Here is a 112,025-nt window from a genome sequence, read left to right on the forward strand (position 1 = left end):
TTCGGCGTTTTCGGATCCGGTGCCGTTTTTTAGTGTATTGGCGGGGTGGAGTCCCACTTTTCACAAATTGCCGTCACATTGCTGAAAGTCTCCGCCGCGCGTGCTCCCTATACTCAGGGGAGTCCTTAAACAACATAACGTCGATACAATCCAATGGAGCCTGACATGACACATACCCCTGTGCGTAGCGATTTTGATCAGTACATGGTGCCTAACTATTCGCCACAGCAGGTGATTCCTGTGCGGGGTGAAGGAAGCCGCCTGTGGGATCAGCAAGGTAAAGAATACATCGACTTCGCTGGAGGTATTGCCGTTAATGGGCTTGGCCACTGTCATCCGGTATTGGTTAATGCGCTGAAAGAGCAGGCCGACAAGCTGTGGCATCTATCTAACGTTTATACCAATGAGCCAGCGCTGAACTTAGCTCGCACGCTGGTTGAGCACAGCTTCGCCGACAAAGTTTACATGTGCAACTCTGGCGGTGAGGCGAATGAGGCGGCCTTAAAGCTGGCGCGGCGTTGGGCTTATGACCAGCATGGCGAGAATAAAGACCGCATCATCTCTTTCCGTCAGTCCTTTCATGGTCGTACCTTCTTTACCGTCAGTGTGGGCGGGCAGCCTAAATATTCACAGGGTTTTGGCCCAGTGCCGGGTGGCATCGTGCATGCCGAATTCAACAATCTCGACAGTGTCCGCGAGCTGATCGATGCGAACACCTGTGCGGTGATGGTTGAGCCGATGCAGGGCGAAGGCGGATTGATTCCTGCCACGCCTGAGTTTCTTGAAGGCCTGCGCGAGTTGTGTGATGCCAATGATGCATTGCTGATTTTTGATGAAGTACAAACAGGTGTGGGCCGCACAGGCGCTCTTTATGCCTATATGCAGTATGGCGTTACCCCAGACATTCTGACCACCGCCAAAGCGCTGGGGGGAGGCTTCCCAGTAGGTGCCATGTTGACCACCGACCGCATCGCACCAGCGATGGGTATCGGCACACATGGATCGACCTATGGTGGTAATGCGCTGGCTAGTGCTGTTGCGTTGGCAGCGGTTGAGTATATTGACACCCCTGAGGTATTAGAGGGCGTGGCAAGGCGCCATGAATTGTTTCGTGAGCAGCTGGAAATCATTAATCGTAAGCATGGCGTGTTCAAGGAAGTTCGTGGCATGGGCCTGCTGATGGGCGCACAAATGAGCGACGAGTATCAGGGGCGTGCCAAGGATATTCTGCCACTGGCCATTGAGGAAGGTGTTATGGCTCTGGTGGCTGGGCCTGATGTGTTGCGCTTGGCGCCATCGTTGGTCATTCCTGAGGCCGATATCGTAGAAGGTATGGCGCGGCTGGATCGAGCTATTGCTCGCTTAGTTGCGACTCAACAGACGGCCGAGATCGCCACTAAGTGAGCGATACCTTGGCCCCTACGGATACCGGGCCCACCGTTGGAGGGAATGCCATGCTGGTCGTTCGACCGATCCGGCCATCGGATCTGCCGGCGCTGGAGCGCCTGGCAGGTGCGGCGAAACCGCGTCTGACCAACTTGCCGACTCACCGAGATCGTCTCGAGGAACGCATTACCCGCTCCCAGCGCTCTTTTCGGGCAGGGGTCGATTTTCCTGGCGATGAGCACTACACCTTTGTGCTTGAAGACCTGGAGCGTGATCTCGTGGTAGGCACTGCGACAATTCGTGCTCAGGCAGGTGCGCATGAAGCCTATTATACCTATCGTCAGGAAACGTTGATTCATGCATCGCAGCAGCTTGATGTGCGTCGTGAAGTTCAGACACTGGCGCTGTCCTATGAAGTCTCTGACACCAGCTTGCTGTGTGCTTACTCGTTAGACCCGCGATATCGCGGCACCAGCGGCGAAAGCCTACTGCGCCGGGCGCGGTTGATGTTTATCGCGCAGTATCCGGAGCGTTTTGCGGAGATGCTGGCGCTGGCTTTTCCTGGTTATTTAGACGCAGACGGTGAGTCACCGTTCTGGAATAGCGTGGGTCGCCATTTCTTTTTGCGCGACTATCAGGAGATTAACCATATCGCGGGCGTGCGTTCGAAGAGCTTCATTGCTGAAGTGATGCCGCAGTTTCCCTTGTATTTGGCGCTACTTACGCCACAGGCGCGTGCGGCGATTGGTCGGGAGCATCCTGATCATGAAGTTGCGCTGGGTGAAATGCTCGGCGAGGGGTTCTTGCGTTCGCGGCACGTCGATATTTTTGATGCGGGTCCTGTGATTAAAGGTGAGCGCAGCCGCTTGGAAAGCGTTAGGCGTGCGGCCTGGCATCCGGTGCGTATTCGTCCGGCCCAGTCATTGCCCGATGCTGAGCCTGCTATGGTGGCGAGCCAACGGCTTGAAGGGTTCCGTTGCCTGGTGACACGTTATGCTCTGTCGCCGACAGGACAGTTAATGCTGTCGCCTGAGCATGCCGAGTTGCTGGGCGTTGAAGAAGGTCGAGCGGTGTTGGTGGCTCCACTGGCGCTGCCGAATGACGGCCATGACGTCGGCTATGACGAGGGAGAGCTGTAATGCGAATTCGGCCGATTGCCGCATCTGATCTGGATGAACTGCACGCTCTTGCACAGGAAACCGGTGTGGGGTTTACCTCACTGCCTGACAAACGGGAGTTTCTGGCGCGTAAAATTGAGACGGCGGTCAACGCGTTTGATGGCACCACGCCAGTATCTGAGTGCCTGTATTTTTTCGTGCTGGAAGACGAAGAGGCGGGCCGCTTGGCTGGCTGCTGCGCCATCGAAAGTGAGGTAGGGCGTGAGGTGCCGTTTTACCATTATCGAGTGGGAAATTTGGCCCACTCATCAGTGCAGCTTGGCCTGCATCGCACCATTGATACATTGTCGCTGAGTTCTGATCACACCGGTGATGCTGAGGTCGCCTCGCTATTTCTACGCCCGAGCTATCGTGGAAGCGAGCACCGTCATCAACGCAATGGCGCTTTGCTGTCAGCGATGCGTTGGTTGTTCATGGCCGAGTTTCGCCAGCGCTTTCCTGAAAAGGTGCTGGCTGAGATGCGCGGTGTATTCAACAGCGAAGGTAAAAGCCCATTCTGGGAGTGCTTGGGTAGCCACTTCTTTCCGCTGGCTTTTGAAGAAGCGGACCGTCTTACTGGGCTGGGTCAGAAGAGCTTTATTGGCGAGCTGATGCCTAAGTTCCCAATTTATACACCCTTTCTTTCTCAGGAGGCCCGTGACTGTATTGGCCAAGTGCATGAGCATACGCGCCCAGCGTTGGCCATGTTGAAAAAGCAGGGGCTGCGCTGGGAAGGGTATATCGATATTTTCGACGGCGGGCCCACGGTAGAGGCGTATATCGATGATGTGCGTGGTATTCGTCATTCACATCGGTATCAGGTTGATGTCAGCGCCGCGCAGTTGCCCTGCGAAGCAATGCCGCGCTGGTTGGCGGCCACGACCGAGCTGGAAAGCTTCCGTGCTGCTTGGATTGGCCGAGGGCCCAACGAAGATGGCGTCGTGCTGCTGAGTGAAGGTGAGGCCAAACGCCTTGATATCACCTCAGGAGAGACGCTGCGCATACTGGATACTCAGGAGATAGCATGATGAAAGCGACCCAACAGCTGCTAATTGGTGGCAACTGGCAAAATGGAAGCGCCGAGAGCTTCTCCAAGCATGACCCAGTGTCAGGCGCATTGCTATGGCAAGGAAATGCCGCCAGCGATGCTCAAGTAAATGAGGCTGTTCAGGCCGCGCGCTTAGCTTTTGTTAGCTGGGCACGCAGCAGCTTTGCCGAACGTCAGGCGTTGGTTGAGCGCTTTCGGGGCGTGCTTGAAAATTATCGTGAAGCTCTGGCTACGACAGTTGCCGGTGAAACAGGTAAGCCATTGTGGGAAGCCCGTACTGAAGTGGGCGCAATGATCGGCAAGGTGGCGCTGTCGATTCGTGCTTATCAAGAGCGCACTGGCGAGCGAGATCGTGAGCTGGGCGATGCTCGAGCGGTGCTACGGCATCGGCCCCATGGCGTGCTAGCTGTTTTTGGCCCGTATAATTTCCCTGGCCACTTGCCGAATGGACATATTGTTCCAGCGCTGCTGGCCGGTAATACCATTGTGTTTAAGCCCAGCGAGCAGACGCCGCTGACGGCTGATCTAGTGCTGCAGTGCTGGGTAGAAGCAGGGTTACCCGACGGCGTGATTAACCTGGTACAGGGTGCGGCGCCTGTGGGCCAAGCGCTTTCAGCGCACCCCAGTATTGATGGCCTGTTATTTACCGGCAGCGCCAAGGTGGGTGGGCTGCTACACCGTCAGTTTGCTGGCCAATTAGGCAAAGTGTTGGCGCTGGAGCTGGGTGGTAACAACCCGCTAGTCGTGAAGGATGTGCCTGATCAAGATGCCGCCGTGCTGACCATACTGCAGTCAGCCTATTTGTCTGGCGGGCAGCGCTGCACCTGCGCGCGGCGGCTTATTGTTCCCCAGGGGCCGGTAGGCGATCGACTCGTAGCGGCACTGGCTGATGCCATCTCGCGGCTGAAAGTGGCCGGGCAGTTCAGCGAAGAACCCGCCTTCTATGGAGGATTGGTTAGTGTTGCGGCGGCGGAAGGGTTGCTTAAGGCGCAAGACGAGCTTGAATCCATGGGTGGCAGTGTACTGTCGCGGATGCACCAGCTTGAAGACAATACCAGCTTGCTTAGCCCTGCACTGGTCGACGTTACTGGGCTGGATGTTCCCGATGAAGAGCATTTCGGCCCGTTGCTTAAGGTATACCGTTATGCCAGCTGGGATGAGGCCATTGCGTTGGCCAATGACACCCGTTACGGGCTGTCGGCAGGGCTGATCGGCGGTGTGCAGGCCGACTGGGACGATTTTTTGTTGCGTATTCGGGCCGGCATTGTTAACTGGAACCGTCAGACTACTGGCGCGTCGGGCGATGCGCCCTTCGGTGGCGTAGGTGACAGTGGTAACCACCGCCCTAGCGCGTACTATGCCGCCGACTACTGTGCCTACCCCGTCGCTTCGGTAGAAAGTGAGTCACTAAGCCTGCCGGACCAGTTACCGCCAGGGGTGAGCTTATGAGTCAAACGATCGATGAAGGCATGAGGCAATCGCTAAACAGCGTGCGTGAGGTCAACTTTGATGGGTTGGTGGGCCCCACTCACAATTATTCGGGGTTGGCGCATGGCAATGTCGCCTCGATGAGCCATGAAGGGCTGGTAGCCAACCCGCGTGAGGCCGCACTGCAAGGCTTGGCCAAAATGAAGTCACTGATGGAAGCAGGCTATGCCCAAGGGGTGCTACCACCTCAGCAGCGGCCTGATCTCGGCGCGCTGCGTGCGCTGGGGTTTTCTGGCAGTGATGCTGAACTACTCACGCGGGCGGCGAGTGATGCACCGCAGCTGCTGCGTGCGGTGTGCTCGGCCTCCAGCATGTGGACGGCTAATGCCGCGACGGTGACGCCCAGCAGGGATGCGCCGGATGGTCGGGTGCATTTTACGCCCGCTAACTTGCAGTCGAGTTTTCATCGTTACTTGGAGCCAGCAACAACAGGACGGGTGCTGGCTGCCATTTTCTCGGATGCCGCGCATTTTGCCCACCACCCCGCCTTGCCAGCGACCCCAGCTTTCTCTGATGAAGGGGCGGCAAACCACACTCGCTTGGGCGCCGCCTATGGTGATGCAGGGGTTCATCTGTTTGTTTATGGTCGCCGAGCGTTTGGCGGTGACGGAGTGGAGCCTCGGCACTATCCGGCCCGCCAAACATTAGAGGCAAGCCAGGCCATTGCGCGTCAGCATGGCCTTTGTGAGGCGCAAACGGTGTTTGCTCAGCAGCATCCCGAGGCGATTGACGCTGGCGTATTTCACAATGACGTGATTGCCGTGGGTAATGGCCCCGTACTGCTTTATCATGAGCTGGCGTTTCGCGATGAGCAGGCCACGCTTGATGAGTTGCGGCATAAAATGAGTACTTCGCTGATTCCTGTGCGCGTACCGCTGGAGGCGGTGAGCTTAGAGGACGCCGTCGCGTCATATTTGTTCAACTCTCAGCTGCTCAGCAATGCCGATGGCAGCATGACGCTGGTGGTGCCAGGTGAGTGCCAGCAGCGCGAAGCCGTGTGGCGCTGTATTCAGGATCACCTGCTGGCGGGACATAACCCAATCTCAGACGTGGTGGTGAAGGACGTTCAGCAGAGTATGCGTAATGGTGGTGGCCCAGCATGCCTGAGGCTGCGAGTTGCGCTGAGCGGCGCTGAACGTGACGCGGTGTCTGGCAGCGTGCTGCTCAACGATGGCTTGCATGGTGAGCTGGCTGAATGGGTTCGTCGCCACTATCGTGACCGGCTGGCGATGGAGGATTTAGCCGACCCTCAGCTGGCGACGGAGTCTCTGACGGCGCTGGACGAACTAACCCGAATTCTGGCCATCGGCAGTGTTTACCCGTTTCAGTTGAATTGATGTTGAGGATGCGTTGAAAAGACACGGCCAAGCATCCTGTGCCACTATTATCGGCTGAATCCGACAGCTAATCTCAGGAGCGTCCCGTGGCCAGTGCCAGTTTGCTGACTTTAATCGACGATATTGCGACGTTGCTTGACGACGTTTCGCTGATGACCAAAGTGGCTGCCAAGAAAACCGCTGGGGTGCTTGGTGACGACTTGGCGCTGAATGCGCAGCAGGTAACAGGCGTGCGAGCCGAGCGTGAGTTGCCCGTGGTGTGGGCGGTAGCCAAAGGGTCATTGCTTAATAAGTGTGTTCTGATTCCTGCAGCGCTGATTATCAGTGCTTTCTTGCCGTGGCTGGTGACGGTATTGCTGATGATGGGCGGCGCTTATCTCTGCTATGAAGGTGCAGAAAAGGTAATACATAAGCTGTTCCACCGCGGTGAAGATAAAGCGCGTCATGCTGAGCAGCTGAAAGCCTTGAGGGATGAACACACCGATATGCGTGTCTTTGAGAAAGACAAAATCAAAGGCGCGATACGTACAGACTTTATTCTTTCTGCTGAAATTATTGTTATTACCCTGGGCACCGTTGCAGGGGTCTCGTTGGGCATGCAGTTGGCGGTATTGATCGCTATTGGCCTGCTGATTACGGTTGGCGTTTACGGGTTGGTGGCCGGCATTGTAAAGCTCGATGACTTGGGGCTATACCTACTTCAGCGCGGTGGTGTGATGGCCAGTGTTGGCCGAGCATTGGTAATGGGTACGCCCTGGCTGATGAAAACGCTTGGCGTGGTGGGTACCGTGGCGATGTTTCTCGTGGGCGGTGGTATTTTAGTGCATGGCGTGCCCGCGCTGCACCATCTCGTACAGGGTGTTGCTGACGCTGAATTAGCTATGCCTGCTGTTGATGCTATCGTTAACGGCTTGGGACCGGTGTTGATCAATCTGCTGACTGGCTTGGTAGTGGGTGGGTTACTTGTGGCCGCGATGACGCTATTTCAACGTCTGCGAGGTGCTACTGATAACGCAGCAGACAACAGCGGGGCGCCGCGTTAATAGTGACGTCTTTTTCCAAGCTGTCACCCAAGGCCGCCTATGATCAGGCGCGGGCTGCGGGCTTCGTTGAAGACGAGGCCCAGGCGCGTGCTGTCAGTGCCTTGGAATCGTTGTATCAAGCACTTGAGGATGGCCAGGGTGAGGCGCGTGGGTTATACCTGTGGGGGCGTGTTGGGCGCGGTAAAACCTGGTTGATGGACAGCTTCTACCGGAGTCTCTCGGTACCCGCCCGCCGCCAGCACTTTCATCATTTCATGCGTTGGGTACACCGTCGCCAATTTCAATTGACTGGCACACCTGAGCCGCTACGCCAGTTGGCTAAAGAGCTGGCGACTGAGGCGCGGGTGCTGTGTCTGGATGAGCTGTTCGTCAATGACATTGCTGATGCCATGTTACTGGGCGGTGTGCTGATAGCGCTATTTGAGCAGGGCGTGATTTTGGTGGTGACGTCCAATCAGGCGCCGGAGCAGCTGTATGCTGACGGCTTTAACCGTGAACGGTTTTTACCTGCTGTTGGGGCGCTTTCCGAATACCTGCAGGTCATGGCATTAGATGGCCCGCAGGACCACCGTGAACATCCCGGTGAGCCCGAGCCGCGTTACTTCATTCAGAATAACGGTGAAGCTGACATGCTCGCCGGTGTGTTTAAGCGCCTGGCCCGAGGGCGGGTTATTCAGCGTGAGCCGATTCAACTGGGGCATCGTAGTATTGCCGTGCTGGGTGTAAGTGACGGCGTGTTGTGGTGCCGCTATGACGCGCTGTGCGAAGCCCCGCTGGCAGCGACTGACTTTATTGATCTGTGTGATCGTTTCGATCAAGTGCTACTGGAAGGCGTGCCAGCGTTGGACCAAGGCGCTGGCACAGGTGTCATCGCGCGGGGTACCGAAGATGCTGCTCAGCAGGTTAGCGCTGGCGATCGGCAACTGCCGACATTAACCCGTAAGGATGATGGGGTGCGCCGCTTCATCGGGCTAGTCGATGAATGCTACGACCGAGGCGTGCCGTTGACGCTGAGCGCTACGGTGGCCATGGATGAACTGTATCGTCATGGCCACCTGGCGTTTCCTTTCCGTCGAACTCTCAGTCGACTAGGTGAAATGCAGCTGACGCGGTTTGGGCGAGGCTAAGACTCCCTCTTTCAGCTACCTGATGCAGCACCGCCGACGATACCGTTGCGAATACCGTGGCTAGACTGCTCGCGTAAATGACGTGCGACGGTATCTTCCGGCGCACCGGCTAACTCGCGGAACATGCCCATAGAGCCGAGTAGTGCAGAAGACTCGTAGGGGACGAATACCCGCTCTCCGTTTTGTGCCATCTGCGGCAACATCTTGATGTAGCTTTGGCCCAGCAAATAGCCGATAACGGTGTTTTTGTCGGCATCTTGATCACCCAGTGCGCCAAGGACCAGTTTGATGGATTCCTGCTCACCCTGAGCACGCAGGATGGCGGACTCACGATCACCCTGAGCGTTAAGGATGGCCGATTCGCGCTGGCCTTGAGCCATAGCGATGGCGGCAGACTTCTCACCTTCAGCTTCAGTCACGGTTGCGCGACGTTTGCGCTCGGCGGCCATTTGCAGGCGCATGGCTGACTCGACTTCCTCGGGCATCTCGATGTCCTGCACTTCTACTCGAGAAATTTTTACGCCCCATTTGGATGCGGCGTCTTCCATGGCGGACTGAATTTCGTTGTTAACTTCGGCGCGTGACTCGAACAGCTTATCCAGCTCCATTTTGCCAACCACCGAGCGTAGTGTTGTTTTGGCTAGCACCTCAACAGCTTGGCTCATGTTTTCAACTTCATAGACTGCGCGTTTGGGGTCGATTATCTGGTAGTAGAGAGCACCGTTAATGGTCACCGTGACGTTATCTGTCGTGACGACAGGTTGGCCGGGGAAGTCCATTACGGTTTCACGGCGGTCGATGCGCACCTCGGTGCTGGCGATGGGGTGATACTCATCGCCCAGTTTTTGATAGCGAATCATGCTGATGGGGCGCGGTTGATCAATGAAGGGAATGATGATGTTGACGCCGCTTTCCAGCAAACGATTGAATGAACCTAGGCGCTCGATGACCATGACTTCTGATTGGCGCACAACAACGAGCCCTTTGACGACAATCATCACTCCGATGACGACGATGATAAGACCGAAAATCAGGCTTGGGCTAAAATTGCTAAAATTATCCATGGTTAGTGCTCTTTGTTTGATAAAGGGGTGGGCGGGGTGTCAGGTGAGGCATGAGATGTCGCATCGGCAGAAGTACTGAGCGTAAGATGAACAATGGCGGTGGTGCCTTCAAAACGCTCAAATATGACTTCTGTGCCTTCCGGTAGCTCGGTTTGTCGGCTTTGGCTGACGCGCAAGCGATACAGGTCACCGTTGATCAAGAGTACCGACGCGGCGTCAAAATCACGATGTTTGACCACATAACGGCGGCCGCGCTCTACGCCACTGCCGGTGGTGCCATAGTTTACGCCGTGAGGTGAAAAGCGTGGGCGAATGACTCTGATGGCGAGTGGCACCAGCACCCCAGAAAAAACGCCCATGCCCAGCAGTTGCCAGGGCAGCGATACACCGAGCACGGTCAGTATTGCTGTCAGAGCCGCAGAAGCGGCAAGGGCCAGCAGTAATAAACTACCGGATAGCAGCTCGGAAAGCCCTAGAAGAAGAGCGATGACAAGCCAAGTGTAGACGGGGTTCCACTCCATAACGTTTTCCTTGAAAGGGCCAGTGTTCGTAAAGTGTTACCGTTATTTCGCGCCAGTAAGCTGTGGTGATAATGGCAGGCTGCTGCTGACATCAACCGTTATGTACTGCGTGTCATGATGCCGTCTTTACGGGAATAGACAAGCCGGTTCAGAAAACAAATAGGCAACAACAGTTAAGAGAGGCGCAATACGTGAGCGAACTGGTGTACTGGCTGGATATGGTTGGGGTTATTGTTTTTGCGCTGTCGGGTGTATTGCTTGCCTGCCGGTCTCGTATGGACCCGTTCGGTATGTTGGTGTTGGCGGGGGTGACAGCGATTGGCGGCGGCACGTTACGCGACTTGGTACTAGGAATTCGTCCGGTATTCTGGGTCAGCGATCCCGCTTACTTGTGGGTGATTGTTGGCACTGTCGTGCTTTCGATAGTGGGATTTCACTACATTCATCGATTATCGAGAGTGTTTCTGCCGGTGGCGGATGCTTTCGGACTGGCACTGTTTACGGTAATTGGCGTTCATAAGGCGTTAGCCCTGGGCACCTCAGGCGCTGTTGCGGTGTTGATGGGGCTGATGACGGGCGTTGCGGGCGGCATGATGCGAGATGTGCTGGCGCGTCGAGTGCCGATGGTGTTGCGTGAAGAGATCTATGCCACTGCCGCAATTGCGGGTGGAATTTGTATGGTAGCAGGCTATAAGGCTGGAGTGCCGCATATGATCGCCATTGGGTTTGGTCTTGCTATTACGCTGGGGTTGCGTTTGGCGGCCATCTATTGGCATCTGGCATTACCGACGTTTGCCTGGGTGGTTATCAAGCGGGCTGAGCAACCCGCATCCTCAGCGACAGAGAAAGGTAGTGATGCTCAACCTCTTGTGTCGCGGCCCAAGGTGCGGGTTAAGTTGATTCCACCTGAGCGCAGAAAGAAACGGCATTCGTCGTCTCAATGACGCCGCCAAAGTGAACGGTAACTATGCAACAGCGCCCCGGGCGATGAGCCACGGGGCGCTGTTGCTATACTGACCAGTTTGTTTCAGCGTTAACCGTAAATGAGGAAGAGATCAGCATTGATCCACAGGTGCATTAGTACGCTGGCGATATAACCCAGGGCAATGACCGGCGCCCAGCGCAGGTGGCCCATGAAGGTGTAATTGCCGCGTGCCTGCCCCATCACCGCAACGCCAGCGGCAGAGCCAACGGATAGCAGGCTACCGCCGACACCCGCTGTCAGCGTGATCAAAAGCCATTGGCCGTGAGACATGTCAGGCGCCATAGTGAGTACGGCGAACATGACAGGAATATTATCAACCACCGCTGAGATCAGACCTAGCACAACGTTAGCCCACGTCGCATCCCAGTTGGTGTACAGCGCGTCAGACAACAAGCTCAGATAGCCCATGAAGCCCAGGCCGCCGACACACATCACCACGCCGTAGAAAAATAGCAGGGTGTCCCACTCGGCACGTGCGACACGGTTAAAGACATCAAAAGGCACTACGCTACCCAATGACTCCAGCTTGCGCCAGTCGCCGCGCTGGGTATAACGAGAGCGCTTGCGTTCTAGTGAGCGCGGCAGGCTGCGGCGCAAGTAGTAGCCGAAGAACTGCAGGTAGCCAAGCCCTGTCATCATACCCAGCACTGGCGGCAGATGTAGAAACGTGTGACCAACGACGGCTGTTGCCACGGTTAGCAAAAACAGCAAAACGATACGGATGGCACCCCGCTTGAGCCAAACCACATCATCGATACTGTCGGGTTTACGGTTCTTGATAAACAGGCTCATGATGATGGCGGGTATCAAGAAGTTAACCAGTGATGGCGTGAAGAGTACGAAGAACTCTTGGAAGCCAACCATGCCTGCCTGCCACACCATCAGCGTTGTGATATCGCCAAAGGGGCTGAAAGCGCCCCCCGCATTAGCGGCTACCACAATATTGATACAAGCGAGGTTAATGAAGCGCCTGTCACCTTCGGCGACCTTTGATACTACGGCGCACATCAGCAAGGCGGTGGTTAAGTTGTCAGCAATGGGTGAGATGACAAAAGCCAGTACGCCGGTTAACCAGAATAGAGCGCGATAGGTGAAACCTTTACGTACCATCCAAGAGCGTAACGCATCAAATACGCGCCGTTCTTCCATGGCGTTGATATAGGTCATCGCGACTAGCAGGAATAGCATCAGCTCAGTAAATTCGAGCAGTGTGGCGCGAAATGCGTGTTCGGACTCTGCCGACATGCCTGCTTTGACGTAAACCCAGCCAATCAGCCCCCAGATAATACCTGCGGCTATTAGTACCGGTTTGGATTTACGCATTTTGATTGCTTCTTCGGCCATGACCAGCGCATAGGCGAAGACGAATATTGCTACGGCCAGAAAGCCGATAAACGAGGAAGTGAGGTCGATGGCTGGTTCTGCGGAAGCCAGAGCTGGGGTTGACACCCCGATCAGCAGCAACAGACACAGCAGCGCGCCCGAGCTTCGGTTAAGAAGTCCGGGTGCGCACAAGGCGAAAGGAGCAGGTGACATTGGGAGGTCGTCCGACAGGTTAAGTAAGTGGGAGAAAAAGGTTAGAAAACGGTGGAATACTACCATAATGGCCATTTCGCGGCACGTTACAGCGCCCTTCTTTGGTAGGGTGCAGGGTGTGTTTAGCGAAGTATTGATGTGGCGCATGGGGACATGAAACAGTGCGCCATTATTCTTCAATTTGTGGCATTATCGGCAGCTTGAGGCCAGCAAGGCCATTATTCTTCGTCATAACGCCAACAACCCAAAGCAGGCCAGGTACGCATGTTCCTTGATGATTATTTTTCGTGCTCGAAAGCCGGTGAGCAAACCTGCATCAGTGCGGAGCAGGCGAGTCGCTTTGCCAAGCGAGTTGCTGGTGATTACAACCCGATTCACAACCCCGATGCGCGCCGTTTCTGCGTTCCTGGCGATCTGCTGTTCGCTTTGGTACTAGCGCGCTTCGGGCTATTTCAGCACATGACCTTCCGGTTTCTCAGCATGGTGGGTGCCGATGTTCCTTTGCAATTTATCGAGGGTTGCGATGGGCTGATTCGTGTGCAGGATGAGGCGGGTAAGTGTTACCTAGAAGTGGAGCGTAGTGGCGAAAGTACGCACGATGAAGCAGTCGTTGAAGCGTTTACGCGGTGTTATGTGGCATTTTCTGGCAAGAATTTCCCTCATTACCTGAAGCCGTTGATGGAAGACGGTGGCGTCATGTTCAATCCGCGACGCCCCTTGGTGATCTACGACAGCATGGGCTTCTCACTGAATCGGCTGGACGGCTTAGAGCCTGGCTTGGCATTGACTGACTCGACCCTTGAGATTAATGGCAAACGCGGTGATGTCAGGTTGGAGTTCCATATTCTTGCGGGTGGTGAAGAAATCGGTACGGGGTCAAAGAAACTGGTCGTGAGTGGACTTTGCGATTACGACGCCCAGGCCATGGACGCGGTGGTTGACGAATTTTATCGGCTCAAGGCCGCGCATGAAGCGTCGGCGTGAAAGCTCAGTAGCGAACCTTGCCTCGTAGTACTTTGGTTTGCCCTTTTTGTCCTTTTTTATCCAACCGACGGCGTTGAGAACCTTTGGTGGGTTTTGTCGGCTTGCGCACTTTGTGTTACTTGATGGCGCAACGGATCAGCTCGCGCAGCCGTGCCAGCGCATCTTCGCGGTTCAGTTCGAGTGTTCGATGGCTTTGCGCTTTGATAATGATAACGCCGTCTTTACTGATGCGCTGGTCAGATAGTGCCATTAGCCGATGCTGATAAAAATCCGGCAGGCTGGACGCCGAAATATCAAAGCGCAAGTGCACGGCTGACGAGACTTTATTGACGTTTTGGCCGCCAGCCCCTTGGGCGCGAATCTGGTTGATCTCGATTTCGTGGGCAGCCAGCGTTACGTTATTGGATATGTGTAGCATGTGCGGCTCACTCTCGTTGGCGCAAAGGCTTAAGTAGGTTGGTAAGCCCGTTGTGGTCAATTTCGTGCATTAGATTCAGTAGCTGTCCGATTTGGCCATCGGGAAAGCCTTCTCGGGCGAACCAGTTGAGGTATGGGCTAGGCAGGTCAGCAATGAGTGTGCCAGCATGCTTGCCAAATGGCATGCGCAGAGTGACCAACCGCTCAAGGTCTTCGGGGTTCATGGTTCGTATCCTGGTGAGTGTGACGACACAGGGGAGAATAGCAAATGGCACAAGAGCTTGCTGCGCGTGTAAGGCAGGTGCTGGAAAAACAGCCTGTTGCTGAGCTGCCGCTGACCTATCGCCAGTTGGCGGAGCAACTGGCACTTGAGCCGCCGCGTACTATTCAGCGTGTCGCTCAGGCGCTTGAAGTGTTGATGCATGAAGATGCCGCAGCGGGGCGCCCATTTATTGCTGCGCTGGTGGTCAGCCAGCGCGGAGAAGGAGCGCCAGCCCCAGGTTTCTTTGAATTAGCTGTCGCTCTGGGGCGGTTGCCAGCTGAGCGAAACTTGCAGCTTAGTGCCTATCGCGATGAGTATCAGCGCGCGCTGAGCTCACGCAGTTTGTGACGACGCTTTCGTTTACCCCTCAACGCGTGCTTTTAGTGCTTCCAGGTAGGTCTGAATACGTGCTGCATTGGTTCCTAGGTCGCTCTTGCCCAATCGAGAGGCTGAACGAACATCGATGAGCACGCCTTGTGGGGCTTGCGTCAGACGAATGATGACGTCGTCTTTGAAACCGAACCAGCGGGTGCTGGCGGTCGCCTCGATTTGGTTAGCGTTCACACTGGCGATTTCCCATCCTTGTTCACGGGCTGTTATTTCCGCAGCGGATAATGCCTCGGTGACGGGTATATTCAGTATCAGAGAGTCCAGCTGCGGGTAGGCGCGTTTTTGCTGCCGAGCTGTTGCTTCTCCAGGGTAGTCCACCGCATTGGGTGCGGCGCGGCGAGCTGGTGCTAATGTCTCGAAAGCCGGCGGGTTGACAGTATCGGTGCTGATGTCATGGATGGGCGGCACGCTACGCCCTATGTGTTGCATCTGGAGCGGTGTAGAGATTAGTGCCAAGGCGGCGGTAGCCGTCAGCAGGCTGGCGAGCATAATCCTCCAGCGTCGACATAGCAGTGCCACCAGCGAAGAAAGCATGGCAATAGCCGCGCCGCCTAGCGCTAGTTGTGCCCCACGACGCAGCAGAGAAAACGATTCGCCCAGTGAGAGCCAGCCCAGGCGATATGTCGGTCCAGAGCCGATAATCAGCATGGCGGCGAGTAGTAGGATAATCAGCGATAGCCATATCAGCCGGTTGGGCCAACGACCGCCGCGTGGGCGAGGCTTGTTGGAAAACGTCAGCATCTTGGCTCCGGTTGCTTGAAACGTCGATGCTGACAGCCTAACGCGTTATTGATGGCTTATGTAACCGCCCAGCACCGATGTTAGTGACTCGATGGTCTTCGGCTGAAGTGCAGTGGTGGGCGGTATCGGTTGTTGTGAGGGCTGTTATCTGGCGCGCGTTCCGGTGCAGGTCGCACATGCCAGCCACGATGCGTTGCCCAGCTTTTCAGTTTGCGCAGATCAAGCAGCGGAAACTCGGGTGCGTAGGGGTTGGGCGCAGACGAGGGGAAGGCGTTGGCGACATGGGGGTAGTAGGCGAGTGCTGCCTCTCCACCATGAGCGGCCAGCGCCTGGTCCAGGGCTGACTGCCAAGCTAGGGCTTCGCGCTGTCGTGTGCCGTTTTCATGGGTTGCATGCATCGGATTGCCCTCTTTTCAATTCGTATTGATCAATCCCAGCTTAGTGCGCCGCCGACCTGATATTCGGTGACGCGGGTTTCGAAGAAGTTCTTCTCCTTGCGTAGGTCGATAATTTCGCTCATCCACGGGAAGGGGTTCTCGGCGCCGGGGAATTGCTCCTTGAGGCCGATTTGGGCGAGGCGACGATTACAGATGAAGTGCAGGTACTCTTCCATAATGGCGGCGTTCATACCTAGCACGCCGCGAGGCATGGTGTCGCGAGCGTAGGTAATTTCAAGCTCGGTGCCTTCAAGAATCATTTGGGTGCACTCGTCTTGAAACTCGGGCGTCCATAGGTGTGGGTTTTCAATTTTGATCTGGTTGATCATGTCCACGCCAAAGTTTAAGTGCATGGACTCGTCACGCAGGATGTACTGGAACTGCTCAGCTACGCCAGTCATCTTGTTACGCCGACCCATGGATAGAATCTGGCTGAAGCCGCAATAGAAGAAAATGCCTTCGGTGACACAGTAGAAAGCGACGAGGTTACGCAGCAACTCCTGGTCGGTTTCAGGGGTGCCGGTGTTGAAGTCGGCGCGCGCCAGCGACTGAGTATGCTTGAGGCTCCAGGTGGACTTGGCGGCCACGGAGGGGACTTCGCGATACATGTTGAAGACTTCACCTTCGTCCATACCCAGTGATTCAACACAATACTGGTAGGCGTGTGTGTGAATCGCTTCTTCAAAGGCTTGGCGCAGTAAGTACTGGCGGCACTCGGGGTTGGTGATCAAGCGATACACCGCCAGCACCAGGTTGTTGGCTACCAGCGAATCGGCGGTGGAGAAGTACCCCAGGCTGCGCTCGACGATACGGCGTTCGTCGGCGCTGAGGCCATCAGCACTTTTCCACAGGGCGATGTCGGCATTCATGTTAACTTCTTGGGGCATCCAGTGGTTGGCACTGCCATCCAAGTATTTCTGCCAGGCCCACTCGTACTTGAAGGGCACTAGCTGGTTGAGGTCAGCGCGGGCGTTGATCATTTGCTTGTCATCAACCTCGATACGCGCAGCACCCATTTCAAGTTCTTCAAGGCCGGCGGCGACGTCAAGCTCGCTCAGTGCCTGGCGGGCCCGGGCGAGACGGTCCTGGTCAGCAACCTGGTAGCTTGCTGCGCTGTCTTTCACCTGGTCGGGGGCGGGTGAAGGCGTGGCGGCCTTGGCCTCCTGCTGAGCTGCAGGCGTCGATGCTGACGCTTCGGTCGCCGTGGTATCGTCTTCGTGAAACTCGTCCCAGTTCAACATGATGTTCCCCTTGCCTGTTATCTCAAGCGTGTTGCAATAATGTGCTGTTGGTGTTCGCTATCGTTACTGGCAGGCTTCGCAGCCTAGTTCGTCAATTTCGCCAGCCGAAGGCGGGCGTTGGCCGCCTTTGCCGGTTAGGAAATCATCGATACCGCGCGGCGCTTGCTGAGGCTCCGGCGACGCATTACTTACCGCGTTGAGGTTGCCACGTTCGACGGTGGATTTTTCCACCGAGGTGGCGCCCAGAGCGCGCAGGTAGTAAGTGGTTTTGAGGCCGCGATACCACGCCATCCGATAGGTCACGTCGAGCTTTTTGCCTGAAACGCCCTGAATATAGAGGTTCAGCGACTGCGCTTGATCGATCCATTTTTGACGCCGTGACGCCGCTTCGACCAGCCACTTGGGTTCCACTTCAAACGCCGTGGCGTACTTGGCCTTAAGGTCGTCTGGAATACGCTCGATGGGTTGCGCGGAGCCATCATAGTATTTGAGGTCGTTGATCATGACGGAGTCCCACAGATCGCGCGCTTTAAGGTCGTTGACCAAAGCAGCATTGACCACGGTGAACTCGCCAGAGAGGTTCGATTTGACGAACAGGTTCTGGTAGGTCGGCTCAATGGACTGAGAAACGCCGCAAATATTTGAGATGGTCGCCGTCGGAGCGATAGCCATCACGTTAGAGTTGCGCATGCCCTGGGCCACAACTTTGTCGCGTAGTCGCATCCAATCTTGCGTTGATGAGGTGTCGACCTCGATATAATTTTCACCACGTTCTTGAACCAGCTTGTCGATGGAGTCGATAGGCAAAATGCCCTGGCTCCACAGTGAGCCCTCAAAGCTCTCGTAGTGTCCGCGTTCGGCCGCTAAGTCGCTGGATGCTTCGATAGCGTGGTAGCTGACCAGCTCCATGGAGGTATCGGCGAAAGCAACGGCTTCCTCGGACGCGTAGGAGATGTCCTGGGCATAAAGCGCGTCCTGGAAGCCCATGATGCCAAGCCCCACCGGACGGTGTTTGAGGTTGGAGTTCTTGGCTTGAGGTACGGCGTAATAATTAATGTCGATGACGTTATCGAGCATTCGCACGGCCGTTTTAACGGTTTTCTTCAACTTGTCGTTATCGAGTTGTCCATTGACCATGTGGCTCGCTAAGTTGACGGATCCCAAGTTACAAACGGCGATTTCATCGACGCTGGTGTTCAGGGTGATTTCGGTACACAGGTTGGAAGAGTGCACCACGCCAGCGTGCTGCTGCGGGCTACGCAAGTTGCATGGGTCTTTGAAGGTAATCCATGGGTGGCCTGTCTCGAACAGCATCGACAGCATTTTGCGCCACATGTCTTTGGCTTTGAGCCGTTTGAACAGCGTGATCTGCCCGTTTTCGGTCATTGCCTCGTATTCCTGGTAGCGCTTCTCGAAAGCAGCGCCGTACAGGTCGTGCAAATCTGGGCAGGTGGAGGGCGAGAACAGCGTCCAGTCACCATCGTCAAAAACGCGCTTCATGAACAGGTCGGGCACCCAGTTGGCAGTGTTCATGTCGTGAGTCCGTCGGCGATCATCACCGGTGTTCTTGCGCAGCTCCAGGAACTCTTCAATATCCAGGTGCCAGGTTTCTAGGTAAGCACAGACGGCCCCCTTACGCTTGCCGCCTTGGTTAACGGCAACAGCAGTATCGTTGACCACTTTGAGAAAGGGCACAACACCTTGGGACTTGCCGTTGGTGCCTTTGATCCAGGAGCCGAGAGCCCGCACTGGCGTCCAGTCATTACCCAGGCCTCCGGCCCATTTAGACAGCAGAGCGTTATCACGAAGGGCGCTGTAAATACCATCCAGGGCATCGGGTACGGTGGTGAGGTAGCAGCTGGAGAGCTGGCTGCGTACGGTGCCCGCATTGAACAGCGTTGGCGTGGAGGCCATGTAGTCGAAGTTCGAAAGGAGCTCGTAAAACTCAATAGCGCGAGCTTCGCGGTCGTCCTCGTTGAGAGCGAGCCCCATGGCGACGCGCATGAACATGACCTGAGGCAACTCGTAGCGCACGTCGTCACGATGAATGAAGTAGCGGTCGTAGAGGGTCTGCAGGCTCAGGTAAGTAAATTGGCCATCACGGGTATGATCCAGCGCATCGCCTAGGCGCTCAAGGTCAAACTCAGCTAGGCGCGGGTCCAGTTGATCAAACTCGATGCCCTGTGCCACATAGGCGTGGAATGCTGGCTTATAGAGGTCAGCCATTTCATGGTAGGTGGCTTCTTCGGCAATGCCGAGAAACGACAGAGCTTCACGACGCAGGCTGTCCTGCAGTAAGCGTGCGGTGACGTAGGTGTAGTTGGGCTCTTTTTCTACCAACGTGCGGGCGGTCATCATCAGCGCTTGGGAAACGCCATCTACGCTTACGCCGTCGTAAAGGTTTTTCAGCGAATCGTCGACAATCTTGCCAGGCTTGACGGCTTCGAGTCCTTCGCAAGCCTCAATCACTAGTGTTTCAATGCGCCCTAAATCTAACGGACGAGTGCTACCGTCCGGAGCAGAGACGTTGAGTGACGGGTGCGGCTTGGCAATATCGTCTTTGGCGCTGCGGGCATTGGACTGAGCCTCACGATAGAGAACGTAGGCGCGAGCGACCTTTTGCTCTCCTGCGCGCATCAAGGCCAGCTCAACTTGGTCCTGGATGTCCTCGATATGAACGGTTCCTCCGTCCGGCAGGCGACGTTGGAACGCGTTGGCGATACTCTCTGAAGCGCTGGCAACGAAGTCTCGCACACGTGAGGAGCCTGATACATCATCACCCTCTACGGCAATAAACGCCTTGCTCATCGCCACGGCGATTTTGCTGGTATCGAATGGGGCAACGTCGCCAGTACGTTTGATAACCCGTAGCGTTTGAGGGGCAGTGACAGAGACCGAAGCCTGTTCTGAGGGTGTCGTAATACTCATAGCGCCGATGAGGTCCTCTGGATAGTTGGTCTGGCTGTGTGTGGTAGGCAGACAGTGGTTGACAGTTTTCTTTTAGCTTGCTAGACACTATATATGGTGCTAGCTGCTCTATAGGGCACAAGATAGTGTGTTTTTTTGTATGATTCAAGTGTTGCTGGGTTTGATGCTTTGTGTGCGAGGTACAGGCCGTCATCGCTTGGTTTGGGCCCGTATTGCGAGGGTAGGTGTTGGGGTTTACTGCTGCGTTTGGCGTCCCCATGTGACAGAATGAGTCGGCAAAATGACTTTCTCTGCTAACAAAACAGCAGAAAAAGGGACAAAGTACTGAGTCGTGTTGGAGGTCGTTATTTTTGATGGCTAATATGGCTCGACAAACTTCGCAAGACCTCACGTGTTAACAGGGAGATCACATGAAAAAGAATGTATTGCGCAGCCTTGGGCTTGCACTGCTGATCGGGACGACGTCATTCGCCCTTGTTGCTTGTGACAGCAAGGACGCTGACGATTCTGCTAAGTCTGTTGAAAAGAAAGCTGACGACGTTGTGGAAGACACAAAAGCGGTGGCAGACGCGACTGGCGATAAGCTGGAAGATGCGGGGGATAGTGTTAAACAGGACGCTGAAGAGACGGCTGATACGGCAGCACAGAAAACGGAAGAAACTGCTGAGGCAACCGAAGACGCAGCGGCAACGGCGGGTGATAAGCTGAAAGACGCCGGTGACAGTGCTAAGCGCGCCGCTGAAGAGACGGCTGATGCCGCTGGCGAGAAAGCCGAGGAAGCTGCTGAGGCGACCAAAAATGCGGCAGAAGCGGCGGGTGATAAGCTGAAAGACGCTGGTGATAGTGCTAAGCACGCCGCTGAAGATGCGGCTGATGCCGTTGGCGAGAAAGCCGAGGAAGCTGCTGAGGCGACCAAAAATGCGGCAGAAGCGGCTGGCGATAAGATGAAAGATGCTGGCGATAAGATGAAAGCAGACGCTGAAGACCTGTAAGTCTAAGGTCACGCTGCGAGGTGGTTAACTACTAGCTGTGCCAGCGTGTTAGATGCGTAAAGGGCCGAGATGCTGTGTATCTCGGCCCTTTGTTTTGCTGGTATTTTGTGTTTGTGGTCTCGTTGAGCGAGACCTGCATTAATGGCAATGGCAGCGTGTTTAATCAAACGCCTGAGAAGGCAGAATGGACTCGACATACATGACCAGTTCTTCCAACACTTGGCGCTGGGAGTCTGTCAGCTCCTGGTGCCCAAGCTGCTCAATTTCACGACCGAAGTCTGATAACGTAAACCCTGCCACTTGGCTATCGCGTAGGCGCTCCCAGCGCCAGTTTTCCCAGCGTTCTTTTTCGTCGCCTTCTAAGGTTTCCGGGTAGCTTCGAGCGCGGAATCGAAACAGCATCTCCTCAAGACGCGGGTCCTGAAAAGAGAACGTTGCGCCGACGAGATCCCAGGGGGCACTGGCCCGTACGCGCTCCATTTGGGCGCGATCAGATGGCGAGAAGAAATTGCCACTGTACAGCATGAGGTCAGGGTCGCGTGGTGGCTCGGGGTAAGGCTTGGAGAATACGTCTTTAACACGCTCAGTAATTTCGGGGGCTGCTCTGAGCGCTTTCCAGTGCTTGCGTCCTGCTTCAAGGTCGAGTGCCATCTGCTCAACGATACGGCCATAGTCGCCGGCTCTCTCACCGTCGACATCTTTCAGAAAGGCCACTGGCATGACAATTGGGCACTTGTTGATATGAATGACTTTGAGTGGGATGCGCGATTCGCCCTCGGCCAGTTCGTCGTTGCTGATGAAAACACGTTGTTGAATCTGTTCGGCTGACAGCTCAAGCATGGGCTGTGGGTCGACCGATAAGTCATAGACAATCACGCCGTTGCTATTCGTGGGGTGTTTAGCGAGCGGCATGACAAGAGCGGCACAATTACGGCTAGCCGGGTAGCGGCGTGAAACATGCAGTACGGGAACTTGTGCGGTTATGTCCAGCAACTCGGCAATCTGACGCTTACCGCGCTGGTTTAGCAGGTGGCTGAATAATCTGGGATTAGCCGTTTTTAGGCGACGTGCCAGCGCAATGGTGGCGCGTACGTCGGCAACGGCATCATGTGCGCCTTCATGGGCAATACCGTTAGCTTGAGTTAACTCTTCAAGCCGAAAGCTGGGTGAGCCATCTTCACGCCGCGGCCACTCTATCCCCTCGGGGCGTAGCGCATGAAAGGCGCGGACTACGTCTATCAGGTCCCAGCGTGAATTACCGTTTTGCCATTCTCGGGCGTAAGGGTCGATCAAGTTGCGGTAGAACAGGTGGCGGCTGACTTCATCGTCAAACCGCAAGCTGTTATAGCCCACCGAGCAAGTGCCAGGTTGGCTCATTTCTTCGCAAATGCGGTTAGCAAATTCTGCCTCTGGTATCCCACGGTGCAGGGCTCTTTGCGGTGTAATTCCTGTGACTAGGCAAGCCTGTGGGTGTGGCAGAAAGTCATCTGATGGGCGACAGAACAACTCTACCGGCTCGCTGATCTCGTTGAGTTCAGCGTCGGTACGAATGGCAGCAAACTGAACGGGGCGGTCACGCTGCGTATCGATCCCAAAGGTTTCATAGTCATGCCAGAGAAAAGACACTGGCTTGGTTGGCGGTGCCATACGCGAGACCCCTGCTCAGGCGAAAACAAAAGACTTGGCCACGCTGTTGGGCGTGGTGCCTGGCGAGTAGGCTCGCCAGGTTGGTTTCAGGTGCGTGGCAGTGTGACGTTCAGCTCAAGTACGGAGCAGTTGTCTTCGCTGTCCATGCTGATGTTTACCGCATCGTCATCAATCTGAACATAGCGGCGGATAACCTCAAGCAGCTCGCGTTCGAGCATGGGCATGTAGTCAGGCTGGCCACGTTGACTGCGTTGGTGAGCCACAATAATTTGCAAGCGTTCCTTGGCCACCGTGGCAGTGTTTTTGCGTTCACGTTTTAGGAAATCGAGTAGTTTCATCGACGGGTTCCTCCAAACATACGGCTTAACAGGCCCTTTTTCTGGCCGCCATACAGTCGCAGCGGTAAGTCTTCGCCAAGCAGCCGAGAAACCGCATCGGTATAGGCAAGACCCGCGTCGCTGTCGCTGTCATGTGTGACCGGTACGCCTTGGTTAGATGCGCGCAGTACCGCTTCCGACTCAGGGATGACGCCAATCAGGTCAATAGCCAGAATCTCGCGGATGTCGTCGAGGTTCAGCATGTCGCCGCTATCTACCCTGCTGGGGTTGTAGCGCGTTACCATCAAGTGTTCCTTGATCGGCTCTTCGTTCTGCTCGGCACGTCGTGTTTTGGATGCCAGCAGGCCGAGCATGCGGTCAGAGTCGCGTACTGAGGAGACCTCGGGGTTGGTGACTACGATAGCTTCGTCGGCAAAGTACATGGCCAGCTGAGCGCCGCGTTCTATCCCGGCGGGTGAGTCGCAGATAATGAAGTCGAAATCTTCACTTAGCGCTTTGAAAATCTGCTCAACGCCTTCATTGGTCAGAGCGTCTTTATCGCGGGTCTGTGACGCAGGAAGAATATGTAAGTTATCTACGCGTTTGTCACGGATCAGGGCTTGATTTAGACCAGCTTCACCCTGGATGACATTGACGAGGTCGTAGACAACACGACGTTCGCAACCCATGATCAGGTCAAGATTACGCAACCCTACATCGAAGTCGATAACCACAGTTTTTTGACCGCGAAGCGCCAGCCCTGTGGCGATTGCAGCTGCGCTGGTTGTTTTTCCGACGCCTCCTTTGCCGGAGGTCACAACGATGATTTTGGCCAAGTGTCGCATCCTTTTCTTGGTGTCTGGGTGCAGGTTAAAGCGTTATGCCCTAGCTGCATTATTTGGGTGAATCGGTCTGTTTCCTCTAGTCCAGCGGCGTGATGGAGAGCTGATCATCAGTGAGCTGAATCTGGACCGATGTGTTTAGTAGGCGCGGGTCGATGTCGTCGAGACGCTTGTAATTACCCGCTACCGAAAGTAGTTCTGCGCGCAGCTCACGGCAGAAAATGCTGGCCAAGGGGTTGCCATGAATGCCTGCCAGCGCTCGCCCGCGCAATGGGCCGTAAACATGTACGCTGCCGCCCGCCAGTACTTCGGCACCAGCGTTGACTGCACCTACAACAACGAGGTCGCCTTCTGGCGCTGAAATCTGTTGCCCTGAGCGAACGGTGCCGCGATAGATGCGTCCAACACCGCCAGGCAGCATTTCTGTCACCTCTTCTTCTTCCTCGGTAATTGGTGTTCGTTCCGCATTAGTGGAAACGCTCTCTAGTGGCCGTGGGCGTGAGGCTTCTAGCGGCGGAAACCAGCCCAGGCCTAGCGCCCAGGCGGATTGGCGCACTGGGTCACTGCCGCCACGCACAGCAACAGGTAGTAGCTTGTGAGTGCGGCAGACCGCGCAGATGCGCTCCAGCGAGAGATGTGGCTCATCGAGCCGCTCGACACTGAGAACAACCGGAGTATGCTGAAAGAAGGCGGGTGCCTGATTCATCTTTCCTGCCAGCTGCTCACGAATGTGTTCAGGGTCGGCGCTGGTCAGCTCCATGACGGTCATGGGCAGCATGCCGCCCTTGAAAGTAAATGCACTGGTGTCTCTGTCCACATTGAGACTCATTGCCGAACTCCGCAGAAATAATATAGGTGACAGTTAATAGGCTCACGCTAGGCGAGTCACCCATTGTATGCAACTGATAATAAGCCCAATGCACGCTATTGTCAGTGTCTCTTGTCAGATACAGTTCAGTGTCGCTGGCTCTTTTCAGGCCTTATTGCCCGTGCTTAGATGCATAGACTACTTTTTTGCGGCAGTTGTGCGCTGCGCTTTGCCAGGACATCCCATGAGAGGAATTTTTTACCGCCTGTTTGCTCCACGTTGGCAGCATCCTTCTGCCAACGTTCGCCGTCAGTCTATTGCGCGACTGTCAATTGATCGTGTTGATCATCGCCAAGCGCTAGATCAGCTGATGCAAGATGCTGATGCCGAAGTTCGCCGAGAGGCTTTGGCGCAGCTTGATGATATTGAGTGTCTGCTACGGTTGCGTCGCTCCGGTCGTAGTAAAGAACTAGACGAACGGCTGGTGTGGCTACTCAGCGGACACGCTGGAGCGTCTAGTTTGTCACAGCGTGTTGAGTACTTAGCCCAACTCGATGATGGCGAGCTGTGCGAGCGCATCGCCATGGAAGGCGACAATCAGCAGCTCAGAATGGCAGCGCTGGCCCGGTTGGACGATGAGGCTGCGCTGGTTCGCTTGGCTTGTGATAATAAAATTGCCGCTGTGCGCCAGGCGGCGGCAGCGCGAGTTGACAGCGACGAAGGGCTACTGCAGTTAACGCGAAAAGCGCGGCGTGACAGTCAAGTGATGCGTCAAGCGCGTCAACGTCTTGCGCAGCGGCGAGCGGATGCGGACCAGCAGGCCAAGGTGGATGCTCAGCGTGAGCAGCTGCTCGGGCAGATTGAGCAGTTGGTTGATGGCGCCTGGGAGTCACACGACAAAGCCCGTTTTGAGCATTTCGAAAAAGCGCTATATGAACTGGGGCTGGGTAGTGCAAAGCAGGAAGGGCGTTTTCGCGAGGCGTATCAGCGTTACCGTAAAGTACTCAGTGATCAACAGCATCTTGCGCAAGCGCAGCGGCACGCCCGTCAGCGGCGTGAGGCCGCTAGCCTGGAGCGGGAGCACCGGTTGGCTGCTTTGGAGCAAGAGCTCGATAATCTTGCTCAGGGCGAGGGGCTGTCTGATCAGGAAATTGCGCTGCTGCGTTCGCAAAAACATCTGTTAGCCAAACGCTGGGTGGCACTTTCTGAGCAGCATACGCCTAATGAGTGTTTGCGTCGGCGTTATACATCAGTGCTTGAGCGCTATGACAGCGTGCTAGCGGCTCGGGGGCGGCTGGATGAGCACACTGAGTCCATTGTGCAGGCCCTTAGTGATAATGACAGCCAGCAGCTGGCGGTGCTGGTGGCAGCTTGCCGTTGGCCAAAAACTCTTCCGCTTGCGCCGTTGCTCAAGCATGCCAAAGAGCAGTTGGAGGAAGGCCGTGTTGAGGCGGCCAATACTCAAGCGGCTAGTTTAGCGGCCTTCCGTGCCGGGCTTGAGCGGTTGCAGCAACAGCTGGACAAAGGGCAGGTACGTCGTGCTGAGAGCCTTTATCAACGTATGACTGCGCAGGCTGAGGAGCAAGACAGTCGCTTTGCAGGTGAGGCGCTGTCGCGTTTTAAGCGGCTTGGCGAGAGGCTGGCTGAGCTACGTGACTGGAAGGCGTTTGTGGCAGCGCCTAAGCGCCAGCAGCTATGCGAAAGCATGGAAGCGCTGGTCGAGCAGATGCCACTAAGTGATAGCGACCTGAACCAGCGTCATCGTCATATGGTGCAGGAGTGGAAACGTCTTGGCGATGCGGCAGCCGACGATGCGTTGGCGGCGCGCTTTCGGCTGGCGTCCGACAATATCCGCCAGCGCTTGCAGCCGTGGCGTGAATGTCAGGCGCAAGAGCGCGAGCGTAACCTGGCAGAGCGCACCGCGTTGTGTGAGCAGCTTGAAGCACTGCTTGATCGGCCTGATGCCCAGGCTGATCCCGATGCCTTGCGTAGAATTCGTGACAGCTCTCGCCAGCTCTGGCAGCGTCACTCACCGGTGCCTAGCAAGCAGGCTCGTGGGATTGAGCGGCGCTTTTCTCATGCTCGCCATGCCCTGCAAGCGTTGATCGAGCGCCGTGCGAGTGAAGTGGCGGCAGCTAAGCGCGAGCTGATCAAGAGCCTTGAGGTGTTGAAAGAGCAGGAGATGGACCCGCATCAGCGCGCCGAGAAAGCAAAGGTCATGCAGCAGCAATGGCGTCAGTTGGGGCGAGCCCCCAAGGGTGAAGAGCAGGTGCTATGGCGCGATTTTCGCCACCTGTGTGATGATATTTTTAGGCAGCGCGCTAGTGAGCGCAAAGATCATCCGCCATGTGTTGAGGCCATGCAGGCGCTGATTGACCAGTTTGATGCTTGGCGTCCGCTTAAGGCGAGTGATAGTGAGGTTCTCGATGCAGCGATAAAGCAAGCGGAAGCACTTGGACCATTGCCGCAGGGTAAGCGCAGTGATGGTATGAATCGACGCTGGGCGGGTATTGTCCAGGCGCGACGTGCTGACCTTGAGCGTCTCGCTTTAGGGGATGACGCTCAGTCCTAGGCGTCGTCGTGCGCCGGCAGACGGCCACCTAGCTGGGTGGTGATTTCCTGTGCTGTCTGGCGCACGAGTTCTCCCAGCTCAACCAGGCGTGCATCAGAGATACGTGCTACAGGGCCCGAAACTGAGATGGCGGCTAATGGGGTGCCGTGTTCATTGTGGATGCAGGCAGCAACGCAATGCATTCCAATGGCGTGCTCCTGACGATCACAAGCATAGCCCTGTTGACGAATATCCGCTAAATGCGCACGTAATTCCGTCGGGTCGTGCAGCGTGTTTTCGGTAATGCGCGCCAGGCCCTGCTCTTCCAGAACCTGTGCTAACTCATCCTCTGGCAACCAGGCCATCAAGGCCTTGCCGACGCCTGAGGCATGCATGGGAGCCCGAGAGCCTAGCCGAGTGATCATGCGCATCATTTGGCGTGATTCGTTTTGTGCTAAGAAGACGGCTGTGCTGCCATCACGAATACCGAGGTTGGCTGTTTCGCCGGTGATTGCCGTCAGCTTGCGTAAAAACGGACGGCTGGTGGCCACAAAGTCTCGCGCTTCAAGAAAGCTGTTGCCGATTCGAAAGGTTTTAACATCAATCTTCCACACGCCCATCTCAGCGTTGTGACTGATAAAGCCTTGGCTGTGCAGAGCCTGCAATAGACGGTGTGTTGTAGAAGGGGCCAGTTCGGCCAGTTCGGCAATCTCTGAGAGCGCGAGACCGTTGGGGTGGGCGGCTAGCCGTTCCAGTAAGCTCAGGCCGCGTACCAGCGACTGGCTGTGTCCGCCACTGGTCTTGCCTGATGCCGGCCGACCTGCGGCTCTGCGTTTGAGTTCCGTCACTGGCTTGCTCTCCCGAACGATAGTTTATATGTGAGGATACCGTGGCCTTGGGGCGCTGTCTCGTTTCGGAAACTGTTTCCATGGTTTTTTGGGCTTTATACAAGCGTGGTGATGTTCAGTCGGCGAGTTGACCCGTATGGGTAAGCGCAAAAGATCATGCGAGGCGAGTGGCGAGCAGAAACACTGGCGCTGCAAAAACAAAAAGATCAGGGGCTTTTTAAGTAATCAGAAATAAGTTATAATCGCGCGCGATCCTAATTTAAGGGCGTCATTCGGTCAAATTTTTGATTCTTGGTGGTGTGTCGGCTAATCCACAGGCCATGCCAGCCAATTTCATGACAGGAGGCAGACATGTCTGCAAAACACACGGTTCTCAAAACATCTGTGATCATGACGGCTGCGCTGCTGGCTGGCGCTGTGAGCTCTGCTGCTTTAGCAGGAACAGTGACTGGTACCATTGGCGCCAAGATCACTCTTGAAGGGGCTTGCGAAGTCAACGGTAACCAGGGCGTAGACAGCGGTGTCGACTTTGGTGCCATCGACTTTGGCACTCATAGTACGCTTTTTACCCAGGCTGACGATTCGGTGCTCAATGCTGGTGGAGCCATTGAAGTGCTGTGTTCGCCAGGGTTGGAGCCGACGTTTACCATCACTAGCGGCACTTATGATGGTCAGGGCACTGGCGGCGGCATCCACGCTATGAAGCACACGACGGAGGCGAAGTACGTGACTTACAACCTGTACACCGACTCGGCGGGTGGTACTGCGCTTGCGCTCAATACACCATTTACAGTGCCGGGCACAGCCGATGGTGAGACACCGCAGGAGCTTCAGCTCTTTGGGCGTGCCTTTGGCGCGCCGGGCCTTGTGTCAGGTGTCTATAACGACACCCTGAACGTCCAAGTGGACTTCTGATGAACTGGCCTCGGTGCGTGCTCTTGGTAGCCGTGCTGGGGCTGTTTCCTGCTGGCAGGTTACTGGCTCAGCCGCAAGACAGTTTTGTGGTATCTGCCACGATCGAAGGAGGCTGCCTGGTTGATGGCAGCTCACCAGCGAACGATGCCAGCTTGGGCTCGCTGGGCAATCTGGACTTTGGTACGCACTCTTCGCTTTCCCAGGCCACGGTCGACACGACACTGCTCACTAGTGGCTCGGTGACTCTGAGCTGCACACCAGGCATTGCCTTGAGCATGCGTATCAATGGTGGTCTGCATCCAGTGGCGTCCGCGCGTCGCTTGCGCGATGTAGTGAGTGGAGATACGTTGGTTTATCAGCTGTTCACCGATGCTTCCGCCCTGCAGCCTGTCTTTATCGATGTGCCGGTGAGCGTTGATACCAGCACTGACCCGGACGATATCCAGTTGCCCGTTCATGGGCGTATCAGCCTTCCTGGCGATGTCAGCCCAGGTCTGTATCAGGACACCCTTACCGTCACCCTGGAGTGGTAACTATGGCCATGGTAAAACGCACGATAACTGCCGTGACAGGATTAGTAACAGCGCTGTTTGCCACGGTAGTTACCGCCAGTACCCTGCTTATCTGGCCCATTCATCCGGTGATTGAGAGCGGCGAATCTGCCACGGCATTGTGGGTGGAGAACCGCGGCGACAAACCGGTACTGACCCAGCTCCGGCTATTCGACTGGCGTCAGCAGGGGGGCGATGATCAGTACTTTCCGCAAACCGATATGGTGGTCAGCCCGCCAATGGTAGAAATTCCTGCTGGTGAGCGTCAGCTGATGCGACTGATTCGCCAAACGCCTGCACCGCCTGGCCAGGAGCGCGCTTGGCGGTTGATTATCGATGAGGTGCCTCAGGCTGCCGGTTCTGGGGGGGGAGGAGAGTCAGTCACAAGCTCGGGCAGGCATTAACCTGCAGATGCGCTATTCGCTGCCGCTGTTTGATTATGGGGAAGGGTTGAGCGCCAGTGCGGACGGCAGCGACGCTGCCGCTAGCCTGAGTTGGCAGTTGGTGCAGGATGGTGGTCGCCACTACCTTCAGATCAGTAATGCCGGTAAGCGCCATGTGCGTTTGACTAACGTGTTCTTTCAGCAAGGCAGTGGGCGCCAGGTGGTGTCCGACGGCTTGCTGGGCTACGTCTTGCCCGGGAACTTCCGGCGTTGGCCGCTTGAGCGCCCTGCGAGCGCTGACAGTATGCTTTCCGTAACGGTGAACGGTGCGGCGGTGACTCTCACGTCAAGAGGTACGCTGAACTGATGCATGTATTGCGTTCGGTCCCGCGTAATTCATGGTGTTTCTTGCTTGGCGCTCTGGCGTTACCTGCCTCTGAGTCAGCATTGGCACAGGCGCTTCCTCCCCCGCCGTCGGTCCAGCCCGTACAGCAGGTGCCCACTCATGATGACGTTACTGAGCTGCGTCTTGAGCTGGTTATCAATCGGCAGGCGACGGGCAGGGTTGTTTTGGTGGAGCAGCGTGGTAAGAGCTACCGGCTTGCAGCTGAATCGTTGGTAGACGTGCGGCTGCCGCAGGGTAGCGAAGGGTCAGATGGTTGGGTTGCGCTGAATCAGCTGCCAGAGGTGAGCGTGCGTTATGACGCGACCCGTCAGCGTTTGCATCTTGACTTGCCTCAGGACTGGTTGCCGGTTCAGCAAATCGGTCGCTCCGGCGGCGATGACTGGACGCAGGCGGTCAGCAGTCCTGGCGCATTGGTTAATTATGATGTCTATGCCAGCAAAATCAGTGGCGGTGGTGCTGCGGCTTCGTTATGGCATGATGCTCGGCTGTTCGGTATGGGCGGCACCTGGCGCACCACGGGTATCTATCGTCAGGCCCTGGACGGGCACGATGCTAAACAGCGCGATGATGGCTATCGCCGCTATGACACCAGTTGGTGGCTCGATGACCAAGAGCGGATGCAGACGCTGCAGGTCGGTGATCTCATTACGCGACCGATGAGCTGGAACCGCGCGGTGCGTATGGGGGGTGTGCAGCTGTCGCGTGACTTTGCCTTGCGCCCTGACCTGGTGACTTATCCATTACCTGCTTTTTCTGGGAGTGCCGCAGTACCCAGCACTCTGGATGTATTTGTTGACGAAAGCCGCGTTGCCCGTGAAAACGTAGCGCCGGGCCCCTTTACCTTGACTAATGTACCGATGATGACGGGTGCGGGTGAGGCAACACTGGTGACTGAGGATGCGCTGGGTCGGCGTGTTACCACGACGCTACCGTTTTACGTGGAAACTGAGCTTCTGCGTGCTGGGCTTTCCAGCTACAGTCTGGGTCTGGGGGCGCTGCGAGAGCGTTACGGTCAGGCAGACTTTGACTATGGCGATGTTGCGGCCAGCGGAGCTTTTCGCCATGGAGTGACGAATTACTGGACACTGGAAGGTAGCGCAGAGGCGGCCAAAGACGTTGGTGTTGCGGGAGTCGGTAGTGCACTGGCTGTTGGTAATCTGGGTACATTGGCGCTGTCTTTCCAAGGGTCCCGGGCCAAGGAGCAGTCCGGCGAAGCTTACAGTCTGGGGTATCGCTACCAGGGTGGTTTTTTCAACCTTGGTGCTCAGTGGGAGGTGCGTGGCGATGGGTTTGCTGATTTGGCCGACCTGCCTGAGCTGGACAGGCTGGATGAGCGAACGCGGGCTCAAGTGACCGCCAGTGCCAATTTGGGGGCTGTTGGTCAGGTGTCTACCGGCTACTTTGAGATAGATTCCGGAGACAGCGACCGCACACGGCTGATGAATATCTCGTTCTCTCGCCCTTTGGGGCGAAACCTGTTTCTTTCGAGTACTGCCAGTCGCGAGATTGGTGAAGGGTGGGCAGCCCTGCTGCAGTTGAGCATGTCGCTGAGCAACGGTATGGGGGTGGTCAGCAGCGGTGTTGAGCGCAGCGCTGACGGTAACGAGGCGTCGCAGCTGCAGTACTCGCGTTCGGCGCCGCTCGCTGGAGGCTTTGGTTGGCATCTTGGCTATCGTCACCGCCGTGGTGCTGATGATTATCGACAGGCCAATGCGACCTGGAGAACTCAGCCAGTGACCTTGGGGGCTGGTGTGTATGGTAACGGCTCGGACGATGTGTATTTTGCCGAGGCGAGCGGTAGCCTGGTGGCGATGGACGGACAGACCTTCCTGGCCAATCGCATCAGTGACAGTTTTGTAGTGGTGGCCGCTGGTGGTGAAAGCAACGTGCCGGTGAGTTACGAGAACCAGCGCGTTGGTGAGACCAACGACTCGGGATATCTACTGGTGCCCTTTGGCACTGCCTATTATCCAGGGAAATACGGAGTCGATCCTTTGGGCCTGCCGCCTGAGGTGGTAACGCCCGTCACCGAGCAGCGTGTTGCTGTCGCGTCTGGCAGTGGCTATTTGTTGAAGTTTCCGCTGCAGCGCCAGAGCGCCGTCAGCCTGACACTGGTGATGCAGAACGGCCAGCCCGTGCCCGTGGGGTCTCAGGTTATGACCACGGAGGGGCGGCGCTCTGTTGTTGGCTGGGATGGCCAGGTGTATCTGGCCGACCAGCCAGAGTCGACGCGGCTCGAGGTCATGCTGCCCGATGGCGAGCAGTGTCGTGCTGAAATAGCGTTGCCTGAAGGGCAGCCGAGCGTGGTTCGTTTGGGAGAGGTGATATGCCGGTGACACCGAGATTCTTACGTCGTGTTTGCCAGCGCAATCGTTGGGCTCAGCTCGGTCTGGCGACGCTGATGATGATGGCCGGCAATGCGTGGGGAAGCTGTAACCCAGACAATGCGTCAGCGAATTTTGGTAGCCTCAGTTCCTTTGCTGTTGCTGCAAGCCCTCAGCCCACTTCCGCACAACCAGAGCCGAAGTTGAGTTGCACTGAAGGTCGTTTTTACAGCAACGGCTACCTCAATGTCAGACTGAACAGTATGAATGCGGGGGATTTGGTCTCGGTAGACGGCGACCGGATCGGCTACCAGATATTTGCTGATGCCGCCCGACAGCAGCAGCTGCAGTTGGGGAGTCTGTATGGCTTGAGTCCATCGGGTCGTTCCGAGGCGCGTTTACCCCTGTATTTTCGCACGCGGCCGGGCACGGCGAGTAACGTCGCTGCCGGCAGTTATACCGATACACTGACAATCAGCTGGAGCTGGCGTGTCTGCGAAGGTCTGGTGCTCTTTGGTTGGTGCCTGGGGGCGCAAGATACAGGCAGTCGCACCAGTGTGGTTTCGCTGATACTGGAGGTGACACCAGACTGCGCGATTAACGCGCCGGATCTGGACTTTGGCAGCGCACCGCTGGTGGGCAGCTTTTCTCCGACCACCCGCACCATCACCATTCGCTGCACTAAGGGTGAAAGTTATAGCGTCGGGCTCAGCGATGGCGGTAATGCGCAGGGTGTTCAGCGGCGCATGCAGGCGGGGGGTAACTACCTGGCCTATGAGCTCTATAAGGGGGTCAGTAGCAATCAGCGCTGGGGAAGTCAGGGCGCCGAGCGGCGGCCTTCCAGCGGTGCTGAGGTTAATCCGGGTGCCGCCGATGGGATGAATGAGCAAGGCTTTGTGGTGCGCGGAGAAGTCGACCCGAATCAGCCGACTCCTCCGGCCGGTACCTACACCGATATGGTGGTGGTTGACGTTGAGCTGTAAGCGGCGCTGTTTGGTAGGCAGTGCTCAACGATGTCGCCACTGTGCAGGGCGTTTTTCAAAAAAGGCAGAAATGCCTTCGCTGACATCATCAGCGAGCATGTTGTCAGCCATGGTGTCGGCGGCAAAGGCGTAGGCTTGCTCCAGTGGCAGTTCGGCTTGGCGGCGGAACATGGCTTTGCCGGTGCTGAGTGCTAATGCGCTTTTTTGGGTCAGGCTGGCGGTTAGGGCATTGAGGGCTTCATCAAGCTGGTCATCATCGGCTACGCGGTTAACTAGCCCCCACTCCAGCGCAGTTTCGGCGCTGATGAACTCGCCCGTCAGTAGCATTTCTAAGGCGCGCTTGCGTCCGATGTCGCGGCTCAATGCCACCGCAGGTGTTGCACAGAACAGGCCAACATTGATGCCAGAAACAGCAAAGCGAGCGCTACGCGCAGCGACGGCCATGTCGCAGCTGGCGACGAGCTGGCAACCGGCTGCCGTAGCTACGCCGTGCACGCGGGCGATAACGGGGAGCGGAAAATCGACAATATGTTGCATTAGCGTTCCGCAGCGCCTGAAAAGATCTTGATAGTAAGCGTGCTCTTGGCGTGCTTGCATTTCCTTGAGGTCGTGGCCGGTGCAGAAGGCGCGACCTGTGGCGGCAATAACCACGCAACGTAGCTCCGGTTCCTCGCGCAATGCTTGCAGTGCGTCAGAGAGCGCACTGAGCATGGTTTCAGATAGCGTGTTGAAACGGTCTGGCCGGTTAAGTGTGAGAGTGGCAACGCCACTGGCTAAGTGGCAGTTGACAGCTGGCATGTCAAGAGCAGAGGCTTTGGAAGCGGGCATGGTGGCATCTCCGTGAAAAATATTTGCCAAGCCTAACGCGCCAGCACGAAATATGGGTGTGTCTACGACCAATGACGGAGGCTATTGGCTACGTCGGCCGATACGGTCGCCAAACAGGTAAGCGCCCAAGGCAATCAGAATTAGGGCGGCACCGACCAGCATAGGAAGGGAAGGCGACTCGGCGTTGAGTAGCATGCCCAAGGTAAGTGCCAGCACGGGAGTGATTAGTGTCACCAGTGCCACGGTGGCGGCATGTAGTCGTGACAGGATTAGGTAATAGCATAAAAAGCCGATTACCGATCCGAAGAGTGCCAAATACAGCACCGCCCAAAAACCACGTGTCGAAAGTGGTATAGAAAGAGGTTCTCCGCTGCTTATCCACAGCATAAAGAAAAAAGGCATCGACAGTGCCAAGGCGCCGACGGTTTGTACCATGGGATGCAAGCCGGCAGCGGCACGCTGCACCGCGATACCGCTGCCGCTGAATAAGGTTACCGCCCCAAGCATCATGGCAAGGGCCATGAGCTGCTCGGCCCCGCCCAGTGACAGGCTGTTGATAAATATTACTGCCAGGCCCACTACGCCAAGGGCGCAACCTAGCCAGTGCCAGCGCTGTAGCCGTATGGCGCCGGGTAGTGCTTGCAGAATCACGCCTGAAATCAATGGTGCCATGCCAAACATGACCGAGATCATCCCCGACGGTAAAGTTTGCGACGCCTGATAGCTCAAGGCCATAGCGCCGAATACGCCAGGCACGGCACAGGCGTAGCTGACTAATGCGCGGCGGTCGTGGCGGAAGGGTTTGCGCATTAACAGCAGAATAATGGCACCCACTACCAAGGCAATCCCCATGCGTAACATAACACTGCCGATGGGGGCGCCGGCCTCGGCGCTCCACTTGATACCTAAGGGCGTGGTCGCCCAAACCAGAATGACGGTGGAGTAAGCCAGTCCGGTGGGCATGGCGGTATTCCTTGTTATGTGGTTAACGAGAACCGCCGCCAGGCTTGGCCGTGGCGGCGAGATAGTGTTGATTTCGTGCTGTTGCCACAGGCGGGCTATATTGCCCGTCTGGAGGTGTGCTGGTCAGCTTTCGAGGACGGTCTCGGAATAGAGCACTCGGACGCGCTTGGTATGCTTAACGGCACTTAATGCCTCGAGTGCTTGGCTACCGTACTCTTTATTAACATCAATAACCACATAACCAATTTTTTCGTTGGTTTGCAGATATTGGCCGAGGATATTGATGTTGTTTTCTGATAACACACGGTTAATTTCTGACATGACGCCTGGCACGTTAGCATGAATGTGCAGTAAACGGTGCTTGTCAGGGTGGGCTGGTAGGGCAACTTCTGGGAAGTTAACCGAGGTAATGGTTGTGCCGTTGTCAGAGTAGGTGACCAGTTTTTCGGCGACTTCCTTGCCAATGTTTTCCTGAGCTTCCAGTGTTGAGCCGCCAATATGCGGTGTCAAAATAACGTTGAGCAGGCCGCGTAGCGGGCTGACAAACTCTTCTTCGTTACCTTTGGGCTCTGTTGGGAAAACATCAATGGCTGCGCCGTTTAGTCGGCCGTCCTTGATGGCGTCAGCCAAGGCTTCAATCACTACTACGCTGCCGCGTGATGCGTTGATGAGTATGCTGCCAGGCTTCATCAGGGCGATCTGAGGCTCGCCAATCAACCAGCGTGTGGCCGGCAGATCGGGGACATGCAAGCTGACGATATCGGCACGGCTCAGCAATTCTTCCATGCTGCCTACCTGTTTGGCATTGCCCATGCCCAGCTTGGTGATGACGTCATAATAGATGACCTCAAAACCCAGCGACTCAGCCAGTACTGAAAGCTGCGCGCCAATGTTGCCATAGCCGATGATGCCCAGTACTTTGCCACGTGCCTCATGAGAGTGCTTGGCTGACTTCAACCAGCCGCCTTGATGCGCGCGGGTGCTTTTCTCAGGAATGCCGCGTAGCAGCATAATCGACTCGGCCAGTACCAGCTCTGCTACTGAGCGGGTATTCGAGTAGGGGGCGTTAAATACAGGGATGCCGCGCACCAGTGCTGCGCCGAGGTCTACTTGGTTAGTGCCGATGCAGAAACAGCCCACGGCTACCAGTTTCTCAGCCGCCGCAAAAACGCGCTCGGTAAGCTGAGTGCGTGAACGGATCCCGATAAAGTGCACGCTGCGGATTTTTTCGATCAAGGCCTCTTCGTCCAAGGACGTGGGGAGTCGCTCGATGTTGGTGTAACCCGCATTGAGTAGAGTGTCCACTGCGCTCTGGTGGATGCCTTCGAGCAGTAGGATTTTTATCTTGCCCTTGTCCAGGGACGTTTTGGCCATGGTCGAAACAACCTCTTGCTATACGTAACGTATATCGGATCGGAAAAATATGGGGTTGCATAATAGCACAGACGCTGGCTGCCTCGAATGAAAAAGCAGCGTGGTGGCCATGAGTCAGATGCATAGAGATGCCGATGCGTTTCTAATGGCACACGGTGTCCGCGCTCGCGTGCGTTGAGCGTGTATACTATTCGACTTCAAGAAACCATAGCCGAGGGGCCCATGGCGGCGAGTGAAGAGGCGAGCAGAGAATCTGCACAAGGCGCTGGTGAGCAGCCACCGGCTGACTTCGCCGAAACAGTTGAGCGCTTGGAGGCGCTGGTACAACAGCTGGAGTCCGGAGCGCTGAGCTTGGAGGGATCGCTAGAAGCTTTTGAGCAGGGCGTGCGTCTTGCTAATGATGCGCAGCGCAGGCTCAGTGAGGCCGAGCTCAGAGTACGTACCTTGACCGAGGGCAGTAATGGCGGGCCGGTGCTTGCACCTTTTGACCCGCAGGATGCTGGTGAATTCAGAGGGGGCGGTAACAATGACTGCTGACAGTATGGCGGCACGCCTAGCGGCTGATCGGGCGCGCATTGACGCTTGTCTTGAGGCGCTGTTCGATAATCGCCGGGCAGTAGCGCCGAGGCTTGATGACGCCATGCGCCATGGTGTGCTGGTGGGAGGTAAGCGCCTGCGTCCAGTGCTGGTTTATGCCGCCGGCAGGGCGTTGGGCGCAGAAGACGCGGCGCTGGATGCGCCAGCAATGGCGTTAGAATTGATTCATGCTTATTCTCTTGTGCACGATGATCTGCCCGCCATGGATGACGATGATCTACGCCGTGGCCAGCCAACCGTGCACCGCGCTTTTGATGAGGCCACGGCCATTTTGGCGGGAGATGCGCTGCAGGCGCTGGCCTTTGAGGTGCTGGCCCGAGAGTCAGGCTTGCGCTTGGCGCCTATGGTTGCCACTCTGGCAGATGCCGCTGGACGCGGTGGTATGGTGGCTGGGCAGATGATGGATCTTGCTGCAGTCGGACAAGACCCAGACTTGGCAGGCTTGGCGACTATTCATGACCACAAAACCGGTGCCTTAATTCGTGCGGCGGTCCGGTTGGGTGGGTTGGTGGTCGCTGAAGAAAATGATGCGCGGCTGGCGGCGCTGGAGCGCTACGCGGGTGCGATCGGGCTGGCCTTCCAGGTTCATGATGACATTCTCGATGTAACCGGTGACACCGCAACGTTGGGTAAGGCCAGTGGCGCTGATGCGGCTCGCCATAAGCCAACCTATCCAGCGCTGTTGGGCCTGGAGACAGCTCAGGCCAAGGCCTGTGAGCTAGTCGAGGCAGGTGTGGCAGCGTTGGAGCCGCTGGGTGACGCCGGTGTGCCTTTGGCTGAACTGGCACGCTATATGATCGAGCGAGACCACTGAGGCGAGAATGGGCGCCTGTAGCAGGGCGCGTTTCGTTTCTACGACAGATAGAGCAACCATGAAGCTGTTCGATGAAATTCCGGTTGAGCGTCCAACCACACCATTGCTAGATATGCTGGATGCGCCGGCCGCTTTACGTGCCATGACACTTAGTCAGCTAGAGCAGGTGGCTGATGAGCTGCGTGCTTATCTGCTTTACAGCGTGGGTGTGTCGGGTGGGCATTTTGGCGCAGGCCTAGGAGTGGTGGAGCTAACGGTGGCGCTGCATCGTGCTTTGTTGACGCCCCATGACCGCCTGGTTTGGGATGTTGGTCATCAGGCGTATCCCCATAAAATTCTCACCGGCCGACGTGACGCCATCCTTGGTATTCGCCAGCGTGGCGGTTTGGCGGCTTTCCCTAGTCGTTCCGAGTCGGCGTACGACACCTTTGGCGTAGGCCATTCCAGTACATCCATTTCGGCAGCGCTGGGAATGGCGCTGGCGGCGCGCACGAAGGGAGAGTCGCGGCGAGTGTGTGCGGTAATTGGTGATGGCGCATTAACAGCAGGGATGGCGTTTGAAGCGCTGGCTCATGCTGGCCACGTCAACGCTAATCTGTTGGTGGTGCTCAACGACAACGAGATGTCTATTTCGGAAAATGTCGGGGGGATGGCAAGCTATTTAGCAAAAATCTTGGTTAGTAAGCCTTACACCACGTTGCGGGAGGGCGGTAAAAAAGTGCTTTCGCACTTGCCCGGAGCGCTAGAAATTGCGCGCCGCACAGAGGGGCATGTTAAGGGTATGGTCGGCCCGGCGACATTGTTTGAAGAGATGGGCTTTAACTACGTTGGCCCGATTGATGGGCATGATCTTGATGCCTTGAATGATGCGTTGAGTAGCATGCGCAACCTAGAGGGGCCGCAGTTTCTTCATGTGAGAACTCGCAAGGGGCGAGGCTTTTTGCCCGCCGAAGGGGACCCTGTTGGCTATCATGCGATCACCAAACTTGAAAAAACCAAGCAGCAGTCAAGCGGTGAGTCTTCAGTCGGCCTAAAGCCAGCGCCCGCAGGGTCAGCAGGTTCGACGCCGCGCAAATTCTGTAGCGTGTTCAGCGACTGGGTTTGTGATATGGCAGCAGTTGATGAGCGCTTGGTGGCCATTACGCCAGCTATGCGTGAAGGCTCGGACCTGATCCGCTTCTCGGCGGAGTTTCCTGAGCGGTATTACGATGTGGCGATTGCTGAGCAGCATGCGGTAACGCTGGCAGCCGGTATGGCGTGCGAGGGTGTGAAGCCGATAGTGGCAATTTATTCAACATTTCTCCAGCGTGGCTATGATCAGCTGATTCATGACGTCGTGGTGCAGGATCTGGATGTGACCTTTGCGATTGACCGAGCAGGGTTGGTTGGTGAAGACGGGCCAACCCACCATGGCACCCTAGACTTGTCTTACCTGCGTTGTATCCCGGGGTTGATAGTGCTGGCGCCTGCTGATGAAGCGGAGTGTCGTGCCATGCTGAGTGCGGCCTACCATTATCCGGGGCCGGCAGCAGTGCGTTACCCGCGAGGCACCGGGCCTGGTGTTGAGGTTCCTGGTCACCTTGAGTCACTGGCGATTGGGCAGGCAGAGTGGCGTCGCGAGGCGAGCCATCATGGCTCCAGTGTTGCGTTGTTGGCGTTTGGCACGCTCAACGGCGTTGCGGGTGACGTGGCTGAGCGGCTTGATGCGACGCATTTGAATATGCGCTCGGTCAAGCCGCTTGACCGAGCGGCGATTCTTGCGGCGGCTGATCGTCACTCGCTACTGGTTACGCTGGAAGAAAATGTTATTGCTGGCGGTGCGGGGAGTGCTGTTGGTGAGCTGTTGTTGGCAGAGGGCCGAACGGTGGCTGTGCTTAATCTTGGGCTGCCTGATGCGTTTATTGAGCATGGCACGCCTGAGGAGCTGTTGGCAGGCTGTGGGTTAGATGCCGATGGGGTTGAGGCCAGTATTAGGCAGTGGCTGGAGAAAAACGCATGACCATTGGCGACCTGATTCGTTTGCTGAGTGACGGTGAGTTGCACTCGGGTCAGCAACTGGGCGAGCGTCTTGGGGTGTCTAGGGCTGCCGTGTGGAAGCAGTTGCGCAAACTGGAGTCGCTGGGTATCGAGCTGGTGTCGGTCAGAGGGCGAGGATATCGGCTGGCTCGTCCTTTGGAGCTGCTTGATGGTGCTGCTCTAGTGTCAAAGCTGTCACGCGATTCGCGTCGGCATTTGCAGCGACTGATCGTCGAAGACAGTTTGCCGTCAAGCAATGAGTATCTGCGCCAACGCTTTATGCAGGGGGCGGGGCATGGAGAAGTGTGCCTGGTCGAATATCAGGAAACTGGGCGTGGTCGCCGAGGGCGCAGGTGGTCGGCGCCTTGGGGAGGGGCTGTAATGCTATCCACCGGTTGGCGCTTCGAAGCCGGAGTGGCTTCTCTTGAAGGGCTTAGTTTGGCGGTGGGTGTTGTCTTGGCTCAAGTGTTGGAGCGTCATGCAGTTAGGCCTTTTCTCAAATGGCCAAATGATGTGTTGTTGGCTATGGCAGACGGTAGCTTTGCTAAGCTGGCTGGTATTTTGGTTGAAGTCAGTGGTGATGTGGCTGGGCCCTGTGAGGCGGTTATTGGGCTGGGTATCAATGTTGATTTCTCGGCGGCTTTTCGCGGTGACATTGAGCAGTCGGTTGCGACTGTGCATGACCAGTCGCCAGCGTTGAGTCGTAACGTGCTGGCGGCAGACGTGATTGACTCGCTGCTGCCGCTGTTGGCGGGTTTTGAAAAGAGCGGTTTTGCTCCTTGGCAGGATGCCTGGAATGCACGACATGGCTTTGCTGGCCTGCCTGTTGAGGTAATACGAGGTAAGCAGCGGTTATCTGCGATTGCGGAGTCGGCCGATACCGCAGGCAACTTGTGGGTCAGGCATGCTGGCGGGCGTGAGCGCCTTGCTGGTGGCGAGGTTAGTTTGCGGAGGCGCCTGTGATACTTGACCTGGATATTGGTAATACGCTTTCTAAATGGCGGCTTAAAGATGCAAATAGCAGTGAGATTCGCTCGCGCGGTGCTGTTTGGACTCGTGAAGAGTGGCGTCCGGGTGCGGATATTCCGGATCTTGATGTGGTCGAGGCGGTGCGTATTTCCAGTGTGGCGCGAAAGTCGGTGCTGGCGCGTACGGTATCGCTGCTAAGGCGCCAAGTGCGGCAGGTGCATGTGGCTCGTTCGGTGCCCGAGGCACTCGGTGTAACGAATGGCTATCAAGACGCGAGTCGTCTGGGTGTGGATCGCTGGATGGGTGTGCTGGGAAGCTATCAGCTGGCAGGGGGGTGCTGCAGTGTCGACTGTGGTAGCGCTATCACCATCGATTTTGTGCTTCCGGGTGGGCGGCATCTTGGGGGGTATATTGTCCCTGGGCTGCGCTTGATGAAGGAGAGTCTCAAGCTCGGAACGCGCAATGTGGCTATTGACCCTGACAGCGAAGCAGAAGAGTTGCTGGTGCCGGGGCGGCGAACTGTTGAGGCAGTGAATCATGGGATTTATATGGCGGCGATCAGTGCGGTAAACAGCGCTTATCATGAGGTGTGTGACCGGGAAAGTGTCGCTTTGCCAATGTTGGTGACTGGTGGGGATGCACAAGTGGTTTCACGCGGGCTGCAAATGCCACATGCGGTATGGCCTGACATGGTTTATGGCGGTTTGGAGGCTTCGTTTCCATTAACCGTGGCGGAGCGTGCTGGTCGCATGTCGGGGGCGCCAAGGGTGTTGAGCCCGATTGCTTTGGAAAAGATTCGGGCAAGGGTTGCATTGTCCTCTCTCGTTTGAAATACTCCGCCGCGCTCTGTGAAGCTGCTGGTGGTTTTGCCGTGTAGCTAGCTGTAGTAAGTCAGGTAATTCGAACAACAATTACTTGACTTGTTGGGCTCAGGCGGTAGAATGCACCGCCATCTGGAGGGATTCCCGAGTGGCCAAAGGGAGCAGACTGTAAATCTGCCGCGAAAGCTTCGAAGGTTCGAATCCTTCTCCCTCCACCAGTTAATCCAAGATTGCATTGGTGTTTTTAAAGAATGCAGTTTTGTGGCAAGAGCAAGACAACGCTGAATCAAGCAACGTTTGCGGGCATAGTTTAATGGTAGAACCTCAGCCTTCCAAGCTGATGATGCGGGTTCGATTCCCGCTGCCCGCTCCATCTTGTTGGTGTTTGCTTGAAGGTGTTTCGCTCATGTAGCTCAGGGGTAGAGCACACGCTTGGTAAGCGTGAGGTCGACGGTTCAAATCCGTCCATGAGCTCCAGATAAAAAACAGGCGGGCTCAGGCTCGCCTGTTTTGTCTTTTGGTGTTGTGAGTGTGCCGAGCGTGGCTGACGTAGGTGGGTTGCGCTAGGTTGTTTGAGAAAGTGTTTGAGGGTAAGTGTTGGTAGGGTTGTCATCGGTGGTTAGATTCGCTATGATGTCGCCCGCTGTCATCGGGGTGCTTGCAAAGAGCAGTCCGTGAGAGAGATACAGGCCAGTAGCTCAATTGGCAGAGCAGCGGTCTCCAAAACCGCAGGTTGGGGGTTCGATTCCCTCCTGGCCTGCCAGTCTTCCCCAGACTGGTTTTATTTCATTTATGCTTCGATTGCCACGCCTTGAGGAGTCTTGTTTCATGAAGCCAAACGCCGAGGTGCAAGGCTCGCGCCACGACGGTCTCAAGTGGCTGGTGGTCGTCATTCTTTTGGCGATTGCTGTGATCGGTAACGCCTGGTTCACTGATGTTGCAATCCTCTACCGCGTGCTAGGTGTTGTCGCGGTGTGTGCTATTGCTGCAGGTGTTGCGCTGGTGACTACGCGGGGCAAGGCCCTGGTAGAGCTGGCGCGCAGTGCCAAGAAAGAAATTCAGCGAGTTGTCTGGCCAACGCGCCCCGAAACTATCCAGACGACAGCCATTGTGCTGGCGGCCATACTGGTGGTCGGCCTGATGCTGTGGGCGATCGATACGCTAATTGGCTGGTTAATGACCAGCGTTATTGGTTAGGAGAGCTCATGTCCAAGCGTTGGTACGTCGTACATGCCTATTCCGGGTTTGAAAAACAGGTCATGCGCTCGCTCATCGAGCGGGTAAAGATGTATGAGATGGAAGATCGCTTTGGCGAGATTCTGGTGCCGACCGAAGAAGTGGTAGAAGTGCGTGACGGCAAGCGCCGTAAGAGTGAGCGCAAGTTTTACCCCGGTTATGTGCTGGTCGAAATGGAAATGGCCGATGAAACTTGGCACCTGGTGAATGAAACGCCGCGTGTCATGGGGTTTATTGGCGGTACCAAGGAAAAGCCAGCACCGATTACGCCACGTGAGGCGGAAGGCATTCTTAGTCGTGTTAAAGATGGCGTGGATAAGCCGCGTCCCAAGACGATGTTTGAACCAGGTCAGTCGGTGCGTGTTATCGACGGGCCTTTTGCCGATTTCAACGGTGTGGTTGAGGAAGTCAACTACGATAAGAGTCGCCTTCAGGTCAGTGTGTTGATCTTTGGTCGCTCTACACCGGTCGAGCTGGAATTTGCCCAGGTCGAAAAAGAATAGATTATTGCTGCAGCCAGTAGTGTTAGTGGCTGCTTGAACCGGGGAGCCGAAAGGCGCTAGTACCCAACTGGAGTCCATTATGGCCAAGAAAGTACAGGCTTACATCAAGCTGCAAGTTGCAGCGGGTAAAGCTAATCCGAGTCCCCCCGTGGGCCCCGCGCTGGGTCAACACGGTGTTAACATCATGGAATTCTGTAAGGCGTTTAACGCTGAAACACAGGGTTTAGAGCCGGGTCTGCCGACTCCCGTGGTGATTACTGTTTATTCCGATCGTAGCTTTACTTTTATCACCAAGACGCCGCCTGCGGCAGTCCTGTTGAAAAAAGCGGCTGGAATCAAGTCCGGTTCAGGTGAGCCGAACAAGAAGAAGGTTGGGACCGTGACCCGCGAGCAGCTCGAAGAGATCGCTAAGACCAAGGAGCCGGATTTGACGGCTGCGGATCTTGATGCTGCCGTGCGTACTATTGCCGGTAGTGCCCGTAGTATGGGCCTGAACGTGGAGGGTCTCTAATCATGGCTAAGCTTTCAAAGCGTGCGAAGGTGATTCGCGAAAAAGTTGATTCCACCAAAGCCTACAGCCTCGATGAAGCTGTTGCGCTGCTGGCTGAGCTGTCTACAGTTAAGTTCAAAGAAACTGTGGAAGTGGCGATTAACCTTGGTGTTGATCCGCGTAAATCTGACCAGGTAGTACGTGGTGCTACCGTGCTGCCCCATGGAACTGGCCGCGATGTACGCGTGGCTGTGTTTACCCAGGGCGCTAATGCTGATGCTGCCAAGGAAGCCGGTGCCGACGTGATCGGTATGGACGACCTGGCTGAGCAGGTTAAGCAGGGTCAGCTCGATTTTGACGTGGTCATTGCTTCGCCAGATGCGATGCGCGTTGTGGGTCAGCTTGGTCAGATTCTTGGTCCGCGTGGCCTGATGCCTAACCCCAAGGTTGGCACAGTGACGCCTGATGTGGCGACTGCGGTTAAGAATGCTAAAGCGGGTCAGGTGCGTTTCCGTACCGATAAGAACGGCATCATTCATACTAGCTTGGGTAAAGTTGACTTTGATGCGGCTGCGCTTCGTGGCAACTTGGATGCACTGATCGGCGACTTGAAGCGTCTTAAGCCGAGCACCTCCAAAGGTATTTATTTCAAGAAAGTCTCGTTGTCCACTACCATGGGCCCGGGGCTGACTATCGACCATTCCTCTCTCGTCTGAGTAACGGTCGAAAACAGGCAGTGAACTTTGCGGTCCCCGTGCAGCATTCTCTCGAGATGCCAGGGGCGGGGCACCGTCAAAGACCGCAGGTGCCGCCTTTCTAAAGAAGGGCGGCTTAATCATCCCTAGGGATGGCCTGCGCAGATGGTGTGGCCGCCAGCTATCTGGTGAGCACCATCATTAGGCTCTCTGGCTTCTGCCAGAGAGAGATGGTAACCACCGGAATCCTCAATGAGGTTCCGGCACGAAGGAGTGATCACTATGGCACTAGCACTTGAAGGCAAGAAAGCCATTGTTGCCGAAGTCAGTGAAGCGGCCAAGGATGCTCTCTCCGTCGTCGTTGCTGACTCTCGCGGCGTACCGGTCTATAAAATGGCCGAACTGCGTAAGCAGGCTCGTGAGAATGGCGTGCAGATCCGTGTTATTCGTAACACCCTAGCACGCCGCGCCCTGCAGGATACTCCTTGGGAGTGTCTGAATGAGAGCTTCGTAGGTCCGACTCTGTTGGCTTTCTCCACTGAGCACCCGGGCGCTGCTGCCCGCTTGTTCAAGGCGTTCGCCAAGGCTGAGCAGAACTTTGAAGTTAAGGCGCTGGCATACGAAGGCGAGCTCATCCCGGCTAGCGATCTGGATCGTCTGGCAACATTGCCGACATACGACGAAGCGATCGCCAATCTGATGTCCGTCATGAAAGAAGCATCTGCTGGCAAGCTGGTTCGCACACTGGCCGCATTGCGCGACCAGAAGCAGGAAGAGGCCGCCTGATAGGGCTGTTTGTTTCCTGTTGCCGAATCAATATTGAATCATTGAGTCATCGCGCGTCGAGGCTCCCGCAAAGTTTAGGAAAATGAAAATGGCACTGACCAAAGAAGACATCATTAACGCCGTCGCTGAAATGTCTGTTATGGATGTTGCTGAGCTGATTGAAGCGATGGAAGAAAAGTTTGGCGTTTCTGCTGCCGCTGCTGTTGTTGCTGGCCCTGGTGGTGGTGACGCTGCTGCTGCAGAAGAGCAGACAGAATTTGACCTGGTGCTGACCGGCGCTGGCGAGAAGAAAGTTAACGCGATCAAGGCTGTGCGTGAAATCACTGGCCTGGGCCTGAAAGAAGCTAAAGGCTTGGTTGACGGCGCTCCTGCGACAGTTAAAGAAGCTATGTCTAAGGAAGAAGCTGAAGAAGCAAAAGCCAAGCTGGAAGAAGCTGGCGCGAGCGTGGAGCTCAAGTAACCCTTGTGCTCGAAGCCATGCATTGCGTGAGCTTCAATGGCTGGTGGCGGGACGCCCGCTGCCGGCCTTTTTCTGTTGTTGCTAGTCGGATGCCGCTAGGCTACCGCTAGACGAATTCCGATGGCGAGCTCCTGTTGGTGACTCGCCGTCAGCGCCTGATGAAGCCGGTTTCATCAGGTGGCGCCGACATGCATCGGTCACCCATGGTGAACAAGCTGGGGAATACAGATGGCTTACTCATACACTGAGAAAAAACGCATCCGCAAGGATTTTGGCAAGCTGCCGCAAGTGATGGATGTGCCTTACCTGCTGGCGATCCAGCTTGATTCCTATTATGACTTTCTCCAGCAGGACCGCTCGCCTGACGAGCGTATGGAAGTCGGGCTGCACGCGGCTTTCAAGTCCGTGTTCCCGATTGCCAGCTTCTCTGGTAATGCGGCGTTGGAGTATGTCAGCTACCGATTCGGTACGCCGGCATTCGACGTCAAGGAATGCCAGTTGCGTGGTGTAACGTATTCTGCTCCTTTACGCGTTAAAGTCCGCCTGATCATCTATGATCGGGACTCGTCAAACAAGGCGATTAAGGATATCAAAGAGCAGGAAGTCTACATGGGGGAAATTCCCCTGATGACTGAAAATGGTACCTTCGTAATCAATGGTACCGAACGTGTCATCGTTTCCCAGCTGCACCGTTCGCCGGGCGTGTTCTTCGACCACGATAAGGGCAAGAGCCACTCGTCCGGTAAGCTGCTGTATTCTGCGCGAGTGATTCCTTACCGCGGCTCGTGGTTGGACTTCGAGTTCGACCCCAAAGACGCGGTTTTTGTGCGTATCGACCGTCGTCGTAAACTGCCAGCGTCGGTGCTGTTGCGTGCGCTGGACATGAGTGCCGAGGAAATTCTTGGTGAGTTCTTTGATACCAGCTCTTTCCATGTCGAGAAGACAGGTTTCTCCGTGGATCTGGTGCCGTCGCGCCTACGTGGTGAAACAGCGACATTTGATATCAAAGATGCTGATGGCGGTGTGATTGTTGAAGAAGGTCGCCGAATTACCCAGAAGCACATCCGCCAGCTCGAAAAAGCCGGGCTGAAGCGTCTTGAAGTACCGATGGAATATCTGTATGGCAAGATCTTAGCCAAGGACCAGGTGGATGCTAAAACGGGTGAGCTGATCTGCCCGTGTAATACTGCCATCACACCTGAGGTGCTGGAGGCTCTTGCTACGGCAGGCGTTAAGCAGCTTGAGACGCTGTACACCAACGATCTCGATTGTGGGCCCTTCATTTCCGATACGCTGCGCTTGGATACCACCAATTCCAGGCTAGAGGCGTTGGTTGAAATCTATCGCATGATGCGCCCTGGCGAGCCGCCGACAAAAGAGTCTGCTGAGACACTGTTCAACAACCTGTTCTTCTCAGAAGACCGTTACGACCTGTCTGGCGTCGGTCGCATGAAGTTCAATCGCCGTTTGCGTCGTGCAGAAGACACAGGCTCTGGGGTTCTGGATCAAGGTGATATTCTGGATGTGCTCAGAGAGCTGATCAATATTCGTAACGGCTTTGGTGAGGTCGATGATATTGATCACCTGGGCAACCGCCGCGTGCGTTGCGTTGGTGAAATGGCAGAAAACCAGTTCCGCGTAGGGCTGGTGCGCGTTGAGCGCGCTGTGCGCGAGCGCCTGTCTATGGCTGAAAGTGAAGGCCTGATGCCCCAGGACCTGATTAACGCCAAGCCAGTGGCGGCAGCAGTCAAAGAGTTCTTTGGTTCCAGTCAGCTGTCCCAGTTCATGGATCAGAACAACCCGCTGTCTGAGGTTACCCACAAGCGGCGCGTGTCAGCACTCGGCCCAGGTGGCCTGACCCGTGAGCGTGCCGGCTTTGAAGTGCGTGACGTTCATGCCACTCACTATGGTCGTCTATGTCCGATCGAGACGCCGGAAGGCCCGAACATCGGCTTGATCAACTCGCTGGCCACTTATAGCCACACCAACAGCTACGGTTTCCTTGAGACGCCTTATCGTAAGGTGGTCGACAGTCAGGTGACCGATGACGTGGTACGTCTGTCGGCTATTGAAGAAGGCGATTACGTTATCGCCCAGGCCTCGGCCATGGTGAACGAACAGAAGCAGCTTGTTGACGACCTGGTTCAGGTGCGTCACAAGGGTGAAACCACCTTTATGCGTCCTGAGCAAGTGACGTTGATGGACGTATCGCCGCGTCAGGTAGTATCAGTCGCAGCCGCGTTGATCCCGTTCCTTGAGCACGATGATGCTAACCGCGCCCTGATGGGGGCCAACATGCAACGTCAGGCCGTGCCAACCCTGCGTGCCGACAAGCCGTTAGTCGGTACTGGAATGGAGCGCGTTGTTGCGCGTGACTCCGGTGTCTGTGCTGTGGCGCGTCGTGGTGGCGTTATCGACTCGGTAGATGCCAAACGCATTGTGGTGCGGGTCAATGAAGATGAGATCATTGGCGGTGAGGCTGGGGTAGATATCTACAACCTGACCAAGTACCTGCGTTCTAACCAAAACACCTGTCAGAATCAGCGCCCCATTGTGCGGCCTGGTGATGATGTGGCGCGTGGTGACATTCTTGCCGATGGCCCGTCAGTAGATATGGGTGATCTGGCCTTGGGTCAGAACATGCGTATCGCCTTCATGCCGTGGAACGGCTATAACTTCGAGGATTCGATCCTACTCTCGGAGCGCGCCGTTGAAGAAGACCGCTTTACCACTATCCATATTCAGGAACTGACGTGTGTGTCACGAGACACCAAGCTGGGCTCTGAGGAAATTACCTCGGACATTCCTAACGTTGGTGAGTCGGCTTTGTCCAATCTGGACGAGGCGGGTGTGGTTTATATTGGTGCGGAAGTCGGTCCAGGCGACATTCTGGTTGGTAAGGTGACGCCGAAAGGTGAAACCCAGCTGACGCCGGAAGAAAAACTGCTGCGTGCCATCTTTGGTGAAAAAGCGTCTGACGTAAAAGACACATCGCTGCGTGCGCCTACAGGGATGAAGGGCACCGTTATTGATGTTCAGGTGTTTACACGTGATGGCGTAGAAAAGGATTCGCGGGCACTGTCGATTGAGAAGATGCAGCTTGATGAGGTTCGCAGAGATCTTAACGAGACTTATCGAATTGCTGAAACTGCGACTCATGAGCGTCTGTTGCGCAACTTGGTTGACAAGCCTGTTAATGGCGGCCCAAAACTCAAGAAGGGCGATGTCCTGACGCATGACTACCTTGAGGCGCTGCCACATAACCAGTGGTTCAAGCTTCGCATGCAGGACGAAAGCCTTAATGAGCTGCTGGCTCAGGCTAATGAGCAGCTTGAAAATCGTCGCAAAGAAATGGAAGAGCGTTTCGAAGACAAGAAACGCAAGTTGACTCAGGGCGACGACCTAGCGCCAGGTGTGCTCAAAATCGTCAAAGTGTACCTTGCGATCAAGCGCCGTCTGCAGCCGGGCGACAAAATGGCTGGGCGTCACGGTAACAAGGGTGTTATCTCGGCAATCATGCCCGTCGAAGACATGCCGTTTGATAATAATGGCGACTCTATTGATGTCGTTCTCAACCCGCTGGGTGTTCCGTCGCGGATGAACGTGGGGCAGATTCTTGAGACTCACCTGGGGCTGGCGTCTCATGGCCTTGGTGTGAAGGTTGAGCGGTTGCTTCGCCATGAGCGTGAGCGGCAGGTTAAGGAGCTGCGTGAGTTCCTTGGCCAGGTGTATAACTCGATTGATGGTACACGCGTCGAGAACCTAGATGCTCTGGATGATGATGAAGTCATCGAGCTGGCCAAAAACCTGAAAGGCGGTGTTCCGATGGCAACGCCGGTCTTTGACGGGGCTGAGGAAAGCGAGATCAAGCAGTTGCTCAAGCTGGCTGATCTGCCGGAGTCTGGTCAGATGACCCTGTATGATGGTCGTACTGGCGAAGCCTTCGACCGGCCGGTAACCGTGGGTTATATGTACATGCTCAAGCTCAACCACTTGGTGGATGACAAGATGCACGCGCGTTCTACCGGCTCATATTCGCTTGTTACCCAACAGCCGTTGGGTGGTAAAGCGCAGTTCGGTGGCCAGCGCTTTGGTGAGATGGAGGTCTGGGCCCTGGAGGCCTACGGCGCCGCCTACACCCTTCAGGAAATGCTCACGGTCAAGTCGGATGACGTGGAAGGTCGCACCAAGATGTATAAGAGCATCGTGGACGGTGACCATGCCATGCAAGCGGGAATGCCGGAATCCTTCAACGTATTGGTGAAGGAAATCCGCTCGCTGGGCATTGACATCGAGCTGGAGGATTGAGGCTGCCGTAAGGGCACTTCAAAGAATGACGGTCCGCGGGGGTGCAGGTTGCCCCCGTCACGATAACTCCGCAGCGGAGCGATCCATGAAAGATTTGGTCAAAGTTCTCAAATCACAGTCTCAGTCCGATGAGTTCGAAGCGATCAGAATCTCGCTTGCCTCGCCGGACATGATCCGTTCTTGGTCTTTTGGTGAGGTCAAAAAACCTGAGACCATTAACTACCGTACCTTCAAGCCCGAGCGTGACGGCTTGTTCTGCGCCAAAATCTTTGGCCCAGTGAAAGATTACGAGTGTCTGTGCGGCAAGTACAAGCGCATGAAGCACCGCGGTATCATCTGTGAAAAGTGTGGCGTCGAAGTTACCAAAGCGGCAGTGCGCCGTGAACGGATGGCGCATATCGAACTGGCTTCACCGGTTGCACATATTTGGTTTTTGAAGTCGCTTCCGTCGCGTATCGGCATGTTCCTCGACATGACCCTGCGTGATATTGAGCGCGTGCTGTATTTTGAAAGCTTTATGGTTATCGACCCAGGCATGACGACGCTGGAGCGTGGCCAGCTGCTCAATGACGAGCAGTATTTTGAGGCACTTGAAGAGTTTGGTGATGACTTTGATGCCCGCATGGGTGCCGAAGCTGTGCAGTCTCTGCTCAAGGACATTGATCTGGAAGAAGAGATTGAGCGTCTGCGTGAAGAAATTCCACAGACTAACTCTGAAACTAAGATCAAGAAGCTGTCTAAGCGTCTTAAATTGCTGGAGGCATTCCATGGCTCTGGTAATAACCCCGCTTGGATGGTCATGGAAGTTCTGCCGGTGTTGCCGCCAGACTTGCGCCCGCTGGTACCGCTGGACGGTGGCCGCTTCGCGACCTCTGATCTGAATGATCTGTATCGCCGAGTGATTAACCGGAATAACCGCCTCAAGCGCCTGCTGGATCTGAATGCGCCAGACATCATCGTGCGTAACGAAAAGCGCATGTTGCAAGAAGCGGTTGATGCGCTGCTTGATAACGGGCGTCGTGGTCGTGCGATCACCGGTTCCAATAAGCGCCCGCTCAAGTCGCTAGCCGACATGATCAAAGGTAAGCAGGGCCGCTTCCGTCAGAACTTGCTGGGTAAGCGTGTCGACTACTCTGGCCGTTCGGTCATCGTGGTGGGGCCAACACTGCGTTTGCATGAGTGCGGTCTGCCCAAGAAGATGGCGCTGGAGTTGTTCAAGCCGTTTATCTATTCCAAGCTGCAGGCCAGCGAGCAAGCCTCGACGATCAAAGCAGCGAAGAAGATGGTCGAGCGTGAGTTGCCGGAAGTTTGGGATATCCTCGCAGAAGTAATTCGCGAACATCCGGTGTTGTTGAACCGAGCTCCGACTCTGCACCGCTTGGGCATTCAGGCCTTTGAGCCGCAGTTGATTGAGGGCAAGGCGATTCAATTGCACCCGCTGGTGTGTGCTGCCTATAACGCCGATTTTGACGGTGACCAGATGGCGGTACACGTACCGCTGACGCTTGAAGCTCAGCTTGAAGCCCGTGCACTGATGATGGCCACGAATAACGTGCTGTCACCGGCTAACGGTGAGCCGATCATCGTGCCATCTCAGGATGTGGTGCTGGGTCTTTATTACATGACCCGCGAGAAGGTTAATGCCCGAGGCGAGGGTATGATGTTCTCCGACCTCGATGAGGTAGAGCGTGCTTTCGGCACCCAACATGTTGAGCTGCATGCGCGCGTTAAAGTGCGGCTAGATGAAGTTGATATCGACGAGAATACCGGTGAGCGTACGGAAGTGCGTCGCTTGCATGACACCACCGTTGGGCGTGCGTTGTTGTTCCGCATTCTGCCGGAAGGTGTGCCTTTTGCGTTGATCGACCAGTCGATGAAGAAAAAAGCTATCTCGAAACTGATCAACGAAGTGTATCGGCGTGCGGGTCTCAAGCCAGCGGTAATTTTTGCTGACCAGTTGATGTACACCGGCTTTCGTATGGCCACTTGGTCAGGAGCCTCAATTGGTGTTAATGACTTCGTCATTCCTGCTGAGAAAGCGGCAATCGTTGATGCTGCCGAAGAAGAAGTTAAAGAAATTGAAGACCAGTTCTCGTCAGGCTTGGTGACTGCAGGCGAGAAGTACAACAAGGTAATTGATATTTGGGCGCGTGCTAACGACCAGGTGGCCAAGGCCATGATGGTAGGCATTTCCAAGGAAACGGTTACCAATCGCGAAGGCGAGGAAGTCGAGCAGGACTCGTTCAATAGTGTCTTCATCATGGCTGACTCTGGTGCGCGTGGTAGTGCCGCCCAGATTCGCCAGTTGGCGGGTATGCGTGGTTTGATGGCCAAGCCGGATGGTTCGATCATCGAAACGCCGATCATTGCAAACTTCCGTGAAGGCCTGAACGTTCTGCAGTACTTCATCTCGACCCACGGGGCGCGTAAAGGGCTGGCGGATACGGCACTCAAGACAGCTAACTCTGGTTATCTGACGCGTCGTTTGGTGGATGTGGCCCAGGATATGGTGATCATTGAAACCGACTGCGGCACCGAGCAGGGCTTGACGCTGCATCCGGTAATTGAGGGTGGGGACATTATTGTTACCCTCGCTGAGCGTGTGCTGGGCCGAGTTGTGGCAGCCGATGTCATTGATCCGGTCAGTGATGAAGTGCTGATTGAGCGTGGCACGCTGCTCGACGAAGCTTGGTGTGCCAAGCTTGATACCATGAGCGTTGATGAAATTGTCGTGCGCTCAGCTATTACCTGTGAGGCAGCTCACGGCGTTTGTTCTAGCTGCTATGGTCGTGACTTGGCGCGTGGTCACCAGGTAAATGTTGGTGAGGCGGTCGGTGTTATTGCCGCTCAGTCCATCGGTGAGCCGGGTACCCAGCTGACGATGCGTACCTTCCACATTGGTGGTGCGGCATCGCGGGCTTCGGCAGTTGATAGTGTTCAGGTTAAGCACGGTGGCACGGTGCGCCTGCATAATGTCAAGTCGGTAGAGCGTGCTGACGGTAAGCTGGTGGTGGTTTCTCGTTCTGGCGCATTGGCGGTAGCTGATGACCACGGTCGTGAGCGCGAGTACTACAAGCTGCCTTATGGTGCGGAACTGTCGGTACGCAGCGAAGACCAGGTCGATGCAGGGCAGATGGTGGCGAAGTGGGATCCGCACACTCACCCGATCATTGCTGAGGCTCAGGGTAAGGTGCAGTACGCCGAGCTGGAAGAAGGCCTGACCATGCACCGTAGCGTCGATGAGATGACTGGATTGTCATCTATCGAAGTCATCGATGCGGCAGCGCGGCCAATGGCTGGTCGTGATAAGCGCCCGATGATCCTGCTGTCTGACGAGAGTGGGGCAACAGTGACGCTGCCTGGTTCAGACACGCCAGTGCAATACCCGCTGCCTGGTAAGGCAATTATTACCGCCGATAATGGCTCGCCTATTGGTGTGGGTGAGGTTGTTGCTAGGATTCCTGTTGAGGCGACAGCCAACAAAGATATCACCGGTGGTTTGCCGCGCGTTGCTGACCTGTTTGAGGCGCGTAAGCCGAAGGATCCGGCAATTCTTGCTGAAATTAGTGGTGTGGTTAGTTTCGGTAAAGAGACCAAGGGTAAGCGACGCTTGGTGATTACGCCGGAAGAGGGCGATGCTTACGAAGCGCTGATTCATAAATGGCGTCAGCTTGCGGTGTTTGAGGGTGAGACGGTTGAGAAAGGCGAGGTTGTCTCGCACGGACCGAGCAGCCCTCATGACATCTTGCGCCTGCTGGGTGTTGCCGAACTGGCCAAGTACATCACTGCTGAAGTGCAAGAGGTTTATCGCTTGCAGGGCGTTGGCATTAATGACAAGCATATCGAGGTTATTGTGCGTCAGATGCTGCGTAAGGTTGAAATTACTGATGCCGGTGATTCCGACTATATACCCGGTGATCATGTTGAACTTAGCCAAGTGCTGGCACAGAATGCGCGGCTGGAAAAGGCCGACAAGTTCCCTGCCAGGTATGAGCACTTGCTGCTGGGTATCACCAAGGCAAGCTTGGCAACCGAGTCGTTCATTTCTGCGGCCTCCTTCCAGGAGACGACGCGAGTTCTGACCGAAGCGGCGGTGACGGGTAAGCGTGACTATCTGCGTGGCTTGAAAGAGAATGTTGTGGTAGGGCGCTTGATCCCGGCAGGTACCGGCCTAACGCATCATGCAGAGCGCCGTCGCTTGCGTGAAGGTGGCGGTGAAGTAGAGCGGCCGTCTGCGCTTGATGTTGAGCAGGAATTGGGTGCTCAGCTGACCGCGCTGGACGCCGACAGTAAATAGCAACATCTGAAAGACTGGTTTAGCTCGGTGTCTTATGGCACCGGGCTTGACGGGCCAGGTTTCAGCCTTTAAAATGCGCAGCCTTTAATAGTGGGCCAGTTATATCTGCCTCGCTATTGAGGGATATGGCAACCCATTGGAGTCAGCGATACAACATGGCAACGATTAATCAGCTCGTGCGCAAGCCGCGCAAGCGTCAGGTGACAAAGACCGACGTCCCTGCGCTTCAGGCTTGTCCGCAACGGCGCGGTGTTTGCACCCGCGTCTACACTACTACCCCGAAGAAGCCTAACTCGGCCTTGCGTAAGGTTTGCCGTGTGCGCCTGACCAACGGCTTTGAAGTGTCTTCTTATATCGGTGGTGAAGGTCACAACCTTCAGGAGCACTCCGTGGTCCTGATTCGTGGCGGCCGAGTGAAGGATCTTCCCGGTGTGCGTTATCACACCGTTCGCGGTGCTTTGGATACCTCTGGTGTTCAGAACCGTAGGCAGGGTCGTTCCAAGTACGGTACCAAGCGTCCGAAGTCCTGATTCAGGGTTTTGTGCGGTGGCCTATGTCTCCAGGAAGTACATATTTGATACGGTCTGATAAGAGTAAGGCTGAGCTATGTCTCAGGTTTACCTGAAGGATCCTTTAACTGAGGGCTTATCATGCCTAGAAGGAAGATTGCTGCCAAACGCGAGATTTTGGCAGATCCGAAGTTCGGAAGTGAGCGTTTGGCCAAGTTCATGAACCACTTGATGATCAGTGGTAAGAAATCTGTTGCTGAGCGTATTGTCTATGGCGCGCTGGACAGGGTTGCCGAGCGTAGCAAAGATGAAGAGCCTCTAGAGATTTTTGAGCGTGCGCTGGAAGCCATTCAGCCGATGGTCGAGGTGAAATCTCGTCGTGTTGGTGGTGCTACCTACCAAGTGCCGATTGAAGTTCGCCCGTCTCGTCGTGAAGCATTGGCCATGCGTTGGATGGTAGATGCTGCTCGCCGTCGTGGTGAAAAAACGATGGAGCAGCGTCTGGCCGGTGAGGTGCTGGATGCCGCTGAAGGTAAAGGTTCGGCTGTGAAGAAGCGCGAAGACGTGCACCGCATGGCAGAAGCCAATAAGGCCTTCTCGCACTTCCGTTTCTAAGTGCATCGCATCTAAACGCATCGCCAACCAACGGGGAATCTTACCGTGGCACGCAAAACACCACTTAAGCGCTATCGTAATATCGGTATCGTCGCTCACGTCGACGCCGGCAAGACCACCACTACAGAGCGAGTGTTGTTCTATACTGGGGTCAACCATAAGCTTGGCGAGACTCACGAGGGCGCTTCGACTACTGACTGGATGGAGCAGGAGCAGGAGCGTGGTATTACTATCACCTCTGCTGCTGTAACGACCTTCTGGAAAGGTATGAATCACCAGTTCGATGAGCACCGCATCAACATCATCGATACGCCTGGGCACGTTGACTTTACTATCGAAGTTGAGCGTTCCTTGCGCGTGTTGGATGGTGCTGTTGTTGTACTGTGTGGATCCTCGGGTGTTCAGCCGCAGACTGAAACTGTATGGCGTCAGGCGAACAAATACGAAGTCCCGCGTATGGTCTTCGTTAACAAGATGGACCGCACCGGTGCCGACTTCTTCAACGTTGTTGCTCAGCTGAAAGATCGCTTGGGTGCCAATGCTGTGCCGCTCCAGATTAACTGGGGTACAGAAGATGAGTTCAAGGGTGTCATCGACCTGATCGAAATGAAGGCTATTTTGTGGGGCGAGAAGGATCTCGGTGTCAGCTATGAGCTGGTCGATATTCCTGCCGAGCTGCAAGAAACTGCTGAGAAGTATCGTGAAGAGCTGGTCGAGGCTGCTGCCGAGGGCACCGACGAGCTGATGGAGAAGTACCTTGAAGAAGGTGAGCTGTCTGTTGCTGAAATCAAGGACGGTTTGCGTCGTCGCACGCTGAAGAATGAAATTGTCTTGGTCGCTTGTGGTTCTGCGTTCAAGAACAAGGGTGTTCAGGCTGTGCTGGACTGCGTGGTTGAATACCTGCCGTCGCCCACCGAGGTTAAGGCCATCGAGGGTGAGCTGGACGACGCAGAGGGTACTGTCGAAACGCGTGAAGCTGACGACAACGCACCCTTTGCTGCCTTGGCGTTCAAAATTGCTACCGATCCCTTTGTTGGTACTTTGACGTTTGTGCGTGTGTACTCGGGCGTGCTGAAGTCGGGTGATACGGTTTACAACTCTGTTAAACAGAAGCGTGAGCGTATCGGTCGTCTGGTGCAGATGCAGGCAAACTCTCGTGTTGAGATCAAAGAGATCTTGGCAGGTGATATAGCTTCTTGTATCGGCCTGAAAGATGTCACAACAGGGGATACGCTTTGTGACATAGACAATAAGATTGTTCTAGAGCGCATGGAGTTCCCTGATCCTGTTATTTCGGTGGCGGTTGAGCCGAAATCGAAGCCGGACCAGGAGAAAATGGGTGTGGCTCTGGGCAAACTGGCTCAGGAAGATCCGTCATTCCGTGTTAAGACGGATGAAGAAACGGGTCAGACCATTATTTCCGGTATGGGTGAGCTTCACTTGGATATTCTCGTTGACCGTATGCGTCGCGAGTTTAAAGTTGAGGCGAATATCGGTAAGCCGCAAGTTGCTTACCGTGAAACCATTCGCGGCAAGGTTGAGCAAGAAGGTAAGTTCGTTCGTCAGTCGGGTGGTCGTGGTCAGTATGGTCACGTTTATCTGCGCATTGAGCCGCTGACGGCCGAAGATAAAGGTGAAGACGAGGAGCTGACATTTAAGTTTGCTTCTGAGATCGTCGGTGGCGCCGTTCCTAAGGAATACGTTGGTGCTGTCGAAAAAGGTGCTTTTGAACAGCTGCAGAACGGTGTCATCGCGGGCTATCCGATGATCGACGTCAAGGTTACGCTGTACGATGGCTCCTACCACGACGTGGACTCTAACGAGACTGCGTTTAAGGTGGCTTCTTCCATGGCGATCAAGGAAGGGGCGCCTAAGGCCAAGGCCGTGTTGCTTGAGCCGGTGATGAAGGTCGAGGTTGTGACTCCCGAGGATTACATGGGTGATGTCATGGGCGACCTGAACCGTCGACGCGGTATTGTGTCGGGTATGGATGACAGTGCCATGGGTAAAGTCATTCGTGCTCGGGTTCCGTTGGCTGAGATGTTCGGTTACGCGACCGATCTGCGTTCTCAGACCCAGGGCCGCGCAAGCTACGTCATGGAGTTTGCGGAATACGAAGAGGCGCCGAACAGCGTCGTTGAAGCCGTCATCAACCAGAACGGTTAACCGTTTAGCTAACGTAAAGAGGTCATAGCAGTGGCTAAGGAAAAATTCGAACGTTCCAAACCGCACGTCAACGTCGGCACTATCGGTCACGTCGACCATGGTAAGACGACCCTGACAGCGGCCCTGACACGCGTTTCTGCAGAAGTCTTTGGTGGCGATGCTCGCGCATTCGACACCATTGATAACGCGCCGGAAGAGCGTGAGCGTGGTATCACCATCGCCACCTCTCACGTTGAGTATCAGTCTGAAGAGCGTCACTACGCGCACGTTGACTGCCCTGGGCACGCCGACTACGTCAAGAATATGATCACTGGTGCTGCTCAGATGGACGGCGCTATCCTGGTCTGTTCTGCAGCTGACGGCCCCATGCCGCAGACTCGTGAGCACATCCTGTTGTCTCGTCAGGTTGGCGTGCCGTACATCGTCGTGTTCCTGAACAAGGCTGACATGGTTGACGATGAAGAGCTGCTTGAGCTGGTCGAAATGGAAGTGCGTGAGCTTCTCAGCGAGTACGACTTCCCGGGTGACGACACGCCGATCATTACTGGTTCGGCGCTGATGGCTCTCGAAGGTAAGGATGACAACGGCATGGGTACTACCGCTGTTGCCAACCTGATTAAAGCTCTGGATGCGTATATCCCTGAGCCTGAGCGTGCTATTGATCAGCCGTTCCTGATGCCGATTGAGGACGTGTTCTCTATCTCGGGTCGCGGTACGGTTGTTACCGGTCGTATCGAGCGTGGAATTATCAAGTCAGGTGAAGAAGTCGAGATCGTTGGTATCAACGACACGACTAAGACCATCGTGACTGGCGTTGAAATGTTCCGTAAGCTGCTCGACGAAGGTCGTGCAGGCGAGAACGTTGGTGCGTTGCTGCGTGGTACTAAGCGTGAAGACGTTGAGCGTGGTCAGGTTCTGGCTAAGCCAGGTTCGATCACGCCGCATACCACTTTCGAAGCGGAAGTGTATGTATTGTCCAAGGATGAAGGCGGTCGTCACACTCCGTTCTTCAAGGGCTATCGTCCGCAGTTCTACTTCCGTACCACTGACATCACTGGTACTTGTGAGCTGCCGGAAGGTGTTGAGATGGTAATGCCGGGCGATAACGTCCAGATGGTTATCACTCTGATCAACCCGGTTGCCATGGACGAAGGTCTGCGCTTTGCTATTCGCGAAGGCGGTCGTACTGTTGGTGCTGGTGTTGTTGCCAAGATCGTTGAGTGATTGATCGATACTTGTGATGCAGTGCGAAGGGGGCTCCTGAGGGAGCCCCTTTTCTGCTTGTCATAACCAAGTGTTGACACGAGATTTCGGCGTACATATAATGCGCATCCTTTGAATGCGTGGGTTGACGGCTCGCGCCGTCAGTATCCATTGGAGTTTAGGGCAAATGCAGAACCAGAAAATTCGCATTCGGTTGAAGGCTTTCGATCACCGCCTGATCGACCAGTCCGCCGCGGAGATTGTTGATACCGCCAAGCGTACCGGCGCCCAGGTGCGGGGTCCGATTCCCCTGCCGACCAATCGTGAGCGTTATACCGTGCTGGTTTCACCGCACGTTAATAAAGATGCTCGTGATCAGTATGAAATTCGTACCCATAAGCGTGTGCTTGATATCGTTGAGCCCACTGAAAAGACTGTTGATGCACTGATGAAGCTCGACCTCGCCGCTGGCGTGGATGTGCAAATCAAGCTCAACTGATACCACACTAGTCACTTGCGGCCCAGCGTTCCTCTGCAGTAAAGGTTCAGCAGCCGCCACGCCGGGATGGCGTCATACAATGTGCTAGTGGAATGCTCTGGAAAGGGCAGCCATAGCGGGTGATAGCCCCGTACACTAAAGGAGACTGAACATGACTATCGGTTTAGTCGGTAAAAAGGCCGGAATGACCCGTGTCTTTACCGAAGATGGCGCGTCTGTGCCCGTAACCGTGATCGAGGTTGAGCCTAACCGCATTACGCGCGTCAAGACTCTTGAGTCTGACGGCTATGCAGCGGTTCAGGTTACAACTGGTTCCCGCAAGGCCAAGCACCTGTCGAAAGCCCAAGCCGGGCAGTTCGCAAAGGCAGGTATTGAGGCCGGTCGTTCGTTGATGGAGTTCCGCCTGACAGATGGCGACGAAGCTCCTGAAGTGGGCGGCGAATTCACTGTATCCCTCTTCGAAGCTGGTCAGAGTGTTGATGTGACCGGCACCTCCAAAGGTAAGGGCTTCCAGGGTGCTGTCAAGCGCTGGAACTTCCGTACCCAGGATGCCACTCACGGTAACTCCCTTGCACACCGTGCACCGGGTTCTATCGGTATGTGTCAGACCCCGGGGCGTGTGTTCAAGGGCAAGAAAATGGCTGGTCAGATGGGCAATGTCCGCTGCACCGTCCAGAGCCTGGAAATCGTCCGTGTCGACGCTGATCGTAATCTGCTGCTAATCAAGGGTGCCGTACCTGGCGCTACTGGCAGTGATGTTATCGTTCGCAGCGCCGTCAAAGCCGGCTGAAGGGGAGTTTACCGATGAATCTGAATCTTGCAGGTGCAAGCGCCGGCACTGTCGAAGTGTCCGAAGCTACCTTTGGCAAAGAGTTCAACGAAGCGCTGGTTCACCAGGTTGTTACTGCGTATCTGGCCGGTGGTCGTCAAGGCACCCGTGCCCAGAAGACGCGCTCCGATGTCAGCGGTGGTGGTAAGAAGCCGTGGCGTCAAAAGGGCACTGGTCGTGCTCGTGCAGGGACTATCCGCTCGCCGATCTGGCGTTCAGGTGGTGTGACCTTTGCAGCGCGTCCGCAGGACCACTCTCAGAAAGTTAATCGTAAGATGTATCGTGCCGCTATGCGCTCGATTCTTTCTGAACTGGTTCGTCAAGAACGTCTGGTGGTAGTCGATAGCTTTGCTGTTGAAAGCCCCAAGACTAAGCAGCTGGTTGCTAAGCTGGGTGATCTTGGTCTTGAGAAAGTGCTGATTGTCACTGAAGAAGTTGACGAGAATCTGTACCTTGCCGCCCGCAACATTCCTAACGTGGATGTCGTGGACGTTGCAGCTGCTGATCCGGTCAGCCTGGTCGCCTTCGACAAAGTGCTGGCTACCGTCTCCGCTTTGCGTAAATTTGAGGAGAAGCTGGCATGAATCAGGAGCGTGTATTTAAGGTGCTGTTGGGTCCGCACGTGACCGAAAAGGCCGCCATGGCCGCTGAACGCAATCAGTACGTGTTCAAGGTCGCAAGCGATGCAACTAAGCCTGAAATCAAGGCTGCCGTTCAGCAGCTGCTGGGCAAGCAAGTCGAGCGCGTTCAGGTTCTGAACGTGAAGGGCAAGACCAAGCGTACCGCTCACGGTACTGGTCTGCGCAAGGGATATCGCAAAGCTTACGTTACGTTGGCTGCCGGCGAGACCCTTGAAGACTTCATTGGCGCCGAATAAGGGCAGGAGTACGGATCATGGCAATCGTCAAGACAAAACCCACATCTCCCGGTCGTCGCCACGTCGTCAAGATCGTCGGCACGGAGCTTTACAAGGGCCGCGCTTACGCGCCGCTGCTTGAGAAGAAATCTAAGTCGGGTGGGCGTAATAACAACGGTCGTATCACCGTTCGCCATATCGGCGGTGGTCATCGTCACCACTACCGGATCATTGATTTCCGTCGCGTCAAGGATGGTATTCCTGCCATCGTTGAGCGTATTGAATATGATCCGAATCGTACGGCGCATATTGCGCTGTTGAAATACCTGGACGGCGAGCGTCGTTACATCATTGCCCCTAAAGGCGTGAGTGCCGGTGATCGTCTTGAGTCGGGCGTTAACGCACCGATCAAGAAAGGTAATGCGCTACCCCTTCGGAATATTCCGCTGGGTTCTAGCGTGCACTGCATTGAGCTTAAGCCCGGTAAGGGTGGGCAGATTGCTCGTAGTGCAGGTACTAGTGCGCAGCTGGTTGCCCGCGAAGGCAACTATGCCACCCTGCGTTTACGCTCCGGCGAAACACGCAAGGTGCTGGCTGAGTGCCGCGCGACCCTGGGTGAGGTGAGCAACTCCGAGCACAGCTTGAGCCGACTTGGCAAGGCCGGTGCAAGCCGCTGGAGGGGTGTGCGCCCGACAGTTCGCGGTGTCGCCATGAACCCTATCGACCACCCACACGGTGGTGGTGAAGGTCGCTCCAGTGGCGGTCGTCACCCGGTAACTCCGTGGGGCGTGCCGACCAAGGGTTACAAGACCCGTAAGAACAAGCGCACCGATAATCTGATCGTCCGTCGCCGTAAGGCTCGGAAATAAGATCTCACGCCAAGACATTAAGAGGTAACGGCTGTGCCACGTTCACTGAAGAAAGGTCCCTTTATCGACCTTCATCTGCTGAAGAAGGTTGAGACTGCAGTGGAAAAGAGCGACCGCAAACCGATCAAGACCTGGTCGCGTCGCTCGATGATCCTGCCCAACATGGTCGGGCTCACCATTGCCGTCCATAATGGTCGCCAACACGTCCCGGTGCATGTTTCCGAGGAAATGGTTGGCCACAAGCTGGGCGAATTTGCTGCCACCCGCACGTATCGCGGACATGTGGCGGACAAGAAAGCCAAACGGTAAGCCAGAGAGGATTAGAGATGGAAGTCACAGCAAAGCTGCGTGGCGCTCGTTTATCCGCCCAGAAGGCCCGTTTGGTGGCTGATCAGGTGCGCGGTAAGCCGATCGCCGAGGCGCTCGACCTGCTGACCTTCTCCCCCAAGAAGGCATCCAAGCTGGTCAAGAAAGTGCTTGAGTCCGCCGTTGCGAATGCGGAAGAAAATAACGGGATGGATATTGACGAGCTGCGTGTCTCGACCATCTGTGTCGATGAGGGCATGACGCTGAAGCGCATCCGGCCGCGGGCCAAGGGTCGCGCGGACCGCATCATGAAGCGCACTTGCCACATCACCGTCAAGGTAGCCGAGAAGTAGGAGTCGACCAGATGGGTCAAAAAGTCAATCCCACAGGCTTTCGCCTGGGTATCGTCAAGGATCACCGTTCGGTGTGGTATGCCGAGCGCGGAGCCTATGCCGATAAGTTGAATAACGACCTCGAAGTGCGTCGCTTCATCGAGGAGCGTCTGAAAAACGCTTCCGTGAGCAATGTGACCATCGAGCGTCCTGCCAATAACGCCCGGATTACCATTCACACTGCCCGCCCGGGTATTGTGATTGGCAAGAAAGGTGAGGACGTCGATAAGTTACGCCGCGACGTGACCGAGCTCATGGGTGTGCCTGTGCACATCAATATCGAGGAAATCCGCAAGCCGGAACTCGATGCCATGCTCGTCGCCCAGAATATTGCTGGTCAGCTAGAGCGTCGTGTGATGTTCCGTCGCGCAATGAAGCGTTCGGTTCAGAACACCATGCGTCTGGGTGCTGGTGGTATCAAGGTGCAGCTGTCCGGTCGCCTTGGCGGCGCGGAAATTGCCCGCACCGAGTGGTATCGGGAAGGTCGAGTGCCGCTGCATACTTTGCGTGCGGACATCGATTATGCGTGCTTTGAAGCTCAGACCACCTACGGCATCATTGGTGTCAAGGTTTGGATCTTCAAAGGTGAAATCCTCGGGGGCATCGAAGAGGTTCGCGCCAAGGCTAAGCAGCCTGCAGCCGCGCCCTCCAAGAAGAAAGGTTCCAGGTAAGGGGAGAGCGAATCGATGTTACAACCCAAGCGTACTAAGTTCCGCAAGATGATGAAGGGCCGCAATCGCGGTCTGGCACAGCGCGGAAGCAAGATCAGCTTCGGAGAGTATGGACTCAAGGCTACTGGCCGGGGTCGAGTGACTGCTCGTCAGATCGAAGCCGGTCGTCGTGCCATCACTCGTCACGTTAAGCGTGGCGGGAAAATCTGGATCCGTGTCTTCCCGGACAAGCCGATTTCCAAGAAGCCGTTGGAAGTCCGGATGGGTAAGGGGAAGGGCTCGGTCGAGTATTGGGTCGCACAGATCCAGCCCGGTCGTGTTCTTTATGAGATTGAAGGCGTTTCCGAGGAGATGGCTCGCGAGGCTTTTGCCCTGGCAGCTCAGAAGTTCCCGGTTTCCACCACCTTTGTAAAACGGACGGTGATGTGATGAAAGCCCAGGAAATTCGTGAAAAGTCAGCCGAGCAGCTCCAGGAGCAGCTCTTTGAACTCCTCCGCGAGCAGTTCAACCTGCGTATGCAGAAGTCGACCGGCCAGTTGAGCCAGACGCATCTGCTCAAGCAGGTGCGTCGGGACATCGCCCGAGTGAAGACTGTGCTTAACGAGAAGGCAGGTGTCTGAGATGGCCGAAGAAAAGAAAGCACGTATGCTCACCGGTACGGTGGTGAGCGACAAGATGGACAAGTCCATCGTTGTCATGATCGAGCGTCGTGAGCGTCATCCGCTCTACGGCAAATACGTCAAGCGCTCCAGCAAGCTGCACGCTCATGACGAGAGCAACCAGGCGAAAGCCGGCGACAAAGTGTCTATTCAGGAATGTCGTCCGTTGTCCAAGAAAAAATCTTGGACTCTGGTTAATGTCGTCGAACAGGCCAAAGGTTGATCGGCCGCGTGTCATCAATCTGGTGCAGTCAGACTAGGTTTGGAGAAAACCGATGATTCAGACTCAGACAATGCTTGATGTCGCCGACAATAGCGGAGCGCGCCGGGTGCAATGCATCAAGGTGCTGGGCGGTTCACACCGTCGTTATGCCCGCATTGGCGACGTCATCAAGGTCACGGTCAAGGAAGCTATTCCCCGGGGCAAGGTTAAGAAAGGCCAAGTGCTCAAGGCTGTAGTGGTTCGCACCCGCAGCGGTGTCCGTCGTACGGACGGTTCACTGATTCGTTTCGATGGAAATGCGGCGGTTTTGTTGAACAACACCAACGAGCAGCCGATCGGTACCCGTATCTTCGGACCGGTGACCCGTGAACTTCGTAACGAAAGGTTCATGAAGATCATTTCCTTGGCACCCGAAGTGCTTTAAGGAGCGAGGCGGACATGCAAAAGATCAAACGTGACGATGAAGTCGTCGTCATCGCCGGTAAGGATAAGGGTAAACGTGGTACGGTGAAGCAAGTCCTGAAGGACAATCGCTACATCGTATCGGGTGTGAATATGATTAAGCGTCACACCAAACCTAATCCCATGGCGGGTAATCAGGGCGGTATCGTCGAGCGCGAGGCGTCGATTCACGCGTCCAACGTGGCTATCTTCAATCAGGAAACCGGCAAAGCAGATCGCGTCGGGATCCAGGTGAAAGAAGACGGTACCAAGGTACGCATCTACAAGTCGACGCAAGCGCAGATCGACGCCTAACGCGAGTCGGGTAGAAAAATGGCGAACTTGAAAGAACGTTATAAAAACGAGGTGGTGGCTCAGCTCAAAGAGCAGTTTAGCTACGCCAACGTGATGCAGGTACCCCGGATCACTAAGGTGACTCTGAATATGGGTGTCGGCGAAGCGGTCAGCGATAAGAAGCTGATCGACAACGCGGTGGGAGATCTGAAGACACTTTCAGGTCAAAAGCCGATTGTGACTAAGGCACGTAAGTCCATCGCAGGCTTTAAAGTCCGCGAAGGTTGGCCGATCGGGGCTAAAGTAACGCTGCGCTCAGAGCGCATGTGGGACTTTCTTGATCGCCTGGTGAATATTGCGATCCCGCGTGTTCGTGACTTCCGTGGTCTCAATCCGAAGTCCTTCGACGGTCGTGGCAATTATTCCATGGGGGTGCGTGAACAGATCATCTTTCCGGAAATCGAATATGATAAGATTGATCGGATTCGTGGTCTCGATATCACCATCACCACCACCGCCAACACCGATGAAGAAGGTCGTGCGCTGTTGAGTGCATTGAGCTTCCCGTTCAAGAAATAAGGGTGGGACCATGGCAAAAGTAAGCATGATCGAGCGTGAGCTCAAGCGCACTAAGCTGGTAGAGAAGTTTGCTGCCAAGCGCGCTGAGCTCAAGGCTGTCATACAGGACGTGAACTCTTCTGACGAAGAGCGCTTCGACGCCCAGCTCAAGCTGCAGCAGCTGCCGCGTGACTCGAGCCCGGTGCGTCAGCGTAATCGCTGCCGTATTACCGGCCGTCCGCACGGCTACTACAACAAGTTCGGCCTTGGCCGTAACAAGCTGCGTGAAGCCGCCATGCGTGGCGACATACCCGGGCTCAAGAAGTCTAGCTGGTAACGTCACGTAGAATCATCAGGAGCGCAACGTAAATGAGCATGCAAGACACTCTAGCGGATATGTTAACCCGTATCCGTAATGCGCAGATGGCCACCAAGGAGACGGTTAGCATGCCGTCCTCCAAGCTGAAGGTCGAGGTGGCCCGCGTGCTGAAGGAAGAGGGTTATGTTTCGGAGTATGCCGTCGCTGACGGTACCAAGCCGGAATTGACAATTACTCTCAAGTACTTCGAAGGTAAGCCGGTCATTGAGCATCTGCAGCGGGTTTCCAAGCCGTCACTGCGCAGCTACAAAGGCAAGGCTTCTTTGCCCAAGGTTGCCGAAGGCCTCGGCGTCGCGATTGTCACCACCTCGAAAGGTGTCATGACAGACCGCGCCGCTCGTCAGGCGGGCGTCGGTGGCGAAGTCATCTGCACCGTATTCTAGGAGTTTGGAATGTCCCGCGTAGCCAAATATCCGGTAACATTGCCTAGCGGCGTCGAGTTTAAGCTCGATGGCGACCAGCTGTCCGTTAAGGGCAGCCAAGGCACACTTAGTATGACTGTACACCCTGATGTAATCGTTGCTCAGGAAGAAGGTAAGTTGACCTTCAAACCGGGCAGCGGTGCCAAGAACTGGGCCATGGCGGGTACAACTCGCGCCTTGGTTCAGGGTTTGGTGACGGGTGTATCTGAGGGCTTTACCCGGACCCTCGAAATCGTTGGCGTCGGCTATCGTGCTCAAGCAAAGGGCCAGACGCTTAACCTGACACTGGGTTTCTCCCACCCGGTCGACTATCAACTGCCTGACGGTGTAACGGCGGAAACGCCGAAGAACACTGTGATCGTGCTGAAAAGCACAGACAAGCAGAAGCTCGGCCAGGTCGCGGCGGACATTCGTGCCTATCGTCCCCCCGAGCCCTATAAGGGCAAGGGTGTACGTTATGCGGACGAGCACGTTCGTCGTAAAGAAGCCAAGAAGAAGTAAGGCAGGGTTATGAACGCGAAGAAAGAATCTCGTCTCCGTCGTGCCCGCCGCGCTCGCGCCAAGATCCGCGAGCTGGGCGTGTATCGCCTGTGTGTCAATCGCACGCCGCGTCACATTTATGCACAGATCATCTCGCCAGATGGTGGCAAGGTGTTGGCCAGCGCTTCCACGCTGGACAAAGACCTGCGTGCAGGTGCGACCGGTAATGTCGATGCCGCTACTAAGGTGGGCACACTGATTGCCGAGCGTGCCAAGCAGGCTGGCATCACCCAGGTAGCCTTTGATCGTGCCGGTTTTAAGTACCACGGCCGCGTCAAGGCCTTGGCCGACGCCGCTCGTGAAGGCGGCCTGGAATTCTAAAGGGTTTTACGATGGCGAAGAACGAACAGCAAGGCGGTGATCTGCAAGAGAAGTTGGTGCAGGTCAACCGCGTCGCCAAGGTGGTCAAGGGTGGCCGTGTTTTCGGTTTCACTGCCCTGACTGTCGTCGGTGATGGTAATGGTCGTGTGGGCTTTGGTCGTGGTAAGGCACGTGAAGTGCCTGTTGCCATTCAAAAAGCCATGGACCAAGCGCGCCGTAATATGATCAAGGTCAACCTCAATAACGGTACGTTGCAGTATTCCGTCAAGGCCCGTCACGGTGCCTCTAAGGTTTACATGCAACCCGCTTCTGAAGGTACTGGCGTTATTGCCGGTGGTGCCATGCGTTCCGTATTGGAGCTGGCCGGTGTTCATAACGTACTGGCCAAGTGCTACGGCTCTACGAATCCGGTTAACGTAGTGCGGGCGACCGTTAATGGTCTGGCCTCGCTACAGGCGCCGGATGATGTGGCTGCTAAGCGCGGTCTGTCAGTCGAAGCGATCACGGGGTAAAAACCATGTCAGCATCTATCAAGGTTACCCAGGTCCGTAGCACTATCGGCGTGTTGGATAAGCATAAGGCCACGATCAAGGGTCTTGGCTTGCGTCGTATTGGGCACACGGTCGAGCTGGAAGACACCCCTGCCGTTCGCGGCATGATCCACAAGGTGAATTACCTTGTGCGTGTTGAGGGAGAGTAATCCATGAAACTCAATAACCTGAGTCCCGCCCCGGGTTCCAAGCCTTCGGCCAAGCGTGTTGGTCGTGGTATTGGTTCTGGTTTGGGAAAGACTGGTGGCCGCGGCCACAAAGGTCAGAAGTCGCGCAGCGGCGGTAGCGTGAAGCCCGGTTTCGAGGGTGGACAGATGCCGTTGCAGCGCCGTCTGCCGAAGTTCGGCTTCACTTCCATGAAATCATTGGTTTCAGAAGAAGTGCGCCTGGCTGAGCTGGCTAAGGTTGAGGGAGAAGAGGTAACTCTTGAAACCCTCAAGCAGGCCAATGTGCTCAAGAATGCTACCTTGCATGCCAAGATCATTCTTTCTGGCGATTTGAACAAAGCGGTTACCGTTCGCGGCATTAAGGTCACCAAAGGTGCCCGTGCTGCGATCGAAGCCGCCGGCGGCAAGGTAGAGGACTAAATGGCAAAGTCAGGAAGCATGCCGGCGATGGGTAGTGGATTGAGTGAACTGTGGGCTCGCCTGCGTTTCGTACTCATGGCCATCGTGGTTTACCGTATTGGTGCCCACATCCCCGTTCCCGGTATTAATCCTGACCAGCTTGCTGCCTTGTTTAGGGAGCAGCAGGGCACCATCCTGGGCATGTTTAATATGTTCTCGGGTGGTGCTTTGGAGCGCATGAGTATCCTCGCATTGGGCATTATGCCTTATATTTCTGCGTCGATTATCATGCAGCTGCTTTCCGCCGTCATGCCTCAGCTTGAGCAGATGAAGAAAGATGGTGAGGCAGGGCGTCGTAAGATTACCCAATACACCCGCTACGGCACGGTAGTGCTTGCGTTGGTTCAGGCTGCCGGTATGTCGGTTGGCTTGGCGAGCCAAGGTATAGCCTATAGTGCTGATATCAGCTTTTATTTTACCGCTATTGTGACATTTGTTGCAGGCGCGGTATTTTTGATGTGGCTGGGCGAACAGATCACTGAAAAAGGTATTGGTAACGGCATTTCGTTGCTGATCTTTGCAGGGATTGTCGCCGGCTTGCCGGGTGCTATTGGTCAGGCGTTCGAGCTGGCTCGTAATGAGGGAGCTTGGAATGTTCTGCCACTTCTGGCGCTAACTGCGCTGGGTGTTGCTACTGTGGCTTTTGTGGTGTTTATCGAGCGCGGTCAACGCCGTCTCACGGTGAACTATCCACGTCGTCAGGTGGGTAACAAAATGTATGCCGGACAGCGCAGTTATCTGCCGCTTAAGGTGAACATGGCAGGTGTCATTCCAGCAATCTTTGCGTCCAGTATTCTGCTATTCCCTGCCTCGATAGGGCAATGGGTTGGTGCAGGAGAGGGTTTGGAGTGGTTGCAGCGTACATCTCAGGCCTTAGCGCCTGGACAACCATTGTACATCTTGCTTTTCGCCGCGGCGGTGGTATTCTTCTGCTTCTTTTACACAGCGCTGGTCTTCAATCCCAAGGATGTTGCCGACAACCTCAAGAAGTCGGGAGCCTTCCTTCCGGGAATTCGCCCCGGTGAGCAGACTGCTCGCTATGTCGACAAGGTCATGACGCGTCTGACCCTGTTTGGTGCCCTCTACATCACTGCGGTTTCGCTGATGCCCCAGTTCCTGATCGTAGCGTGGAACGTGCCGTTCTTTTTCGGTGGTACCTCGCTTCTGATTGTGGTGGTGGTGATCATGGACTTTATGTCTCAGGTGCAGTCGCACCTCATGTCGCATCAGTATGAGTCGGTGATGAAGAAGTCCAATCTGAAGGGCTACGGCGGTGGTGGCATCATGCGCTGAGCGCCGTTGCCTGAACAGGCGCGACGCGAGCCGCTGTTTTTGGAGAACGATCGATGAAAGTCCGAGCTTCTGTAACAAAAATGTGCCGTAACTGTAAAGTTATTCGACGCAATGGCGCGGTTCGCGTCATCTGCACCGATCCGCGGCACAAGCAGCGTCAAGGGTAATCCTTACACTGCACTGAACCGGGCGCCGGTATATCTCTTGTCCTTTGTCAGACAATGAGGTATGCTGTTGCGCCTTTTGTAGATGAATAAATCGAGCAAGCCGCTCACACATCGGAGTAAGCTGATGGCCCGTATTGCAGGCGTCAATATCCCCGACAACAAGCATGCGGCGATTTCGCTGACCTATATCTTCGGTATTGGCCGCACCCGTGCACAGAAAGTTTGTGTTGCAGCCGGCGTCGCGCCGACTGCCAGGATCCAGGATCTGTCGACAGAAGAAATCGATAGCCTGCGTGCTGAAGTCGGTAAGTACACCGTAGAAGGCGACCTTCGCCGTGATGTTACGCTTAACATTAAGCGTCTCATGGACTTGGGTTGCTACCGTGGTCTGCGCCATCGTCGTGGTCTTCCACTGCGTGGTCAGCGTACCAAGACCAATGCGCGCACTCGTAAGGGTCCGCGTAAGCCGATCCGCAAATAACACGCATGTTTTGGCGTAACGATAGGAACTAACATCAACATGGCTAACCCGCGTAGCAATCGCAAGAAGGTTAAAAAGCAGGTAGTAGATGCCGTCGCGCATATCTACGCCACTTTTAACAACACGATCATTACGATCACAGACCGCCAGGGCAATGCCCTTTCTTGGGCAACAGCCGGTGGTTCGGGTTTTCGTGGTTCTCGTAAGAGCACCCCGTTCGCTGCTCAAGTGGCAAGCGAGCGTGCAGCGACCGCTGCAGCCGAGTATGGTGTGAAAAACGTCGACGTGCTGGTCAAGGGCCCAGGTCCTGGTCGTGAATCCGCTGTGCGTGCATTGAATGCCGCCGGCTTCCGCGTGCAAAGCATTACTGATGCGACGCCCATCCCCCACAATGGCTGCCGTCCGCCGAAGAAACGCCGCGTTTAAGGAGACAGATTCATGGCTCGTTATATTGGACCCAAGTGTAAACTGTCTCGTCGTGAGGGTACCGACCTCTTTTTGAAGAGCGGTGTTACCCCACACGAGAAAAAGTGTAAATCCGAGCAAATTCCGGGTGTACACGGCCAGCGCCGTCAGCGTCTTTCCGAATACGGCTTGCAGCTTCGCGAGAAGCAGAAAGTACGTCGCATTTTCGGCGTACTCGAAAAGCAGTTCCGCAACTACTACAAGGAAGCCGCCCGTCAGAAAGGCGCTACCGGTGAAGTGTTGCTGCAATTGCTTGAATCCCGACTGGACAACGTCGTCTACCGCATGGGCTTTGGCTCTACACGCTCTGAAGCGCGTCAGCTGGTGAGCCACAAGTCCATTTCCGTTAATGGCAAGACCGTTAATGTGGCGTCTTATCAGGTTAAGCCTGGTGATGTCGTCGCTGTGCGCGAAAAGGCCAAGAACCAGGCGCGGATTCAGACCGCTCTGGCGATTGCTGCTAATCGTGGCGATCTGGTCTGGCTTGAGACGGATTCCAAGAAGATGGAAGGCACTTTCAAGGCCCTGCCCGAGCGCGGAGACCTGTCGGCCGACATCAATGAGGCCCTGATCGTCGAGCTGTACTCGAAGTAAGCGGCCCAGCCGAGCCGCTTCTCCCTCGGGAGAGGCGGCACTCAGTACCGAGTATCCGTTTGGCAGCCTGAAAGGTATTCATCATGCAGCGTTTCGTGACAGAGTTTCTCCGCCCTCGCGACATCAAGGTCGAAGAGATCAGTGCACACCACGCAAGAATCGTCCTCGAGCCTTTCGAGCGTGGCTTTGGTCATACCCTGGGCAATGCGCTTCGGCGTATTTTGCTGTCGTCCATGCCTGGCTGTGCCGTGGTAGAGGTCGAAATTTCAGGGGTTGAGCACGAGTACAGTGCGCTTGATGGCGTTCAGGAAGATGTTGTCGAAATTCTTCTGAATCTGAAGAGTGTGGCAGTCAAGATGCACACCCGCGACGAATCTACGCTTTCGCTTAAAAAGCAAGGGCCTGGTGTCGTTACGGCGGGCGATATTGTGTTGGATCACGATGTCGAGATTGTTAACCCTGATCTCGTTATCGCCCATATCAATGAAGGTGCCGAACTCAATATGCAGCTTAAAGTGGTGCGCGGACGTGGCTATGAGCCTGCTGATGTGCGCAACGATGCGGCTGATGAGTCGCGTGCTATTGGTCGTTTGCAACTGGATGCCACCTTCAGCCCTGTGCGTCGTGTTTCTTATGCAGTTGAGGCGGCGCGCGTTGAACAGCGTACTGACCTGGACAAGCTGATCATCGATCTGGAAACTGACGGCACCCTGGACCCTGAAGAAGCTATTCGTCGTAGTGCGACCATTTTGCAGGACCAGCTGGCCGCCTTCGTCGACCTTGAGGCTGACAAGGAACAGGAAGTGGAGGAGGAAGAGGATCAGGTTGATCCGACTCTGCTGCGCCCCGTAGACGATCTCGAGTTGACTGTTCGCAGTGCCAACTGTTTGAAAGCCGAGAATATTTACTATATTGGTGATCTGATTCAGCGCACAGAAGTTGAGCTGTTGAAGACGCCTAACCTCGGCAAGAAGTCCCTGAATGAAATCAAGGAAGTGTTGGCTGCGCGCGGCCTGTCCCTTGGCATGCGGCTAGAAAACTGGCCCCCAGCAAGCCTGAAGGACGACAAGGCCTCCGCGTGAGTGTCGACTCGAGTCCCAGTTTGGTAAGGAATTACAACCATGCGTCATCGTAAAAGCGGTCGCCAATTAAACCGCAACAGCTCGCATCGCCAAGCCATGTTCAAGAACATGAGTGTGTCGTTGATCGAGCATGAAATAATCAAGACAACTCTGCCCAAGGCCAAGGAACTGCGTCGTGTTATCGAGCCGCTGATTACCTTGTCCAAAAATGACAGCGTTGCCAACCGTCGTCTGGCCTTTAGCCGTACTCGCTCGAAAGAAGCGGTCGGCAAGCTCTTTAATGAGCTGGGTCCGCGTTACGTCGAGCGTCCGGGCGGTTATGTCCGTATTCTTAAGTGCGGTTTCCGCACCGGCGACAACGCTCCCATGGCGTATGTCGAACTGGTTGATCGCCCTGTCGTAGAAGAGGCTGCTGGCGAGGAGTAATCCTCAACGCACTTGCTCTACGATAAAAGCCGGCTCCCTTGGGAGTCGGCTTTTTTATGGCTGGATGGCTTGGTTTACGCGTGTTGCTTTCTTTTTATCGCCTGTTCGAGCATTGGCTTCAGGAAGCGACCGGTGTGGGAGGTTGTTATGTTTGCCACTTGCTCGGGCGTACCTTCCGCGATGATGTGCCCGCCGCCGGAGCCGCCTTCGGGACCAAGGTCGATTATCCAGTCGGCGGTTTTGATGACGTCCAGGTTATGCTCAATCACGACAATAGAATTGCCGTGATCACGTAGGCGATGCAGAACAGTCAGCAGTTGGCGTATATCTTCGAAGTGTAGGCCGGTTGTGGGCTCGTCAAGAATATACAGTGTCTTGCCAGTGTCGCGCTTGGCCAGCTCTCTGGCGAGCTTGACTCGCTGGGCCTCGCCGCCAGATAGGGTGATGGCGCTTTGTCCTAGGCGGATGTATGACAGGCCGACATCGAGTAGCGTCTGCAGGCGACGAGCAATGGCCGGTACGGGGCTGAAGAACTCCAGTGCTTCTTCCACCGTCATCTGCAACACTTCATCGATGCTCTTGCCTTTGTATTTAATATCTAAGGTTTCGCGATTGTAGCGTTTGCCTTTGCATACATCGCAGGGCACATATATGTCGGGTAGGAAATGCATTTCTACCTTGATCATGCCTTCGCCCTGACAAGCCTCGCAGCGCCCTCCCTTGACGTTGAACGAAAAGCGCCCAGGCTTATATCCTCGTGAGCGTGCCTCTTGGGTGCCGGCAAACAGCTCTCGGATTGGTGTGAAAATGCCGGTGTAAGTTGCTGGGTTCGAACGAGGAGTCCGCCCTATAGGGCTTTGGTCGATGTCGATGATTTTGTCGAGCTGTTCGAGCCCTTCAAGCTTGTCGTAGGGTGCGGGTGTTAGTGTGGTTGCACGGTTGAGCTCTCGTGCAGCGATGGGCATCAGGGTGGCATTGATCAGGGTTGATTTACCTGATCCAGAGACTCCCGTAATGCAAACAAACAACCCTAGCGGTAGTTCAAGCGTCACATCGTGTAAGTTATTGCCACTCGCGCCGATCAAGCGCAGTACTTTCTCTGGGTTGCCAGGAATGCGCCAGGGAGGTACGGCGATTTCTTTTGTACCAGACAGGTATTGGCCGGTTAGTGACTCGGGGTTGGCCATAACGTCGGCGGGCGTGCCCTGAGCCACGATGCGCCCCCCGTGAACGCCAGCGCCGGGGCCGATATCCAAAACATGGTCGGCGGCTAGGATAGCGTCTTCGTCGTGCTCCACCACGATAACGGTATTGCCGAGGTCACGAAGGTGTTTGAGGGTATCCAGTAGCCGGTCGTTGTCACGCTGATGCAGGCCGATGGAAGGCTCGTCAAGAATATACATGACTCCCACTAAGCCAGCTCCGATCTGGCTTGCTAGGCGAATGCGTTGTGCTTCGCCGCCAGAAAGTGTTTCAGCGCTGCGTTCGAGGTTGAGATAGTCGAGCCCTACGTTGACCAGAAACTCCAGCCGCGCATGGATCTCACTAATAATTTTTTCAGCTATCTCTCCGCGCCGTCCTGGGAGGGTGAGAGCTGAGAAGTAGGCCAGTGCTTCGCCAATGGGGAGGCGCACGAGTTGTGGTAAGGGACGGTCGTCGATATACACGTTGCGCGACTCTTTGCGCAGCCGTGTCCCGTCGCAGCTGGTGCAGGGTTGAACGGCAATATAACGCGACAGCTCTTCACGCACTGAGTTGGACTCGGTCTCCCGATAGCGGCGCTGCATGTTAGGTAGCACGCCTTCAAATGGATGTTGGCGAGAGACCTTTTTGCCACGATCGTTAACGTAGGAAAACTCGATATCGTCCTTGCCGCTGCCGTGGAGGATGATATCTCGTTCGTGTCGCGCGAGATCCTGCCAGGGTGTTTCTACCGCAAATCGATAATGTTCGGCGACGGATTGAAGCTGATTGAAATAGTAAACGCTACGTCGGTCCCATCCTTTGATGACGCCTTCGGCTAGTGACAAGTCGGCATGGCTGATGAGCTTGTCAGGGTCAAAGTACTGTTGCACACCCAGTCCGTCACACTGAGAACAGGCGCCAGCAGGGTTGTTGAACGAGAACATGCGGGGTTCTAATTCGGTAATCGAATAGCCGCATACGGGGCAGGCAAAGCGCGCGGAAAAGGCAATGTCGTCGGACTCGCCATCCATGAAATGTATGGTAGCTACGCCGTTAGCTAAATTTAGTGCGGTCTCGAAGGACTCGGCTAGGCGCTGTGCCAGGCCATCGCGCACTTTGATGCGGTCAACTACAACGCTGATATCGTGCTTTTTTTGTTTGTCAAGCGGGGCAATATCGTCAAGCTCCAGCACTTGACCGTCGACCATGGCGCGTACAAATCCTTGGGCACGCAGTTCGGCCAACAGCTGAAGGTGTTCACCCTTGCGGCCTTTGACCACCGGAGCCAGCAGCATGAGCTTACTGCCGTCGGGTAAGGCTAGCACCTGATCAACCATTTGCGAGACGGTTTGGGCTTCAAGGTCCTCCCCATGCTCGGGACAGCGTGGTATGCCAGCGCGCGCGTAGAGCAAGCGCAGGTAGTCGTAGATTTCAGTGATGGTGCCGACAGTGGAGCGGGGGTTATGCGAGGTGGACTTCTGCTCGATAGAGATTGCTGGTGACAGGCCTTCAATGTGGTCGACATCAGGCTTTTCCATCATTGAAAGAAACTGGCGTGCATAGGTGGATAGTGATTCCACATAGCGGCGCTGGCCCTCCGCATACAGGGTGTCAAAGGCCAGCGACGACTTGCCAGAGCCTGACAGCCCGGTGACGACAATCAGCTTGTCGCGTGGCAGTTCGACGTCAATCTGCTTGAGATTATGGGTGCGGGCACCCCTGACCAGAATCCTGTCCATTCATACCTCGTGGTACACGGCAAAAGGTGGATTATACGCGGCCCCGCGCAACCTCGGCAAAGTCTCTTGCCGTACTATCTTCCACCACGTTGTAGTGAAAGCTAGAATATGCGCCCACCTTGGGTGTTATGCCCTGTCTATGGATGTTTCGAACGTTATGCCAAAGGTCTCAGGACTGTTGTTAGCCTCCGAGCGTCGAGCCATTGCTGGCCTCGCTGGGCTCTATGCGTCACGCATGCTCGGCCTGTTTATGGTGCTGCCGGTGTTGGCGCTGTATGCCGATGAGTTAAGCGGCTCAACGCCTTTATTAATTGGTTTGGCGCTGGGAGGCTATGGCTTGACCCAGGCGGTGCTGCAGATTCCGTTTGGCTTGTTGTCAGACCGTGTAGGGCGTAAACCGGTGATCGCTTTTGGGCTGTGTCTGTTCATGTTGGGTAGCTTAGTGGCCGCGCAGGCTGACAGCATTTTCGGCATTATTCTTGGGCGTTGCCTGCAGGGTAGTGGTGCGGTGGCCGCTGCTATCATGGCACTGCTTGCCGACCAGACGCGTGAGGCTGTACGCACAGTCGCCATGGCGACCATTGGCTTATCGATTGGCGTAGCCTTCGGGGTGGCCATGGTGTTGGGGCCATTAGTCTCCATGCACGCCGGTTTGTCAGGGGTGTTTTGGTTAACCGCTGGACTGGCGTTGATTGGCCTTGTGGTGCTGTGGAAGCTGGTTCCGTCGGCGCCACGTCGTGTGCAGCACCGTGATGTTGGACTGGATCGCCGCCAGCTGGCGTCAGTGTTTCGGCGCAGGGATCTGTGGCGCTTGGACGCTTCAATTTTTTTGCTGCATTTGTTGTTAATGGCTATCTTTGTTGCGGTCCCGTTACGCTTGGTTGATGCTGGTGTTGAGGTATCGCGCCATGGCGGGGTCTATCTGTCGGTGATGGCAGTGGCCTTTGTGATTATGGTGCCGCTGGTCATTGTTGCTGAAAAGCGTCGCCGTATGAAACTGATGTGCCTGAGTGCGGTGGCTGCCATTACCCTTAGTTTACTGGGGCTAGGGTTGGTCGGTGGGCTGAATGGGTTGCTGGCTTGGCTAATGGTGTTTTTTACGGCATTTAACCTGCTTGAAGCCACTCTGCCTTCAATGCTTAGCAAGCTGGCACCGGCGGGTGCCAAAGGAACCGCCATGGGTATTTATTCCACTGGCCAGTTTTTAGGGGCTTTTCTTGGTGGCGTATTGGGTGGCTGGATATCCCAGGAATGGGGGCTTGATGCGGTACTTTTTAGTTGTGCACTGCTTGGGCTGGGCTGGTTTTTCGTGATGACCGGCATGTCGCCACCACGCCATCTATCCAGTGAGATTGTTGTGCTCGATAAGCGCTACCAAGACGACAGCCTGAGTGTGTTGACCGACCGATTTTCCCGCATTGCTGGTGTTGAGGATGTCATGGTGGTGCCCAGTGAGTGCTTGGCGTATCTCAAGGTTGACCATGAATACCTTGATCAACAGGCATTGGCTGAACTGATTGGGCTCGCTAAGGGCGAGGACGCTTGCCGAGTTTGATAGACTACGCTCAACGCTTGAGGTCGTGCAGATCATGATGGTTTGCAATAACACTTCTACTACTTATCTGCTTCACGTGCATTGAAAAGGAGTCAATCATGGCCCGTGGCATCAACAAGGTAATCCTGATCGGCAACCTAGGGCAGGACCCTGAAGTGCGTTTTACGCCTTCTGGTACTGCTGTTGCGAACCTTAGTTTGGCGACCTCTGATAGCTGGATGGACCGTCAGACCGGCCAGCGCCAAGAGCGCACGGAATGGCACAGGGTGGTCATGTTCAATAAGCTGGCAGAGATAGCCCAGCAGTATCTTAAAAAAGGCTCCAAGCTCTACGTTGAGGGGCGGTTGCAAACCCGTAAGTGGCAGGATCAAAACGGGCAAGACAAGTACAGCACCGAGATTGTTGCCAACAATTTGGAAATGCTGGATAGCCGTGGCGGTTCTGAAGGGGGCCAGTATCAGCCTCAGCAAGGAGCGAACTACGGCAGAGGGCAACAACAACCTCAGCAGGGGGGCGGTAACTACGGTGGTGGGCAGCAGCCACAGCAAGGGGGAGGTTACGGTGGTGGCCAGCCCTCGCCCCAACAAGGTGGTAACTATGGCAGCGGGCAGCAGCCAGCGCCTGCTCAGGGGGGTAACCCGCAACAAGGTAACTACGGCGCACCAGACCCAGACAGCTTCAAGGATTTTGACGACGAAATTCCCTTTTGATGAAAGGTTTTGGATAAGGAGCTGCCGTGAAGCTGCTAGTACTCGATGCTGGGCATTGCCTCAGTTTGGCGTTGGTTCGTGAGACAGCGCGTCGACAGGACATTGAGCTTGAGCTTGAGCAGGCGCATACGGTAACGGCTAAGCATTTGGAAGAATCGGCACCTTATGCGGTGATTATTCCTCCTTTGACGCAGCCGCTGGATGAGCAGCCAGCGGCAGTAAGAGCTCATGTGGAAAATGTGGAAACCTGTTTAGACGCCTGCCTAGCTCAAGAAGTGCCATTGGTGTGGTGTGTCTCGGATCAACTGTATGAGGATGGTTTTGATACGCCGATCGACGAGCACATGATACCAGCCCCTCGAGATGAGGGGTTGAAGCAGTTGATACGTGTAGGTGACCGGATTCGTGCTGAGCTGCCGCACCATTTAATGGTGCGTCTGGGGCCCTTGTTTGCGCTGGATGGTCAGCGTGCTTGGTTGGGTGAGTTGCTGGAAACGTTGACGGCTGGTGGTGAGCTGAGGGCAGCGTCGGATATTATTTTCTGCCCCACGTCAGCTGACTCGGTAGCTATGGCATTGATCGGGATGCTGCAGCAGCAATCATGCGGCGCGCAGGCATGGGGCAGCTATCATCTGGCAGGGACGGAGCCCGTTAGTGCTTATACTTTTTTGTCGATGGTTCGGACCCAGTTAGAGACGCGCTTAGAGGGGCGCGGAGAGCAGATAGCGCTAGGTGTCGTTAAAGCGCTCAATCATCATCATGAGCATCCGTTACGTCGTGTGCTGAACTGTCGACGCGTGCTAGGTTCTTTTGGTGTTCACCAGAAACCTTGGCGGTTGGAGGTGGGGCGTATGCTGGACCTGTGGTGTTTGGCGCGCGATGAACAGCAAGCGGACCAGCAGATGAAGCAAGACAAGGTTACGCAACAATGAGCCGATTGCGCAGTATTGTGTTCTATGTCGGCTACTTTATTGCCATGCTGGTGTGCGGTGTGTTGTTTCTTCCGCCATCTCCTTTTCTTCCGTTAAAATCCCGCTATCGGCTGCTGAATCTTTACAATCACTTCATTATGAGCTGGTTCAAGGTAGCGTGTGGTGTGCACTATGAAATTTCTGGGCTTGAAAAGCTGCCAGCGGGGCCCTGCGTAATACTTTCTAATCATCAGAGTGAATGGGAAACCGTATATCTGCAGCTGATTAAGCCACCGGTATGTACGGTGCTCAAAAAAGAGCTGTTGAATATTCCTGTTTTTGGCTGGGCTTTGCGGTTGTTGCGTCCGATTGCTTTGGACCGTTCCCGACCGTCGCGTGCCATGCGTCAAGTGTTAACCCAGGGGGTGCAGCGCTTGAAAGAAGGTCTTTCGGTCTTGATCTTTCCTGAGGGGACTCGCGTTGAGCCAGGCCAGCGGCGGCGCTATAACAAGAGTGGTACGGTGATCGCTTGCCGAGCTGGTGTGCCCGTGGTGCCGGTTGCGCATAATGCCGGTGAGCGTTGGCCGGGTCGTGATTGGGTCAAACAACCTGGGCGACTGAGCTTGGTGGTGGGCGAGCCAATTGATACCGTTGATCGTAGCCCTGAGGAGGTGCTGGCAGAGGCTGAGGCGTGGATAGAAGCACAGCTCGTCACTATTTCAGGCGTGCCGCGCTCTGATCAGGCAAGTGGTTAAGGCTAGGGCTAAACCAAGCCAGCCCAAACTAAGCCAGACTAATTAGGCCCAACGCCATGCATGGGCTTGTTTACGTCGGTGTCAGGGTGTTGAAAGCGTCATGTTGTAAACCGGTCGACCATAAAACAAAAAGAGCGCCCCTAAATGGAGCGCTCTTTTTGGTGGTACATACCGAGGGCTTATGCTTGATTAGCGTGATACTTCTGCAGTACCAAGCAGGCGTTCGTGCCACCAAAGCCAAAGCTGTTGGAGAGTACGCGCTCGATATTCACGCCGTCACGACGTTGGGCCACGATATCGAGACCTTCAGCTTGTTCGTCGAGAGTCTCGATATTAGCCGAAGCAGCGATGAAGTCGTTTTCCATCATCAGTAGCGAGTAAATTGCTTCCTGCACACCGGTGGCGCCCAATGAATGTCCAGTTAGCGACTTGGTGGAGCTTATCGCTGGGGTTTTATCGCCGAATACTTCACGAATCGCCCGTAGCTCGGAAACATCGCCCACTGGTGTTGACGTGCCGTGGGTGTTGATGTAATCGATTTTGCCATCGACGGTCGTCATGGCTTGGCGCATGCAGCGCATGGCTCCTTCGCCGGAGGGGGCAACCATGTCGTAGCCATCGGAGTTGGCACCGTAGCCTGTTACCTCGGCATAGATCTTGGCGCCTCTGGCTCGCGCATGCTCTAACTCTTCGAGCACCAGCATGCCACCGCCGCCAGCGATAACAAAACCATCGCGGGCCTGGTCGTAGGGGCGAGAGGCTTTATCTGGCGTATCGTTATATTGGGTGGAAAGGGCGCCCATGGCGTCGAACAGGCAAGAGAGTGTCCAGTGCTCTTCTTCACCACCGCCAGCGAAGACCACATCCTGTTTGCCCATCTGGATCTGTTCTACGGCATTACCAATACAGTGCACTGAGGTAGCACAGGCAGAGGAAATAGAGTAGTTAATGCCCTTGATTTTGAAAGGCGTTGCCAGACAAGCCGATACGGTGCTCCCCATGGTGCGGGTGACTCGGTACGGCCCGACGCGGCGCAGCCCTTTTTCGCGCATCACGTCAGCGGCTTCTACTTGGTTGGCGCTAGAGGCACCTCCGGAGCCGGCAATCAGCCCCGTACGCTCATTGGATACCTGTTCAGGTGTCAGGCCCGCATCTTCGATCGCCTGAGTCATGCTGACATAGGCATAGGCTGCAGCATCACCCATGAAGCGCCGCTGCTTGCGGTCGATTAGGGCATCCAGGTCGATATCGACCACACCCGCTACATGGCTACGAAATCCACGTTCAGCGTATTCTTCCTTGAAGCGAATGCCGGAGCGTCCTTCTTGGAGTGCTTCAAGAACCTGTTGTTTGTCGTTGCCTAGGCAAGAAACAATGCCTAGGCCGGTGACTACCACTCGTCGCATGGAAACCTCCTGATCAGAAGTTCGCAGTGGAGGTAAACAGGCCGACCCGCAGATCGTTGGCCTGATAGATGTCTCGGCCATCGACAGATACCGTGCCGTCGGCCATACCCAGAATTAAGCGTCGTGTAATCGTACGCTTGATGTTGATGTGATAGGTCACTTTTTTGGCATCGGGCATAATTTGACCGCTAAATTTAACCTCACCGCAGCCAAGTGCACGCCCACGGCCAGGATTGCCTAGCCAGCCCAGATAGAAACCTACCAGCTGCCACATGGCGTCAAGCCCCAGGCACCCGGGCATTACGGGGTCCCCAGGAAAATGGCAGTCAAAAAACCATAAGTCAGGATGAATATCCAGTTCAGCGATGAGTACGCCTTTGCCGTACTCACCACCTTCTTCATGAATGTGGGTGATGCGATCGAGCATCAGCATATTAGGGGCGGGTAGCTGAGCATTACCGGGGCCGAACAGCTCGCCGCGGCTGCATGCCAGCAGTTCTTCACGCTCAAAAGAGTGTTGCTTGGTCACTGAGTCATTCCGAGTGTCGAGAAAAAGTTAGGTTTCGTAGGCCATGAAAGCTCATGCGTTTGCTGGGTTTTTCTCGCAGCCTTCATCATGGGCTTTCGCGCAGTCATTGGCACAGACATTGAGATAGTTTAATGCGCATAATGCGGGAATGCACGTTGAGCCCTAAGCAGACAATGATGTTGGGCCGTTGTAAGGCTGTCAATGTCTATTCGTTTGTCTCGGCTTTTGGGGTGGTTGGTCATGGTAGACGTTTGAATTCGTCTAAGGCACGTAACCGAGCTGCCTTGTGATCCACAATGGGCGCGGGGTAGTCAACGCAGCTGAATAGGTCTGTTGGCGGTGCGTGGCGTTGTTTGACAGGAAGCTCAGCCAGCTCTGGCAGCCATGTTGCGATGAACTTGCCGTCAGCGTCGAAACGCTGAGATTGCGTGGTGGGGTTGAAAATACGAAAGTAAGGGGCTGCATCTGTGCCGGTGGAAGCGGCCCACTGCCAGCCGCCATTGTTGGCACAAAACTCACCGTCGACTAAATGGCGCATAAAGAAAGCCTCGCCACGACGCCAGTCAATTAGCAGATGCTTGGAAAGAAACATGGCGCTAACCATGCGCAAGCGGTTATGCATCCAGCCGGTCGTCACCAGCTGGCGCATGGCCGCATCAACAATAGGGTAGCCGGTGCGGCCTTCACACCAGGCGGCAAAGCCTGCCTCGTCATCACGCCAGGCCAGCGCTTCGGTACTCACTTGAAAGGCGCGGTGGCGACATACGCGCGGAAAGCCGACGGCAACATGGTGATAGAACTCCCGCCAGACCAGCTCGTTAACCCAAGCGGCTAGGCCAGCATCACCTTCGGTCAGTGAGCCGCCGTTTTCGTTTAGCACTGCCTGTAGGCATTGGCGGTGCGAGATCATACCCAGTGCGAGATAGGGGGAGAGCTCACTGGTGCCAGGGGTGATTGGGAAGTCGCGCTGTTGTGCGTAACGTCGCCCACGGAAACGTAGAAAGCGTGCTAGGCGATCCGCTGCTGCAGCTTCCCCTGCAGGCCAGAGATCGGCGGGGATAGCGGATATCCCGGTGGATGTCTGAATGTCGGCGGCACCGGGTAGTGGGTCGTTGACGATAGTTAATGGCTCTTGTCTGGCGGGCGGATCGCTTAACGCGAGGCGCTCAGCGCTGAGCTGTTGGTGCCAAGCCTTTGAAAACGGTGTGAACACACGGTAGAAATCGCCCTTACCTGTCAGTAGCTCACCTGGTGCGAAGGCGATGGCATCGTGGTGCCCTGCTGCGCTCAGGCCGGCCGCCTCGAATGCAGCAAGCACTGCGTTGTCGCGCTGTATTTCGTCCAGGGGGTACTCGCGGTTGAAGTGTAAGGTGCTGGCGCCGGTCTCTTTGGCAATGCCTAGCAGTGCTTTTGGTGACTCGGTGAAATCGCCAATGTCGCGATGCAATAAGGGGATATTGCGCTCTGCTAACTGCTGTTTGAGCTGGGCCACGCCACGCGCACGAAAGTCTAACTGGTTGGCTCCATGGCCGTGGCGCTGCCAGTCGGCCAGGCTACGCAGGTAAACGGCTATCACGGGCCCACGCTGTGCAGCGGCTTCAAGGGCACGATTGTCGTGCAGACGAAGGTCACTGCGAAACCACATCAGAGTGAGGCTCATTGTTGGCTCCATGTAATATTCGACTTGGTGTGTTTCATGCGCTGTCGCGTGTCAGTAGATAGAAGCGCTGGCGCGCTTATCGTTCAGCCTGCTCTGTGATCGCTGTGGCTAATGCATCAATAAAGGCGGGGTGTTGGCCAACGGGTGGTAGCAGCGTCAGTGTAAGGCCTGCATTGCTGGTGTCATAGGCTGCGTTAAGCGCTGCCACCTGGGCGGGAACGTCCTTGCGTAAGTGGCGGCCAGCGGCAAAAAACAGGGGCAAAATCTCCGCTTGTTTGACGCCTTGCTCCGCCAGTGCGGCGGCTGTGGTTTCAAGCGACGGCTCGCTGATCTCCATGTAAGCTAGTGCCAAGGGCGTATTAAGACGCTTTTTAAGCGCGGCTTCTAACGCTTCGAAGGGGGCACGCCAGTGAGCATCACTGGAGCCGTGAGCCAGTAAGATGAGAGCGCGAGTCATAGGAAGTCCTTCATGTCTTACGTAGTTAGGGGAGACCGCCCAGTAAGCTGACTTAGGCTGAGGCGATATAGGGCTAGACTAGCAGAGGTGTAGGATTGCTGTATAACGGCCAAGGCTAGGAGGTGATAGCTATGCGCATACTGATCACAGGTGGCAGTGGCTTCGTTGGGCAGGCGCTATGTCAGCGGCTGCACGAAGATGGCCACCGTGTGCTGATGACGTCACGTCATCCGAGCAGGATATTAAGCCAGCTGCCTAGCGACGTTGAGGTGCGCCGCTGGGCCAGCGACTTCGTTGATCTGCCGCCAGAGGCTATTGTTAATTTGGCTGGCGCTCCTATTGCTGCTAGCCGCTGGAGTGAGGGGCGCAAGCAAGAGCTGCTTGAGTCACGGCTTGAGATAACCCGAGATATTGTCGCGTTATGTGAACAGCTTCAGGTGTCACAAGGGAGAGTTCCCGACGTGCTGGTATCAGCGTCTGCTATGGGCTATTACGGTGACCAGGATGAGCGCGATGTTAGCGAGGAGACACCTCCTCATGATGAATTTTCCCATCAGCTATGTCGTGACTGGGAAGCCGCGGCGAGCAAGGCGACTCAGTTTGGAACACGTGTGGCCATACTGCGCCTGGGGTTAGTGTTAGAGGCCGATGGCGGCATGTTGGCTAAAGTGTTGCCGCTCTTTAAGCTGGGTCTGGGAGGGCGGATTGGTAATGGCAGGCAGTATATGCCATGGGTACACCGTTTTGATGTGGTTGAAATGATTCTAACGCTGATTCAGCGTAATGACTTGCAAGGCCCTTTCAACGGCAGTGCGCCGCAACCGGTGACCAATGCGGCATTTACCCGCGCGCTAGCCAAGCAGTTAGGCAGGCCGGCGTGGCTGCCGGTGCCGGCGATTGCCTTGAAAGTGGGGTTGGGCGAGATGTCGACACTGCTATTGGGCGGCGCGAAGATGTTGCCTAGCCGCTTTCAAGAAGCGGGCTTCACGTTTCGCTTCTCTACATTGGGGGAGGCGTTGGACGATATTTTGTAAGTGCTGTCTGGTGCGAGTGTTGAGCGTCAACTTTGCATAGAAAAACAGCCCACCGACACAGCGCCTATATATGGGTATTGCCTATAGGGGGAGCTGGGCGTCGCTGGGCTGTTGTGTTTTTTGCAGGGTCCAGCTCAGTGCGTTTCCTCGTTATTTATAATTCTCATCAACAGTAACGATCAGGCGGATGGCATCAAGGCGTAGCTGAGTTGCCTCGATGGCGTTATCCAGAGCATCGCGCTCGCTGCGTAGTGCGTTAAGCTCTGCTTCACGCACAGCGGGATTTTTACGCGCTAACGCTTCAAGGCGGCTTAGTTCACTATCCAAGTTAGCCCGCATGCGTACCTGGGCAGCTTCGACGATGCTTGGCAGTTCACGCTCAGCCTCTGTTTCTGATTGCGCGATCAGCTGGCGCAAGCTGTCTCGGTGGTGCTTAATCAGCTCTCGGGCTTGGGATTTCTTCACTTTATGCAAGTGCTTTGACAAGCCGTTAAATGAGACATTGCTAGTAAGGTTTGCTCCTGAAGCATCGAGCAGCACTCGTACCGCGGTTGGCGGCAGGAAACGATTGAGATGGAGCTGCTTGGGGGCTGGGCAATAGGTACGATAGATCAGCTCAGCCATGAGTCGACCACTGGGAATGGCTGGGTGCTTGAGCAATGCCAGCGCGGTGTTACCCATGCTGCCGTCAAGAATTCTCCCCATGACTTCACGCACCAGCGGATGTTCCCACGATAGCCGCTGGATGTCGTCACGGGCCAAGGCACGGCTACGAGAGAAGGTCGCGGTAAAGCCGTCTTCGCCTTTAACTAAGCCTGGTAAACCATCAAGCATCTGCCCGCTGGGCTTAAGGTGTATCAGACCACCACCCAGCTCGCGGGTGTCTACGCCGAAGATGTCCATGGCCTGCTCAAGGTAGCCCGGCAAGGCGTTGTCGGCATCCAGTTCGCTAATCGCCTCGATAGTCGCCTTGGCTCGGTCATGACGGCAGGCATTTAGCTCCAATAGTCGATTATGTCCTGCATCGCGCTGAGCGAGGCGGCTATCGAAAAGTGTCCGAGTCGCGTCGATCACATCATTCATGCCCTCGGGGTCGAGCAGAGACTCAGCCAGTTCATCCCCAAAGGCATCAAACAGTTCATTGCCCAAGCCGTGGGGAGCACCGAAGGCGTCGAGACCCTGCTGATACCAGCGCAGCAGCTGTTCGCTGGGACTGTCTTCAAACACCGGCACATGAATATCGATGGTATGGCGTTGGCCGATCCGGTCCAGTCGGCCGATGCGCTGTTCCAGCTGGTCGGGATGCAGCGGTAGATCAAACATCACCAGATGATGGCAGAACTGGAAGTTACGGCCTTCTGAGCCGATTTCTGAACATACCAGCACTTGGCAGCCGTCTTCCTCGTCGGCAAAGGCCGCAGCGGCACGGTCGCGCTCAATCAGCGACAGGCCTTCGTGAAATACCGGAGCGTGCACGCCACCCAGCACCCTGAGCCCTTCGGCTAGGCCTAGTGCGGTTTCGGGGTTATGGGCAATGACCAGTACTTTGCTATGACTGTCTTGGCTGCTGTTAAGCTCGGAAAGCTTTTCCAGCAGCCAGTTGACGCGTGGGTCAATCTGCCACCACGGCTCAGTATTCAGCGGTTCATCGGTCAGCGCTCGATACATGTCGTCGAGGTAGATCAGCATGTCGGGATGATCGAGGCCGGTACGGATCAGCAGATCGTCGAGGTGATCTTCGTCTCGGGCTACACGGCGCAATTCACGACGGTAGGCTGAGGGCAGCTCCAGTGTGCTCACGTTCAGGCGGCGCTCTGGAAAGCCGCCTACATGGCGGCGGCTGTTGCGGAACATCACTCGGCCAGTGCCGTGGCGATCCAGCAGCTGTTCGCGAAGTTGCGTGCGGGCTGAATCTTGCTGCGCTTTGTCGCCTTCGGGGTTGGTTAGGACGGCCAGCAGAGCCAAGCTGTCCTGATCGTCGACCACGGCAGCGATCAGGTCGTGATCGGCGCTAGTATCATCGTCGGCATCTGTGCCCGGCAGGCGAGTTAAGGCATCGATAGCTGCTGCCACTTCACCATAGTGGCGCTCTTCTTCCTGGAAAGCGCTGAAACTGTGGTAGCGATCAGGGTCAAGCAGGCGTAGGCGAGCGAAATGGCTCTGCTGGCCCATTTGCTCTGGAGTGGCAGTCAGCAGCAATAGGCCGGAGACGCTGGCGCTGAGTCGCTCGATGCAGGCATAGCCTGCATCGGCCTGGTCTTCTGACCACTCTAGGTGGTGCGCCTCGTCAACAATCATTAGGTCCCAATGACAGTCTTCGGCTTGTTGCTGGCGGTGTGGGTTGGCAAACAGCCAATCCTGACTTGCCAGTACCAGCTGGCCGCTGTCGAAAGGGTTGTCTCCGGCCCGAGCCAAGCTCTGTTGTTCGTCGAGCAAGGTGACTTCCAGCGCGAAGCGGCGCAGCAGTTCGACTAGCCACTGGTGGGTGAGGCTGTCTGGTACCAGAATCAGAGCTCGCTCGGCACGGCCCGAAAGCAGTAGGCGGTGTAGAATCAGGCCTGCCTCAATGGTTTTTCCTAGCCCGACTTCATCGGCCAGCAGCACGCGTGGTGCGTGGCGGCGAGAGACTTCATCGGCGATGTAGAGCTGATGAGGGATCAGGTCAATCTTTGGGCCCGCCAGACCAAGAGCGGTACTTTGCTCGGTGCGGTGGTAGTGATGCAGGGTGTGAAAGCGCAGTTCGAACCAGTCGTTACGATCGACCTGGCCGGTTAGCAGGCGATCACGGGCCTGGTCGAAACGCATGCTATCGGCCAGCCGTGCTTCAGGCAGTTCACAGTGTTGGCCGTGTTTATCGGTGCCTAGATAGGTGATCAGGCCATCGCTGATGTTGCTGTCATCAATCCGCATCTGCCAGCCTTCGGCTGCCTGAACCTGATCGCCGCTGTTGAATGTAACGCGGGTCAGCGGGGCACGTTGGGCGCTGTAGATACGGGTTTCTTGGCTGGCGCCAAACAGTACGGTAACGCTGCGCTTGTCGCAGCTGAGAATAGTACCCAGACCAAGTTCGGCCTCGCCATCGCTGATCCAGCGCTGACCGGGAGAGTAGTCGCTCATGATGCCTCAGTGGGTAATTGTCATTCGGGTCTTACGCCGCTGGCGATGCTCGACACGCCGACGGCAGGGCGCGGTATCTTACAGTAAAGCGCGGCGAGCCTTAAGCCCCTGATGCGGTATGAGTTATGGTTTGTTTACTTTCGCTTAAGGCGATATCAGCCAAGCGTTGAGGGTTGCGCGGCTTAGTTCGCCGATGTGACGGTGGGTGATACGCCCGTGTCGGTTAAGCAGTAACGTCGTTGGTGGGCCAGGCGCGGCACTTGCAACGGCCATGCGCTGGCGCGGGTCAAGCAGCGCGTAGCGAAAATTAAGGCGTTGGTTATCTAGATAGCGGACTACGGGTAGCAAGTCTTCGCCTTGATTGATAACCACCACCGTGACGTCATCATGGGTATCAAGTTCGGCTAACAGCGGTAATTCACGCCGACAGGGCGGGCACCAACTGGCCCATAGGTTGATGATCACGTGCTGATCTTGAAGCTCGCTCAGCGCTATGCTGTCACCCTCTAGGTTGGACAGGCTAAGCTCGGGTAATTGTCGAGGTGTCGCGGCAGGAGAAAAGGGAGCAATGTGCATCAGTAGTAACCAGAGCAGTGACGTTATGATGCAGAGCCCAGCGGCACCGAGCATCGCCCTGAATCGATCACGCAGCGACCAAACGCTCCAAAGCAGCACGCCCAATAGCCCCGCTGACCCCTCGAAACCGGGTAGCCAGAAGCGTAGTACGTCTAGTGGGCTGGCCATGTAACTTGCTAGATGCAGTGCAATATGGCCGAGACGTGCGCTGATCAGCCATACCAGCAGTAACCCGCTAAACCAGCGGATATGCTGCTGGCGCGGTAAGCCGAGCAAAACGGCGCTGGCGCCTAGTAAGCCTAACCCCACCAATAGAGCATACAAGCGCGGCAGCGGAATCAGCATCGTGCCAAAGGCAATAGCTTCCATGGTGAACAAGACTCTCGGTGTCCAGCAGCAAGCGCTGCAGCGGTTCGGTTACACTGGACGGACTCGTGACGCCTAAGCTCGATGTTTAATCTTGAAGAGTAAGCTTGGGCGTTAAGCTTGAAGGTTAAGCCTAGTATGGCCGAACCAGGCTGTCACGTTGTTAGCCGTCATTTTAAGAGAACAGGGACAGGAGCCAATATGGCAAAAAAAGCCTTTGATGCGCTGCGAGCGTTGGCCATCGCCAGTCAGGCGCTGGGTTTCATCATCATTATCACGCTGGAAACCCTAATGGGTGACAACGCCCGCCCATGGCAGGCTGTCACCCTGGCTGCCATGGTGGTTTGTGCACTGAGTGTCGCGCTGGTTCGTCATTACCGAGCCAACAAGGCGCGCAAGATGCGGGACCAATGGCGGCATGGTGATGATGAGTGAGCTAGGTAAGTCGGTTGGCATGGTTGGCAGAGGCCAAGGCGACGCCGTTGCTTAGCTTGTTTCCTTTCTTCGGTCATCTGAGTGACGGCTTAAATTCTTTTCAACTTAATGTCCTCAAATAATGTGGCAGCTAAGTGCTCTGCTCCAGCCTCTAGCCCTTCATAGGGGCTGCTCTCCTATCAAGAAAATCTGACGATCCCTTTTTGCATATTTGCGTATTGTTTACCTCACGTTTAGTAAAGGATGTTGGTGTTTTACTAAACATATAGCGCAGCCATGCTGCCGATATACCCACAGAAATAGTGGCACAACAAAAATTAATGAAACGTGAAAGAGGAGCAGTGCCATGTTGACCACCCCTATCTCCGCCGACAGCCTTCGTTCTGAGAGTGACGCATTACCTGAAGCCATCAATAATCATTTTTGGATGCCGTTTAGTGCCAACCGGGATTTTCGCGATAACCCACGGCTGATTTGTGGGGCCGAAGGGCGTTATTTCATTGATGACCAAGGGCGCCGTCTGTTCGACTCCCTTTCGGGTCTTTGGACCAGCGGCGCGGGCCATAACCGCACAGAGATTCAGCAGGCGGTGTCTCGACAGCTCGGTAGTTTGGATTTCGCACCGGGTTTTCAGGTCGCGCACCCATTGGCTTTTGAGCTGGCCGAGAAGGTCGCAAGTATCATGCCGGAGGGGCTCGATCACGTGTTTTTCACCGACTCTGGTTCAGAGTCGGCCGACACGGCCATCAAGATGGTCAAGGCGTATTGGCGCATCAAGGGGCGCGCCGAAAAAGTGCGCTTGATTGGTCGCGCTAAGGGCTATCACGGCGTTAATCTCGGCGGCACCAGTGTTGGCGGCATTGGTGGTAACCGCAAGCATTACGGCGAGTTATACGATGCCAGCCACTTGCCTCACACGCTGCAGGCTGATCAGCGTTTTACCCGAGGGCAGGCTGAAACTGGGGCGGATCTTGCTGATGCATTGCTAGAGCAGATCGCGTTGCACGATGCCTCAACTATTGCTGCAGTGATTGTTGAGCCAATGTCAGGCTCGGCTGGTGTGATTGTGCCGCCTCAGGGGTATCTGCAGCGGTTGCGTGAGATCTGTACAGCAAATGATATTTTACTGATTTTCGACGAAGTAATTACTGCGTTTGGCCGCTGTGGTGCGCGTACCGGTTCGGAAGCGTTTGGTGTGACGCCAGACCTAATCACTATCGCTAAACAGCTGACTAACGGTGCAGTGCCGATGGGGGCGGTGGTCGCCAATAGTGATATTTACGATACCTTTATGGCCGGTGGTGGTCCGCGTCATGCCGTTGAGTTTACGCACGGCTACACCTATAGCGGTCATCCGGTGGCTTGTGCGGCTGGGCTGGTAGCGCTTGACCTGTTCGAGCGTGAAGACTTCCCCGCTCAGGTGCGGGCTATTGCTCCAGCCTTTGAAGACCGCCTGCATGCTATTAAGGGGCGCCAACATGTTGTTGATATTCGCAATTATGGCTTAGCCGGTGCCATCCAGCTGGCGCCGCGTGATGGTGATCCAACGGTTCGACCTCGTGATGCGCATATGGCGCTATGGGTAGCGGGTTTTTATGTGCGCTATGGCGGTGACACCTTGCAGTTTGGCCCTCCGTTTGGCACCACCGAGCAGGAGCTTGAGCGAATGTTTGATGCCGTCGCCGGCGTGCTGGACCGTCTGGCCTGATGGCGTGGTAATTCATAGTGAATGTGTTTTCAAACAATCAACAAAACCTAGGAGCACCCCATGCAACAGATTACTCATTGGATTAATGGCGAACACTTAACAGCTGCGCGTAGCTTGCCTGTCAGTAACCCTTCTACTGGCGAAACGATTCGTGATGTGGCGGATGGAGACGCGGATACTGTGGCACAGGCTATCGTTGCTGCTGAAGCGGCGTTTCCCGCTTGGCGTGACACGCCGCCCGCCAAGCGTGCCCAAGTCATGTATCGTTTCAAGCAGCTGCTGGAAGATAACAGTGAACGCCTGGTTCAGTTGATTAGTGAAGAGCATGGCAAGACGCTGGAAGACGCGATGGGCGAGCTCAAGCGGGGAATTGAGAATGTGGAATATGCCTGTGGGGTGCCAGAGCTTCTCAAAGGGGAATATTCCCACAACACAGGGCCTGGCATCGACGCGTGGTCGAATTTCCAGCCCTTAGGTGTTGTTGCGGGTATTACGCCGTTCAACTTCCCTGCCATGGTACCGCTGTGGATGTATCCCATGGCGATTGCCTGCGGTAACACTTTTATCCTTAAGCCATCTGAAAAAGACCCATCCTCTGTGTTGGCTGTCGCTGAACTGCTGGCGGAAGCGGGCTTACCTAATGGCGTGATTAACGTTGTGCAGGGTGGCCGCGCCACGGTGGAAGCACTGCTAGATGCGCCTGCGATTAAAGCGGTATCTTTTGTTGGCTCGACGCCGATTGCCGAGTCTATTTATGCGCGTGGTAGTGCGGCTGGAAAACGAGTGCAGGCGTTGGGAGGTGCCAAGAACCATGCCATCGTATTGCCGGATGCTGATATCGATAATGCTGCCAATACGCTGATGGGGGCCGCTTTTGGTAGTGCTGGCGAGCGCTGCATGGCGATTTCTGTTGCGGTATGTGTAGGTGATGATGCCGCTGACCGGTTAATTGAAGCCATGCAACCTAAGATTGCTGCGCTGAAGATTGGCCCAGGCACAGAAAAAGGGATGGATATGGGGGCTCTGGTGACCGCCGAGCACCGCGATAAGGTGTTGGGCTATATCGAAGACGGTGTAGCGGCAGGTGCCAAGTTGGTTGCCGACGGTCGAGATATCTCCGTGCCTGGCCATGAAAATGGCTTTTTCGTTGGCGGCTGCCTGTTTGACCAGGTGACGCCAGACATGCGTATTTATCAGGAAGAAATCTTCGGGCCCGTGCTATGCGTGGTGCGCGCCGATAGCTTAGATGACGCCATTGCGCTGATTAATGCCCACGAATATGGCAACGGCACCTGCTTGTTTACCCGTGACGGTGAGGCGGCGCGGCGTTTTGCTGATCAGATAGAGGTCGGCATGGTCGGCATCAACGTACCGCTGCCGGTGCCGGTGGCTTATCACAGCTTCGGTGGCTGGAAGCGTTCGTTGTTCGGCGACCTGCATGCTTACGGCCCAGATGCGGTGCGTTTCTACACTCGGCGCAAAGCCATTTCCCAGCGCTGGCCTTCCAGTTTCGAAACCAGTCATGCGGAATTTTCGTTTCCCTCTTGAAATAGTTGGTAGAGAAACGTGTGACCTCTGACAACAGTCGGCCCATTTCTAAGGGCTGGCTGTTTGCCGGAAGCATCGTCAGTAATTTCCAAAAAAATCTAAAAAAGGAAATCGTTATGTTTGGACTGCCTGTGTCCACTACTTTGCTCGTTGTTGGCGTACCAGCGATCTGGGTGCTTTATACCTTGGGTTTTCTCTGGGTGACGAAAAACTGGCCTGGCCTGAAGCGTAATGCAGAGCGCTGATCGGCGCTTTTTGCGGGCGCGATAATAATAATTCCTAACGCTGGAGAGTAGGTATGAATACGACAGTGCTTCTTTTTCTTGGTCTGTATTTTCTGACCATGCTGGCAGTGGGCGTTGTTTCAATGCGGCGAGGTGGGGCCAGTAGTATGGAGGGCTACTATCTCGGTGGCCGTAATGTCGGGCCTCTAGTGACGGCTTTGACCATGCAGTCTACCTCGATGAGCGGTTATATGTTTCTTGGTGCTGGGTCGCTGGGTTATACCCAAGGGTATTACGGTTTTTGGTATGCCGGTGGCGACATTGGTGGCGGCGTTGTCAACCTTTCTGTGCTGGGTCGGCGGATGCGTAAGCTCTCGCAGATTATGGGTGCTTTGACATCGATTGAATATCTTGAAAAGCGTTATCCCAGTAAATGGGTTCGGTTAATTGCCGCGGGATTATCCGTATTCTTACTGGGCGCTTATGTGTTAGCGCAGTTTATTGCCGGTGGTAAAGGACTCGAGTTGGTAACAGGTTTGTCCTATGAGTTGTCACTGTTCATTGCTATTGCCGTTATTCTTGGTTACACCCTGATGGGAGGCTACGGTGCCGTTGCATATACCGATGTTGTGCAAAGCTTGATTATGGTGGTTGGAATTGTATGGATTCTCGCTGCGACCCTGAACGAAGTGGGCGGCTTAACGGCGGCTAACCAAGCATTGGCGGAGCTGGATCCGACATTGCTGTCTATCTGGGGGCGTGACTTGGTTTATGAGAACCAGTGGGGAATCGTGCTGGGTGCATTGTTGATTTTCTCTATTGGGTACATGGGTTGGCCGCATGTGGTAACACGCCACATGGCGATGCGTAATCCATTTCATGCACGTCGTGCCGGAGTCTATTCCACACTGTGGAATCTGGTGTTTGTTAGTTCGCCTTACATCTTGGGTACATTGGCTATTCTTGTGTTGCCTGACCTTGATGATCCCGAGCAGGCGATTTTTTTGTTAGCACATAACCTTCTGCCAGCTGCAGTGGTTGGTATTGTGATGGCAGCGATTATGGCGGCAATTATGTCCACTGCTGACTCTATTCTGTTGCAAACGGGCAGCATCGCAGCCCGCGACCTGTATGAGCGCTTCATCAATCCTAATATGCAAGAAAAACAGATGGTTAGGGTTTCTCAGCTGATCGTGCTAGTGCTTGGTGTTGTGTGTGGCATCGTTGCGCTGTTTGAACCACCGGGCGTCTTTGCGATTGTGGTGTTTACCACGTCGGTGTTGGGTAGTGCTTTTTTGCCCAGTTATGTCGCGGCCGTGTGGTGGCGTAAGGCCAATACACCTGGTGCGCTGACGTCAATGATTGTTGGTAGCTTGGTGGCCTTCTTCTGGCAGTATCTGTCGTTGGATGTCGTGACTGAAATTCACCCCATGTTGGCGGGTGTGGTGCTGTCGAGCTTGGCGATGATCGTGGCCAGTTTGTTGACGCAAAGCAGTCATCCGGTGCCTGAGCATATTTTGTCTGCGATGGAAGAAACGGCTGAGCTGCGCCCCTTGCCGCGCTCGCTGAAGTCGCAACAAGCCTTCGAGATGGCTCATGAGGCGTTGGCGTTGAAAACACAGGCGCGAACAGCATGAAAACGGGCGCTGGAGTGCAGGATGTTATGGCGTCGGTTGAATCTGGCTCAAAGGAGGCCTGGCTGGAAGCCAGGCTTGCTAAAGAGTCGGTGGAGCGCAGAGCGGTAGGGATTGTTGCAGGGTTAGATATTCAGTCTATTGCTGCCGTGGGGTTTCCGTATCTGCTGCTGGAATATTGTTGGGAGGTGCGCCGCTGGGGAAGGTGCCGCAGTGAGCGCATGGCATGCCTGGTGGATCGCTGCCAGGGTGTAAGCACTACGCTGGAAGGCATTGCGTTTGGCGATGCTTTGCTGTCACCGTTGCTACCTCATGCTGAGTTGGAGCCAGAGCCACTTGAGCGCAAAGCGCGCCAGCATGTTATGCAGGTGCGTCGTCACCGTCTCAAGCGGCGTAGTTCCAGCGGGTTGACGCTAGTTAGTGCGCAATTGGTGCGTAAGCCTTTGTGGCGGGTTGTTGGAAACCATGGTCAGCACGGCGAGCTTGAGCTATTGATTGACGGCGTTAATGGGGGATATTACCTGATGTAACACTGCGCTAACGTCTCAATAAATGTGTCAGCCATAGGTGATATGAGTTTTGCTTAGAAGGGGCGACAGCGCTTTGGTCTCAGACGAAGGCGCTGTCGCTAAGCGTCTCAGTTAGTGTTGGCTTCTTTTTCCAGTAAGTTAAGAAACGCTTCAAGTACACGGTGTGGTCGTCGGTCACGCCGCGTTACGGTGACAAAGGTAGTGTGATAATAATAATTTTCAGGAGATATTGCCTTGAGTCGCCCCGCAGCTACCCATGGCGCTGCCAAATGGTTGGGTAAGTAGCCGATATATTGGCCAGTTAGTATAAGGAAGGCCGCGCCCTCACGGTCTGCTGCTGATGCCGCGTTTTTCAAAAAAGCATTTGCGTTGCGGCCCGTTTCAGATAATGGGTAGTTTGGAACAACTGCATCATACGCAGTGAGTGTATTTTTATTTATGTCTGATGTGTCTGAATAAAGAGCGTGAGTGTCAGCGCAATAAAGTTGTGAAGTTTCGTCATACAGCTCTTTGGAAGACAGGCTGGTGGGTAGGCTGACTTTTGGAACCACGCCAACATGCAAGCGGCCGTCAGAGACGCCTCGAATGACGCTATCAGCCACTTCCATGGCGATGTTTATTCGTACGGCAGGGCCTTGAACTTTAAGCTCTGAAAGGCTGTTGGTGATATGTAACTCTGGCATGCTGACTAAGCTGTCACTGATGCCGATATTGAGTTCGCCACGCAAGGTGTGGTGCAGCCCATTGACTTCGGTGCGAAATGTTTCAAGTGACGCCAGCAGAGTCAGTCCTGCTTCATAAACCTGTCGCCCCTCTTCTGTCAGCGAAAACCCACCTCGGCCGCGTTGGCAAAGCCTGAGCCCTAAACGCCGCTCTAGGTCGTTCATATGTAAACTGATTGCTGAGCGGCTGATGCCAAGCACATCCTCCGCGGCAGTAAAGCCACCACACTCTACGACAGCTTTGAAAACTCGCAGCATACGTATATCGAAATCACTGACCTGGCCAAGAGGGCCTGTCTGACGCTCATTCATACAGGAACCAGAAGTTTTATTCGTTTTCTTTAAATTTATTTAACGTGTCATTTGTGGTTTGGCGACGTTTCAAATAAATGGCGTTAATTTTAATCTAGCGTAACTGTTGAATATGGCTGGAGAGGGATGAATAGGCGTTTTAGCTAACGTACTGAAAATTTTGGTCGGAGTCGCAGGGTTCGAACCTACGACCTCTGTCTCCTGAATCCATGTATCTTTTTCACAGTCTTTTAAATCAGAAGGTTACGAGGCTCTTGCTCGCGTAACAATGACCCAGAGTGGCAGTGGAAGTCAAGACATGACAGGTGTACGTCACACGGTGGACACACAGAAGTTATCACTCGGATGGTGAGCAGCAGCGGGGCCTAGCCGTCTTTGCTCACCGGGCTAACTGGGTTTGATCTTACTCAGCAACAGTGGTCAATTATTGATACCCGATGCAGCTGGTTTTGCAGGCTCTGCGATGTGGCAGCCTAAAGTCGTTGGTGAATGTGTTGTACACAAACTAGGATGGGCTAGCTCTTTTGGGCGAGCTTGACGAAGAGGGATGACCTTGGCCATATTGAAGGATCTTGGCATCTGCCAGCCTTTGACGAGCTAAGCGGAGAAGTTGATAGCCCTTATCTTCACCGGCTCAGTCTCCCTGCAGGGAATTAAAGGGGTACTACATGTCATTACAACAAGAAAAAACAGTGCGCAAATCCTGTTTTTATGAAATGGCTATGCTGCTTACCGATTTCAGCCGCTGCGGGTTATTCCCCAGCGGCTGAAACCGGCTGGTGCTCGGGCTGTCACCGTGCACAAGTATATCGAATGACGTAGGCACCGGGGGTGTTTCGCGAATACCTCCCTCGGAGGTGGATTGCGGATAGTGACGCTGTTACCTAAATACCTAAACCAATAATACTAAGGAGCCTCGGTTATGGCTGAAACCATTATCAAGATTGATCTGAACAAGTCGGCCTATGAGAACGATAAAATCCACAATCGCTGGCACCCGGATATTCCGATGGTGGCTACTGTTAAGCCGGGCGATGACTTCATCGTCGAGTGCTACGACTGGACGGGTGGGCAGATCAAGAATGACGACAACGCCGACGATGTGCGCGACGTGGATCTCAGCCAGGTGCACTTCCTGTCTGGCCCGATTGGAGTGGAAGGCGCGGAGCCTGGCGATCTACTGGAAGTGGATATCCTTGATATCGGCACTTTCAAAGAGAGCCAATGGGGTTTTAATGGCTTCTTCTCCAAGCAAAATGGTGGTGGCTTTCTTACCGAGCATTTTCCGGATGCACAGAAAAGCGTCTGGGACTTCAACGGCATGTTCACCAAGTCCCGCCACATTCCCAACGTGGAGTTTGCTGGGATGATTCATCCCGGTCTGATCGGGTGTCTGCCGTCCCGAGAGCTGCTGGACACATGGAACAAGCGTGAGGCTGGGCTGGTCGCTACAGATCCCGAGCGCGTGCCGGAACTGGCGACCCTGCCGAATGGCGATACTGCCCACATGGGCCAGCTGAAAGGCGATGCGGCCAAAGCCGCAGGTGCTGAAGGTGCCCGCACTGTACCGCCCCGTGAGCATGGCGGTAACTGTGACATCAAAGACCTTTCCCGTGGCTCCAAGATCTATTTTCCGGTGTACGTAGACGGCGCAGGCCTGTCGGTAGGCGACCTTCACTTCAGCCAGGGTGACGGCGAGATCACCTTTTGTGGTGCCATCGAAATGGCCGGCTGGATTCACCTGCGGGTTAATCTGATCAAGGATGGCATCAAGAAGTACGGAATCAAGAACCCAGTCTTCAAGCCCAGCCCGATCAAGCCCCGTTACGACGACTACGTGATTTTTGAAGGCATCTCAGTAGACGAAGACGGCGGCCAGCATTATCTGGACGTGCACGTGGCCTATCGTCAGGCCTGCCTGAACGCTATCGAATACTTAACCAAGTTCGGTTACACCAAAGCACAGGCGTACGCGATTCTGGGTTGCGCGCCGGTGGAAGGCCATATCAGCGGCGTGGTGGATATCCCCAACGCCTGCGCCACGCTCTGGTTGCCAACGGGCATCTTTGATTTCGATATCAATCCCTGTGCTGACGGTCCGAAGAAGATGGTCACTGAGGGAATGGATGTACCACTGTCGAAAGATAAGAAAGATAAGAAAGATAAGGAGTAACAGCCATGCCTGTGTATGACTACAAGTGCCGCGAACATGGTTTGTTCAACACATTGGCGACCATGGCCGACAGCGCCAAGCCAGCAGAATGTCCCACCTGCAAGGCACTGTCAGCCAGAGTGGTTATACTACCGCCGGAAATTACAGCTATGGATCCGGCAAAGCGTAAGGCTCAGGATAGGAATGAACGTTCCCGCCACGAGCCTGTGTTCTCAACCGCCGATCGCCGAGCGAACGACAAAGAACACAGCAACAGGTGTGGCTGCGGTTCGCCCAAACCGGGTAAGTCGATGTTGTTCTACACAGCCGACGGGAAAAAAATGTTTCCCTCTATGCGGCCTTGGATGATCAGTCACTGATTGACCGGTGAGTCATTATTTCACCTGTTTAGCCCCTTCGGGGGCTTTTTTCGTTTACCCCTCTTGCTTTAATCCCCGCGCAAGGAGGAAGACTTCTTCTAGGTGCGGTATGGGGAGGGGGCTGAATGATACAGGAATGTTAACTGGATTATTTGTGTGACCGGTCGTCCTGCGATTTCATCGCTAACTCACTTTTCCGATATGTGATCAGCCTGCTTGTTTCTGAGCCTAACCTAGGCAAGTATTATGGAAGGTAGAACAAGGAAGTCATATGGCTGGCGTGATTCACAATTTACCCATTCACCCGTTGCTGGCGTTGGCGCTAGTAGTCGCGGTCTACTTCATTCCGATGATCATCGCAGCATGGCGCAATATGCTTAATGCCCTCGCTATCAGCGCGCTCAACGTGGTAGCTGGTTGGACGTTTGTGGGCTGGGTGGCGGCTCTCGTCTGGGCGTGTCTGGATAAGCGGAAGGAGGTGCCATGAAGTTTTGGGTTGTTGGAATGATCAGTCCAGAAGCATTTGAAGCTCGAGTAATCGTTTAAACCAGTGTCTACTGTTGCTGGGTCACGGTTATTTTAGTATTGGATCAAAAAGAGGGACCAGAAAAACAAAACCCCCGGCAAGACCGAGGATATTAGCCACCCACACTTTGGTCACGCAGGGTTTGAAAGTGTGATAGATAAAAATTCTAAGGCATTGAAATATTTGGTCGGAGTAGCAGGATTCGAACCTACGACCTCTGCCTCCCGAAGGCAGCGCTCTACCAAGCTGAGCTATACTCCGATGCAGATGCGGGATGCGCTGAGTCTGAGTGTGTCGCCTCAACGGTGACGTATTCTACCTTTTTTCAGCGCAGTTGCAAGCTGCGTTGGGCGTTTATGACGTGCTCAGGCGTGTCGATTGATGGCCATATGAGCCAGTTGCGTCATGGCGTCGCGGTACGCTGATTCGGGTAGGGCATCAAGTTGGGCGAGGGCCTTGTCGATCATCTCTTCGGCGCGTTGGCGCGTGTAGTCTAGAGCCCCGGTGTTATGGACAATAGCTAATATGTCGTCGAGCTGCTCCAGGCCGCCTTTGCGAATGGCTTGGCGGATCAGCTTGGCCTGCTCGGGTGTGCCGGTTTGCATGGCACGGATCAGTGGTAAGGTTGGCTTGCCTTCAGCCAAGTCATCGCCGACGTTCTTGCCCATAGTGCTGGCATCGCCCTGATAATCGAGTAAGTCATCGATAAGCTGAAAAGCCAAGCCAAGATAGCGACCGTAGTGTTGCAGGGCGCTTTCTTGTTCTGGTGTGGCCCCTGCGACAATAGCGCCGCTATGTGAGGCGGCCTCGAATAGCATGGCGGTTTTGCCCTGAATGGTCTCGAAGTAGGTGGCTTCGCTGACGTCAGGGTTGCCAACGTTAACCAACTGTTGAACTTCACCTTCGGCGATGACGCAGGTGGCGGCTGACAGAACCTTCATGATGCGCATCGAGCCGACGTTGACCATCATCTGGAAGGAGCGTGAATAGAGGAAGTCGCCAACCAGTACTGAGGGGGCATTGCCCCATGCGTCGTTGGCGGTTGGGCGACCTCGACGCATGTGAGACTCATCCACTACGTCATCGTGCAGCAGGGTAGAGGTGTGCATGAACTCGACCAGGCTGGCCAAGGTGATGTGCTGATCACCTTGATAGCCGACACTGCGTGCAGCCAACAGCACGAGCAGTGGGCGCATGCGCTTGCCGCCGCTTTCAATGATGTACTGGCCAATGGTCTCGACCAGCGGAATACGCGAGGTCAGCTGGGCCAGCAGGGTGCGGTTGACGGCGAGGAAGTCATCAGCCACAACGGCATGTACTGGGCCCGTCGGGATGATAGTGCTAAGCGATGGCGCAGAGTTGGCTGTCATGAAAGCATTCGACGGTAGGTGAGGCCGAGTCGGCAAAACGTGAAGTCAATAGGGTAATTCAGCGGTCATGCTATGGGGCGGCACTGTGGGCGTCAAGCCATGTCAGTTGGGTTTTGGCTTGGTGATGTTGGCAAGCCAGGTGGCTGTATCAGTGCGTTAGCGAGTAATGGGTGGATTGGCTTGTCGTTGAGTGTATGTGGCGTTATAATCCGCGACCCACTCATCATGCTCCCTGTCAGATGGCTGCCAAAAGCGGCGCCACTCGAAGCAGGCTGATAAAGAGCCAACCCACGATGAGTTTCGGAGAGAGAAACATGTACGCAATTATCAAGAGCGGCGGTAAGCAGTACCGCGTTCAGGAAGGCCAGACCCTCAAGCTTGAGAAGCTGGAAGTTCCGACAGGCGAAACCATCGACTTTGATGAAGTGCTGCTGATCGGCAACGATGATGATGTCAAGATCGGTGCGCCGATGCTTGAAGGCGCTAAAGTGTCTGCAGAGGTCGTGTCTCACGGCCGTGGCGAGAAAGTGACTATCATCAAGTTCCGTCGCCGCAAGCACAGCATGCGTCGTCAGGGCCACCGTCAGTGGTTTACTGAAGTTAAGATCACCGGGATCAGCGCGTAAGCGTATCCCCTGAACGAGCGAGGACGTTACAATGGCTCATAAGAAGGCAGCGGGTTCCACACGGAACGGTCGCGATAGTGAATCCAAGCGTTTGGGCGTGAAGCTGTTTGGTGGCCAGGCTGTGGCACCGGGCAACATCATCGTCCGCCAGCGCGGCACCAAGTTCCACGCCGGTAATGGTGTTGGTATCGGCAAAGATCACACCCTGTTTGCTCTGGGCGAAGGCGTGGTCAAGTTCGAGACCAAGGGTCCGAAAAACCGCAAGTTCGTGAGCATCGTCTCTGCCTGAGACTGCCCGAACCTGTAGTATAAAAGGCCCCGCCACAGCGGGGCCTTTTTGTATCATGACGGTATTGTCCGTCAGGAGATTGTTAGATGCAGTTCGTCGACGAAGCCTCGATCATCGCGGAAGCCGGTAATGGCGGAAGTGGTTGCATGAGTTTCCGCCGTGAGAAGTACGTGCCTAAAGGCGGCCCCGATGGCGGTGATGGCGGTCATGGCGGTAGTGTCTATCTGATCGGTGATGATGCGCTCAATACGCTGATTGATTTCAGGTACCAGCGTTTCTATAAAGCCACCAATGGTCGGCCTGGTCAGGGCAAGCAGATGAGTGGTCGTGCCGGTGAGGATTTGCACGTCAAGGTGCCGGTCGGTACGACAGTGATCGATGAAGATACCCTCGAAGTCATTGCTGATGTGACTGAAATTGGCCAAGTGGTATTGGTGGCTCAGGGCGGTCGCAGAGGGCTTGGTAACATTCACTTCAAGTCATCCACTAATCGCGCGCCGCGCCGTACGACGCAAGGCACTGATGGTGAACGCCGCAACCTGCGTCTTGAAATGAAAGTCATGGCGGATGTGGGGCTGCTGGGCTTGCCGAATGCAGGTAAGTCAACACTGATTCGCTCGGTGTCGGCTGCTAAGCCTAAGGTGGCTAACTATCCGTTTACTACGCTAGTGCCTAATCTCGGCGTGGTGAAACTGGGCCAGCATGAGCATTTCGTGATGGCTGATGTGCCGGGGTTGATTGAGGGGGCCTCTGATGGGGCAGGGCTTGGGTTGCGTTTTCTTAAGCACCTGACGCGCACGCGGTTATTGTTTCATGTGGTTGATGTCGCGCCGTTTGATGAGTCTGACCCAGTAGATGCTGCACAAGCTATTACGCTTGAGCTTGGTCAGTTTTCGCCGACTCTAGCCGAGCGCCCTCGCTGGCTGGTGCTCAATAAACTGGACCTGTTACCTGAAGACCAGCGCGATGTTGTGGTTGATGACATCCTTGCGCGCTTGGAGCATGACGGGCCAGTGTTCTGCATTTCGGCCATCAGTGGCGAAGGTACGTCGGCGTTAGTGCAGGCGGCGCATCGCTGGCTGACCGAACAGCGTCAGCTTGAGAGTGAGGATGAGCAGGCCGCAGAGTATGAGCGGGAAATGTGTCGTCGTATGGAAGATGAAGCGGTAGCGAGGACTGAGACCCGTTTGGGGCATCAGCGTCGTAAGCGTCTCGATGAAGGTGACGACGATGATGATTTCGATGATGACGACTATGACGTCAAAATCGAGTATGCACCCTGAGCGTTCCTGGAGTTGAGGGCAGGATGGCGAGCAAGGAACAGGTACCTGGGCGTGAAGCCCTAAAGTCTATGCGCCGAGTTGTGGTCAAGATCGGTAGTGCGCTGCTGACCAATGATGGTCGAGATCTTGATGACGCGGCAATCGGTGGCTGGGTTGACCAGATTGCGGTACTGCACCAGCGTGGTATTGAAGTGATACTGGTGTCATCTGGAGCGGTAGCCGCTGGAATGGTGCGGTTAGGCTGGCGGGTTAGGCCGTCTACCGTGCATGAGCTTCAGGCGGCTGCTGCGGTAGGCCAAAATGGTTTGACTGAGTGTTATGAGAGTCATTTTGAGCGCCATGGCTTGATCACGGCTCAAGTCTTGCTGACTCATGACGATCTCTCCAACCGTAAGCGTTACCTTAATGCGCGGTCGGCACTGCGTACGCTGGTTGGGTTGCACGTTGTGCCAGTGATTAATGAAAATGACACGGTAGTCACTGATGAGATCCGCTTTGGCGACAACGATACCTTAGGCGCTCTGGTAGCTAATTTGCTGGAAGCCGATGCGCTGGTCATTCTTACGGATCAGGAAGGGTTATTTGATGCAGACCCGCGCCATAATTCACGGGCGCAGATGATCAGTGAAGGGCGAGCCAGTGATCCACAGCTTGCCGCAGTGGCCGGCGGCGGTGGTGCGCTGGGGCGTGGAGGTATGAGTACTAAGGTGAGAGCCGCGCGTCTCGCTGCGCGTTCTGGTGCCGTGACAGTGATTGCCAGTGGTCGTCAGCCAAGTGTGCTGACGCGTTTGGCCTCGGGCGAGGCGCTAGGCACTTTGTTGACGCCAGATCAAGCACCTATTGCGGCACGTAAGCGCTGGTTAGCAGGCCAGCTGCAGGTGCGGGGTAGTGTTACGCTGGATGCAGGTGCAGTAAACGTGCTGAGAAGTAGTGGTTCTAGCCTGCTGCCTGTAGGAGTTAAGGCGCTGAGCGGTGATTTTGTGCGTGGTGATATGGTGTTGTGCCTTGATGAGGGCGGCCAGCGAGTGGCTAAAGGTCTGGTCAACTATGGTGCCGTTGATGCGCGTAAGCTGTTGGGGCAGCCCAGTCGGCGTATCGAGACGATTCTTGGTTACATAGAAGGTCCGGAGCTGATTCATCGCGACAACCTGGTTGTGCTTTAGCGTCATGCTGGAATATGCGGCCTCAGGAGAGGGTAAGGCGAAGCCCAGAGATTTGCGTCTGCTCTTGACAAGGCTAGCAGGCGGGCGTTTGGCGTGATAGGATGCGCCATCCTCTCAGACACGACCCGTACGATTGCGTGGTTCAAACGCAGTCGACAAAATGGTCATTTTGGCGGGGAGGTTTGTATTTCCCTGTTAAGTCAAATACTTATCATATGCCGTCAATAACGTTGATGGCGACAACTTTCTCCAAGGAGACAGTCAGTGGCTAATAGTAAGCAAGCCAAAAAGCGCGCCCGTCAGGCTGAAGGCCGTCGTGTACTGAAATCTGGCCAGCGTAGCCTGGTTCGTACGTATATCAAGCGCGTCATCAAGGCGATTAACGGTGGTGACCATGCTGTTGCCATGGCGGAATTCCAGCAGGCGCAGCGGGTTATCGATCGCATTGCTGACAAGGATGTACTGTCCAAGAAAAAGGCAGCACGCTTGAAGAGTCGTTTGAACAAGCGTATCAAGGCTTTGGCTGCGTAATACGCCGGACGCCTCTGGTTGCCTGTTTGAGTGCGGGCATGCCAATAAAAAACCGGCTACGGCCGGTTTTTTTTGTGTCTACAAGGTCTTGTGTATTTCTTATCTGGCGAATTAAGGAGGCGTCTTGAATAAACCAGCCCTGCCGCCCGAGCCCTCTGCAGCTAATGACAACGCGCCTGCCCTGACACATCGGCGTGGTGGTTTAATGCGCTCGGGAATGATCGTCAGTGTTATGACGATGTTGTCGCGAGTCATGGGCTTGGCGCGAGATGTGGTGATTGCCGCTCTATTTGGTGCAGGCTCGGGCGCAGATGCTTTCTTTGTCGCTTTTAAGATCCCTAATTTTTTGCGCCGACTGTTTGCTGAAGGGGCGTTTAACCAGGCTTTTGTGCCGGTGCTGTCGGAATACGCCACTCAACGAAGCAAAGAAGAGGTGCGTGAATTATTAGACGCCACAGCAGGTAGTTTGGCCGTGGTGTTGCTATTGATTACAGCGCTGGCAATGTTTGCCGCGCCTTGGCTGGTATGGGCTTTTGCGCCAGGCTTTTCGCGTGACCCGGAAAAGTTGGCATTGACCGCTGACATGCTGCGGCTGACGTTTCCTTACTTGTTTTTGATTTCGTTAACGGCGTTTTCTGGCAGTGTGCTCAATACGTGGAATCGTTTTGCCGTGCCGGCATTTACGCCTGTCCTGCTCAACCTGTCATTGATTGGGGCAGCGCTGCTGTTAACTCCACTGTTGGCTAGTCCGGCCATGGCGCTGGCTTGGGGCGTGTTAATTGCGGGTGCCGCCCAACTCGTGTTTCAGGTGCCGTTTCTGGCTCGGCTTGGCTTGATGCCTAAACCGTGGCCGAACTTCGCTCATGAAGGCGTGAGGCGCATCATGAAGCTGATGGCGCCGGCGTTGTTTGGTGTGTCGGTGTCGCAGATCAACCTGCTATTGGATACTGTGCTGGCTTCGTTGCTGGCCGCGGGCAGCGTATCTTGGCTGTATTATTCCGACCGCTTGGTTGAGCTTCCGTTAGGTGTGTTTGGCGTTGCCATTGGTACGGTGATTCTGCCAGCGTTGTCGAGACGTCATGCGGATCAGTCAAGCGAGCATTTTGCGGCGATGCTGGACTGGGCGATTCGTACCGTGCTGTTACTTGGTTTGCCTGCTGCATTGGCGCTTACGGTGTTGGCGGAGCCGCTGTTGATCACGCTGTTTCACTACGGCGCCATGACCGATCATGACATCAGCATGTCAGCGATGAGCTTGCGAGCCTATTCGGTGGGGCTGGTGGCGTTTATGTTGATCAAGGTGCTGGCGCCGGGCTTTTTTGCGCGACAAGACACCAAAACGCCAGTGAAGGTTGGCATTGTGGCCATGGTTGCCAATATGTTGTTTAACTTGCTGCTGATTTGGCCGTTGGCCCATGCTGGCCTAGCGCTGGCTACGGCAATGTCTGCATTCCTCAATGCTGGCTTGCTGGGCTGGCTGCTGTATCGTGATGGGGTGCTGGTTTTTCAACCGGGTTGGCGGCGTTACGCGGTACAGCTGGTTGGCGGTTGTGTATTGATGGGCATTGGACTGAGCTGGTTGATGCCGGAGTGGCAGCAGTGGCTTGGTTGGTCGTTGTGGCAACGAGTTAGCTGGCTGTTGCTGTTGGTGGTGGTAGGTACAGCAATATATTTTGCTTGGCTTGCGGCGCTTGGTATGCGCCTGAGGCATTTTCGCATTATTAACTAAGGTCTTTGTTGACGTGTATAGCCTTGGCGAGTAGTAGGCGGCTGTCAAGGCGGTCTCGGTCCGTTATAATCGACCTCTTTACTTGGTTTATCGCCAGCTTTTGGTGGCGTTAACGATTTTATTCATTTTGGTAACCTGGCATAACGCCCATGCAACTGATTCGGGGATTGCACAATCTGCGCGAGGCGCATCGTGGCTGCGTGGCAACCATTGGTAACTTCGATGGTGTGCACCGCGGCCACCAGGCCATTCTTGAGCAACTGCGCGAACACGCCAGTACCCTAGGGGTGCCGGTTTGTGTGGTGGTGTTTGAGCCTCAGCCACGGGAGTTTTTTGCTGGTGACCAAGCGCTACCACGGCTTAGTCGCCTGCGCGATAAACTTCAGCTATTAGCTGAGCAGGGCGTGGACCAGGTTCTGTGCCTGCCGTTCAATGATGCCTTGCGTAGTCTGACAGCCGACGAGTTCATTGCTCGTGTGCTGGTTGGGGGGCTGGGTGTACGCCATCTGGTGGTGGGTGATGACTTCCGCTTTGGCTGTGATAGGCGAGGTGACTTCACGTTATTACAGCGCGCTGGAGACCACCTCGGCTTTACGGTTGAGCATACCCGAACGTTTCTGCTGGATGGGGAGCGCGTATCTAGCACTCGGGTACGTACGCTGTTAGCCAGTGGCAACTTCGCACAAACCGCACGAATGCTGGGGCACCCTTACTGGTTGAGCGGCCGCGTGGTGCGGGATCGCCAGCTAGGTCGCACCATCGGCACGCCCACGGCGAATCTACCTCAATTACAGCGCCCTATGGCGCTGAAGGGCGTGTACGCAGCGGTTGCCGAACTGCCCAGTGGCGAGCGCTTCGATAGCGTAATGAATATAGGCTGGCGTCCCACAGTAGGTAGCGAGCGGCCAATACTTGAAGTACACCTGTTTGATTTCGACGGGAATTTGTACGGCCAACGATTGGTGGTCGTGCCTTGCGCCAAGCTGCGCGGTGAAATGAAGTTTGATGGTATTGATGCGCTGCGCACTCAGATACAGCATGACCAGCAGCGGGCACGGCGGTTATTTGCCAAGGCTCGGGCTGAGCAAGATACTCTTCCTCTGGCATCGGCGCCGTTGGCGTGCGAAGCCGCGATTTCTGACTCCTCGGTGGCGTTTCCCACCGACCATGACGACGGCTGACCTCCAGGATTATGAGCGACTACAAACACACTCTGAATCTGCCAGAAACCGAATTCCCCATGCGCGGCATGCTACCTAAGCGGGAGCCTGCAAGGCTGGCTCAGTGGCAGGAAATGGATATTTACCACCGCCTGCGTGAAGCGCGTGCTGGTCGTGAGCTGTTTGTGCTGCACGATGGCCCTCCATATGCCAATGGTAGTATCCATATTGGCCATGCGCTGAACAAGATTCTTAAAGATATTATCGTCAAGTCCAAAAACTTGGCAGGTTTTGATGCGCCGTATGTGCCGGGTTGGGACTGTCATGGTTTGCCCATTGAGCACAAAGTTGAAACAACGCATGGTAAGCACTTGGAGTCGCAGCAGGCGCGTGCGCTGTGCCGTGAATATGCCGCCGAGCAAATTGATGAGCAGCGTCAAGGGTTCATTCGGTTGGGTGTGATGGGGGACTGGGCGAACCCCTACCGCACTATGGATTTCACCAATGAGGCGGGTGAGATTCGTGCGTTGTCGGAAATGGTGAAAGGTGGCTATGTCTTTAAGGGACTCAAGCCGGTTAACTGGTGCTTTGACTGTGGTTCGGCCTTAGCTGAAGCAGAAGTTGAGTATGCCGATAAGCAGTCTGATGCCATTGACGTGGCGTTCTCGTGTGCTGAACCTGAGAAATTGGCGGCGGCCTTTGGCATGGATACGCTGCCTAAGCCTGCAGCGGTAGTTATCTGGACCACCACACCTTGGACTATTCCGGCTAACCAGGCCCTTAATGTACACCCTGAGTTCACTTATGCGCTGGTGGATGTGGGTAATCGTTTGCTGCTGTTGGCTGAGGAGCTGGTTGAAAGCTGTCTGGAACGCTTTGGTCTGACGGGTGACATTATTGCGACTGCCAGCGGTGAGCGGCTGGAGCTAATCGCGTTTGACCACCCGTTCTACCCGCGGCGTTCGCCGGTATATCTGGCTGACTATGTGGAGTCCGACGTTGGTAGTACCGGTATTGTTCATTCGGCTCCAGCCTACGGCGTAGACGACTTCAATACCTGCCGTGCCTACGGCATGAGCTTTGATGAAATTGAAAGCCCGGTGGGCAGTAACGGCGTGTATGCCGATGACCTGCCGTTCTTTGGCGGGCAGATGATCTGGAAAGCCAATCTGCAAATTGTCGCCAAGCTGGATGCAGTGGATGCGTTGATGGCGCACCAGTCGATAACTCATAGCTACATGCATTGCTGGCGTCACAAAACGCCGGTGATCTATCGTGCGACGGCTCAGTGGTTTGTCGGTATGGATCTTGCCGGACATGACGGCCGAACCTTGCGTGAAAAGGCGCTGGAAGGTGTCGAGGCGACGACCTTTACCCCAGCTTGGGGGAAGGCGCGGCTACATGCCATGATTGCCAACCGCCCAGACTGGTGTATCTCGCGTCAGCGCAACTGGGGGGTGCCGATTCCTTTCTTCCTGCACAAGCAGACTGGTGAGCTGCATCCGCGCACCGTTGAGTTGATGGAAGAAGCCGCCAAACGCGTCGAAGCTGAAGGCATTGATGCTTGGTTTAATCTTGACCCTGCTGAGCTGCTGGGTGATGAGGCCGAAAACTACGACAAAGCCACAGATACGCTAGATGTGTGGTTTGACTCCGGCACCACTCACTACCATGTACTGCGTGGGTCGCATCCTTATGGCCATGAGCAAGGCCCGCGTGCAGACCTGTACCTGGAAGGCTCGGACCAACATCGCGGCTGGTTCCACTCGTCGCTGTTGACCGGTGCAGCCATTGACGGTCATCCGCCCTATCGACAGCTTCTGACTCATGGTTTTACCGTGGATGAGAAGGGGCGAAAACAGTCCAAATCGTTGGGTAATGTCGTGGCTCCTCAGGCAGTTATGGACAAGATGGGGGCAGATATTCTGCGCTTGTGGGTAGCGTCCGCTGACTACTCGGGTGAAATGGCGGTTTCTGATGAGATCCTCAAGCGTACAGCCGATGTGTATCGCCGCATTCGTAACACGTCGCGCTTTTTGTTAGCTAACCTGAACGGTTTTGATCCTGAACGTGACGCGCTGGCTTTTGATGACATGCTGGCGCTTGACCAGTGGGTGGTGGACCGTGCCGCTCAGTTGCAGTCACGTATTCAAACGGCCTATGACGAATACCGTTTCCTGGATGTTTATCAGCAGGTGCATGGTTTCTGTGCTCGTGAGCTGGGCGGCTTCTATTTGGATGTAATTAAGGACCGCCAGTACACCACTCAGGCTGACTCAGTGGCGCGTCGCAGTGCTCAAACGGCGCTCTATCATGTGGTGCAGGCGCTGGCGCGTTGGGTTGCCCCGATCATCAGCTTTACGGCAGAAGAGATTTTCGAAAATATTCCAGGGTCGCGAGCTGACAGCGTGCTGCTTGAAGAATATTACACCGAGCTTGGCACCCTGGCTGATGGCGCTGCGATGGGGCGCGAGTTCTGGGAGCGTGTGCTTAACGTCAAACAGGCAGTGAATAAATGCTTGGAAGAGGCGCGTAACGCCAAGGTTATCAAGGGCAGCCTAGCCGCAGAAGTTACTCTGTATGTGGATGATAGCCTACGCAGTACGCTGGAAGCGTTGGGGGATGAACTGCGTTTTGTGATGCTGACAAGCGATGTGCATTTGTCACCTCTAGCGGATGGAGAGGCTGCAGAGGCCACTGAACTTGATGGGCTGAAAGTTGCCGTAATGACCAGCGAGCATAAAAAATGTGAGCGTTGCTGGCACCACCGCCCAGATGTTGGTCAGCATGCAGGGCATGACGACTTATGCGGGCGTTGTGTAAGCAATTTGCCGGATGGTAAAGGCGAGACGCGTCACTATGCATAAGGCCGGAAAGCGTGAGCCAAGCGGAGATACAATGGACAAGCACCGGGCGGATAGTCCAGAGGTGAACGACAAACGGCAGGCTAACGACGCTGAAAGCATGGTCAAACAGCCGCCCATGCAGCAACCGTTACGGTGGTTGTTGCTCTCTTTGGTGGTCATTGCGTTAGACCTGGCCACCAAAGCCATGGCTTCCGCGTGGCTGGGGTATGCTCAGCCGCAGCCTGTGCTGCCGTTTTTTAATTTGACGCTGCTGCATAACACCGGCGCGGCATTCAGCTTTCTTGCCGATCATCCCGGCTGGCAACGCTGGCTGTTCTCTACCATTGCGGTGGTGGCCAGTGTTGGCTTAGCGATTTGGCTTAGCCGTTTGCGCGCTGATGAAAAATTGATGGGGGCTGTCCTAGCGCTGATTATCGGCGGCGCGCTGGGCAACCTTTATGATCGTCTGGTGCATGGTTACGTGGTGGATTTTTTGTCGTTTCATGTCGCTGGATGGTATTACCCTGCTTTCAATGTGGCAGATGTTGCCATCACGTTGGGGGCAATGGGTTTGATTTGGGAGTCGCTGTTTGGCGAGCGCCTGCGTGCCAAGCGCCAGTCTAAGGGCCGAGTCTGATGCCTTTATTGTATGCGCAATGCTTGGATTACTATTTAGTACGCCTGTTATCGTGATGGAGACTCTCTATGAGTGATTCCCAGACAGTTGGCTATCGCATCGACGATGGCATGGAAGTGACACTGCACTTCACTCTGAAGCTTGAAGACGGTACCGAACTGGACAGTACGCGCGACAAGTCGCCGGCGACTTTCCAGGTGGGTGATGGTAATTTGCCGCCGGGCTTCGAACATCATTTGCAGGGGATGAGTGCCGGTCAGTCTGGTACGTTTGAAATCAGCCCCGAGCATGGCTTCGGTCAGCATAATCCACAAAATGTGCAATTGATGTCCCGAGACCAGTTCGAAGCCGAAGTGCCGGAAGAGGGCGTCGTGATGTCATTTTCTGACGTTAGCGGTGGGGAGTTGCCAGGAGTGATCAAGTCGGTTGATGACAACCAGGTTGAGGTTGACTTTAATCATCCGCTGGCAGGCCGGACTCTGACGTTTGACGTTGAAATTCTGGACGTAAAACCAGCGACGACACACTGAGCGAATGGCTGACTTGAACGTTGGCGCGATGATGTTGGCGTTCTGTGTTGCTACTTTCGATACATGATGCCAAGGCATCGAGGCGAGGCGAACATGCAAGTCAAACTGGCCAATCCCCGTGGCTTCTGCGCCGGTGTTGACCGGGCTATCGAGATTGTTAATCGGGCGCTGGACGTATTTGAGCCGCCGATCTATGTGCGCCATGAAGTGGTGCATAACCGCTTTGTGGTAGACAGTCTGCGTGAGCGTGGTGCGGTATTTGTCGAAGAACTGCACGAAGTGCCGGATGATGCCATTGTGATTTTTTCTGCTCATGGCGTGTCACGTGCCGTTCAAGAAGAGGCGTCGCGTCGAGGCCTGCGTGTTTTTGATGCAACCTGTCCGTTGGTGACCAAGGTCCATATGGAAGTGTTGCGCTATGCGCGACGCGGTTACGA

At 55.3% G+C, this 112,025-nt stretch carries 113 protein-coding genes, 5 tRNA genes and 1 pseudogene (1 of these 119 only partly in view); 92 read left to right on the top strand and 27 right to left on the bottom strand.

The window, feature by feature from the left end:
• Positions 1–165 precede the first annotated feature (165 nt).
• The 7 genes from H616_RS0103215 (at position 166) to zapE (ending at position 8,586) form a co-directional block, all read left to right on the top strand.
• The gene (locus H616_RS0103215) at positions 166–1,404 is read left to right on the top strand and encodes an aspartate aminotransferase family protein (protein WP_027966063.1); all 1,239 of its coding nucleotides are present in this window, start codon (positions 166–168) and stop codon (positions 1,402–1,404) included.
• A 50-nt stretch (positions 1,405–1,454) separates the two neighbouring features.
• The gene (locus tag H616_RS0103220; protein WP_027966064.1) at positions 1,455–2,525 is read left to right on the top strand and encodes an arginine N-succinyltransferase; all 1,071 of its coding nucleotides are present in this window, start codon (positions 1,455–1,457) and stop codon (positions 2,523–2,525) included.
• Positions 2,525–3,571 carry an arginine N-succinyltransferase gene (gene astA, locus H616_RS0103225; RefSeq protein ID WP_027966065.1) on the top strand — a complete coding sequence of 349 codons (1,047 nt, stop codon included), beginning with the start codon at positions 2,525–2,527 and terminating at the stop codon, positions 3,569–3,571. Before H616_RS0103220 ends, astA begins: the two co-directional genes overlap by 1 nt.
• Positions 3,571–5,040, top strand: coding sequence for a succinylglutamate-semialdehyde dehydrogenase (astD, locus tag H616_RS0103230; RefSeq protein ID WP_027966066.1), 1,470 nt, complete (start codon positions 3,571–3,573; stop codon positions 5,038–5,040). Before astA ends, astD begins: the two co-directional genes overlap by 1 nt.
• A complete protein-coding gene (gene astB / locus H616_RS0103235; protein WP_240470521.1) occupies positions 5,037–6,416 on the top strand; it encodes an N-succinylarginine dihydrolase in 1,380 nt (459 codons plus the stop codon). Before astD ends, astB begins: the two co-directional genes overlap by 4 nt.
• 86 nt (positions 6,417–6,502) lie before the next feature.
• Complete coding sequence (locus H616_RS0103240; protein WP_027966068.1) at positions 6,503–7,459, top strand: DUF808 domain-containing protein; 957 nt, start codon at positions 6,503–6,505, stop codon at positions 7,457–7,459.
• Between the two features lie 2 nt (positions 7,460–7,461).
• Complete coding sequence (gene zapE / locus H616_RS0103245; RefSeq protein WP_027966069.1) at positions 7,462–8,586, top strand: cell division protein ZapE; 1,125 nt, start codon at positions 7,462–7,464, stop codon at positions 8,584–8,586.
• A gap of 11 nt (positions 8,587–8,597) precedes the next feature.
• Here zapE and H616_RS0103250 read toward each other — a convergent pair whose 3' ends face one another.
• Complete coding sequence (locus H616_RS0103250; RefSeq protein WP_027966070.1) at positions 8,598–9,650, bottom strand: SPFH domain-containing protein; 1,053 nt, start codon at positions 9,648–9,650, stop codon at positions 8,598–8,600.
• A gap of 2 nt (positions 9,651–9,652) precedes the next feature.
• Positions 9,653–10,171: an NfeD family protein gene (locus H616_RS14100; protein ID WP_051233932.1), complete on the bottom strand. Its 519-nt coding sequence runs from the start codon at positions 10,169–10,171 to the stop codon at positions 9,653–9,655.
• A 191-nt stretch (positions 10,172–10,362) separates the two neighbouring features.
• On the opposite strand from H616_RS14100, the gene H616_RS14105 reads away from it, so the two are divergent.
• The gene (locus H616_RS14105) at positions 10,363–11,115 is read left to right on the top strand and encodes a trimeric intracellular cation channel family protein (protein ID WP_084155687.1); all 753 of its coding nucleotides are present in this window, start codon (positions 10,363–10,365) and stop codon (positions 11,113–11,115) included.
• Positions 11,116–11,204: 89 nt separating this feature from the next.
• Here H616_RS14105 and nhaD read toward each other — a convergent pair whose 3' ends face one another.
• Complete coding sequence (nhaD, locus tag H616_RS0103270; protein ID WP_084155701.1) at positions 11,205–12,692, bottom strand: sodium:proton antiporter NhaD; 1,488 nt, start codon at positions 12,690–12,692, stop codon at positions 11,205–11,207.
• Between the two features lie 264 nt (positions 12,693–12,956).
• Here nhaD and H616_RS0103275 point away from each other — a divergent pair, with 264 nt between their 5' ends.
• A complete protein-coding gene (locus H616_RS0103275; RefSeq protein ID WP_027966073.1) occupies positions 12,957–13,676 on the top strand; it encodes a DUF3581 family protein in 720 nt (239 codons plus the stop codon).
• Positions 13,677–13,680: 4 nt separating this feature from the next.
• Here the strand turns inward: H616_RS0103275 and arfB are convergent.
• Together arfB and H616_RS0103285 are read right to left on the bottom strand one after the other, a co-directional pair.
• A pseudogene (arfB, locus tag H616_RS14110) lies at positions 13,681–14,094 on the bottom strand (alternative ribosome rescue aminoacyl-tRNA hydrolase ArfB).
• Between the two features lie 7 nt (positions 14,095–14,101).
• Positions 14,102–14,317 carry a DUF3820 family protein gene (locus tag H616_RS0103285; protein WP_027966074.1) on the bottom strand — a complete coding sequence of 72 codons (216 nt, stop codon included), beginning with the start codon at positions 14,315–14,317 and terminating at the stop codon, positions 14,102–14,104.
• 44 nt (positions 14,318–14,361) lie between these two features.
• Between H616_RS0103285 and H616_RS0103290 the strand changes: the two genes are divergently transcribed.
• Positions 14,362–14,703, top strand: a complete 342-nt coding sequence (locus H616_RS0103290) for a hypothetical protein (RefSeq protein WP_027966075.1) — start codon at positions 14,362–14,364, stop codon at positions 14,701–14,703.
• A 12-nt stretch (positions 14,704–14,715) separates the two neighbouring features.
• Here H616_RS0103290 and H616_RS0103295 read toward each other — a convergent pair whose 3' ends face one another.
• From H616_RS0103295 to H616_RS0103310, 4 genes are all read right to left on the bottom strand, one after another.
• Positions 14,716–15,486, bottom strand: coding sequence for a DUF1499 domain-containing protein (locus tag H616_RS0103295; protein WP_027966076.1), 771 nt, complete (start codon positions 15,484–15,486; stop codon positions 14,716–14,718).
• Positions 15,487–15,566: 80 nt separating this feature from the next.
• Complete coding sequence (locus tag H616_RS0103300; RefSeq protein WP_027966077.1) at positions 15,567–15,884, bottom strand: hypothetical protein; 318 nt, start codon at positions 15,882–15,884, stop codon at positions 15,567–15,569.
• A 29-nt stretch (positions 15,885–15,913) separates the two neighbouring features.
• Complete coding sequence (locus tag H616_RS0103305; protein WP_027966078.1) at positions 15,914–17,164, bottom strand: ribonucleotide-diphosphate reductase subunit beta; 1,251 nt, start codon at positions 17,162–17,164, stop codon at positions 15,914–15,916.
• A gap of 63 nt (positions 17,165–17,227) precedes the next feature.
• Positions 17,228–20,092, bottom strand: coding sequence for a ribonucleoside-diphosphate reductase subunit alpha (locus H616_RS0103310; RefSeq protein WP_027966079.1), 2,865 nt, complete (start codon positions 20,090–20,092; stop codon positions 17,228–17,230).
• Positions 20,093–20,502: 410 nt separating this feature from the next.
• On the opposite strand from H616_RS0103310, the gene H616_RS14115 reads away from it, so the two are divergent.
• The gene (locus tag H616_RS14115) at positions 20,503–21,084 is read left to right on the top strand and encodes a hypothetical protein (RefSeq protein WP_051233934.1); all 582 of its coding nucleotides are present in this window, start codon (positions 20,503–20,505) and stop codon (positions 21,082–21,084) included.
• Positions 21,085–21,243: 159 nt separating this feature from the next.
• Here H616_RS14115 and sbcB read toward each other — a convergent pair whose 3' ends face one another.
• From sbcB to minC, 4 genes are all read right to left on the bottom strand, one after another.
• On the bottom strand, positions 21,244–22,731 hold the full coding sequence (gene sbcB, locus H616_RS0103320) for an exodeoxyribonuclease I (protein ID WP_027966080.1): 1,488 nt from the start codon (positions 22,729–22,731) through the stop codon (positions 21,244–21,246).
• Positions 22,732–22,817: 86 nt separating this feature from the next.
• Positions 22,818–23,069 carry a cell division topological specificity factor MinE gene (gene minE, locus H616_RS0103325; protein WP_027966081.1) on the bottom strand — a complete coding sequence of 84 codons (252 nt, stop codon included), beginning with the start codon at positions 23,067–23,069 and terminating at the stop codon, positions 22,818–22,820.
• The gene (gene minD / locus H616_RS0103330) at positions 23,066–23,884 is read right to left on the bottom strand and encodes a septum site-determining protein MinD (protein ID WP_027966082.1); all 819 of its coding nucleotides are present in this window, start codon (positions 23,882–23,884) and stop codon (positions 23,066–23,068) included. Before minD ends, minE begins: the two co-directional genes overlap by 4 nt.
• A gap of 85 nt (positions 23,885–23,969) precedes the next feature.
• Entirely contained in the window at positions 23,970–24,719 is a 750-nt protein-coding gene (gene minC, locus H616_RS0103335; RefSeq protein ID WP_027966083.1) for a septum site-determining protein MinC, read from the bottom strand.
• Between the two features lie 223 nt (positions 24,720–24,942).
• Between minC and H616_RS14120 the strand changes: the two genes are divergently transcribed.
• Positions 24,943–27,270: a DUF349 domain-containing protein gene (locus H616_RS14120; protein WP_051233937.1), complete on the top strand. Its 2,328-nt coding sequence runs from the start codon at positions 24,943–24,945 to the stop codon at positions 27,268–27,270.
• Here the strand turns inward: H616_RS14120 and H616_RS0103345 are convergent.
• Positions 27,267–28,097 (bottom strand): IclR family transcriptional regulator, encoded by an 831-nt coding sequence (locus H616_RS0103345; protein ID WP_027966084.1) that lies wholly within the window; start codon positions 28,095–28,097, stop codon positions 27,267–27,269. The genes H616_RS14120 and H616_RS0103345 overlap by 4 nt on opposite strands.
• Before the next feature lie 351 nt (positions 28,098–28,448).
• Between H616_RS0103345 and H616_RS0103350 the strand changes: the two genes are divergently transcribed.
• From H616_RS0103350 to H616_RS0103370, 6 genes are read left to right on the top strand one after another with little or no spacing between them, the layout of a single operon-like run.
• Positions 28,449–29,012 carry a Csu type fimbrial protein gene (locus H616_RS0103350; protein ID WP_035572457.1) on the top strand — a complete coding sequence of 188 codons (564 nt, stop codon included), beginning with the start codon at positions 28,449–28,451 and terminating at the stop codon, positions 29,010–29,012.
• On the top strand, positions 29,012–29,545 hold the full coding sequence (locus tag H616_RS0103355; protein ID WP_035572458.1) for a Csu type fimbrial protein: 534 nt from the start codon (positions 29,012–29,014) through the stop codon (positions 29,543–29,545). The genes H616_RS0103350 and H616_RS0103355 overlap by 1 nt, the downstream gene beginning before the upstream one ends.
• Positions 29,546–29,547: 2 nt before the next feature.
• Positions 29,548–29,967 (top strand): fimbrial biogenesis chaperone, encoded by a 420-nt coding sequence (locus H616_RS15195; protein ID WP_051233939.1) that lies wholly within the window; start codon positions 29,548–29,550, stop codon positions 29,965–29,967.
• Positions 29,968–29,974: 7 nt separating this feature from the next.
• Positions 29,975–30,313, top strand: coding sequence for a fimbrial biogenesis chaperone (locus H616_RS15200; RefSeq protein WP_051233940.1), 339 nt, complete (start codon positions 29,975–29,977; stop codon positions 30,311–30,313).
• A complete protein-coding gene (locus H616_RS0103365; protein ID WP_027966087.1) occupies positions 30,313–32,688 on the top strand; it encodes a fimbria/pilus outer membrane usher protein in 2,376 nt (791 codons plus the stop codon). Before H616_RS15200 ends, H616_RS0103365 begins: the two co-directional genes overlap by 1 nt.
• Positions 32,685–33,659, top strand: coding sequence for a Csu type fimbrial protein (locus H616_RS0103370; protein ID WP_169516153.1), 975 nt, complete (start codon positions 32,685–32,687; stop codon positions 33,657–33,659). Before H616_RS0103365 ends, H616_RS0103370 begins: the two co-directional genes overlap by 4 nt.
• 24 nt (positions 33,660–33,683) lie before the next feature.
• On the opposite strand, the gene H616_RS0103375 is transcribed toward H616_RS0103370, so the two are convergent.
• From H616_RS0103375 to serA, 3 genes are all read right to left on the bottom strand, one after another.
• Positions 33,684–34,487, bottom strand: coding sequence for an enoyl-CoA hydratase (locus H616_RS0103375; protein ID WP_051233944.1), 804 nt, complete (start codon positions 34,485–34,487; stop codon positions 33,684–33,686).
• An 81-nt stretch (positions 34,488–34,568) separates the two neighbouring features.
• Complete coding sequence (locus tag H616_RS0103380; protein WP_027966090.1) at positions 34,569–35,450, bottom strand: DMT family transporter; 882 nt, start codon at positions 35,448–35,450, stop codon at positions 34,569–34,571.
• Positions 35,451–35,573: 123 nt separating this feature from the next.
• Positions 35,574–36,824, bottom strand: a complete 1,251-nt coding sequence (gene serA / locus H616_RS0103385; RefSeq protein WP_027966091.1) for a phosphoglycerate dehydrogenase — start codon at positions 36,822–36,824, stop codon at positions 35,574–35,576.
• A gap of 222 nt (positions 36,825–37,046) precedes the next feature.
• Here serA and H616_RS14130 point away from each other — a divergent pair, with 222 nt between their 5' ends.
• The 49 genes from H616_RS14130 to rplQ all read left to right on the top strand — a co-directional run bounded on the left by H616_RS14130 (position 37,047) and on the right by rplQ (position 73,253).
• Positions 37,047–37,361 carry an exodeoxyribonuclease VII small subunit gene (locus H616_RS14130; RefSeq protein ID WP_035572460.1) on the top strand — a complete coding sequence of 105 codons (315 nt, stop codon included), beginning with the start codon at positions 37,047–37,049 and terminating at the stop codon, positions 37,359–37,361.
• On the top strand, positions 37,351–38,235 hold the full coding sequence (locus tag H616_RS0103395; RefSeq protein ID WP_051233945.1) for a farnesyl diphosphate synthase: 885 nt from the start codon (positions 37,351–37,353) through the stop codon (positions 38,233–38,235). Before H616_RS14130 ends, H616_RS0103395 begins: the two co-directional genes overlap by 11 nt.
• A 58-nt stretch (positions 38,236–38,293) precedes the next feature.
• Complete coding sequence (gene dxs, locus H616_RS0103400) at positions 38,294–40,234, top strand: 1-deoxy-D-xylulose-5-phosphate synthase (protein WP_027966093.1); 1,941 nt, start codon at positions 38,294–38,296, stop codon at positions 40,232–40,234.
• A complete protein-coding gene (locus H616_RS0103405; RefSeq protein ID WP_027966094.1) occupies positions 40,231–41,214 on the top strand; it encodes a biotin--[acetyl-CoA-carboxylase] ligase in 984 nt (327 codons plus the stop codon). The genes dxs and H616_RS0103405 overlap by 4 nt, the downstream gene beginning before the upstream one ends.
• The gene (locus H616_RS0103410; protein ID WP_027966095.1) at positions 41,211–42,050 is read left to right on the top strand and encodes a type III pantothenate kinase; all 840 of its coding nucleotides are present in this window, start codon (positions 41,211–41,213) and stop codon (positions 42,048–42,050) included. Before H616_RS0103405 ends, H616_RS0103410 begins: the two co-directional genes overlap by 4 nt.
• Positions 42,051–42,175: 125 nt before the next feature.
• Positions 42,176–42,259: transfer RNA gene (locus tag H616_RS0103415), tRNA-Tyr, on the top strand.
• Between the two features lie 81 nt (positions 42,260–42,340).
• Positions 42,341–42,414: transfer RNA gene (locus H616_RS0103420), tRNA-Gly, on the top strand.
• Positions 42,415–42,443: 29 nt separating this feature from the next.
• Positions 42,444–42,518 (top strand) — tRNA-Thr (locus tag H616_RS0103425).
• A 210-nt stretch (positions 42,519–42,728) separates the two neighbouring features.
• Positions 42,729–42,804, top strand: a tRNA-Trp gene (locus H616_RS0103430).
• 65 nt (positions 42,805–42,869) lie between these two features.
• A complete protein-coding gene (gene secE, locus H616_RS0103435) occupies positions 42,870–43,238 on the top strand; it encodes a preprotein translocase subunit SecE (RefSeq protein WP_027966096.1) in 369 nt (122 codons plus the stop codon).
• Between the two features lie 8 nt (positions 43,239–43,246).
• Positions 43,247–43,780 (top strand): transcription termination/antitermination protein NusG, encoded by a 534-nt coding sequence (gene nusG / locus H616_RS0103440; protein WP_027966097.1) that lies wholly within the window; start codon positions 43,247–43,249, stop codon positions 43,778–43,780.
• A gap of 79 nt (positions 43,781–43,859) precedes the next feature.
• Positions 43,860–44,291 (top strand): 50S ribosomal protein L11, encoded by a 432-nt coding sequence (gene rplK / locus H616_RS0103445; RefSeq protein ID WP_027966098.1) that lies wholly within the window; start codon positions 43,860–43,862, stop codon positions 44,289–44,291.
• Positions 44,292–44,293: 2 nt separating this feature from the next.
• Positions 44,294–44,986 carry a 50S ribosomal protein L1 gene (rplA, locus tag H616_RS0103450; RefSeq protein WP_027966099.1) on the top strand — a complete coding sequence of 231 codons (693 nt, stop codon included), beginning with the start codon at positions 44,294–44,296 and terminating at the stop codon, positions 44,984–44,986.
• A 261-nt stretch (positions 44,987–45,247) separates the two neighbouring features.
• On the top strand, positions 45,248–45,751 hold the full coding sequence (gene rplJ, locus H616_RS0103455) for a 50S ribosomal protein L10 (RefSeq protein WP_027966100.1): 504 nt from the start codon (positions 45,248–45,250) through the stop codon (positions 45,749–45,751).
• Between the two features lie 88 nt (positions 45,752–45,839).
• Complete coding sequence (gene rplL / locus H616_RS0103460; RefSeq protein WP_027966101.1) at positions 45,840–46,211, top strand: 50S ribosomal protein L7/L12; 372 nt, start codon at positions 45,840–45,842, stop codon at positions 46,209–46,211.
• Positions 46,212–46,439: 228 nt separating this feature from the next.
• Entirely contained in the window at positions 46,440–50,519 is a 4,080-nt protein-coding gene (gene rpoB, locus H616_RS0103465) for a DNA-directed RNA polymerase subunit beta (RefSeq protein WP_027966102.1), read from the top strand.
• Between the two features lie 85 nt (positions 50,520–50,604).
• On the top strand, positions 50,605–54,816 hold the full coding sequence (rpoC, locus tag H616_RS0103470; RefSeq protein ID WP_027966103.1) for a DNA-directed RNA polymerase subunit beta': 4,212 nt from the start codon (positions 50,605–50,607) through the stop codon (positions 54,814–54,816).
• 155 nt (positions 54,817–54,971) lie between these two features.
• Positions 54,972–55,346 carry a 30S ribosomal protein S12 gene (rpsL, locus tag H616_RS0103475; RefSeq protein WP_027966104.1) on the top strand — a complete coding sequence of 125 codons (375 nt, stop codon included), beginning with the start codon at positions 54,972–54,974 and terminating at the stop codon, positions 55,344–55,346.
• 120 nt (positions 55,347–55,466) lie between these two features.
• Complete coding sequence (gene rpsG, locus H616_RS0103480) at positions 55,467–55,940, top strand: 30S ribosomal protein S7 (RefSeq protein WP_027966105.1); 474 nt, start codon at positions 55,467–55,469, stop codon at positions 55,938–55,940.
• A gap of 45 nt (positions 55,941–55,985) precedes the next feature.
• Positions 55,986–58,106, top strand: coding sequence for an elongation factor G (gene fusA / locus H616_RS0103485; protein ID WP_027966106.1), 2,121 nt, complete (start codon positions 55,986–55,988; stop codon positions 58,104–58,106).
• A gap of 30 nt (positions 58,107–58,136) precedes the next feature.
• On the top strand, positions 58,137–59,330 hold the full coding sequence (gene tuf / locus H616_RS0103490; protein WP_027966107.1) for an elongation factor Tu: 1,194 nt from the start codon (positions 58,137–58,139) through the stop codon (positions 59,328–59,330).
• Between the two features lie 166 nt (positions 59,331–59,496).
• Entirely contained in the window at positions 59,497–59,808 is a 312-nt protein-coding gene (rpsJ, locus tag H616_RS0103495) for a 30S ribosomal protein S10 (RefSeq protein WP_027966108.1), read from the top strand.
• Positions 59,809–59,959: 151 nt separating this feature from the next.
• Positions 59,960–60,598: a 50S ribosomal protein L3 gene (rplC, locus tag H616_RS0103500; protein WP_027966109.1), complete on the top strand. Its 639-nt coding sequence runs from the start codon at positions 59,960–59,962 to the stop codon at positions 60,596–60,598.
• A gap of 14 nt (positions 60,599–60,612) precedes the next feature.
• Entirely contained in the window at positions 60,613–61,221 is a 609-nt protein-coding gene (rplD, locus tag H616_RS0103505) for a 50S ribosomal protein L4 (RefSeq protein ID WP_027966110.1), read from the top strand.
• The gene (gene rplW / locus H616_RS0103510; RefSeq protein ID WP_027966111.1) at positions 61,218–61,514 is read left to right on the top strand and encodes a 50S ribosomal protein L23; all 297 of its coding nucleotides are present in this window, start codon (positions 61,218–61,220) and stop codon (positions 61,512–61,514) included. The genes rplD and rplW overlap by 4 nt, the downstream gene beginning before the upstream one ends.
• Before the next feature lie 17 nt (positions 61,515–61,531).
• Positions 61,532–62,362, top strand: a complete 831-nt coding sequence (gene rplB / locus H616_RS0103515) for a 50S ribosomal protein L2 (protein ID WP_027966112.1) — start codon at positions 61,532–61,534, stop codon at positions 62,360–62,362.
• A gap of 33 nt (positions 62,363–62,395) precedes the next feature.
• Positions 62,396–62,671, top strand: coding sequence for a 30S ribosomal protein S19 (gene rpsS / locus H616_RS0103520; protein ID WP_027966113.1), 276 nt, complete (start codon positions 62,396–62,398; stop codon positions 62,669–62,671).
• Between the two features lie 17 nt (positions 62,672–62,688).
• Complete coding sequence (rplV, locus tag H616_RS0103525; protein ID WP_027966114.1) at positions 62,689–63,021, top strand: 50S ribosomal protein L22; 333 nt, start codon at positions 62,689–62,691, stop codon at positions 63,019–63,021.
• Between the two features lie 11 nt (positions 63,022–63,032).
• Positions 63,033–63,731 (top strand): 30S ribosomal protein S3, encoded by a 699-nt coding sequence (rpsC, locus tag H616_RS0103530; RefSeq protein WP_027966115.1) that lies wholly within the window; start codon positions 63,033–63,035, stop codon positions 63,729–63,731.
• A gap of 15 nt (positions 63,732–63,746) precedes the next feature.
• Complete coding sequence (rplP, locus tag H616_RS0103535) at positions 63,747–64,160, top strand: 50S ribosomal protein L16 (protein WP_027966116.1); 414 nt, start codon at positions 63,747–63,749, stop codon at positions 64,158–64,160.
• Entirely contained in the window at positions 64,160–64,351 is a 192-nt protein-coding gene (gene rpmC / locus H616_RS0103540; protein ID WP_027966117.1) for a 50S ribosomal protein L29, read from the top strand. The genes rplP and rpmC overlap by 1 nt, the downstream gene beginning before the upstream one ends.
• Position 64,352: 1 nt before the next feature.
• Positions 64,353–64,613, top strand: coding sequence for a 30S ribosomal protein S17 (gene rpsQ, locus H616_RS0103545; protein ID WP_027966118.1), 261 nt, complete (start codon positions 64,353–64,355; stop codon positions 64,611–64,613).
• Between the two features lie 52 nt (positions 64,614–64,665).
• Complete coding sequence (gene rplN / locus H616_RS0103550; RefSeq protein WP_027966119.1) at positions 64,666–65,037, top strand: 50S ribosomal protein L14; 372 nt, start codon at positions 64,666–64,668, stop codon at positions 65,035–65,037.
• A gap of 14 nt (positions 65,038–65,051) precedes the next feature.
• Positions 65,052–65,369 (top strand): 50S ribosomal protein L24, encoded by a 318-nt coding sequence (rplX, locus tag H616_RS0103555; RefSeq protein ID WP_027966120.1) that lies wholly within the window; start codon positions 65,052–65,054, stop codon positions 65,367–65,369.
• Positions 65,370–65,387: 18 nt separating this feature from the next.
• Complete coding sequence (gene rplE, locus H616_RS0103560; protein WP_027966121.1) at positions 65,388–65,927, top strand: 50S ribosomal protein L5; 540 nt, start codon at positions 65,388–65,390, stop codon at positions 65,925–65,927.
• 10 nt (positions 65,928–65,937) lie between these two features.
• Positions 65,938–66,243: a 30S ribosomal protein S14 gene (gene rpsN / locus H616_RS0103565; RefSeq protein WP_027966122.1), complete on the top strand. Its 306-nt coding sequence runs from the start codon at positions 65,938–65,940 to the stop codon at positions 66,241–66,243.
• 32 nt (positions 66,244–66,275) lie between these two features.
• Positions 66,276–66,668 (top strand): 30S ribosomal protein S8, encoded by a 393-nt coding sequence (gene rpsH, locus H616_RS0103570; RefSeq protein WP_027966123.1) that lies wholly within the window; start codon positions 66,276–66,278, stop codon positions 66,666–66,668.
• A gap of 9 nt (positions 66,669–66,677) precedes the next feature.
• The gene (rplF, locus tag H616_RS0103575; RefSeq protein ID WP_027966124.1) at positions 66,678–67,208 is read left to right on the top strand and encodes a 50S ribosomal protein L6; all 531 of its coding nucleotides are present in this window, start codon (positions 66,678–66,680) and stop codon (positions 67,206–67,208) included.
• A 9-nt stretch (positions 67,209–67,217) separates the two neighbouring features.
• The gene (gene rplR, locus H616_RS0103580; RefSeq protein ID WP_027966125.1) at positions 67,218–67,568 is read left to right on the top strand and encodes a 50S ribosomal protein L18; all 351 of its coding nucleotides are present in this window, start codon (positions 67,218–67,220) and stop codon (positions 67,566–67,568) included.
• 11 nt (positions 67,569–67,579) lie between these two features.
• Complete coding sequence (gene rpsE / locus H616_RS0103585) at positions 67,580–68,080, top strand: 30S ribosomal protein S5 (protein WP_027966126.1); 501 nt, start codon at positions 67,580–67,582, stop codon at positions 68,078–68,080.
• 5 nt (positions 68,081–68,085) lie between these two features.
• Positions 68,086–68,268: a 50S ribosomal protein L30 gene (gene rpmD, locus H616_RS0103590; RefSeq protein WP_027966127.1), complete on the top strand. Its 183-nt coding sequence runs from the start codon at positions 68,086–68,088 to the stop codon at positions 68,266–68,268.
• A 3-nt stretch (positions 68,269–68,271) separates the two neighbouring features.
• Positions 68,272–68,706: a 50S ribosomal protein L15 gene (rplO, locus tag H616_RS0103595; protein WP_027966128.1), complete on the top strand. Its 435-nt coding sequence runs from the start codon at positions 68,272–68,274 to the stop codon at positions 68,704–68,706.
• Positions 68,707–70,038: a preprotein translocase subunit SecY gene (gene secY, locus H616_RS0103600; RefSeq protein ID WP_027966129.1), complete on the top strand. Its 1,332-nt coding sequence runs from the start codon at positions 68,707–68,709 to the stop codon at positions 70,036–70,038.
• A 53-nt stretch (positions 70,039–70,091) separates the two neighbouring features.
• The gene (gene rpmJ, locus H616_RS15355) at positions 70,092–70,205 is read left to right on the top strand and encodes a 50S ribosomal protein L36 (protein ID WP_084155693.1); all 114 of its coding nucleotides are present in this window, start codon (positions 70,092–70,094) and stop codon (positions 70,203–70,205) included.
• A 124-nt stretch (positions 70,206–70,329) separates the two neighbouring features.
• Positions 70,330–70,686 (top strand): 30S ribosomal protein S13, encoded by a 357-nt coding sequence (rpsM, locus tag H616_RS0103605; RefSeq protein WP_027966130.1) that lies wholly within the window; start codon positions 70,330–70,332, stop codon positions 70,684–70,686.
• A 39-nt stretch (positions 70,687–70,725) separates the two neighbouring features.
• Positions 70,726–71,112 (top strand): 30S ribosomal protein S11, encoded by a 387-nt coding sequence (gene rpsK, locus H616_RS0103610; RefSeq protein ID WP_027966131.1) that lies wholly within the window; start codon positions 70,726–70,728, stop codon positions 71,110–71,112.
• A gap of 12 nt (positions 71,113–71,124) precedes the next feature.
• Positions 71,125–71,745 carry a 30S ribosomal protein S4 gene (rpsD, locus tag H616_RS0103615; protein ID WP_027966132.1) on the top strand — a complete coding sequence of 207 codons (621 nt, stop codon included), beginning with the start codon at positions 71,125–71,127 and terminating at the stop codon, positions 71,743–71,745.
• Between the two features lie 83 nt (positions 71,746–71,828).
• Positions 71,829–72,827, top strand: a complete 999-nt coding sequence (locus tag H616_RS0103620; RefSeq protein WP_027966133.1) for a DNA-directed RNA polymerase subunit alpha — start codon at positions 71,829–71,831, stop codon at positions 72,825–72,827.
• A 39-nt stretch (positions 72,828–72,866) separates the two neighbouring features.
• Positions 72,867–73,253, top strand: coding sequence for a 50S ribosomal protein L17 (gene rplQ / locus H616_RS0103625; protein ID WP_027966134.1), 387 nt, complete (start codon positions 72,867–72,869; stop codon positions 73,251–73,253).
• Between the two features lie 74 nt (positions 73,254–73,327).
• On the opposite strand, the gene uvrA is transcribed toward rplQ, so the two are convergent.
• Positions 73,328–76,177 carry an excinuclease ABC subunit UvrA gene (gene uvrA, locus H616_RS0103630; RefSeq protein ID WP_027966135.1) on the bottom strand — a complete coding sequence of 950 codons (2,850 nt, stop codon included), beginning with the start codon at positions 76,175–76,177 and terminating at the stop codon, positions 73,328–73,330.
• Between the two features lie 157 nt (positions 76,178–76,334).
• On the opposite strand from uvrA, the gene H616_RS14135 reads away from it, so the two are divergent.
• The 4 genes from H616_RS14135 to H616_RS0103650 all read left to right on the top strand — a co-directional run bounded on the left by H616_RS14135 (position 76,335) and on the right by H616_RS0103650 (position 80,108).
• Entirely contained in the window at positions 76,335–77,732 is a 1,398-nt protein-coding gene (locus H616_RS14135) for an MFS transporter (RefSeq protein ID WP_035572476.1), read from the top strand.
• A gap of 98 nt (positions 77,733–77,830) precedes the next feature.
• Positions 77,831–78,442 (top strand): single-stranded DNA-binding protein, encoded by a 612-nt coding sequence (locus H616_RS0103640; RefSeq protein WP_027966136.1) that lies wholly within the window; start codon positions 77,831–77,833, stop codon positions 78,440–78,442.
• 26 nt (positions 78,443–78,468) lie between these two features.
• Positions 78,469–79,374: a sugar nucleotide-binding protein gene (locus H616_RS14140; RefSeq protein ID WP_035572479.1), complete on the top strand. Its 906-nt coding sequence runs from the start codon at positions 78,469–78,471 to the stop codon at positions 79,372–79,374.
• A complete protein-coding gene (locus tag H616_RS0103650; protein WP_027966137.1) occupies positions 79,371–80,108 on the top strand; it encodes a lysophospholipid acyltransferase family protein in 738 nt (245 codons plus the stop codon). The genes H616_RS14140 and H616_RS0103650 overlap by 4 nt, the downstream gene beginning before the upstream one ends.
• 179 nt (positions 80,109–80,287) lie before the next feature.
• On the opposite strand, the gene fabB is transcribed toward H616_RS0103650, so the two are convergent.
• From fabB to H616_RS0103670, 4 genes are all read right to left on the bottom strand, one after another.
• Positions 80,288–81,514, bottom strand: a complete 1,227-nt coding sequence (gene fabB, locus H616_RS0103655) for a beta-ketoacyl-ACP synthase I (RefSeq protein ID WP_027966138.1) — start codon at positions 81,512–81,514, stop codon at positions 80,288–80,290.
• Positions 81,515–81,527: 13 nt separating this feature from the next.
• Positions 81,528–82,043, bottom strand: coding sequence for a 3-hydroxyacyl-[acyl-carrier-protein] dehydratase FabA (gene fabA, locus H616_RS0103660; RefSeq protein WP_027966139.1), 516 nt, complete (start codon positions 82,041–82,043; stop codon positions 81,528–81,530).
• Between the two features lie 238 nt (positions 82,044–82,281).
• A complete protein-coding gene (gene phrB, locus H616_RS0103665) occupies positions 82,282–83,703 on the bottom strand; it encodes a deoxyribodipyrimidine photo-lyase (protein WP_027966140.1) in 1,422 nt (473 codons plus the stop codon).
• Positions 83,704–83,779: 76 nt separating this feature from the next.
• Positions 83,780–84,160 (bottom strand): sirohydrochlorin chelatase, encoded by a 381-nt coding sequence (locus tag H616_RS0103670; protein ID WP_027966141.1) that lies wholly within the window; start codon positions 84,158–84,160, stop codon positions 83,780–83,782.
• Between the two features lie 131 nt (positions 84,161–84,291).
• Here H616_RS0103670 and H616_RS0103675 point away from each other — a divergent pair, with 131 nt between their 5' ends.
• On the top strand, positions 84,292–85,194 hold the full coding sequence (locus H616_RS0103675) for a TIGR01777 family oxidoreductase (protein ID WP_027966142.1): 903 nt from the start codon (positions 84,292–84,294) through the stop codon (positions 85,192–85,194).
• 150 nt (positions 85,195–85,344) lie between these two features.
• On the opposite strand, the gene rapA is transcribed toward H616_RS0103675, so the two are convergent.
• Both rapA and H616_RS0103685 read right to left on the bottom strand, forming a co-directional pair.
• A complete protein-coding gene (gene rapA, locus H616_RS0103680; protein WP_027966143.1) occupies positions 85,345–88,311 on the bottom strand; it encodes an RNA polymerase-associated protein RapA in 2,967 nt (988 codons plus the stop codon).
• 144 nt (positions 88,312–88,455) lie between these two features.
• Complete coding sequence (locus H616_RS0103685) at positions 88,456–89,256, bottom strand: TlpA disulfide reductase family protein (RefSeq protein ID WP_027966144.1); 801 nt, start codon at positions 89,254–89,256, stop codon at positions 88,456–88,458.
• A gap of 198 nt (positions 89,257–89,454) precedes the next feature.
• Between H616_RS0103685 and H616_RS0103690 the strand changes: the two genes are divergently transcribed.
• From H616_RS0103690 to H616_RS0103715, 6 genes are all read left to right on the top strand, one after another.
• Entirely contained in the window at positions 89,455–89,688 is a 234-nt protein-coding gene (locus H616_RS0103690; RefSeq protein ID WP_027966145.1) for a hypothetical protein, read from the top strand.
• 346 nt (positions 89,689–90,034) lie between these two features.
• Positions 90,035–91,396, top strand: coding sequence for an omega-aminotransferase AptA (gene aptA / locus H616_RS0103695; RefSeq protein WP_051233947.1), 1,362 nt, complete (start codon positions 90,035–90,037; stop codon positions 91,394–91,396).
• A gap of 60 nt (positions 91,397–91,456) precedes the next feature.
• Positions 91,457–92,944 (top strand): CoA-acylating methylmalonate-semialdehyde dehydrogenase, encoded by a 1,488-nt coding sequence (locus H616_RS0103700; RefSeq protein ID WP_027966147.1) that lies wholly within the window; start codon positions 91,457–91,459, stop codon positions 92,942–92,944.
• A 20-nt stretch (positions 92,945–92,964) separates the two neighbouring features.
• Positions 92,965–93,189, top strand: coding sequence for a hypothetical protein (locus tag H616_RS15505; protein WP_156906412.1), 225 nt, complete (start codon positions 92,965–92,967; stop codon positions 93,187–93,189).
• Between the two features lie 53 nt (positions 93,190–93,242).
• Positions 93,243–94,805 (top strand): sodium/proline symporter, encoded by a 1,563-nt coding sequence (locus H616_RS0103710; protein WP_027966148.1) that lies wholly within the window; start codon positions 93,243–93,245, stop codon positions 94,803–94,805.
• Positions 94,802–95,332 carry a hypothetical protein gene (locus H616_RS0103715; RefSeq protein WP_027966149.1) on the top strand — a complete coding sequence of 177 codons (531 nt, stop codon included), beginning with the start codon at positions 94,802–94,804 and terminating at the stop codon, positions 95,330–95,332. Before H616_RS0103710 ends, H616_RS0103715 begins: the two co-directional genes overlap by 4 nt.
• Positions 95,333–95,439: 107 nt before the next feature.
• On the opposite strand, the gene H616_RS0103720 is transcribed toward H616_RS0103715, so the two are convergent.
• Positions 95,440–96,366, bottom strand: a complete 927-nt coding sequence (locus H616_RS0103720) for a LysR family transcriptional regulator (RefSeq protein WP_027966150.1) — start codon at positions 96,364–96,366, stop codon at positions 95,440–95,442.
• Positions 96,367–97,288: 922 nt separating this feature from the next.
• On the opposite strand from H616_RS0103720, the gene fmdA reads away from it, so the two are divergent.
• The 3 genes from fmdA (at position 97,289) to H616_RS0103740 (ending at position 99,385) form a co-directional block, all read left to right on the top strand.
• The gene (gene fmdA / locus H616_RS0103730; protein ID WP_027966151.1) at positions 97,289–98,539 is read left to right on the top strand and encodes a formamidase; all 1,251 of its coding nucleotides are present in this window, start codon (positions 97,289–97,291) and stop codon (positions 98,537–98,539) included.
• Positions 98,540–98,544: 5 nt separating this feature from the next.
• A complete protein-coding gene (locus tag H616_RS0103735) occupies positions 98,545–98,898 on the top strand; it encodes an FmdB family zinc ribbon protein (protein ID WP_027966152.1) in 354 nt (117 codons plus the stop codon).
• 271 nt (positions 98,899–99,169) lie between these two features.
• Positions 99,170–99,385, top strand: a complete 216-nt coding sequence (locus H616_RS0103740) for a superinfection immunity protein (RefSeq protein ID WP_051233949.1) — start codon at positions 99,170–99,172, stop codon at positions 99,383–99,385.
• A 223-nt stretch (positions 99,386–99,608) separates the two neighbouring features.
• Here H616_RS0103740 and H616_RS0103745 read toward each other — a convergent pair.
• A tRNA-Pro gene (locus H616_RS0103745) sits at positions 99,609–99,685 on the bottom strand.
• A 104-nt stretch (positions 99,686–99,789) separates the two neighbouring features.
• Entirely contained in the window at positions 99,790–100,794 is a 1,005-nt protein-coding gene (gene ispB, locus H616_RS0103750) for an octaprenyl diphosphate synthase (protein WP_027966154.1), read from the bottom strand.
• Positions 100,795–101,108: 314 nt separating this feature from the next.
• On the opposite strand from ispB, the gene rplU reads away from it, so the two are divergent.
• The 11 genes from rplU to ispH all read left to right on the top strand — a co-directional run.
• The gene (rplU, locus tag H616_RS0103760; protein WP_027966155.1) at positions 101,109–101,420 is read left to right on the top strand and encodes a 50S ribosomal protein L21; all 312 of its coding nucleotides are present in this window, start codon (positions 101,109–101,111) and stop codon (positions 101,418–101,420) included.
• Between the two features lie 31 nt (positions 101,421–101,451).
• A complete protein-coding gene (rpmA, locus tag H616_RS0103765; RefSeq protein WP_027966156.1) occupies positions 101,452–101,709 on the top strand; it encodes a 50S ribosomal protein L27 in 258 nt (85 codons plus the stop codon).
• A gap of 86 nt (positions 101,710–101,795) precedes the next feature.
• On the top strand, positions 101,796–102,992 hold the full coding sequence (cgtA, locus tag H616_RS0103770; RefSeq protein ID WP_027966157.1) for an Obg family GTPase CgtA: 1,197 nt from the start codon (positions 101,796–101,798) through the stop codon (positions 102,990–102,992).
• 23 nt (positions 102,993–103,015) lie between these two features.
• Complete coding sequence (gene proB, locus H616_RS0103775; protein ID WP_027966158.1) at positions 103,016–104,155, top strand: glutamate 5-kinase; 1,140 nt, start codon at positions 103,016–103,018, stop codon at positions 104,153–104,155.
• Between the two features lie 264 nt (positions 104,156–104,419).
• The gene (gene rpsT, locus H616_RS0103780) at positions 104,420–104,686 is read left to right on the top strand and encodes a 30S ribosomal protein S20 (protein WP_027966159.1); all 267 of its coding nucleotides are present in this window, start codon (positions 104,420–104,422) and stop codon (positions 104,684–104,686) included.
• Between the two features lie 205 nt (positions 104,687–104,891).
• Positions 104,892–106,415, top strand: coding sequence for a murein biosynthesis integral membrane protein MurJ (gene murJ / locus H616_RS0103785; RefSeq protein WP_051233954.1), 1,524 nt, complete (start codon positions 104,892–104,894; stop codon positions 106,413–106,415).
• 149 nt (positions 106,416–106,564) lie between these two features.
• The gene (gene ribF, locus H616_RS0103790) at positions 106,565–107,596 is read left to right on the top strand and encodes a bifunctional riboflavin kinase/FAD synthetase (RefSeq protein ID WP_027966161.1); all 1,032 of its coding nucleotides are present in this window, start codon (positions 106,565–106,567) and stop codon (positions 107,594–107,596) included.
• 11 nt (positions 107,597–107,607) lie between these two features.
• The gene (gene ileS / locus H616_RS0103795) at positions 107,608–110,442 is read left to right on the top strand and encodes an isoleucine--tRNA ligase (RefSeq protein ID WP_027966162.1); all 2,835 of its coding nucleotides are present in this window, start codon (positions 107,608–107,610) and stop codon (positions 110,440–110,442) included.
• A gap of 115 nt (positions 110,443–110,557) precedes the next feature.
• Entirely contained in the window at positions 110,558–111,058 is a 501-nt protein-coding gene (gene lspA / locus H616_RS0103800; RefSeq protein WP_051233956.1) for a signal peptidase II, read from the top strand.
• Positions 111,059–111,126: 68 nt separating this feature from the next.
• Complete coding sequence (gene fkpB, locus H616_RS0103805; RefSeq protein ID WP_027966164.1) at positions 111,127–111,588, top strand: FKBP-type peptidyl-prolyl cis-trans isomerase; 462 nt, start codon at positions 111,127–111,129, stop codon at positions 111,586–111,588.
• Positions 111,589–111,681: 93 nt separating this feature from the next.
• A protein-coding gene (gene ispH / locus H616_RS0103810; RefSeq protein WP_084155695.1) for a 4-hydroxy-3-methylbut-2-enyl diphosphate reductase crosses the window boundary here: on the top strand, positions 111,682–112,025 show its 5' end (the start). The gene runs 613 nt beyond the window's last position; only the first 344 of its 957 coding nucleotides appear in the window; it begins with the start codon at positions 111,682–111,684; its stop codon lies beyond the right edge, outside the window.

Source organism: Halomonas halocynthiae DSM 14573 (assembly GCF_000425725.1).
Taxonomy (GTDB): Bacteria; Pseudomonadota; Gammaproteobacteria; order Pseudomonadales; family Halomonadaceae; genus Halomonas; species Halomonas halocynthiae.

Bases quoted from the DNA above. Each gene is read 5' to 3' on its own strand.
- rplQ (WP_027966134.1), top strand. From the start codon at position 72,867: ATGCGTCATCGTAAAAGCGGTCGCCAATTAAACCGCAACAGCTCGCAT.
- H616_RS0103295 (WP_027966076.1), bottom strand. From the start codon at position 15,486: ATGCTGACGTTTTCCAACAAGCCTCGCCCACGCGGCGGTCGTTGGCCC.
- minC (WP_027966083.1), bottom strand. From the start codon at position 24,719: ATGAGTCTCAATGTGGACAGAGACACCAGTGCATTTACTTTCAAGGGC.
- H616_RS0103300 (WP_027966077.1), bottom strand. From the start codon at position 15,884: ATGCATGCAACCCATGAAAACGGCACACGACAGCGCGAAGCCCTAGCT.
- rpsN (WP_027966122.1), top strand. From the start codon at position 65,938: ATGGCAAAAGTAAGCATGATCGAGCGTGAGCTCAAGCGCACTAAGCTG.
- rplP (WP_027966116.1), top strand. From the start codon at position 63,747: ATGTTACAACCCAAGCGTACTAAGTTCCGCAAGATGATGAAGGGCCGC.
- rpsJ (WP_027966108.1), top strand. From the start codon at position 59,497: ATGCAGAACCAGAAAATTCGCATTCGGTTGAAGGCTTTCGATCACCGC.
- nhaD (WP_084155701.1), bottom strand. From the start codon at position 12,692: ATGTCACCTGCTCCTTTCGCCTTGTGCGCACCCGGACTTCTTAACCGA.
- H616_RS14115 (WP_051233934.1), top strand. From the start codon at position 20,503: ATGAAAAAGAATGTATTGCGCAGCCTTGGGCTTGCACTGCTGATCGGG.
- H616_RS0103355 (WP_035572458.1), top strand. From the start codon at position 29,012: ATGAACTGGCCTCGGTGCGTGCTCTTGGTAGCCGTGCTGGGGCTGTTT.
- rplB (WP_027966112.1), top strand. From the start codon at position 61,532: ATGGCAATCGTCAAGACAAAACCCACATCTCCCGGTCGTCGCCACGTC.
- rpoB (WP_027966102.1), top strand. From the start codon at position 46,440: ATGGCTTACTCATACACTGAGAAAAAACGCATCCGCAAGGATTTTGGC.
- secY (WP_027966129.1), top strand. From the start codon at position 68,707: ATGGCAAAGTCAGGAAGCATGCCGGCGATGGGTAGTGGATTGAGTGAA.
- fmdA (WP_027966151.1), top strand. From the start codon at position 97,289: ATGGCTGAAACCATTATCAAGATTGATCTGAACAAGTCGGCCTATGAG.
- H616_RS0103220 (WP_027966064.1), top strand. From the start codon at position 1,455: ATGCTGGTCGTTCGACCGATCCGGCCATCGGATCTGCCGGCGCTGGAG.
- nusG (WP_027966097.1), top strand. From the start codon at position 43,247: ATGTCCAAGCGTTGGTACGTCGTACATGCCTATTCCGGGTTTGAAAAA.
- H616_RS15195 (WP_051233939.1), top strand. From the start codon at position 29,548: ATGGCCATGGTAAAACGCACGATAACTGCCGTGACAGGATTAGTAACA.
- H616_RS0103670 (WP_027966141.1), bottom strand. From the start codon at position 84,160: ATGACTCGCGCTCTCATCTTACTGGCTCACGGCTCCAGTGATGCTCAC.
- H616_RS0103620 (WP_027966133.1), top strand. From the start codon at position 71,829: ATGCAGCGTTTCGTGACAGAGTTTCTCCGCCCTCGCGACATCAAGGTC.
- rplJ (WP_027966100.1), top strand. From the start codon at position 45,248: ATGGCACTAGCACTTGAAGGCAAGAAAGCCATTGTTGCCGAAGTCAGT.
- rplA (WP_027966099.1), top strand. From the start codon at position 44,294: ATGGCTAAGCTTTCAAAGCGTGCGAAGGTGATTCGCGAAAAAGTTGAT.
- H616_RS0103310 (WP_027966079.1), bottom strand. From the start codon at position 20,092: ATGAGTATTACGACACCCTCAGAACAGGCTTCGGTCTCTGTCACTGCC.
- H616_RS0103650 (WP_027966137.1), top strand. From the start codon at position 79,371: ATGAGCCGATTGCGCAGTATTGTGTTCTATGTCGGCTACTTTATTGCC.
- sbcB (WP_027966080.1), bottom strand. From the start codon at position 22,731: ATGGCACCGCCAACCAAGCCAGTGTCTTTTCTCTGGCATGACTATGAA.
- rplK (WP_027966098.1), top strand. From the start codon at position 43,860: ATGGCCAAGAAAGTACAGGCTTACATCAAGCTGCAAGTTGCAGCGGGT.
- rpsK (WP_027966131.1), top strand. From the start codon at position 70,726: ATGGCTAACCCGCGTAGCAATCGCAAGAAGGTTAAAAAGCAGGTAGTA.
- rpsD (WP_027966132.1), top strand. From the start codon at position 71,125: ATGGCTCGTTATATTGGACCCAAGTGTAAACTGTCTCGTCGTGAGGGT.
- murJ (WP_051233954.1), top strand. From the start codon at position 104,892: ATGCGCTCGGGAATGATCGTCAGTGTTATGACGATGTTGTCGCGAGTC.
- rpoC (WP_027966103.1), top strand. From the start codon at position 50,605: ATGAAAGATTTGGTCAAAGTTCTCAAATCACAGTCTCAGTCCGATGAG.
- H616_RS0103375 (WP_051233944.1), bottom strand. From the start codon at position 34,487: ATGCCCGCTTCCAAAGCCTCTGCTCTTGACATGCCAGCTGTCAACTGC.
- rplR (WP_027966125.1), top strand. From the start codon at position 67,218: ATGAACGCGAAGAAAGAATCTCGTCTCCGTCGTGCCCGCCGCGCTCGC.
- serA (WP_027966091.1), bottom strand. From the start codon at position 36,824: ATGGCCAAAACGTCCCTGGACAAGGGCAAGATAAAAATCCTACTGCTC.
- H616_RS14130 (WP_035572460.1), top strand. From the start codon at position 37,047: ATGGCGGCGAGTGAAGAGGCGAGCAGAGAATCTGCACAAGGCGCTGGT.
- rplD (WP_027966110.1), top strand. From the start codon at position 60,613: ATGAATCTGAATCTTGCAGGTGCAAGCGCCGGCACTGTCGAAGTGTCC.
- H616_RS0103720 (WP_027966150.1), bottom strand. From the start codon at position 96,366: ATGAATGAGCGTCAGACAGGCCCTCTTGGCCAGGTCAGTGATTTCGAT.
- lspA (WP_051233956.1), top strand. From the start codon at position 110,558: ATGCAGCAACCGTTACGGTGGTTGTTGCTCTCTTTGGTGGTCATTGCG.
- rplX (WP_027966120.1), top strand. From the start codon at position 65,052: ATGCAAAAGATCAAACGTGACGATGAAGTCGTCGTCATCGCCGGTAAG.
- H616_RS0103735 (WP_027966152.1), top strand. From the start codon at position 98,545: ATGCCTGTGTATGACTACAAGTGCCGCGAACATGGTTTGTTCAACACA.
- rpmA (WP_027966156.1), top strand. From the start codon at position 101,452: ATGGCTCATAAGAAGGCAGCGGGTTCCACACGGAACGGTCGCGATAGT.
- H616_RS0103640 (WP_027966136.1), top strand. From the start codon at position 77,831: ATGGCCCGTGGCATCAACAAGGTAATCCTGATCGGCAACCTAGGGCAG.
- rplL (WP_027966101.1), top strand. From the start codon at position 45,840: ATGGCACTGACCAAAGAAGACATCATTAACGCCGTCGCTGAAATGTCT.
- rplE (WP_027966121.1), top strand. From the start codon at position 65,388: ATGGCGAACTTGAAAGAACGTTATAAAAACGAGGTGGTGGCTCAGCTC.
- rpsQ (WP_027966118.1), top strand. From the start codon at position 64,353: ATGGCCGAAGAAAAGAAAGCACGTATGCTCACCGGTACGGTGGTGAGC.
- rapA (WP_027966143.1), bottom strand. From the start codon at position 88,311: ATGAGCGACTACTCTCCCGGTCAGCGCTGGATCAGCGATGGCGAGGCC.
- H616_RS0103380 (WP_027966090.1), bottom strand. From the start codon at position 35,450: ATGCCCACCGGACTGGCTTACTCCACCGTCATTCTGGTTTGGGCGACC.
- rpsH (WP_027966123.1), top strand. From the start codon at position 66,276: ATGAGCATGCAAGACACTCTAGCGGATATGTTAACCCGTATCCGTAAT.
- fkpB (WP_027966164.1), top strand. From the start codon at position 111,127: ATGAGTGATTCCCAGACAGTTGGCTATCGCATCGACGATGGCATGGAA.
- H616_RS0103250 (WP_027966070.1), bottom strand. From the start codon at position 9,650: ATGGATAATTTTAGCAATTTTAGCCCAAGCCTGATTTTCGGTCTTATC.
- H616_RS0103395 (WP_051233945.1), top strand. From the start codon at position 37,351: ATGACTGCTGACAGTATGGCGGCACGCCTAGCGGCTGATCGGGCGCGC.
- H616_RS0103275 (WP_027966073.1), top strand. From the start codon at position 12,957: ATGTTCCTTGATGATTATTTTTCGTGCTCGAAAGCCGGTGAGCAAACC.
- H616_RS14135 (WP_035572476.1), top strand. From the start codon at position 76,335: ATGCCAAAGGTCTCAGGACTGTTGTTAGCCTCCGAGCGTCGAGCCATT.
- H616_RS0103305 (WP_027966078.1), bottom strand. From the start codon at position 17,164: ATGTTGAACTGGGACGAGTTTCACGAAGACGATACCACGGCGACCGAA.
- H616_RS0103365 (WP_027966087.1), top strand. From the start codon at position 30,313: ATGCATGTATTGCGTTCGGTCCCGCGTAATTCATGGTGTTTCTTGCTT.
- rpsG (WP_027966105.1), top strand. From the start codon at position 55,467: ATGCCTAGAAGGAAGATTGCTGCCAAACGCGAGATTTTGGCAGATCCG.
- phrB (WP_027966140.1), bottom strand. From the start codon at position 83,703: ATGAGCCTCACTCTGATGTGGTTTCGCAGTGACCTTCGTCTGCACGAC.
- H616_RS0103700 (WP_027966147.1), top strand. From the start codon at position 91,457: ATGCAACAGATTACTCATTGGATTAATGGCGAACACTTAACAGCTGCG.
- cgtA (WP_027966157.1), top strand. From the start codon at position 101,796: ATGCAGTTCGTCGACGAAGCCTCGATCATCGCGGAAGCCGGTAATGGC.
- rpsL (WP_027966104.1), top strand. From the start codon at position 54,972: ATGGCAACGATTAATCAGCTCGTGCGCAAGCCGCGCAAGCGTCAGGTG.
- uvrA (WP_027966135.1), bottom strand. From the start codon at position 76,177: ATGGACAGGATTCTGGTCAGGGGTGCCCGCACCCATAATCTCAAGCAG.
- H616_RS0103350 (WP_035572457.1), top strand. From the start codon at position 28,449: ATGTCTGCAAAACACACGGTTCTCAAAACATCTGTGATCATGACGGCT.
- H616_RS0103710 (WP_027966148.1), top strand. From the start codon at position 93,243: ATGAATACGACAGTGCTTCTTTTTCTTGGTCTGTATTTTCTGACCATG.
- rplO (WP_027966128.1), top strand. From the start codon at position 68,272: ATGAAACTCAATAACCTGAGTCCCGCCCCGGGTTCCAAGCCTTCGGCC.
- proB (WP_027966158.1), top strand. From the start codon at position 103,016: ATGGCGAGCAAGGAACAGGTACCTGGGCGTGAAGCCCTAAAGTCTATG.
- ribF (WP_027966161.1), top strand. From the start codon at position 106,565: ATGCAACTGATTCGGGGATTGCACAATCTGCGCGAGGCGCATCGTGGC.
- rplF (WP_027966124.1), top strand. From the start codon at position 66,678: ATGTCCCGCGTAGCCAAATATCCGGTAACATTGCCTAGCGGCGTCGAG.
- H616_RS0103405 (WP_027966094.1), top strand. From the start codon at position 40,231: ATGACCATTGGCGACCTGATTCGTTTGCTGAGTGACGGTGAGTTGCAC.
- rpmD (WP_027966127.1), top strand. From the start codon at position 68,086: ATGTCAGCATCTATCAAGGTTACCCAGGTCCGTAGCACTATCGGCGTG.
- rplU (WP_027966155.1), top strand. From the start codon at position 101,109: ATGTACGCAATTATCAAGAGCGGCGGTAAGCAGTACCGCGTTCAGGAA.
- ileS (WP_027966162.1), top strand. From the start codon at position 107,608: ATGAGCGACTACAAACACACTCTGAATCTGCCAGAAACCGAATTCCCC.
- rpmC (WP_027966117.1), top strand. From the start codon at position 64,160: ATGAAAGCCCAGGAAATTCGTGAAAAGTCAGCCGAGCAGCTCCAGGAG.
- H616_RS0103285 (WP_027966074.1), bottom strand. From the start codon at position 14,317: ATGAACCCCGAAGACCTTGAGCGGTTGGTCACTCTGCGCATGCCATTT.
- ispB (WP_027966154.1), bottom strand. From the start codon at position 100,794: ATGACAGCCAACTCTGCGCCATCGCTTAGCACTATCATCCCGACGGGC.
- H616_RS0103690 (WP_027966145.1), top strand. From the start codon at position 89,455: ATGGCAAAAAAAGCCTTTGATGCGCTGCGAGCGTTGGCCATCGCCAGT.
- astA (WP_027966065.1), top strand. From the start codon at position 2,525: ATGCGAATTCGGCCGATTGCCGCATCTGATCTGGATGAACTGCACGCT.
- rpsE (WP_027966126.1), top strand. From the start codon at position 67,580: ATGGCGAAGAACGAACAGCAAGGCGGTGATCTGCAAGAGAAGTTGGTG.
- H616_RS0103675 (WP_027966142.1), top strand. From the start codon at position 84,292: ATGCGCATACTGATCACAGGTGGCAGTGGCTTCGTTGGGCAGGCGCTA.
- H616_RS0103290 (WP_027966075.1), top strand. From the start codon at position 14,362: ATGGCACAAGAGCTTGCTGCGCGTGTAAGGCAGGTGCTGGAAAAACAG.
- secE (WP_027966096.1), top strand. From the start codon at position 42,870: ATGAAGCCAAACGCCGAGGTGCAAGGCTCGCGCCACGACGGTCTCAAG.
- H616_RS14100 (WP_051233932.1), bottom strand. From the start codon at position 10,171: ATGGAGTGGAACCCCGTCTACACTTGGCTTGTCATCGCTCTTCTTCTA.
- rplW (WP_027966111.1), top strand. From the start codon at position 61,218: ATGAATCAGGAGCGTGTATTTAAGGTGCTGTTGGGTCCGCACGTGACC.
- H616_RS0103685 (WP_027966144.1), bottom strand. From the start codon at position 89,256: ATGGAAGCTATTGCCTTTGGCACGATGCTGATTCCGCTGCCGCGCTTG.
- H616_RS15200 (WP_051233940.1), top strand. From the start codon at position 29,975: ATGCGCTATTCGCTGCCGCTGTTTGATTATGGGGAAGGGTTGAGCGCC.
- fabB (WP_027966138.1), bottom strand. From the start codon at position 81,514: ATGCGACGAGTGGTAGTCACCGGCCTAGGCATTGTTTCTTGCCTAGGC.
- rpsM (WP_027966130.1), top strand. From the start codon at position 70,330: ATGGCCCGTATTGCAGGCGTCAATATCCCCGACAACAAGCATGCGGCG.
- H616_RS14120 (WP_051233937.1), top strand. From the start codon at position 24,943: ATGAGAGGAATTTTTTACCGCCTGTTTGCTCCACGTTGGCAGCATCCT.
- rplC (WP_027966109.1), top strand. From the start codon at position 59,960: ATGACTATCGGTTTAGTCGGTAAAAAGGCCGGAATGACCCGTGTCTTT.
- astB (WP_240470521.1), top strand. From the start codon at position 5,037: ATGAGTCAAACGATCGATGAAGGCATGAGGCAATCGCTAAACAGCGTG.
- dxs (WP_027966093.1), top strand. From the start codon at position 38,294: ATGAAGCTGTTCGATGAAATTCCGGTTGAGCGTCCAACCACACCATTG.
- rpmJ (WP_084155693.1), top strand. From the start codon at position 70,092: ATGAAAGTCCGAGCTTCTGTAACAAAAATGTGCCGTAACTGTAAAGTT.
- H616_RS0103715 (WP_027966149.1), top strand. From the start codon at position 94,802: ATGAAAACGGGCGCTGGAGTGCAGGATGTTATGGCGTCGGTTGAATCT.
- astD (WP_027966066.1), top strand. From the start codon at position 3,571: ATGAAAGCGACCCAACAGCTGCTAATTGGTGGCAACTGGCAAAATGGA.
- rplV (WP_027966114.1), top strand. From the start codon at position 62,689: ATGGAAGTCACAGCAAAGCTGCGTGGCGCTCGTTTATCCGCCCAGAAG.
- H616_RS0103215 (WP_027966063.1), top strand. From the start codon at position 166: ATGACACATACCCCTGTGCGTAGCGATTTTGATCAGTACATGGTGCCT.
- H616_RS0103740 (WP_051233949.1), top strand. From the start codon at position 99,170: ATGGCTGGCGTGATTCACAATTTACCCATTCACCCGTTGCTGGCGTTG.
- aptA (WP_051233947.1), top strand. From the start codon at position 90,035: ATGTTGACCACCCCTATCTCCGCCGACAGCCTTCGTTCTGAGAGTGAC.
- rplN (WP_027966119.1), top strand. From the start codon at position 64,666: ATGATTCAGACTCAGACAATGCTTGATGTCGCCGACAATAGCGGAGCG.
- minE (WP_027966081.1), bottom strand. From the start codon at position 23,069: ATGAAACTACTCGATTTCCTAAAACGTGAACGCAAAAACACTGCCACG.
- rpsC (WP_027966115.1), top strand. From the start codon at position 63,033: ATGGGTCAAAAAGTCAATCCCACAGGCTTTCGCCTGGGTATCGTCAAG.